This window comes from Shewanella sp. K8 (assembly GCF_028823715.1).
Lineage (GTDB): Bacteria > Pseudomonadota > Gammaproteobacteria > Enterobacterales > Shewanellaceae > Shewanella > Shewanella algae.
Map to the genome: position 1 here is coordinate 1 of NZ_JAPEHY010000007.1, position 115,343 is coordinate 115,343.

The window sequence follows — 115,343 nt, forward strand, 5'->3', positions numbered from 1 at the left end:
CCGCCAGCGTTCAATCTGAGCCATGATCAAACTCTTCAATTAAAGTTTTGGTTGATTCCGAAGAATCGACTCAATGAATTCTGTTCGTATGAACACTCTTCATCGAGTTAAATCGTTTTGTCGATTTCTCAATGCCTGTGAGTGTCCACACAGATTGCTTGATAGATTGTTAAAGAGCAAAAGAAGCCAGCCAAGCATTTCAACTTAAAGCATTCGATGCTTGAATCTTTGACTTCCAGACCCTGTCGCGGGTCAGTGGTTGCGCATTATAGGGAGCCTGAATTTTTGCGCAACCCCCAAAAGGCGATTTTTCTTACCAAAGCCTTCAAGTGTTCACTATTGCGCCAAGACGCTTGGTAATCGACCAACTCAGGCCTGTGATGCCAAATATTGGGGGACATCGGCAATGCTATCCAGTACTACGCTCGCCTCATCCATGGCTTCCTGAGTCACCTCTTTGCCACTTCTGACCAGGATCCGCACCGGGATCCCCGCCGCTTTGGCGGCGCGCATATCATCGGCCTTGTCACCGACCATTACACTGGCAGCAAGATCCAACTTAAGAAAACTGGCAGCACTATTGATCATTCCGGCCTTGGGTTTACGGCAGTCACAATCCTGCTTGTATTCACCTATGCCCTTCTCCGGATGGTGCGGGCAGTAATAGATACCATCGAGATCCACGCCCTTGTCGGCAAAGTTCCAATCCATCCATTCGGTCAGGCTGGCAAACTGCTCTTCAGTGTAGAGCCCACGGGCAATCCCTGACTGATTGGTCACCACCACCAGCTTATAGCCTTGTCGTTTCAACGCCAGGCAAGCATCGAAGATGCCTTCGATATATTCAAAATCATCTATTTGGTGCACATAGCCGTGATCGACATTGATTACACCGTCTCTATCCAAAAAAACCGCTCGGTTCACTGTTTGCCTCCCAGAAAGCGAATGGCGATATTATTCCACTCATTGGGGCAAAATGCACTGTGGTAACAAACTTATGTCGTGGGCTTCAGGACATAGGATAAGAAAAACCCGGGCATTCAGGCCCGGGGTGGGAGATGGGCGCTGACCCCGGGTGCCTGATGTTCGGGAGCACGCCCGCAGGGAGACATCAGACTTCCGGGCTCAGCATGACCATTCAAACGGGTCGTAGTCTGCAAGCACTCTGGCATATTCAGGACTCAGGCCATCGGTAGAAAAGTAATACCCCTTGCCATCGCGGCCGGTGTCATAACGTATGTCGTCATATTCCGGCATCGCCAGCAACTGTTGTCGCAGCGCCTGCTGCGCTTCGGCATCCAGGCTGTAAGGAGGATACCCCAAAACTGAAGCCTCAAGCACAGCGGTATGGCGACAACTGGTTTCGCGTATCTGCTGCGCCAGGGTCGCGGCAACCTCCCCGCGTTGCAGTGCCAACCAACGGTTGGCATAGCTGTCTACCATGTAACGGTCTGAATAGAAGAAGTGCTCATCCTCAGATATGCGCATCTTCAGATCCCTGTGTTCAGGCGCCAGGATCAAATGGATGTACTCTTGCACCGCATCCACAGCCTTCTCTGCGTCATCCCCCGCCACAGCCAACAGCTGCGGCAGGGAAACCAGGCGTCCGTGTTGGCTGAACAACCGGATAAAGTCCACCAGTTCCAGCATGGCTTATCCCGGCAACAAGCCACGGGCCTCCAGCGCATCGGCTGCATAACCCAGGCCGAATTTTTCCAGGGTTGACCTCAGCGGTGCCCCGGTTTGCCTGTCCCAACCAAAATCGTCATAGAACATATCCAACGCCTTTTGAATATCGTCCCTGTCCATCTTGATGGTGCCTTCATCGCCAAAAGCCTTGTCGGGGTCCAGGTCGTAAACCCAGTCGCAAAGCACATCGTGCTCATTGCGCATATTCATCTCATTCATTTGAATGATGGTCAGCGCTCGGTGCAGATGCAGTACCCGCTCGGCCATAAAGTCGAGCTCAGTCTCAGTCACTTCCTTGCCTGTGACCAGAGAGAACATCTGGGATTCTATGGTGCTGTCTCCACGGTAGTTGCGATTCTTGTCCGGCGAAGCCAGCAAGGGGAACATCCAGTTACAGAGAGTCAATGAATCGTGCAGCACGTTTTTTACCAAAGACCACTTGGCAAACTTAACCTTGGCCGGGTTGATTGGGGTATACCATTTCACCTTATCGAAGGCCCCTTCGCCCCAGAATTCGGCGGCTATGGTTTCTATCATGTCCTGAGGCAAGCCACAGTTAACAATATTGATATGGGAGTGACACTGGGCATCGCGGTTGAACACCATGTTGATCAGGGTGCCCACCTGCCCTGCGGTCTCACTGGCATGGTGCACGGCGGCGTTGGTCTTCTTATTGAAAATTTTCACCGAGGATTCTTTGTGAATATCCCAATAACCGAGATCCGGGTTACGCCCATCCAGTTTCCAGCGTTCAATCAGATCCGACATGCCATCGGCCATATGGGCAATTTCCCCTTCGCGATAGGCTATACGGCGGTAAAAATCGATAAGAAACGCCGGATCTTTCTTGTCCCACAGATCCCATGGGATGCTGTCAAACTCCTCTTTAGGCAACAGATATTGGAACATATCGTGTTTTTTGAGGTACTTGAACAGGTGCGAAATCAGGCCGTAGTTACACCAGATGCCGTAATCGTCGATCAGGTTGCCGCCCAGAGCACCTGTCATAGCGTGCTCTTCCGAACCTTTCTTGGTATCCATCAGATACTGAGGCGCCAGGAATCCCATACAGACGTTGGAGATATGCTCGCTCTTACGACCATATTTCTGTTTCAGCTCAGGCACCTTGAGCTCACAGAAGCAGCGAATGGGGCAGGCATGACAACCACCGGTACGCTTCATCCACTTGTTGGCGTACTCTTCACCGAAGTACATCTCGGCCATTGAGGTACGGAAGCCTACCTTGTTACGTTCATTCCAGGGTACCTCGCCCAGCTCAATCTGCTGATCCGACTGCCCCCATTTGAGCCCGGGACGCGCCTTCCAGCGGCTGATACCATTGGAATATTCGGCCCAGGACTGCGGAGTAGAAGGCACAACCCCTTGGTTATTGGCGCCTATAATCCCCAGAATATGGTCATCGAGCCGACGCATGTTGGCATTATCGGCGGCAATGGCCACGGCCCCTGTACCTATGATGCCTATCCCTTTGAAGTTTTTTGACCCGAGCACGGCGCCATGGCCTCCGGCTGAGTGTCCACCTTGAGTCATAATCACTGACAGCGGCACCTGATTCTCCCCCGCCTGGCCTATGGCAGCCACCTGGGCATTGGGGCCCATCATTTCAGCTATCATGGCGTGGGTATCAAAAATCCCCTTGCCCCAGAGCGCGGCAGCCGATTCCAGCGTGACTTTACCGTCTTCAACCCTGAGCCATACCGGTGCAACGGCGCGGCCTTCAATGGCGATGGCATCAAATCCGGCATATTTCATTGCCGGAGAAAAGTGACCACCGAAATGTCCATCAGAAATCAGATGATCTTTAATCACCGGGCTGCGGGAAGTTATAGTGGTACGACCCGTACAGATCACCCCAGAACCAGTTAGCGGGCCGGCGGAGAATACAATAATATTTTCAGGATCTGTGGCCTTGATATTATCTTTATGGCCATCCCAAAGGATCTTGTAGCCTATCCCCATACCACCTATATAGTCATGATATTTATTTGTTGATTCTGTCGTAATATTGCCGGTTGTTAAATTAACCCTTAATACTTTACCAGCCCATCCGCCAAGTTTATCTGTCATTTTTAATTACCTCATTAACCGATCAGGCCAGTATATTTTTCATATTGTTCGAGCGCGACTTCCGCCTGTTCCCAGGTATAAAATTTAATCGCACCTGTAGGACAAACCTGGGCACAGGCCGGCTCGCCCTGACACAGGTCGCATTTCACGGCTTTCATTTTGCTGCGTACGACTTTAATCACTTGTTGTGGACATTTATCGGCGCAATAACCACAGCCAACGCAGCGCTTTTCATCTATCACTTTAGCGCCGGTTTCCGGATGAGTTGAAATGGCCTGCTGCGGACATACCTGTGTACAAACTTCACAATGACGACAGGTGGCAGGCACCACAGTGCGATCGCCGCATTCCCCTCGCTGCTCTGTGTAATTAAACTGCACACCATGAGGCCCATAGTTCATGTTGTGTTCGACTTTGACCCTTGCCAGGGTTGGGCTGCAATCGCCTTCATGGTTCCAGCCACAGGCGATTTCACAGCGACGGCAACTGACGCAGATAACCGGATTAACCACCATCAAGCCACCGGGTAACACCTCAACCTTTTCATCGCTGTCATTGTCACTGCCGCAACCGGTAAGAAAGCTGATGAGCGTTCCACCATAGACAGTGCCTACGGCTGCTCCCATACTCCCTTTCAGCATTCCTCGTCTGGTAATCATATTGCGTTCCTTAATTAGTTTAAGAAATATTATTTAAATATGCATACACCAAATACCCGACAATTCATGCTAATTAAATCCAGACATTTTTTCCCAATCTGAGTCACATTTACTCACAGGCTAACCGACCAAACTCATTAACTAAAACTCAAATCAAATATTAATTTTTCACTCTTTAAAAAATCAGAAAAAACAACTTAGACCAAACCTACGCTTATCAGTTATAGCTGGAACAAATTGACGATGGTCACAGATAAATTATTCAAATTAAATAGATTAAGGCCTGCATACATTCCTAATTAGACATCCCGACAGAATCTAAAACATAAAGGAATGGGAAATGATGAAATTCAAGCCTAAAAACGCCTGGTGGAAACTATCCCCACTGGTGGTTTGCTTATTGGCTGCATGTTCCGATGGCGATGACGGCCAGGTGGGTCCTCCGGGAGAAGTGGGGATCAATATTGCCAAAGCCAAATCACTGCAGGCCAATATCGAAGCCGTAACCATAGATGAGCAAACCCGGGTTTCGGTCGACTTTTTCTTAAGCGACGCCAACGGCGTTGCCGTGACCGGACTGGAACAACTGGAGCAGGTATCAGCCTTGGCCATGGGCATAGCCAAGCTGGGCAGTGCTCAACCCATGTACGGCGATACAAGGCCAGCAGAGGGACGCTATGAGATAAGCCGCGCTCCCCAATGGATAAGCTATATCAATAAACTGGTTGAGCCGGGTACAGGTGCCACAGCCCAGGCCGCAGCGCAGTGGCAAGCCGGGATTGAGAGTGACTGCAAACTCGACTGCCTGCAGAGCCTGGGCCTGGGGCGTTACCGCTATCAATTCAGCAAGACGCTCAATCAATACCCAAGCTTTGAAGGGCTCGATACCCATTACGAGAGTGACAAGACTCACAGGGTCTATCTGGAACTCAAGCCCGCTGCAGACAGCTCACTGAGCAGCATGCTGATCAACAGTGTCTATGACTTTATTCCGGCAACCGGCCAAGCCGCCGCTGCCGAAGACAGCCGGATATTGATAGATCAGCAGCAGACCTGCTATCGCTGCCACGGCAGTGACAGGGATAACAGTGAGGCGCGTTTGTTGATGCATGGCAGCAAGCGTTTTGCCTTTGAAGGCTGCGTCATGTGTCACACCAGTTACTCGGGCGACCCAGAAACCGGCTCGGCGCTTGATATGGCGACCCTGACTCACAAAATTCACCAAGGCGAGTATAAGGTCGTTGGCTATCAGGGCCATGAATATGACTACAGCCAATTGCACTATCCCGGTGATATCAAGGATTGTAACAGCTGTCATATTCCCGATGCGGCGCCGCAGGCCAACCAATACTTTATTCCCGGCAATAACAGCTGCCTGAGCTGTCACAGTAAGGATGCCCCCGAGGGCTGGAATGGTAGCGCCAGTGCTTTATTCCACGATAGAGAACTCTTCCCCAGAGGCTGGCAACAGAGCTGCTCAGGCTGCCATCCGGATGCCAGCAACCCAGAGGGCGCGGGTAAAATCCACCTGAGCCTTGAAAGGACAAGCAAACTCATCAAACAGGAGTATGCCTTTGCGCTTTCCTCCGCCGCTATTGATGGCGACAAGCTGAGTATCAGCCTGGATTTTCGCAGCCAAGGCCGTCTGCCTGCAGACGATCCGGCCATAGAGTCATTGTGGTTAACGGTCAGTGGCGATCCCGAACCTGCCAATCGCCCGCTCAACAACGGTCAGCGCAAAATTTGGAATTTGGCCAACCCTGGGGCCGATGTCAGCCTGGCCATGCAGGGACACAGCCTCAGCGTAGCCATAGGCCCGCTTCAGGCAGCGGACTTTGGTGAGCCGGACAAGACTCGGGTGCAGGCCAAACTGCTTGTCTGCGCCGATCCCGCGACAGGCTTTGCTGTGGCTTGTGATACAAGCGCTACCCGCATCGAGGTGATTGCCGATAACCCCTTGTCACTCACAGGCTCTGCGGCGAGCAATAAAGCCCTTGCCGATGAGGCTGCCTGCCGGCGCTGTCATGACAGCGACATGCAGCAGCGGGTTGTCAGCGCTCATACTCTGGCGAGCCGCTTCCAGCCGGGCAATGACAGCTGCGGCAGTTGTCATGCGCCTCAAGGAGCTACGGCCCTGACCGACAAGAGCTGCAACGACTGCCACAACAATGGCACTAACATGTACCTGAATGCCGGGCTGAAACACACTCCTGGCATGGATCAAATAAAAGCGATCCGTACCCTGAACAACAGTCTGAACTACAGGGAAATGGTGCATTCGCTGCACAGTGGTACCCGCACTGTGGCCGGAATGGGCGCCGACAGAGAGGCGGCCACCTATCCGAAACCGGCCAGTGATTGCCGCGCCTGCCATATCAAGGGCCAGCTTACGCTGGATGGCCTGAGTCAGAGCGCCTCCGTGTTGGTTGCCACTCCCGGCGCAACCGAGAAAGGCCAAATCGCCGAGTATTCTCCCACGGTTGCAGCCTGTGGCGGCTGTCATATCCAAGTGGAAAAATGGGCCAGCCATGCCGAAGCCTTCGGCGGTGTTTTCCGCAAAGATGCCAGCGGCGGCCCTGTCTATCAGAGTGGCAGCGAGAGCTGCGCCGTTTGTCACGCCGAGGGACGTAATACCGGCGTCGACATGATGCACGGCCTCAAAGACTGACCCACTCGCTCCCATTGGCAAAAACGGCGCCTCGGCGCCGTTTTTCTATTTTGCATTTGAATGTGAACAGGCTCCCGGGCTCAAAACCTGTCAATCCGGTAAGGCTGCAGTGATAACGCCGGCTCGTCACCATCAAACTCGCTGGCCAGCAACTCTGCCGTTATCGCCGCCCAGGTCAGCCCAAGATGTTGATGACCAAAGGCAAACCAAACGCCCTTCTGCTTCAAGCTCGCTCCCAGTATCGGCAAACTATCCGGCAAAGAGGGTCTGAACCCCATCCAGCGCTCACCTTGTTCGGCACTGGCAGAGGAAAATACCTTTGGCAGCAGCGCCTGGGCATGGGGCAGCAAACAATCGGCCCTGGAGGGATCCATGGGCGCCTTGAGCCCGCCGAACTCTACAGTGCCGGCCAAACGGGTACCGCCGCGCATTGGGGTAATGATAAACTTACGCTCGAACGACGCCACAGGGCGAGACAAACCGCTGACTTGCGGCATCATCAGGTGGTAGCCGCGTTCGGTATCCAGCGGCACCTCATGGCCCAATTGCTGCGCCAGGGGTTTGGACCAGGCGCCGCAGCAGAGCAATAGTCTGTCGCAGTGCCAGGATTGCCCCTGACTGTCACCGAGGCGGACACCTTGCTTGTCCGGCTGCAATTTATCGATCTCGGCGCGCAGCACCTGCCCACCGAGTGCCTTGAAGTGCAACTCCAAACGCTTGCAGAGTTCAAAAGGTGATGGCGTATGCGCCACCTCAGTGAAAAACAGTGCAGCCTTGATATTGCCGGACAACGAAGGCTCAAGCCGCCTGACTTCATCACCACTCAATAGCTTCACCGCCACACCGGCCTTGGTATAGGCCTCAAACTCCTGCCGGGCAGCTTTTTCATCCCGCTCGAACAACAGCAGGCTGCCGTTTTCACACATCAACTCGCTGGCCTCGGCTTGTGCCAGCAACCGACGCATGGCGCCTATGGCTTCACGGTTCAAAGCCGCGATCGCCGCACCATTTTTACGTCGCTTGGCGGGCAACATATTGGCCATAAAGCGGCAAAACCAAGGCAAGGCTTTGAAAAAATACCCGGGACGGATCCGAAACGGGCCTTGCGGGTCCAGCAACATTCCAGGGAGCCGAGGCACAAGAGAGAAAGACGCCAGCGGAAACATCTGCTCGGTGGCAAAATGTCCGGCATTACCGAAAGAGGCCCCTCGCCCCGGCTCATCTTTATCCAACAGGCTCACCTTGAATCCCTGCTTTTGCGCGGCTATGGCGCAGCAAAGCCCGACTATGCCGCCCCCTAAAACCGTCAGTTCTCCCTTTGAGGACACTGTGCCATCTTGTTTGCTGTTCATCTGTTTTCTCCCTGCGCCGGGCAGCCAAAAGCCTTAAATAACGAAACGCTTTTCCCAAGCACCACGATCACTGATTGTGTTTAGTTAAATATTTTTGTATACAATATACTTTATCTCTGACAATATCCACAGCTGTTAGCCCGCAAGGGATAAAGAACGACAACTAAATCAACAAGAGGTCTGTACCATGAAACCAAACTGGCAAGGGGTGTATCCTGCAATTTCAACCCAATTCAATGCCGATGGCTCAATCAACTTTGACTCCAATCGCCGTATGCTGGAAGCCCTGATCCACGACGGTATTGACGGCATCATAGCGCTGGGCACTGTGGGCGAGAACGCCTCTTTGAGCGCGGCCGAGAAGTGCGCCTTTATCAAACATACAGTCGAAACCGTCGCCGGGCGAATTCCGGTGATCTCCGGTTGCACCGAGCACAGTGCCGAGCAAGCTGCCGAATACGCCAAAGATGTGGCCGCTCTTGGTGTCGATGGCCTGATGTTATTGCCCGCCGTGGTTTATCGCGGCACAGACAGAGAAGTGCTGGCGCATTACCGCCACGTCGCCCGCGCAACCACCCTGCCCATCATGATCTACAACAACCCAGTGAGCTATGGAGTGGACATCAATTTGGAAATGACCGCCGAACTAGCCAAAGAGCCCAACATAGTCGCCATTAAGGAATCGACTACAGACACCCGCCGTCTGACCGAACTGCAGAGCCGCTTCGGCGACCGTTTCATCGTCTTTTGCGGTGTCGATGATATTGCCCTCGAGTCACTGCTTCTGGGAGCCGATGGCTGGATATCCGGCCTGACAAATGTCTTCCCGAGAGAGTCTGTTATCTTATACCGCCTGGCCCGCGCCGGCCGACTGCAGGAAGCCAGAGAGCTGTATCGCTGGTTTATGCCGCTGCTGAGACTGGACACCATCCCGACTCTGGTACAGTGCATCAAGCTGGCTGAAGAACTGGTGGGACGCGGCAGTGAACATGTACGCATGCCAAGATTGCCTCTGGAAGGCGAAGAGCGCGCCTATGTACAGCAACTGCTTGAGCAGGCACTGGCAACGCGCATAGACCTCGACAAGTACAATCTGGACTGAGCCAAGAGCGGCACCAAGGAGAACTTATGCTCAAAGGGACTTTTTTCTGTATCGATGCCCACACTTGTGGCAACCCGGTACGCCTGGTAACCAGTGGCCATCCTGAACTTAAGGGCCAGACCATGAGCGAAAAACGCCAGCATTTTCTCTCGCAGTTTGACTGGATCCGTCAGGCGTTGATGTTCGAACCCAGAGGCCATGACATGATGTCCGGTGCTTTTCTCTACCCGCCCTGCTCGGCCGATGCCGACGGCTCTATTCTGTTTATCGAAACCAGTGGCTGCCTGCCCATGTGCGGCCATGGCACCATAGGCACAGTCACCGCCGCACTGGAAGCCGGCCTGTTGACACCTCGCCGGGAAGGTGAACTGCTGCTCGATGTGCCCGCAGGCCAAATACGCATCGAATATCAACGCAGTGGCGCCAAAGTCGACTGGGTAAAGCTCTACAACGTTGCCGCTTATCTCGCCCATGCGGATAAAGTCATCGACGTATCCGGCCTTGGCTGCCTCAAGGTCGATGTGGCCTACGGCGGCAACTTTTACGTAATAGTGGATCCGCAGGAAAACTTTTCCGGACTCAGGCAATGGAGCGCCGCCGATATTCTGCGCTGGAGCCCACTGGTACGGGAAGCGGCCAGGGCGCAGCTCGAATGTATTCACCCGGATGACGCCACAGTTCACGGCATCAGTCATGTACTGTGGACGGGCGATTGTCTGAGCCCGGAATCCAATGGCGCCAATGCGGTGTTTTACGGTGACAAGGCGATAGACAGATCGCCCTGCGGCACAGGCACCAGTGCCAGGATGGCGCAGCTGCACGCCAAAGGCCTGCTCAACGCGGGAGACAGTTACACCCATGAATCCATCATTGGCAGCCAGTTTATCGGCCGTATAGAAAGCACCACCCGCGTCGGCCAGTTCGAGGCTATTTTGCCCAGTATTCAAGGCTGGGCCAGAGTCACCGGGCACAACAGTATCCTGGTTGATGATGAGGACCCTTACGCCTATGGATTCCAGGTGCTGTGAGCTGTCATCACAGTCAACACTGGATAGCCCAGACTCAAGTGCCCACACATTAAAGGAGACCCCATGACAACAGAGATCCCCAACCGCCGTGAGGCGCTCGTCAAGGAGTTAGCGTCACAACTGACCGGCCAACATCTAATCGCCGGGCAATGGCAGAGTGAGACAGATGTCGAACGGTTTCAAAGCCTGGACCCGGTCGCCAATCAAACGCTGGCGCTCAGTTTCGCTGAAGCCGGCGAGCGCCAGATAGATGCGGCAGTCACAGCGGCCGGTGCCGCCTTTGTTCAGTACCGGCAAACACGGCCGCAAGCCAGGGCCGCCTTCCTGGAGGCCATCGCCACCGAGCTTGAAAACGACAGCGTGCTTATCACGGCGGCAGCCATGCTGGAATCCGGCCTGCCACAAGCGCGGATAAACGGCGAACTTGGCCGCAGCGCCAATCAGCTCAGGCTGTTCGCATCAGAGCTCAGAGAGACGCCAAGTCCTCTGTTGATAGACAAAGCCAACCCCGATCGCACGCCGCTGCCCAAACCCGAACTCAGATTGACACAGCTGCCTCTCGGGCCGGTTGCCGTATTCGGTGCCTCCAACTTCCCGCTGGCATTTTCCACCGCCGGCGGTGACAGTGCCTCGGCACTGGCAGCCGGTTGCCCCGTGATTGTCAAGGGCCATCCTGCACACCCGGCCACCAGTGAACTGGTGGCCCGCGCCATTGCCCGCGCTATCTCTCGCTGCGATATGCCAAGCGCCGTATTTTCCCTATTGCAGGGACGCAGGCCAGAGCTATCGACTGGCTTGGTATCTCACAGCGGTATTCAGGCAGTAGGCTTTACCGGCTCATTCAAGGTAGGGAGGCTCCTGGCCGATTGCTGCGCCGCCAGAGCCAAACCCATTCCCTTTTATGGCGAACTGGGCTCAATCAACCCACAGCTGCTGCTGCCGGGTAAATTGCAAGCCGAGGCAGAAACCCTCGCCGGCCATCAACATCAGTCGATGTTGATGGCTCAGGGGCAATTCTGTACCAGCCCCGGGCTTATTCTGGCATTGGCCGACAGCGAATCCAGCCAAAAAGCCCTTGCACGTTACCGTAGCGTCCTGAGTCAGGCTATCACTGAAACCGAGGCGGCTCCCATGTTAACCCCGGGAATTGCCGAGTCATTTCAAACCCGGAGCAAGCAGCTGCTCGCCAATCCGGCCCTTGAATTGCTGGCTCAGGGTAAAGCCGCCGCGGCGCTGCATCATACCCGGCCACTATTGCTGGAAACCGGTGCCGAGAGCTTGCTTGCCAGCCCTGATCTAATGGAAGAAGTGTTCGGCCCCTTCGCCCTGTTGGTGACGGTCAAAAGTGAAGCCGAACTGCAGGCTGTGATCCAGGCGCTCGATGGCCAGTTAACCGCCAGTGTCCATGCCACCAGCAGCGACTTACAAGGTTATCCGGACGTTTTGGAGGCGCTGCAATACAAGGTAGGCAGACTGATTTTTAATCAGATGCCAACTGGCGTCGAGGTTTGCCATGCCATGAACCATGGTGGCCCCTTCCCCGCCAGCACAGATCTGCGCAGTACCTCGGTAGGCACTCAGGCTATGGCGCGCTTTCTCAGGCCTTTGAGTCTGCAAAACCTGCCTTCTGAGCTGACAAACAGCTTCAACCAAGGGCAAGTTTCGGATCAACACCCAGGCGCACGCTACTTCTAAAGCACATCTTGCGCGGCATTGCAGAGGGAAACCCAAGTGGTTTCCCTTTATTTATCTGAGCATTCGCTGTAGTCTTATTCGGATCAAAACCGAATAACGTATACAAAGACGGGATCTATGAGCCGAACTACGCCCATCGTTCATAAAACGCGCACCCAGGTTGTGGTCGAAGTGCTGCGGGAGAAAATTCTTTCAGGTGAAATCGCAGCAGGCGAACCGCTGCGTCAGAGCGCTCTGGCAGAAGAGATGAATGTCAGCCGGATTCCGGTCAGGGAAGCCCTTTTGCAACTGGAAGCCGAAGGCTTGGTCAAGTTTGAAGCCCATAAGGGCGCCACGGCTACCGAATTGTCGGTGGAGCAAGTCAGCGAGTTATTTGAACTCAGAGCACTGATTGAAACTGATCTCCTTGCCAAAGCCATTCCAAACCTGCAGGATGAAGATCTGCGTCAGGCCGAAGCCGTACTGGACAAACTGGAATCCGCCTTTAAACAGGATAATGCCGTGGGCAGCTGGAGCGAGCTCAACACAGAGTTCCACACAAGTTTGTACCGCGCCGCCAACCGTCCCCACACCATGGAAGTTGTACATGGTCTGAACACCAACTGTGATCGCTATATTCGCTTACAGTTGTTGCTGACAGGTGGGATCCCCAGAGCCGAGCAGGATCACAGGGATCTGCTGCAATTATGTCGGCAAAAGAAAATAGATGAGGCCGTGGTCCTGCTGAGGGCCCACATACTGCACGCTGCCAACGCCATTCGTGAATTGGTAGCCCAACAGGTGAGCTGAAAAATCACGACCCTTTCCAAGCAATAGCGCTTTAGTTGTCCAAAAGACAGATCTGGCTTCTGTCTTTTTATTTTGAGAGTAAATTCAATGCAGTACGCCACTATTACCGGCTGGGGAAAGTGCGTTCCCCCCGCCGTACTGACCAACCATGATCTGGCCACCTTTATCGACACTTCCGATGAATGGATTAAACCCAGAACAGGGATCAGCCAGCGCCATATCAGCCACGTCAACACCTCGGAATTGGCCACTGTAGCCGCTCAGCATGCGCTGGCCGCCGCCGGCATCGAAGGCAGCGAACTGGACATGATTATCCTGGCGACCGCCAGCCCGGACACACTGATCCCCAACATAGCCTCAACAGTACAGGCCAATGTCGGCGCCAACTGCGCCGCCTTTGACATCAACGCCGCCTGCAGTGGCTTTCTCTACGGGGTTGGCTTGGCAACCGCTCAAATCAAGAGTGGTCAATGCAAGAAAGTCCTGGTGGTCGGCGCCGAACGTCTGAGTTTCTACCTCGACTGGTCAAGAAGAGAAACCGCGGTACTGTTCGGTGATGGTGCAGGTGCCGTGGTACTGGAAGCGACAGACAGCCCATGTGGCGTACTGGGCTATGAACTCAACAATGATCCAGGTGGCCGCGACATTCTCAAAGCCAGCTTTGGTACAGGCATGGACAGATTTGTTGCCGAGTCACTGGACTTCTACATCCAATTCGATGGCCAGGAGATCTTCAAACGCGCCATCAACGGCATGGGCAAACTCAGCGCCCAGGTGTTGGAGAAGTGTGGTCTGGACAAAGAGGAAGTCGATTGGGTTATCCCCCATCAGGCCAACGAGAGGATCATCGACACTCTGGTACACAGAATGAAGATCCCCAAAGAGAAGGCCTTCGTCAACATAGCCAACTATGGCAACACTTCGGCAGCCACCATTCCTATTGCCATCTGTGATGCGTTGGAAAAAGGCATGATCAAGCCAGGACAACATATTCTTTCCTGTGCCTTTGGTGCCGGCCTCACCAGCGCCGCCTTGCTGCTGAAATGGGGTGATAGAGTCACGCCGCTGAAGCAGAGCGATGCCAGCCTGCCGCCATGTGAACAGACAGGAATTGAGCTGGTAAAACGCGCGGTAGACTATTTCTGCCATCGCGATAAGGCCTGAGATAAAGCCTGAGCCGAATGACCTGTTTAAAAAAACGGTGCCGTGGGCACCGTTTTTTATTGCCATTGTCTATACGGCTTTAGCCTCTGCCGTTTTCAATCTTGGGTATCAGGCCGAAACCGGCCATACGGGCACCATCTTGCTGCCGTGCTCGGCGACAATCGCCATTATCCCCAGCTGCAACTCCTCGGCGACTTCCTGATAAACCGGTAAACTGGTGGTGCCGACATAGGCCAGTACATTCAACTCGAGCCCGGCGTTGCCAAAACCCTTGAAAGTGACCCGCATCGGTGATTCGTCCACCTTCTCATGTTGCTTTAGCAAGGCTTTGATATCATTGATGATCGCCTGCAGCTGTTTGGCATCTGTGCTGTAATCGAGACGTATCTCTGTCTTGAAACGGATTTTCTCCCGCTCTGAAATATTCTCTATCTCCATTTCGGCCAACTTGGCGTTGGGCATATGAATGACAGAACGATCCAGAGTTCTGATGCGGGTACAGCGTAGCCCTATCTCCTCCACTGTGCCGCGAACGCCGCCGAAATTACCGATATTGCCAACCTTGATAGGCGCGGCTGAATAGAGGGTGATGGTGCCAATCAGGTTTTCTATCGACTGTTTCGAGGCCAAAGCGATTGCCAGCCCCCCGATACCCATCCCGGCCAGTATAGTGCCGGCATTAAAACCCAGATGCTCAAGCCATAATAAGGTCGCCAAGCTCAGCAGGGCCACCCGCAGAAAATTTCCAAGAGGTCGCAACAAGGAGGCCGCCTGTTTGTTGCCCTTGGCTATCCAGCGCTCCCTAAGGCTGCTCTGTGCCAGCCCCACCAGCGCCCATATCAACCAAACTGTGGCCAGAATAAAGAAAAAGCCTGTGTTGACTATCTCCTGCATCGCAGCGCTCAAGGTACTGTTGGCAAGCATGGCTCTATCGAGTGCCACAGCGGCAAAGAATCGCAGAGGGCCACGAATAAAGGCGCCCAATTCAGCCTTGAGCGGGTGTGATGAACGTGAAAGCGGCCATTGCAGCAACCAGGTCACAGGTACCACGAATAAGAACGCCAGCGCCAGATAGGCCAGCATCATGGCCCATTCCCACAGATTCAGGGTAAACAGGCGTCCTTCAGGAATGTGCTCAATAAACCACTCCACCACAGGGCCATAGCCCAAGGCCTGGTAAAGTTTTGGGAGCTTGGCAACCGTGGCATTGGAAACCTTCCACAGACTGCCGTATTCAGAGCTAGGCACCCGCTGCAACAGGAGCTGATAGGCCTTTTTTTCGGCTTCCAAACGGGCAAATCCCTCCCGATAGGCGGGCAGCTTGTCGTCGGTTTTGCCCTCCGGGGTATCATCCAGCTCTTGCGGGTTGAGCCAGAGATTACGCTCGATAATCGCCAGCAACTGCCTGGCATAGAGCGGCCCCTGCTCCGCTGTCATGCCGGTGGGAAGAAAACGCAGATCCAGATACTCGGCCGCGGTTTGGTAATCCCCGTCTTTGGCGTATTGCATAAAGCCCTGCAGGGCGCCTCTGGGGGTATCCCTGAACAAGGGGTCGCGATAATCATAAGCCGCTGCAGCACTTTGCTCGCTTGGCGTTTCCGGTGCAGGTTCGGCCGCCGGACATAACCCAGGCCAGAGCAACAGAATAAATAATCCTATGCCAATCAACACTCTATTCATTAACGCGCTCCTTGCCACTATAAGATAAAGTACCAATCCATCCGGTGTAAGCACTTCAAGCTGTGTTCAAGCCAGAGTACACCAGGGAGCTATTGGCACCTTTAGCAAAAAAGAGTAGCAGAAACATGTAGTTCCGGATATATCGGCTCAGTATTTATACTGCTTGACTTATAGCCAACTGTCGATATAATTGCCGACGATATTAAGGTACCCTCAGCTCGTCCCATCTCGCTCCAGGCCGCTTAAGTAAATTCGTTCAGTTAACAATTCCTGAGTTTAATTGAAATGTCACACAGCTGTGGTGAACTCTGTGCTGCGGCGATGGTCTGATGTTCTACTGACACCCGGAGTGTCTGTATGCACTTCAGTCTGTCGGGGGCTTGATAAAGGCTGACAAACTGGGTACATTCAATAGTCAACCAACGCATCTTTCGCAATAAATGCTAAGGATTTTCTATAGTTAAGATTGTATACGCCAATATCGGCGCTAACAGAAAATAAGGAGTGTGGCCTATGTCATACAAAGTAAACGGACATGAAATCACAGTAAATTTCCCTGTAGATTCAATTTCCATCAACAAAAACTCAATCGCCTTTACCGACAGCAAAGGCAAGAAGAAGCAAACCTTCTCAAAGCGTACAGAAACCCTCAAGTTTATGAAGTGGTTGCTGAGCGCCAATAAGTAAGACTGTCGAAATACCCACTCGATACCCCTATCCTCTCACTGTATCGAACGCTCAGGCAGATTGGACTGTTATCCAGCAGCAATCGGGTAGAACATCACATTTGGTCAAGGCCTTTTCCCGTGATCCCGGGAAGCAGCCTGACCAAATGGCGATAAACAGTAAATCAAGCGCCAGATCATTCTCCAACCCTTCCACTTGAATTAAGCTGATGCTTAACAAACTTATCTGTCGGTGTTGCCTTGAATCAATCCATCACAGCCACTAAAAGCAGAGCGACTAAACCCGGCTCCATTAAACCGAATACCACGGAAGCGATGCGCTCATTGCTTAGCGAGATCCGGCGCTGTATTCCACTGGACTTGCCGGAAGCCAGCCTATGCGGCGGGAAATGCCTGGGTTGCTCCAAGAAAATGCTGGAGATGTTGGACACTGAGGTATGCTTTTGGGAGTCCCGTCTCGATGACGAGGTGCCTGGGCTTGCCGATCTCAAATCCTTGCAGCGCTTGGCTGAGCGCACTCATAAGATCCTCAAGCGCAACCAGCTGGTCTGAATCAGCCGTATTTACGCCTGTATCTGGGAAGCATGGACTCATTGCCAAGGAGCCCCCCCTGATGCAGATACAATACCTGGCTGTGGCCCTCACGTCGCAAGAAGTCGAGCAACACTTGCCAGCCGAGCGGATCGTACAAGAGCTCAAAGCGGATACCGCTTTGCTCCAGTTCTTGCCAAAGTTGGTAAAACTCGGGGTAACACTTGCCAAAATGATACTTGCGTTCGGGTGTAACAATAGTTGGATGCAATGCCTCATCGGGCGATAACTCAAGCAACTGGGTCTTGAGGTAACTGTCTCCGCCGACCACGGCGCAAGTCAGCACTTCAATATCAGCCTGTTGCTCACAAAAATACTTCTGTAGAAACAGTGCCGTTGTACCTGTCCCCGATGGCAAAAACAGCTTGAGGTTATGGGTAGCCTGTTGCTGCTGCCACTGTAAAATCTCGGCGCCCAACTGAGCCACGCCGTATTCGGCATAACTACAGCGCCCCCCTTCGGGAACAAACAGGCTGTGCTCACACTCAGGCACAATATGCTGCCTGACAAAGTCCTCCAGGGTCATGCCGGTCATCAACTCGGCCTTGGGCGTATTCTTTACAGCAATCACCCGTGCGCCCAATTCCAACGCGGCGCGATAGTTACCCAGGGGTTGCTGCTGCAACCATTCCGGCAGGTGATCCACATAAAAGTCCAGCTGCCAACCTTTGAGTTCGGCCAGCGCCGCCATAGAGTAGAGTGAGTTGGCCTGGGCCGAGCCATAACCTATCAGGCGCTTGATACCGGGAAAGTCGTGGTCGAGGAAATAACGGAACTTGCGCGCCTTATTACCACTGAAACTGGGATGAAGCAGATCATCGCGCTTGATAAACAGCTGATGACCTCGAAACTCAAAGGCTTGAACTGGGGTTTTATCCAGTTTGAAATCGGTTAAAGACATGGCACTGGCGATATATTTCAAGGCTAAGGTGTGCAAGGGATGGCTATTGTATGTGTTTGCCGCCAAGGAGGACAGGATTCAGGCCACAAATCCTCACAGGCACCAGTTGGCTTTATGCCGACTAAGTGATGGCTTGGAGGCTAATCCATTGCGGCTCCCCTCTGTGATGATTATCGCCACTTATTGGTATAAATCACCAATCGCCGCCATCCTCCTAGGCTCAGAAATAGCAATATCCAATATTATTCAACAGGTTATAATTATGGCATGCTTCTAGCTAATAATCGAAATATCCAAAGCTTTACAGCAAAACTGTGTGGCTGATCCGCCATTTAAAGGAGCACTCAATGGCTATTTTGCGTCTTATTTTTAATATTGCCTGGTTTATTCTTGGCGGCTTTGTCATGGGACTGGCCTGGTGGTTTGTCGGCTTACTCTGTTTTATCAGTATCATAGGTATCCCATTCGGCCGCGCCTGCTTTGTCATAGGTGAACTGGCATTCTGGCCCTTCGGTCAGGAACATATCAGCCGCGACAGGCTCTCTGGCCGCGAAGACTTGGGCACCGGCGCCCTGGGTATGGTCGGCAACATTATCTGGTTCCTGCTGTTCGGGATTTGGCTGGCGATAGGCCACCTGACCCACGCCCTGGCCTGCTTTGTCACCATCATAGGCATACCTTTTGGCATTCAGCACCTAAAACTGGCCTTGCTCTCTTTAACGCCCATAGGCAAGACAGTGGTCGCCTCTCATTAATCACAAAGCCCAGGTCGGAATAGCTGACTCGTTTTCGACCTGGGCTCAGGCTTTACCCAAACAAGTCTAAGGCGTTTGTCGACTCAAACGCTGCACCAACTCCAGCAATAACTCAGGCCTATCCAGCGCCACATCATGCCCGCAGCGGCAAAAAGGAATCGGCTTTTGCCGATATTTGGCCGCCAGGCGAATGCTGCACTTAGGCGAAACCAGGCGATCATCACAGCCATAAACAATGGTTGCCGGCACCCACAGCTTAGCCGGGGAGCGAAAGCGGGCCGAGGCAACAATTTGTCGCAGGCCATTGGCGAGTGTGGTTTTGGCCTCAAGCGCCAGTTGGCTCCAGAAACGGCACAGAGACTTGTCTTTGGCATGAGCAAGGCTGGTAAGCGCAAGAATCGTCGCCTCGCGCCATTGAATGCCCTCGCCTTTGACTCTAGCGCACAAGGCTCGTAGCAGGGCTTGCAGCCGAAATCTCTGATACCAAGGCGAAAGATCGGCGGCGCTGCTGTTGAGCAATAACAGCCCCTCAAGCTGAAATCCCTTTTGGCGGCCGGCTTCAGTGTCATTTTTCCCGGCAAGTGTCATGGCCACCATGGCGCCCATGGAGATAGCCAATATTCGGCATTTACCCACCTTGCGCCGTAACAGTTCATCTGCAACAAAGTCGGCATAATCCTGAATATCCCAGGGACTGGTATCCGCCACCCTATCGCCATTTCCAGGCAGATCGATGAGCTCCACCCTAAACCCCGCCGCCAGCAGATTATCGGCAAAGGCCTGCCAATGACGTTTATCGCGCATCAAGCCGCGGATCAACACCCAGGTTTGCTGCTCAGTCATGACTTGGTTTCTCCGCCGCTTGTGGATACCAAAAGTTTCGTGCCTGATAATCCAGGTGATGCCGATGAAGTTCAGGCAGTTGCTCCAGTACCTGAGCATACCCCACATCGAGCAAGAACTGCATCAGGGTAAAGTGGCGCCGTAAAATACGCTGCAGCCTGTGCTGCTTTTGAGGGTTGAAATAACCGGAGAAACGCAGCAATTGCCTGGGGTTCTTTTTGACCCAGGCCCAGGAGCCCATTTCCAGCGTTAAGGGCAGGAAAGGCACTTGGGGGTTACAACTGACCAAATAATCCCAAATATCACCGTGGGTGCGATAGAAGCGACTTTGGGGCGCAATATGATAGTGACAATGATGGGGGTAGCTCATTTCGAACAACTGCTTTAGATGATACACCTCCCCCAGGCGGGCAAAAGGCGTGTCCTTACAGGCAAAGGGAAACCAGATATGATCCACCAGGCCAAAACCTGAGTGAGCATCGAGCACAATCAAGCTGCTGCCGCGGGCCATAAGTTCATTACTGTAGTCAATAATCGCCTTGGTCTCGACTTCCAGCTGACTGCTGCGGCCCCGATACCAGGGAAGATGGCGGGAAAGCCGTTGACCGCCGACCATAAAAGTCACTGAGCCGCGGGCATCTATGGGAGCATTGCGCATCAAATCGACCCCGTTGCCATTGGCGCGGGTTCCCCTGATAAGGCCGATGGGATTCAACACAGGTACAAACGCCAGCCGTATCTGGGTTAACATCAACTGCAGATGCTTATCCCAGCTGCAGCGGGTCAACAGGCTGCCAAGAAGCGCCAGTATCACCTGGCTGCCGATACGTTCAACCCCGTGAACACCGCCGACGAACAGCACTGTGGGCACCCTGGCGTTTGGGTTCCCCAGTTCCAGCGCCCGCACATCGAGCGACTTACCGGCAAAGCTGACTTGGGCCAAAGACCTGGCGTTCAAGTGTTGCTGGTATTTATGCTCCAGTTCGGCAAGCAGTTCAAGCTCATAGGCACTTTCTGTCACAGACCCGTCCATCTGGGGTAAAGTGCTCAATTTAACCGCTTTGGATGACAACTCAATGATACTTTAAGTGTTGCTCCAATATGCTCTTGGCATCAATTCGGGCCAATCCCTGGTCGAAAATATCCCGCCAACGTTGCCCCTCTTCGGAATTTCGAAAAGCCACCAGCAAGCCCTTGCTGGCCAGCAATTGCCGATTCAGTTTAAGCTTGCCTTCCAACTCCTCCATCCCCTTTTGCCGCAGCAGGTAACGATAAACATTGGCGTCGATCACCACGGCATCAATTCTGGCGGCCGCCAATTTGCGAAGGTTTTGTTCATCGGAATTGGCCAGCTCAAAGGGTTGCCGGCCTGAGTCCATGGCCCGGTCCAAGCTCTCGGTATTAACATAGCCCTTTACCACTCCGAGCTTGTAACGCTGCAAGTCCTGCAACTGTTGCCAGCTCACTGGCCGCTGGGATTGTTCCACCAGTGCCAATTGACTGAAGCCAAAGGGCTTTGAAAAAATAAACTTATCGCTTTGGTGATAATACTCGGGAAAGTAACCAAGATAGGGTGAACCAGGCATGTCTGCCAATTTAACCGCCCGGCTCCAGGGGTAGAAATTGACTTTGAGGTCATGGCCCATGGCGGCGAGTGCTGCCTTGACCACGGCAACACAAGCCCCTTGTTGTTCCAGCATCTGACCAGTGTAGGGTGGCCAATTAAGCGAGCTCAGTTGCAGAGTATCGGCGCGAGCCACAGGGCTGCCACTATAAAGTAACAACAGGAGGACGAACAGCGCGGGCCGGCCGAAAAAGGTGATTGAGGTTCTTGCCATAGTATCACTCCGTTTGCCAAGGCCAATCCCATAAGCATTCAGGAAGTTAACAGAGTATAGCTTGTCGATGTCAGTCAGCCACAGGCTCTAATAAGCGCTGCCAGGAAGATAAAAGTATCGCCCTCAGCACACTTTTACCCAAAGCGTGATGCAGGATGAAAATGTGAGAAAAGTCGATTCAGACAAGATAGCTAAAGCAAGAGGTAAAAACCGCGGCAATCATCACAAAAAATCCATCTAAATCAACGATGGAGCCAATCGATATTAACAGCTGTCAAAGCCTCTATCCCATCACTATGATAGACAAATAACCATACACAAAGTAAGCCTATTAGAGGTGATAGCAATGAGATATCAAGCACTGGTCATGGCTGTAACGGCAGCCCTCGGGATGACTGCGGCTCAGGCGGCTGAGCCTATCGAAATTATCAAGCCGGTGAAAATCACCGAGCCGGAAAAGGTCGAACTCGGGAAAATGCTTTACTTCGAACCCAGATTATCAAAATCCGGGTTTATCTCCTGTAACTCATGTCACAACCTTTCCATGGGAGGGGTCGATGCCCTGCCAACCTCAATCGGTCATGCCTGGCAAGAAGGTCCTATCAACTCGCCTACCGTATTGAACGCCGATTATATGTTGGCACAGTTCTGGGATGGCCGCGCCAAAGATCTCAAGGAACAGGCCGCAGGTCCTATAGCCAACCCTAAAGAGATGGGCTTTACTCATGAGCTGGCGTCCGAAACCGTTGCTTCCATGCCGGCTTACCGTGCCCGCTTCAAGCAGGTTTACGGCTCTGAAGAGGTCAATATCGACAGGATCACAGATGCAATTGCCGCCTTTGAAAAGACGCTGGTGACCCCCAACAGCGCCTTTGACAAGTATTTGGAAGGCGACAAAAAGGCCATCAGCGCCGAAGCCAAAGCGGGTTATCAGCTGTTCAAGGACAAAGGCTGTGTCGCTTGCCACAATGGCCCGGCGGTCGGTGGCACCATGTATATGAAGATGGGACTCATCAAGCCTTTCCACACGGATAACCCTGCCGAAGGCCGTAAGGGAGTAACAGGCAAGGAAGCTGACAAGATGGTGTTCAAGGTGCCGACTCTGCGTAACATTGAACTCACCTACCCCTACTTCCATGACGGCAGCGTCTGGAACCTGGAAGAAGCGGTCAACACCATGTCGGATATCCAGCTGGGCCAGAAGTTGACCGAAAAAGAAACTCAGGAAATGGTAGCCTTCCTCAAGTCGCTGACCGGGGAACAGCCCAAGGTTGAACTGCCGATTCTGCCGCCATCCAATAAAGATACCCCAAGGCCGGTTCCTTTCGGCAAATAATTCATAACCATAGAGAAGCGCCGCATTGCGGCGCTTCTCTTTTACTGTTGCGGTTTAAATGACTCAGCCATTGATATCCCGGTGCAGCTCTTCATACATCAGCTCACGCATGCGGAACTTTTGAATTTTACCGGTAACTGTCATCGGATACTGCTCAACAAACTTGATGTAACGCGGCACTTTGAAATAAGCCACCTTTTCGGTCAGGAAGTGACGGATTTCATCTTCAGTGACAGTACTGCCGGGGCGCATCTTGATCCAGGCACACACCTCTTCACCGTATTTTTCACTCTGTACCCCGAATACCGCGGCATCCTGAATATCCTGATGAGTGTAGAGTTTCTCTTCAATCTCCCGCGGATAGATGTTCTCACCGCCCCGGATAATCATGTCTTTGATGCGGCCAACTATCTGCACATAACCTTCGCTGTCCATCACCCCGAGATCGCCAGAGTGCAGCCAACCATCCTTGTCTATGGTGGCTTGGGTTTTGGCCGGATCGTTCCAGTACCCCAGCATCACACAGTAACCTCGGCTGCACACCTCACCCGGCTGACCTACAGGCACTATTTCACCGAACTCATCGATAATCTTCACCTCGGTATGGGGCAGAGCCCGGCCCACGGTAGTAACCTGCTTCTCCAGCGAGGACTCGACCTCTGTCATGTTATTGATCGGGCTGCATTCGGTTTGACCGTAACCGATTACGACTTCCGTCATATGCATCAGCTTATGCACCCGTTTCATCACTTCCTCGGGGCAGGTGGCTCCGGCCATCACTCCGGTGCGCAAACTGCTGAGGTCATAATCCCGGAAGTTGGCCAACTCCAATTCGGCGATAAACATGGTCGGTACCCCGTGAAGTCCGGTGCAACGCTCCTGCTCAACCACCTTGAGGGTAATAGCAGGATCAAAGGCATCGGATGGGAACACGGCCGTGGCACCTTTAGCCAGACAGACCAGGTTCCCCAGCACCATGCCGAAGCAGTGGTACAGAGGCACGGGAATACAAAGCTTGTCGTCCGGGCCAAAGCCCATGGCGTCGGCCACCAGCATGCCGTTGTTGAGAATATTGTGGTGGGTCAGCGTGGCGCCTTTGGGGTTCCCCGTGGTGCCTGAGGTGAATTGAATATTGATGGCATCATGGGGCGATAAACGCTCACCTATGCCTTTGAGATCGGCATATTCCGCCTCAGAGCCCATGGCACATACATCAGGGAAATTCAGCATGCCCGGCGTCTTGTCACTGCCGGTGCGAATAACGCAGCGCAGTTCCGGCAGACGGCTGGACATCAGTTTGCCGGGCTCGGCATCACTGAGCTCCGGCGCCAGCTCATTCAGCATCGCCAGGTAATCGCTGGACTTGAACTTGTCGTGGGTGATAAGTGCCTTGCAGCCCACATTGGTGAGTGCATATTCCAGCTCTTCCGGGCGATAAGCCGGGTTGATGCACACCATGATGGCGCCAATTCTGGCGGTGGCAAACTGAGTCAGACACCACTCGATATTATTGGGCGACCAGATCCCGACCCGATCCCCGGGGCCGATACCCAGTGCCAGCAGGCCTGTGGCCAGCTTATCTATCTCTTCAAGATAGCGCGCATAACTCCAGCGCAGTTGCTGATGATGCATCACCACGGCAGTGTTGTCCGGATAACGGTTGCAGATATCCTGCAGATACTGGCCTATGGTCTTGTCTATCAAGGGAGTATTACTGTGCCCCAGATAACGGCTCTGGGACAGAGGTAAATCATTGGGTTGCTTGCTTGTCTTGTTGGCAGACATCTAAGCCTCCGTGCGTTGTTTTATCGTTATAGGAAGAGTCTGTCACCCTGAGCCGGCGGCCCTCCCCTCACAGTGTGAAGCCATATTGGCGGCATCTGAAAAGTATCAAAAACAGCGGCAATGATTGGCTTTCACTGCGGCCTGGGCGCAGGGTTCATAACGACTCTAACGAATGGCGCATTGGAATAACAAGCAAGGAAACCGGCTTTTAGACTAAAGAATAATGGCTCAAAAACCATCAGGGCCCTCAAAGGAGCCCTGAATAAAAAGTCTGCCGATGACGGGATCATGGCAGCAAAATGGACAATATAAGATCAGCCCCCGGATATTCTCAGGCCGCCTTTTGCAGTTGCTGCATTCTTTCCAGTAAGGCCAACATGACCCCCTGGCGGCGCATGTTCTGCAGGACACCCGGGCTGAAACGCTCAAGTCGCACCATGGCACTGAGCAGCAAGCGGCATTCATACAAGGAAGCATCGGCGATATATTCAGGCCTATCGACCATATGGCTGTTTTGGTACCAATCGTCCCAACTGAACTCGTTGAGCAGCATGCCTTGGCGCTTCATTTCAGCAACAAATTTGTGGACTGTCGCGGGATTGTAATCCTGTTCCCCGCGGGCAAAATCATGACGATAGGTTTGATAATCAGCAGTTGAAGCTGTCAGGCTAAGCGTGGCCATAGGCGACTCCTAATCTTTTACATCGATTATCACAATAATGCATAATCTACCAATCTAATGAGGTCAGTCTGCCCTTGCCTTGCTGAATAAGTGCTTAACAGGCTGGTAAGCTTTTCTGGTAAAAACACTCAAGGAGTGCCAGCATGAAGTACTGGTTGATGAAATCCGAACCCGATGAATTCAGTATCGGCGATCTACAGCGGGTCAAGGTGGAACCCTGGTGCGGGATCCGCAATTATCAGGCCCGCAACTTTATTCGCGATGAACTGCAAATCGGCGACGCCATTTTGTTCTATCATTCCAGTTGCAAAACGCCGGGCGTGGTGGGCACTGCCAGAGTCGTCGGCAAGGCCAAAGCCGATACCACGGCCTGGGATCCAGAGTCACCCTACTTTGATCCCAAGTCGAGCCCAGAGTCACCGCGTTGGTTCCAGCTGGATATCGGCTTTGAACGTCAGTTTGCCAGAGCAGTCAGCCTGAAAGAGATCAAGGCAGACTCGCAGCTCGAACATATGTATCTGGTACAAAAAGGGGCCAGGCTGAGCGTGCAACCGGTCACAGAGCAGGAATGGCAACGTATTCTTCTACTCGCAGGAGAGAAACTATGACAAACAAACTATCCAAAGCCTTGTTAGCAATCAGCCTGGGTGCCCTGCTGGCCAGTCCGGCCGTTTTGGCCAAGCAGGATAAAGACCACAAAGATTTGCCCCCTGGCCTGCAAAAGAAAGCCGCCCGGGGTGAACCTTTGCCTCCGGGTTGGCAGAAGCGCTATCACAGGGGCGATATTCTTGATAATGATATCTATGCCCGCGGCCGCGTGGTTGTGCCGCTGGGCAATGATGGCCTGATAACGGTCGACATTGAAGGCACACTGTTCAAGCTGCACGACAAGACCCGCAGGATCATTGAGATCCTGGAACATTGATACCGTTATCAAAAGCCCTAAGTTCAAAAGCAAAAAGCCATGGTAGAAACCATGGCTTTTTTGTTTGTCGGCAAAATAGGTTAAGCGCTTGACTGCCTTTCTTCGCTGCTATCTTTACTGCTATCTCTGCTGATAGTTTCGCAAATAGCGCTTTAGCGCCCATCCAGCATACGGCCAATTCCACCAAGCACTGAGCCCTCTCCCCTGTCACTGCCACCGGCGGAAGGCGCATGGGCAATGATCCTGTCGGCCATACGGGAAAACGGCAGGCTCTGCAGCCACACTATGCCATGCCCTGAAAGTGTCGCCAAAAATAAACCTTCACCACCAAACACCATGGACTTGAGAGAGCCGGCCCTCTCTATGTCGTAATCGATGCCGTTGGTAAAGCCCACCAGACAGCCGGTATCCACTCTCAGGGTTTCGCCCTTAAGCTCTTTACGGATCAAGGTGCCACCTGCGTGAATAAAGGCCATGCCATCACCCTTGAGGCTCTGCAAAATAAAGCCTTCACCGCCGAAGAAACCGGTTCCCAGGCGCTTATTGAACCTCATGGTCACCTGGGTACCCATAGCCGCGGCCAGAAAACTGTCTTTCTGCAAAATGAGTTCACCGCCGACCTCATCGAGATCGATTGCCAGGATGGTGCCGGGATAAGGTGCGGCGAACGACACCCGACGTTTGCCCTGGCCCTGATTGCTGAAATGGGTCATAAACAGGCTTTCACCTGTCAGCATACGTTTACCGGCCCCCATCAACTTGCCAAAGAATCCTGAATCCGGCTCTGAGCCATCGCCCATGCGCGCTTCAAAACTGATCCCTTCCTCCATGTAAGTCATGGCGCCCGCCTCGGCGATCACGGTTTCACCGGGATCCAGCTCCACCTCAACCAGCTGCATGCTCTCGCCCTTGATCTCATAATCCACTTCATGGCTGTTCTTGCTCATTGAAACTCCCCCTCAATGGTTTAGGGTCTGAATGACCTGGCACTCAGTCTATGACATAAAATGTCAAAACAGCAAGTGAGGAGACGGATGTGATTTGAGTAAAAAGTAACAGAATGCTTCAACCCAGACCGCTGGCATTATCCCCCTGAAAGCGCTCAAACTCCTCCAGAATCAGCTCAGTAAACAGCCTTCCTGCACGGCCAAGAGGCCGCTCCAGCGTCGACACCAACTGAGGAATAAAACGAAAACGGCTGCCGCCGACAAAGTCCAGCTCACTTAAATCACCACAAGCCAACTCTTCGGTTATCAGGAAGTCCGGCATCCAGCCAAAACCCAGGCCCTTGAGCAAGGCGTTCTTTTTCATGATGAAACCGGAGAGATAAAAGACCTTGTCGCCGCCGAACTGCAGCTCATCGCGCTGGCTCTTGACCGGTGATGAGTCTTCGATGGTGAGCTCCACATGTTGCTGCAATTCTGACAGGGTAATGCCGCGGCGCGAAGTCAAGGGGTGGTCTTTACCTGCCACCAACACACTGGTGATAGCAGGCAGGGGCTTGGGGTGGTAACTGGGGCCACTGCGATAGTCTTTCACCAACATAAGATCGGCGCTGTCGCGCTCAAACCTGTGTTGTACCCCACCGAGAAACTCCATATTGAGCTGGATTTTGGTCGGGATCTTATGCTCTGTCATGCGCTTGAGGGCGGTCATGATAGGCTCCATCGGCAAGGCGCCGTCTATCACCAGCTCCAATCTGGGCTCCCAGCCCTCACTGAAACGGCTGGCCAGATGCTCTATATTGCCAAGATGCGCCAGCAAGCGTTGTCCCTCGGCCAAAATAACCCGCCCTTCGTGAGTCAGCTCGGCCCGGTATTGATTACGGTCAAGCAGATTAACGCCAAGATATTGTTCCAGTTTCTTTATCTGATAACTCACCGCCGACTGCGCCTTGTGCAGACGCTCTGCCGCCTTGGCAAAACTGCCCTCTTCCACCACCACCTTAAGCACATTGAAGGCGTCGATATCGATACGCAAGGTTTACACTCCCGTAAATCCAACAAGACAATCAAATTTTTAGATTGAGTATGCCGAATAATTATTCTTTTTTTTGTACAAGCGCGCAACTAAATTGAAAGATAGATCACAAAAACGGCTCATTTGCGCTGCTAGCGACCGGCAATTCCGACAGACAAGAGCGCAAAGAGAACAAGAATAACAACAGTGGCCGCCGAAGGTTCCCAAAGAAGGTTAACAGCAAGCGCCACCAAGGAAGAGTCAGATGCCATTTTATGTAAAACAGGGGCAGGTTCCCAACAAGCGCCATATCGCATTTGAGAAGCCATCCGGTGAACTCTACCGTGAAGAGCTGTTTTCAACCCATGGCTTTTCCAATATCTATTCCAACAAGTACCACCACAATATGCCTACCAAGGCGTTAACCGTTGAGCCTTTTGAGCTCAGCCATGGTGAAGTGTGGCAGGACTCCCTGGTACAGAACTATAAACTGGACAGTAAACAGGCCGACAGACAGGGGCACTTCTTCTGTGCCCGCAACAAGATTTTCTTCAATCAGGATCTGGCGATTTATACTGCCAGAGTCACCGAGGATACCGAGCTGTTCTACCGCAATGCCTACGCCGACGAAGTGGTATTTGTCCACGAGGGTGAAGGCGAGCTCTTAAGCGAATACGGCAAGCTCAAGGTGCAAAAGTGGGACTACCTGGTGATCCCCCGCGGCACCACCTATCAGTTGAAATTCAAGGACTACAGTAATGTGCGCCTGTTGGTGATCGAATCCTTCTCCATGGTGGAGATCCCCAAACACTTTCGCAATGACTATGGCCAGTTGCTGGAGTCAGCGCCCTATTGCGAGCGGGATATCCGGGTACCCGAACTGACAGAGGCCAGGGTCGAGCAAGGGGAGTTCCCACTGGTCAGCAAGTTTGGCGACAAATATCAACTGACTCAGCTGGAATGGCATCCTTTTGATCTGGTGGGTTGGGACGGTTTTGTCTACCCCTGGGCCTTCAACATCACAGAGTACGCGCCCAAGGTAGGCAAGATTCACCTGCCCCCCTCAGATCATCTGGTGTTTACCGCCCACAACTTTGTTATCTGCAACTTTGTTCCCAGACCTTACGACTTCCATCCCAAGGCGATCCCGGCACCTTACTACCACAACAATATCGACAGTGACGAGGTGCTCTACTATGTGGACGGCGACTTTATGAGCCGCACCGGCATAGAAGCCGGTTACCTGACACTGCATCAAAAAGGTGTGCCTCATGGGCCGCAGCCCGGACGCACCGAAGCCTCCATCGGCAAGAAAGACACCTATGAATACGCCGTTATGGTGGATACCTTTGCCCCGCTGCAGTTAACCACCCATGTGCAAAGCTGCATGAGTACTGATTACAACCGCTCCTGGCTCGAAGGCTGAGCCCGGAAACGAATATCCAGCAAGGCCATCAGAGAATGGCCGCAAGCAACATCATTGAAGAGGACATAGAAATGGCAAGCGAAAAGAATCCACTGGGACTGCTCGGTATCGAATTCACCGAGTTTGCAACCCCGGACAGTGATTTCATGCACCAGGTCTTTATCGACTTTGGTTTCTCCATGCTGAAAAAAGCCAAGGACAGGGAGATTTTCTATTACAAGCAGAATGACATTAATTTTCTGCTCAACAAGGAGCGTCAAGGCTTCAGCGCCGAATTTGCCAAGCACCATGGCCCGGCCATCTGCTCCATGGGGTGGCGGGTAGAAGATGCCAATTATGCCCTGCAACTGGCGGTATCCCGCGGCGCCCGTCCGGCAGATCAGGCCCACACTGATCTGCCCTACCCGGCAATCTATGGTATAGGCGACAGCCTGATTTACTTCATCGACCGTTTCGGCGAGCAGGACAATATCTACAAGACAGACTTTGTCGACCTGCCTGCCCCTGTGATAGTCCCTGAAAAAGGCTTTATGGAAGTGGATCACCTGACCAACAATGTCCACAAGGGTACTATGGAACAATGGTCTGATTTCTATAAGGATATCTTCGGATTCACCGAAGTGCGTTACTTCGATATCAGCGGCGTACAAACCGCCTTGGTCTCCTACGCCCTGCGCTCTCCCGATGGCAGCTTCTGTATTCCCATCAATGAGGGCAAGGGTGACGACAAAAACCAGATTGATGAGTACCTGCGCGAATATAACGGCCCGGGCGTGCAACATCTGGCGTTCCGCACCAGGGATATCGTCGCCTCGCTCGATGCCATGGAAGGAACCTCAATCGAGACCCTGGACATCATCCCTGAATACTACGACACCATCTTCGACAAGGTGCCTCAGGTGACGGAAAACCGTGACAAGATAAAGCATCATCAAATTCTGGTGGACGGGGATGACAGTGGCTATCTGCTGCAGATCTTCACCAAAAACCTGTTCGGCCCCATCTTTATCGAAATTATTCAGCGCAAGAACAACCTCGGCTTTGGCGAGGGTAACTTCAAGGCGTTGTTCGAATCCATCGAGCGCGATCAAATGAAGCGTGGCGTGCTGTAACCGATAGCGAAATCACCTGTTTGAGACCGATCTGATGATCGGTCTCTTGTTTTCCGCCTTAGTATATTGAGCGCTGCAATTTTTTACTTTGTCACCCGGTAGGATTTCATTAGACTGATCTCCCTTTTTGAGAGACAGCTGTACCCAAAATGCAAGACTACGCCCTGCTCGCCGCTTTTATTCCAACCTTTTTCTTTGTTTCCGTTACCCCGGGAATGTGCATGACCCTGGCCATGACACTGGGGATGAGCATTGGGGTGCGCCGCACTCTGTGGATGATGCTGGGTGAACTCGTGGGGGTCGCCCTGGTGGCTTTGGCTGCCGTGCTGGGTGTAGCCACGGTTATGTTGAAACATCCAATGATCTTCCAGGGGCTCAAATATCTTGGCGGTGCCTATCTTATCTGGCTCGGCATCAATATGTGGCGGGCCAAGGGCAAGATGGCCAATCTGGACCAACCCCGAAGTATCAAGCGCACAGCGTTGATCTCCCAAGGCTTTGTCACCGCCATTGCCAATCCCAAGGGCTGGGCCTTTATGATTTCCTTGCTGCCTCCCTTTATCAATCTGCAGCAACCTATGGCACCGCAACTGACGGCACTCATCGGCATTATCATGTGTACCGAGCTCATCTGTATGCTGGCCTATGCCAATGGCGGCAAGAGCCTGAGGCTGTTTTTGAGCCGTGGCAACAATGTCCGCCTGCTCAACCGGATAGCCGGCAGCCTGATGTTGGGGGTCGGTGTCTGGCTGGCGCTGGGTTAATCGCCCTTTTTGTAGGGTAAGGCCTGCTGCAACTGCGCTTGATACAAGCGGTTGTTGCCGGCCTCTGTTTGACAGAAATCGGCTATCGCCTCCCGAAAGCCCGGATGCGCTATGCCATGCAGCGAATAGGTGGTGACACACTCAAAACCGCGGATAAGCTTGTGCTCCCCCTGGGCCCCGGCGTTAAAGCAACTGAGGCCGTTCTCGATGCAATAGTCAATCCCCTGCCAGTAACAGGCCTCGAAATGCAGCGCCGGGATCTCCTCAAGTGCGCCCCAATAGCGGCCATAAAGAGTATCTTTCCCCTGCAGATAAAGCGCGCATGCCAGCGCCTGTTGCGGCGTTTCACCCAAGCGGTGAACCAAGAGCAAACGCACCTCGGCCGCCATCAACTTACCGAGTTGCTTGAAAAAGTCGGGCTGAAGATATCCCCGGTGGCCGGAGCGTTTCAGGTAGGTTTGCCGATAGCAGCGATAGAAAAGCTGCCAGTGCCAATCTTGCAGTTCATCGCCCCTGAGCCAGACAAACTGCAAGCCAGCCAAGGCGCGGCGCTCTTTGAGAATATTCTTGCGCCGTTTGGAGTTGAGCCGCGCCAAAAAATCATCAAAGTTGCTGTAACCCCGGTTAAACCAATGAAACTGCGTTCCTTCCCGCACCAAGGTCTGGGGCAAATGCCGCAATGACTCGAGTTGCACCTCATTGACAAACAGCCAATGCCAGGAGGAGTAGCTTTCGAGCAGTTGCCAAAACAGTTTCCCCAGCGCCTGCTGGATATCAGCGGCCGCCGCCCTGGCCTCAGGCGCTATCCCGAGTCTTGGGCCGGTGACAGGCGTAAAGGGAATGGCGCAGACCAGCTTGGGATAATAGGCTTCACCGTGGCGCTGATAGGCATCGGCCCAGGCCCAGTCGAACACATATTCGCCCCAGGAGTGCTCCTTGAGATAGAGAGGCATCACAGCCAAACGCCTGTCGTTGCAAAACAGCTGTAAATGCATGGGTTGCCAGCCGGCTGCGGCGCAAACACTGCCACTTTGCTCCAGCGCCTTCAAAAAAGCATGTCGGCAAAAAGGGTTGTCCGGCTCTGTTTTTCCATCTTCAGCCAGACACAGATCCCACTCGGCGGCGGGGATCTCATCAATGCCGGCGGCAAAACGCCACTGCAAGTGCTTATTGTCCAAATTTATTCCATATGCCGAGGCAAACTTGCAATCAAGGATAATTGGCGGCACATTGCATAGCAACTTAAGCAAAAGCAGTATAAGGAAATATAGTGCGTCTGATAAAACCGCTGATCTTCGCCGTCGCTCTGGCTCTGCCTGCAGCCTCCACCCTGAGTTACAGCCCACAAGCTACCGCCAACGAATCCTCGATTTACAGTGAAATGGCCACAGCCCAGCCCGTTTGGGCCAAGCACGGCATGGTTTCCAGCCAGGAGGCACTGGCTTCCCGTATCGGGGTGGATATTCTCAAGCAAGGCGGCAACGCAGTAGATGCAGCAGTAGCCGTGGGTTATGCCCTGGCAGTAACTTTGCCCCGGGCCGGCAATATAGGTGGCGGCGGTTTCATGCTGGTACACCTGGCGAAGGAAAACAAGACCATAGCCATAGACTATCGGGAGATGGCGCCTTCCAAGGCCCACAGGGATATCTTCCTCGATGACAAGGGCAATGCGGTCAATAAACTCAGCCGCGAGCACGGCCTGGCGGTGGGCGTTCCCGGCACTGTGATGGGCATGGAGCTGGCCCTGTCCAAGTATGGCACCATGAAACGGGAGCAAGTGATAGCCCCGGCGATCAAACTGGCGCGGGAAGGGATCAGCGTTACTTCAGATCTGGCCAACTCCCTCGATGGGGTTAAGCGCCGCATCTCCCAATGGCCAAGCTCTGCCGCCATCTTCTACAAGGCAGATGGCAGCAGCTTTGTACCGGGCGAAATCATCAAGCAGCCTGAGTTGGCTCACTCGCTGGAGCTGATTGCCAAACAGGGCAGCAAAGGATTTTACCAAGGGGAAACCGCCGAGAAACTGGTGAGTGCCATTCAGGCCGCCGGCGGCATCATGACCCTTGAGGATCTCAACAACTATCAGGCCATAGAGCGCCAGCCGGTGCGCGGACACTATCGAGGCTATGAGGTGGTTTCCATGCCGCCACCATCATCGGGTGGCATCCATATCATAGAAATCCTCAACATTCTCGAGCAGTACCCCATCCATGATCTGGGCCACAACACCGCCGCCACTTTGCATCTTATGGCCGAGGCCATGAGACGGGCCTATGCCGATCGCAGCGAGTATCTCGGCGATCCGGATTTCTATCCTGTGCCGGTCAAAGCCCTGTTGAGCCCGGATTATGCCCAGACATTGGCCAAGAGCATCGACAGCAAGCACGCCACCCCTTCAAGCCAGGTCAAACCCGGCAAATTGGCCCCTTATGAAAGTGACCAGACAACTCACTACTCGGTCGTGGATAAATGGGGCAATGCGGTATCCAACACCTATACCCTCAACTTCAGTTATGGCTCTGGGCTGGTGGCCGATGGTACAGGGATTTTGCTGAACAATGAGATGGATGATTTCTCAGCCAAACCCGGCACCCCCAACGGTTATGGCCTAGTGGGCGGTGAAGCCAACTCGGTACAGGGCAACAAGCGGCCACTGAGCTCCATGAGCCCGACCATGATAATGAAAGACGGTCAGCCGTTTCTGGTTACCGGCAGCCCGGGTGGCGCCAGGATCATTACCACAGTGCTGCAGATCATCATGAATGTGATTGACCACGACCTGAATATCGCCGAAGCCAGCTTTGCGCCGCGAATGCATCACCAGTGGCTGCCAGATGAAATTCGGGTTGAGCGCAGCCTCAATGGTGACACCATAGCGCTGCTGGAAGCCATGGGCCACCAGGTCAAGGTCAAAAGTTCCATGGGCAGCACCCAGAGCATTATGGTGACCGAAGAAGGTAAATTTGGTGCATCTGACCCGCGCCGTGCCGGCAGTGAGGCAGCGGGCTACTGAGCCCAGTTACCTAAACCCAAGCCACTGAAAAAGCTCCTGAGACAGGTTTCCTAAACAAAGTAGTAAGGCGACGGGCATTAAATTCGGCTTAACTCTCATTTGAAACAGTTCCATTTAGAACAGCTCCATTGAAAACAGCTCCGCAGATGCCACTCTTGCGGAGCTGTTTTTTACACTGAACCAAGGTTCACTTTTAACAAACCGGCGGCTTAACCTCCGCGCATTGGCGTGGGCTAAATACGCGCTAATTCAATCCAGAGCTTTCATTTCTGCTACCTGAGATGCAATTAACAAGCCATCAATAACTCTCTTATTTATAAGCATTTATCAATCCATTCAGGCGGCACATATCCTTACTTCTGACAAGTAAAAACTCAGATAGCGGCACTTTTGGTGATTATGACACCAATATATGTTCAAAATTAAACCACAGCTCAAAATTCAACCTATCACACTGTTTTTAATCAGGAATTTTATGTGAAGCCAATCAATTTATCTTTTATTTATCAAAGTTATCATCTGCATCGCTTTAAATGGAACTTTTGTATCTAAAAAGGTGGATGGGCGTAATCAAGGCGCTCTAATTATTTTGGGATAGAGAATGAAGAAGACGACTTTGCTTGCAGCGTCAATTGCACTGGCACTGGCCGGTTGCGGCGGCAGCGACAACAATGACAACCCCACAGCCAAATCATTTTCGGTCACAGCCATTGATGGTTATCTGGTGAATGCCGACGTTTATGCCGGCGAAAACTGCCAAACCAAAGTGGCGACAACCGGCAAAGGCGGTATTGCCCGGATCGATGGCCAATATCAGGGACAAACACTGTGTGTTAAGGCCATTGCCGACAAAACCATGGATGAAAGCCGCGGCTTGGTGAAAAAAACCTTTGAGCTCAAGGCCCCGGCAAGCAAAGATGCCAACAGCCAGGTGATCAGCCCGCTGACCGACTTGGTTGTCAAGCATATGGACGCCAACCAAGGTGTATCCAAGGCGGATGCCGAACAAGTTGTGTCGGCTCAATTTGCTGAACTTAAAGCCGAACCAGAGCTGCTGTTTGGTGACTATCTGGCCAAGAGTAGTGCCAACAAGGTCGCTCAAGCGCTGAACATTGTCGGCGAGACGCTGGTTAGCCATCAGGGCCTGGCTGAAGCGCATCTGCAACTCTTGGTTGAAGATGTGGCTGCCAAGGTGGAAGCCGGTGACAAACTCGACGACTACGAGCCGGTGATCACCCCAGAAGGCGGTGTAGAATCCAACCACAGACCTCATATTGCCTTGAACAAGGCCGAGCTGGACAAGCTGACCCAAATTGAAGTGGAACTGGGTCAGCCGATGACTGCCGTAGATTTGTCAGCCGCTTTTGCCGACAAGGACAACGACAGCTTCACTCTGAGCCTGATGGAGGAAGATGGCAACATAGCACTGGAAACCCTGGGCCTGGCATTCGATGCCAAAACAGGCGTACTCAGCGGCACACCTAAGGTAGCCGGTGAAATTGAGCTGCACGCTTACGCCACCGACAACAAGGGCGCCCGCTCATACCCACTGGAAATTGAGATTGAAGTCAGCAGTATCAACCATGCTCCTGTCATCAACCCGGCTGAAAAAGCCGAACTGGAAGCTGAACTGGCGCGCATGTCGCTGACAGTAGGCAATCAAATCGATCAGGTGATTGACCTGGATGAGCTGTTTGGCGATCAGGATAAAGATCAACTGACCTTCAGTGCCATGACGGATATGCAAGGTATCGCCCTGAAAATTGAGCAAGGTGACTCATTGCGTTTGTCCGGCAAGCCTCTGGTTGCCGGCGACTTTGTGATCACTGTGACAGTCAATGACGGCAAACATGCAGCTGTGAAGACCGACCTCAAAGTCAAGGTTGCCGATAACGGTGTCGAACCAGAGCCCAAACATCCGCTGGAAGGCAAAACCTGGTTCACTACAGAATGGGGTTCTGCCGACGAGAACGACGACGGTGTGATGCAAGTATGGTGCGACACTCTGGAGTTCAAAAACGGCTCTGTGCTGCGTAATGTCCGTACTCAAGACAACCTCAGCGAATGTTCTGCCACTGCAACCGTGGAAGTCTCTACTTATATCATTAATGAACTAGGCCAAATGGTGCTGGAGTACGGCGATGATGAAGGTGTTGAACATCAGGAAACCATCAAACTGAACGACGCCATTGCCGGTGTCGGTGACAATGCCAAAGTGCTGCAACTTTGGGACGGTCGCTATACCCTGTTCAGCAAAGCCGATGATGTAGAAAAACGTCTGGATATTGAGTCTGATGACGATGCCCAAGGTCGTATGTTTACAGCGGAACTGCCGGCGGCCACAGAAGCAAGCTATCAGCTCGGTCACCTGACCATGCAGATGACAGCGGCGGATAATGGCGGCGCCAAGGTGGGGCTCTACTTCGATGTACCCAACACCGACTTCAGCTGTGATGAGGTAAGGGAGTTTTACGACCTCAACCTCAGCTACGAAGGTATGGAATATCGCATTCCAGCCTATCTGTTCCCCGGTGAAGAAAATGGTATCGAATACTGCCAGGCGCAATTCGATATCGAGCAGCCTGTTGTCGGCAAGATCTACAGTGTTATAGGTCATGTTACCGAAGAGGATGCCGGTCTGGTGGAAGAGATTAAAGCCAATATCCAATGGACAGGGACAGGCAATAACGAGTGATACCGCTAAATAGAATCGGCGCCTTGACTGAATAGGGCTCTGATGCCGTGAACTCTACCAAGCCGATGGGCAAGATGCTGACCGGCTTTTTTATCTCAAGTAAACCCGCTCTACCTTTCTTAAGTGGCTCGTAGCATGTAACGCCGCATATTTATTCCCCTTGGCAAAAACACAACTCCCGCCTGGCTTTGGCTTTAGCTTTAGCTTTAGCACTCACTTGGCATCACCCACAAACGTTGGGAAAGTCACAACCTTCAAACGGAATAGCAAACTGTTTATAACAGGTGGGAGTCCCCCGGAATCAGGCTATAGTTATTGTACATTTGTCTAATAGCCAATCCTTGATGGGGAAGTAAATGAATATTAGAGACTTAAGTGTCGTTAAAAAAATATGGGCGAGTTACCTGGTCGTCTTTGTGGTATTTGCTGCTGTAGCCATATTATTGGTACTGAGCCTGTCGGCATTGAACCAAAATATCAAGGTGCTGACCGACAAGAGCCTGCCTTCAGTGGCCATATTGAAAGGTATCCAGGTCGATATCACCAAGGTTCGAAAAGATGAGTTTTCACTGCTTCCCAATATAGACAACCCGCAAATAGGTGAATGGCTGCAAGGGCTGGATAAACTGAGAGCCGACGTTCAGGCGGGCATAGTTGCCTACGAAGCTTTGGAACTGAGCAGGCAAGAGCAGAACGCTTTTAAAGCCTTTAAAGACACCTGGAATCAATACATTCAGGAAACCCGTTCCTATAATGAGCTATTGAAAAGAGGTGATGCGACAACCGCCAATCAGGTGATCCTCTCCAGCTTTGATACCTATTCCCGCGCCTTGACGAGTCTCGACAATACCTTGGGGCTCAATGATGAATTAATCAATAAAATCAGTGATGACGTTCAGCATGAAGCCTCATTGACCCAGTACGGTGCCGCCATAGGTGCGCTCATCATCATAATGGTGATAGCCCTCTCCTCTACCTTGCTCTCGCGGGCAATTTGCCGCCCCATAGACAGGGCCCTGAAATTCGCCGCCAAGATAGCCAAGGGACAACTGAATAACGCCATAGATGAGCAGGCCCTGACCAAAGATGAGCTGGGAACACTACTGAAAGAGTTGGTCACCATGCAGGCCAACCTCCACTCTTTGGTGTCTGAGATCAGCGACTCCACCATCCAACTGACCGCAGCTGTGGAGGAAGTGAGTGCCATTTCGGCGCAAAATGCCTCGAGTATGCAAAACCAGCAATCAGAGCTCAGCTCTGTCGCATCGGCCATGACCCAAATGCAGGCAGCAGTCGCCGAAGTGGCTCAAAACACCGAGGCCGGGGCAACGTCGGCCTATTCGGCAACCGAAGTCGCCAAACAAGGCACTGCTACCTTGCAACGTACAGTGGCGGTTATCGAGCAAGTGTCCAAGAGCATTCAGCAATCCGATCTATTGGCAAGGGAGCTGGAATCAAGCTCAAACAACATCAATATGGTGGTCGACGTTATTCGCGGCATCGCGGAACAAACCAACCTCCTGGCACTGAATGCCGCCATAGAAGCGGCCAGAGCCGGTGAGCAAGGACGTGGATTTGCCGTGGTCGCGGACGAAGTGCGCTCTTTGGCGCAGCGCACTCAGGATTCAACCTCGCAAATTGTCGACATCGTCAATCAACTGCAGGAAAACAGCAGCAAAATCGGTCTTTCCAGCCAAGAATGTCAGACGGGTATCACCCAATGCGTAGAGCAGGTTAACGAAGCCGGAAACCAAATAACCGAAATAGAGCACTCGGTGGAAAACATCGCCCAAATGAGTACTCAAATTGCTACCGCCTGCAGTGAGCAAAATGCGGTATCGGAAGAGTTGAACCGCAGTGTCGACCATATCAATAACGTGTCGACCGAAATGGCCGAAGGGGCATCGCAAACGGCCATAGCGTGTCAGGAGATCAGCAACTTAACCCATAGCCTCAAAGCCAGGATGGAAGTATTCAAGCTCTGAGTCAACATTAACCCAGCTTCTGTGGCTTACGGCGAATCCCGCCAAGCCACAGAGGCCGGCTCACCATGGAAACAGCCGATAAGCTGACTGGATAAAGAGTGTGGTCAGTTTGCCTTTATCAAGGCCAGAAAACCTCTGCCAAGGCTGACTTATCCAGTGGACAGGCTTTCAGCTCATTAAACGCGGCATCGCCCTGTATCTGATGCCAGATTGACATCAGCATTCTGCTCATTGATAAGCATAGCGACCCACTCATATTGGATTGGATCCTCGCTCTTCCCTGAGCTTTGCCACCTTGGTTGCCAAGAGCGGGACGTCCCAAGCTTCTATAAAAAAACGCCCCGGTGATTTACTGCCTTACCGGGGCGTGGTTGGAGGGTTGCGGCCTGAGGCCGCTTTTACAGTAAAGCAGCACTGTTATTCGAAGCGCTGTAACTCAAAGCACTGTTATTCAAAGTGCTGTTACTCAAAGGCGATTCGAAGAACAGCCATTCCAATCACTGTCAGTCGAAGAAGCGTCGTCCTTCTGCGGCCATGGTCTTGAGCAATTCACTCGGGGCGAATCTGTCGCCGAAGCGGCTCTGGAAGCGTTCCAGCTTGGCCAGCAACTGATCGGCGCCCATGGTGTCTATATAGTGGAAAGGCCCACCGAGGAAAGGCGGGAAGCCAATGCCGAAGATGGCGCCAATATCACCATCGCGGGCAGAGGCTATGATGCCCTCTTCCAGACACCGCACCGCTTCATTGAGCATCTGCACCACACAACGCTCTGCCAGGTTGGCATTTTCGGCGCCAACACCCGGCGCTATCCCCAGCACCTGATAAACGCTCTTGTCCACTTCCTTCTTCTTGCCGGCTTTGGGACCGTAGAGATAGAAGCCCTTGGCGTTCTTGCGCCCCTTGCGGTCATCGGCGAGCAGCTTATCGAAGGCAGAGGGAGCAGCGAAACGCTCACCCAACTCTTTTTCGAGTATCGGCGAAATCTTGGCGCCCACATCAATACCCACTTCATCGAGCAGAGTGATAGGGCCGACCGGGAAACCAAACTTCACCAGTGCCTTATCCAGACTCTCGACACTGTTGCCCTCAAGCAGCAGCTGAGCCGCTTCATTCATATAGAGCGCCAGAATACGATTCACATAGAAACCGGCGCCATCTTTCACCACTATCGGCGTCTTGCCCTGTTTGCGGGCAAAGGCCACTGTGGTGGCTATCGTCTGGGGCGAGGTCTTGTCGTGAGCAATCACTTCCACCAGCGGCATCTTCTCTACCGGCGAGAAGTAATGCAGGCCGATGACGTTTTCCGGCCTGGCGGCGGCTTCGGCAATCTGACCTATGGGCAGAGACGAGGTGTTGGAAGCAAAAATAGTGTGTTCACCGCATTCGCGCTCGATATCCCGCACCATTTGATGCTTGAGGCTGAGATCCTCAAATACCGCCTCGACCACTATGTCGGCATCCTTGACCCCGACATAATCTGTAGTCGTCGTCATCAAGGCCATCTGCTTATCACGCACCGCCGGGGTCATATGCCGACGCTTGACGCCCTTATCCAGCAACTTATAGGCATAGCCCAGCGCATTGCTGAGTCCCTGCTCACTGATATCCTTGACCCGCACCGGAATTTTGGCCTTGGTGGTGGTCACTGAGGCGATACCGCCGCCCATCAGGCCACCGCCGAGCACTACGGCCTTGTGAACCGGACTGGGCTCAGCACCTTCGGCGCCGGTTTCCTTTTTCATTTCTGTGGTGGCAAAGAAGATGGAGCGCAGCGCCGCCGACTCGGGCGTCATCACCAGCTCGCCGAAATGGCGCGCCTCTGTGGCCAAACCTGCCTCTAGCCCCTGGCTCATCCCCACCCGCACACAGTCGATGATCTTGTCCGGCGCCGGATAGTTACCCTGGGTTTTTCTGGCAACCTGTTTACGGGCCTGATCAAAGATGATTTTCTGCCCAAAGCCGTTGCTTTCGAGCAGCTTGTTCATCATAGGCTTATTATTTTTGCCTTTACCGCGCTTGGCTTTGCCGGCCAATGCCAGTTCAACCGCCGCCTCCAGCAGAATCGACTTGGGCACCACATCGTCCACCAGCCCCATCTTCAGCGCCTGCTTGGGGCGAACCTGTTTACCGGTAAGCATCATATCAAGCGCTGTGGTGATCCCCACCAGGCGTGGCAGACGCTGGGTACCACCACCGCCCGGCAGCAGACCTAGCTGAACTTCCGGCACCCCCAACATGGTTTTCTTGTCGTCACTGCACACCCGCAGATGGCAAGCCAGTGCCAGCTCGAGGCCGCCACCGAGACAGGCGCCGTGAATGGCTGCAACCACGGGGATCTTCAGCCCTTCAAGTTCGGCAAACACCTTATGCCCTGAGCTCGACAGCTCGCGGGCATCGGCGGCGCTTTGACAGGCATCGAGCATGGAGATATCGGCGCCGGCCACGAAGGAGTCAGGCTTGCCTGAAATGATCACCAAGCCCTTGATACTGCTGTCCGCTTTGATTTCGCTCAGCAAGGCGCTAATCTCAGGGCCGAATTCGGCCTTGAGGGTATTCATGCTTTCGCCGGGTACATCCATGGAAAGAATGGCAATGCCATCGTCGCGGCGGCTGAGGCTAAAACTCTTGTTGCTGTTTTCCATCTGCAATTACTCCACTTCCACTATCATTGCCACACCCAGACCACCGGCCGCACAGGCGGTTGTCAGCCCCGTACCGCCACCGCGGCGTTTCAGTTCATTACACACTTGGGTGATCAAGCGAGTGCCCGTGGCCGCAAACGGATGGCCATAGGCCAGCGAGCCGCCGAGCACGTTGAACTTGCTCATATCGATTTCACCAATGGCGCGGCTCTGACCGAGTTTTTCCTCGGCAAACTTCTTCGAGGCAAACATCTTCATATTGGCCAAAGTCTGGGCGGCAAAGGCTTCATGCATCTCTATCAGGGTCAGATCTTCGAGCTGCATACCGGCGCGTTTCAGCGCCAGTGGCGTGGCGTAGGATGGCCCCATCAGCATATCCTCCCAAACATCTATGGCGCTGAAGGCATAGCTCTTGATATAGCCAATGGGGGTGTAACCCAGGGCCTTGGCTTTGCCTTCGCTCATCAGGATCACCGCCGAGGCGCCATCGGTCAGCGGGGTACTGTTGGCGGCGGTGACACTGCCGTGCTTGCGGTCGAATACGGGTCTGAGTTTGGCGTAAGACTCAAGGGACGAGTTGTCGCGGATATTGTTGTCACGCTCGATAAAACTCTTGTAGGGCGGTACATGAGCCACCATCACTTCATCCTTGAGCTTGCCTTCATTCCAGCTCTGGCTCGCCAGGGTATGAGAGCGGTGGGCCAGCGCATCCTGATCGGCACGGCTGATGCCGTGGCTCTTGGCCATCTGCTCGGCGGTTTGCCCCATGGACAGGCCGGTGGAATATTCGGCCACAGCAGGCGGCACAGGCAAAAGATCTTTAAACCCCAGACGGCGAACTATGTTCCACTTCTGTCCCAGGGTGCGGGCCTTGTTGAGATCGACCAAGGCATGGGCCAACTTGCGGGACACCCCGATAGGCAGCACAGAGGAGGAGTCCGAGCCCCCGGCTATGCCTATTTCGATATTGCCCGTCATGATCGACTCGGCAATATTGACAGTGGACTGAAAACTGGTGGCACAGGCGCGGGTAACACTGTAGGCATCTGTGTGCAAATTCATGCCGGTACCCAGGACAATTTCACGGGCAATATTGGGCGCTGCCGGCATCTGTACGACCTGGCCATAGACAAGCTGCTCAATCAGCTTGGGGTCCAATTCACTGCGACTGAGCAGCTCATTGACCACCATCTTGCCCATATCCAGCGCCGATACGCCGTGAAACGCCGTCGCCTGTTTGGCGAACGGGGTACGCAGACCTGCCACTATGGCAATCCGCTCGCCCCTGGCATTGGTTACCTGTTGTCTGTCACTCATTTGTCACCCTCTTTACAGTGGCGCACGCCGAAAACTGGCCCTGACGCTGCGCTTTATTGTTTTTCCATAAGAGACCCGTACTGCCCTAAACAGGTCTGACCATTAAAAATGTGATCTGATTCTAACTTCTTGTTGGCCGGTTTTAAACACCTGTTTGTTTTTTTAACACTAGCCAAGGGCGCAGGGAATTCTTTACCATAACCGCTGTCTATAGTTGGGCCTTAAAATAAAACGAGTAGCATCATGCCTTTGAGTCGATTTCATGCACTGCGGACCTATCTGGATCAAGTGATCATAGGTCAGCCAATTTTGACCGAAAACCTGCTTATCGCTCTGATAGCCGATGGCCACCTGTTAGTGGAAGGACCACCAGGGCTGGCCAAGACCCGGGCCGTTAAAGCGCTGTGTGATGGCATTGAGGGCGACTTTCACCGCATTCAGTTTACCCCGGACCTGCTGCCGGCCGATTTGACCGGCACCGACATCTATCGCGCCCAAACCGCGACCTTTGAATTTGAAGCCGGACCGATATTTCACAACCTTATTCTGGCGGATGAAATCAACCGCGCCCCGGCCAAGGTGCAGTCGGCCCTTTTGGAAGCCATGGCCGAAGGCCAGGTGACGGTGGGCAAGCACTCCTACAAGTTACCGCCGCTGTTTTTAGTGATGGCGACCCAAAACCCGCTGGAAAACGAGGGCACCTACCCGTTGCCGGAAGCCCAGCTTGACCGCTTCCTGATGCACCTGAACCTGGATTACCCGGAGGCAGACACTGAGCTTGAGATCCTGCGTTTGTCCCGCAGCGAAGCCAAGACCCACGGCATGGAGAAAGTCATTCCCATAGGCCAGCAGGAAGTGTTCCTCGCCCGGGAGCAGGCGCTGGAGCTGTATCTGGCCGAGCCGCTTGAGCGTTATATTGTCGACTTGGTGATGGCGACCCGTCAGCCTCAGCGCTACAGCGACCAGCTGGCCAAGTGGCTGGAATACGGCGTCAGCCCGCGGGCGACCCAATCCATCGAGCGCTGCGCCCGCGCCCGCGCCTGGTTATATGAACGTGACTTTGTCTCCCCTGAAGATATTCAAGCCGTGGTGCCCAATGTGCTGCGCCACCGTTTACTGCTGAGTTATCAGGCGCAGGCCGAAGGGGTCAGCCGCGATCAGGTGATAGACCATGTGCTCAATCAGGTGGCCGTTCCCTGATGAAAGCCGCAGCAACAGACTCTTCACTGCCACTGTTTGCCGACGGCCTCCACCTGTGTGAGGCCGAGCTGCTTGCCTGCCAGAATATCGCCCGCGCTCTGGGTGACAGGCAGGGAAAAGCCCGCGCGGCCATGGCCGGTCACAGAGCCAGCCTGGTAAAGGGCCGCGGCATGGAATTTGCCGAAGTGCGCCACTATCAACAGGGCGATGATGTCCGCACCATAGACTGGCGGGTCACCGCCCGCACCGGCAAGGCGCATACCAAGCTGTTTGTCGAGGAGCGTGAGCGCCCTATCCTGCTGTTGGTGGATATGAAGCACAGCCTCTATTTCGGCTCCCAGCTGTTATTGCAGTCGGTACAGGTGGCGCATCTGGCGGCGACCTTGGGCTGGAATGCCATCATGCAGGGCGACCGCCTCGGCGCACTGGTAGTGAGCGATAGCGCCCACAGAGAGCTGAAGCCAAGAGCACGCAACCAGGGGATTCTGGCACTGATATCGGCGCTGGTGGCGGTACACAAGTCGCAGCTCGAAGCGCTGGACAGCCCCCATGAAGATGGTCAGGCGTTAATGCTCCAGGCCTGTCAGCGTCTGGCAAGACTGGCCAAACCCGGCTCCCTTATCTGGATAATCACAGACGGCAACGGTTTTGGCAGCGAATGTCAGCAGGCGCTGTCGGAACTCAAACGCCACTGCGAGCTGGCGGCCTTTGTGGTAACGGATCCCATGCGCCAAGGCACACTCGAGCTGCCGCGGCAGTTTGCCCTGCCGGTACGGGAGTCGGGCCGCAGCCTGATCCTGGATCGCAGCGGTTATGATGCCTGGCTCGGTCGTCAGCGCGCCAACCTGGCGCAGTTTGATACCCTGATGCAACAACTCAAGGTCCCGGTTCGCACTCTGGATGCCGGCCGGCGCCTCAATCAACAATTGACACTGTTAAGATGAATCCCAATCAAGCCAATCCGGCGCTGAGTGCGCTCAAGGATATTCAACTGCCGACCGAGGTGCCCTTTTGGCCTCCGGCTCCCGGTATTTGGCTGCTGATGCTGCTGGCCTTGTTACTGCTTGGCGCCGCGGCATTCTTTGGCTATCGGCGCCTGCAGGCAACCAAGGCTCACAAGGCGGTGGCTCAAGCCGCCATGACTGAACTGACACAGCTGCAGGACCAGGACCCGGAGCTGCTATCCAAGATGAGCGCATTGTTGAAACGCACCGCCATCAGCTATGGTGAGCGCACCCAGGTGGCCGGACTCAGCGGTAAATCCTGGGCCGAGTATCTGGATAACGCACTGCCAGCCGAGCAGCGCGGTCGCTTCGCCTCTTTGCTCGAAAATCAATACCGCAGCCAACCGAGCGCTGCCCCCACCGAGTTGCGGGCGCTTTGTGTTTGCTGGCTCAAGCGCGCGCCCAAACACTTTGCCAAGGGAGGCAAGCCAAGATGCTGACCCTCTATTGGCCCTGGTTACTGCTGCTTATTCCCTTGCCGCTGCTGCTAGCCTATCGCCCCGCCGTCAACAGCGGCGGCCAACTGCAACTGCCCGGCGTCGATGCCCATGCCCGCGAGCAGCAACAAAGCAAACGCAGAGCGCCCTTGAGTCTCTGGCTGCTGTGGTGCCTGTTGCTGCTGGCCATCGCCCGGCCACAGTGGCTTGGCGATCCCATAGAGCTGCCCACCGAAGGGCGGGATCTGATGCTGGCGGTGGATCTCTCCGGCAGTATGCAGATTGAAGACATGGTGCTCGATGGCAAAGCGGTAGACAGATTCACCCTGATCCAGAAAGTGGTCAGCGACTTTATCGAGCGCCGCGCCGGCGATCGTATCGGCCTGATATTGTTTGCCGATGCCGCCTATCTGCAGGCTCCACTGACTCAGGACAGACGCTCTGTGGCTCAGTATCTCAAGGAAGCCCAAATCGGCCTGGTGGGCAAACAGACCGCCATTGGCGATGCCATTGCCCTGGCGGTAAAACGCTTCGATAAGGTGAAAGACAGCAACCGGGTGTTGGTGCTTTTGACCGACGGCTCCAACAATGCCGGCAGCATAGTGCCGGATCAGGCCGCCGCTATTGCCGCCAAGCGCGGCATCACCATCTACACCATAGGTGTAGGCGCCGATGTGATGGAGCGTCGCACCCTGTTTGGCCGTGAACGGGTCAACCCCTCGATGGATCTGGATGAAGCCCAGCTGCAACGGATAAGCGATGCCACCAAGGGGCGCTATTTCCGTGCCCGGAATACCGAAGAACTGGAACAGATCTATCAGGAAATCGACAAGCTGGAGCCCGTCAGCCGTGACGCCCTCAGTTACCGGCCGCAATCCGAGCTGTTTTACTGGCCGCTGGGACTGGCGCTGGCGCTGAGCGTACTGCTGCAGCTACAAAGCCTGTTGCTCAGCGTCTGGCCGGGACCTTGGGGGAGGAAATCATGAGTTTGCACTTTATCCGTCCCGAATGGCTGTGGGCCTTAGTGCCACTGGCATTGCTGTTAGTGCTGCAAAGTCGCCGTCAAGCGGGCCAATCTGACTGGGATCGTTATATTGCGCCGCATCTGGCGCCACTGCTGTTGACCCAAGGCAGCAAAAACCGCCGAAACCGCCTGCCCTGGCTTGGTCTGGCCTGGTTGGTGGCAGTACTGGCCTTAAGCGGCCCGGCGCTTTACAAGAAACCCCTGCCGGTATTTGCCAGCAGCACAGGACGGGTGCTGGTGATGGATATGTCTTTGTCCATGTATGCAACAGACGCCGCCCCCAACCGTTTGACCCAGGCCAGGTTCCGCGCCACGGATCTGCTGGAGCAACTCAATGAAGGGGAAACCGCCCTGCTGGCCTACGCGGGTGACGCCTTTGTCATCAGCCCCTTGACCCGGGATCGCAACACACTGCTCAATCTGTTGCCAACCCTGAGCCCGGCCATCATGCCGGTACGCGGCTCCAATTTGGCCGCGGCGCTGGAGAAAGCCAAGGAGCTGCTCAGCCAGGGCGGCCACCTGCAGGGCGATATCATCTTGATGACAGATGGCGTCGGTAGCCGTCAGCTCAATGCCGCCAAACAGGCGATTGAGGGCAGTCACTACCGCTTGGGCATTCTGGCGATAGGTTCATCCCAGGGTGCACCGATAAGGCTGCCGGATGGGCAACTGCTCAAGGACAGCCGAAATGAAGTGGTAGTACCGGCCACCGATTTTGGTCTGCTCAGCGAGCTGGCAAGTGCCGGGAACGGCATTTTGGTGCCCTACAGCAACGATGGCAAGGATCTGCAAACGCTGCAGCAGTGGCTCGCCACCAGCTCGGATGCCACAGAAACAGATCTTGCCGGCGATACCTGGGTCGACCTTGGCCCCTATCTGGCGCTCTTGCTGTTGTTGCCACTGCTCTTAAGCTTTCGCAGCGGCCTACCGGTGCTGTTGCTGCCCTTGAGTCTTGGCCTGCTTGTCAGCCCACCTAGCCAGGCAAGCGGCTGGGATGACCTTTGGCAAACCCGGGATCAGCAGGGAATGCAGGCATTCAAGCAAGAGGATTTTGCCACTGCCGCCGACAAGTTTGTTGACCCGGCCTGGCAAGGCAGCGCCCGCTACCGCGGCGGCGATTATCAAGGCGCGCTGCAAGCCTTCGAGCAAGATGACAGTGCCACAGGCTTATACAACCAAGGCAATGCCCTGATGCAGCTTGGCCAATATGAAGAAGCCATCAAGCGCTACAGTGACGCCCTGACACTAGTGCCCGATATGCAGGATGCCATTGACAATAAGGCGTTGGCGGAGTCCTTGCTAAAGCAGCGAGAGCAGCAACAAGATCAACAGAGCCAGGATAAGCAAGAGGATCAAAGCCAGCAGGATCAACAACAGAATTCTCAGTCCGGCAAGGATCAGAGTCAGGGCAGTCAGGACAGCGCCCAGGGTGACAACAGCCAGGGCCAAAACCAGGACAAAGAGCAAGGCCAAGACAGCCAAGCCGACCAGGGCTCAAGCAAGGACTCGCACCAGGGCTCAGATAAAGACGCTAACAAAGAGAATAGCGAGCCTTCCACTACCGACTCGCAGCAAAATGATGCTGACAATGCCACTGAGAAGGACGCCGAGAAGGACGCCAAAGGCGATCAGAACCCGCAAAATGCCGAGGATAACACTGGCGCAGGCTCTGAGCCTGAGATGCAGGCTTCATTGCCACAAGAGCAAGAGCCGCAAAATGAGTCAAGCGCAGCTGCAAGTCAAAACGGTGCAGCTAAGCAGGATGGTTCAGAGATTGATGCCGACAAGGCCAACTCGGCGAGCCTTGCCGAGCAACAAGAAGGGCAAAACGATGAGCAAAGCGATGAACAGATTAAGGCACAAGTTGCCGCCTCGTCACTCGATGACACCGAGCCCCTGCCCCCCGAAATGGAGCGGGCGCTGAAGGCATTGGTGGATGACCCGGCCACTTTGCTGCGCAACAAGATGCAACTCGAGTATCAAAAACGCCGCCAGCGCGGCGAGACACCCAAGGACAATGAACAGTGGTAACTAGACTTATTCCTCTATTGCTTCTGTGCCTGTTGCCGCTCAAGGCACTGGCACTGACACAGCTTCAGGCCTCGGTCGATCGCAATCCCGTGACCGAGAGCGAGTACTTTATGCTGTCCGTGGTGGCAGATGATGAACTCGAAGCCCAGGCACTGGACACCTCGGCCCTGTTGAAAGACTTTATCGTCGGCCGCACCAGCGTCAGTCGCAGTACCCAGATCATCAATTTTGATGCCCGCAAGGAAACCCGCTGGCAAGTGATGCTGGCCCCAAAAACCACCGGCCAGGTCACTATTCCGGCCCTGAGTATCGATGGCGTCAGCAGCGATGCCATCGAATTGAAGGTGATGCCGGCCGGTAGTCGCCCCGAGGCGCAAAAAAACCTGTTCCTGCGTACCAGTATCTCGGCCAAGGAGGCCTATGTCGGCCAACTGCTCACCTACAAGGTAAAACTCTTTCTGGCCGTTGAGCTGCAGCGTGGGGTGTTGTCGGCCCCCTCTATCAGCGGCGCCCAGATAAAACAGCTCGGCGAGGATAAAGAAAGCAGTGAAATCGTCAACGGCCGCCGTTTTCGGGTGATAGAGCGCAGCTACGGCATCATAGCCGATGAACCCGGCGAGCTGGCGATTTCCGGTGCCAACTTCTCTGGCGATGTGCTGGTCGATACCCCAAGACGGGGCATGTTCGCCTTTCAGGAAAGTCGCCCCATGCAGGCCCAGAGTGACAGCATGCTGGTCAGCATCAAGCCCATCCCGGCCGAATATCACGGCGACTGGCTGATATCGGATCTGGTGATGCTCAAAGAGGAATGGGACGACAAGCAGACTTTTGAAGTGGGTCGCCCTATTACCCGCAACCTGACACTGCTGGCATCCAATGCCGATGAAACCAGCCTACCGGAGCTTAAACTGAGCTTGCCGGACAATCTCAAGAGCTATCCGGAAAAGGCGCAGCGCAAGACCTTTGTTCGCGACAACCAACTGGTATCGCAACTGACTCAGACCATTGCCATAGTGCCCTCGAAACCGGGGAGCTATACCCTGCCGGAGATCAAGGTGCCTTGGTGGAATCCGCATTTGAAACAGCAGGAGTTCGCCCTGCTACCGGCGCGCACTATCCAGGTCGCCCCCGCCGCCGATATGCCGCAACCAACCATCAACCAACCTGCGCAGGAGCCCGGTAGCAGCGCAGGTTTCTGGCCTTGGTTGACGGCCCTGTTTGCGTCGCTGTGGCTGGCCACCTGTGTGCTGTGGCTAAAGGCCCGCAAACAACAAGCGATAGCCGCTCCGGCAACAGTGTTGCAAGCTCAAACAAGCCAAACCCAGCCGGGATTGAGCCAGGCTTGTCAGCAAGGGGACTTGAGCCAGGTGTTCAAGGCGTTGCAGCAGGAACTCAGTGATATCAAAGGCCATAGCGTCACACTCGATGAACTGCCGAAACTGGCCCCTGAGTTGGCCGCCGTGGTCGCCAAGATTCAGGCCAGCCGCTATGGCAGACAAAGCGGCGATCCCGGTCAGCATTTCCCGGCGCTGCTGCAGGCCTTTGAACGCTTCAAGAGTCAGTACTCCAACGCTGCCGGTACGGCCTCAGTGCTGGCACCGCTAAACCCTTAATTGGCAGCTTCAGCCATAGCGTCTATTCGCTATGGCTGAGTGCCCGTCTGGGTATAGCCTGCCGTTACCACTTCCCCTCTCAAGGCCGTTAACAGCAGGCTTTTTCAACCAACTGTTTCCCTCCATTTTCAACAGTGTGTTTACCCTTATCCCGATATTTCGGCCATCACTTTTACCGCCAAGCGTGCTGAAATCCAGGCTAAATCAGGCTTGCAACCGATTTTACACTCATGGTATTTGCCAGAATGCCCCCAAGGCCATTAAGCTTAGCGGCAACAAAAATAAAACAAGCATGGAAAATGTTCGATAGCTGGCGAAAGAAAAAGTCTGATGACGCGGTCATTTCTGACATGCTGAATAAACAAAGACGTTACGATAGCCTGGTCCGGGCGCTGCATACCGATATTTACCGCTACGCCTTCTGGCTTTGCGGCGACCGTCATGTGGCCGAAGATATCACCCAGGAAACTTTTCTCCGGGCTTGGCGCTCGCTGGATTCCTTGAAAGATGACAAAGCGGCCAAGGCTTGGTTAATCACTATTTTACGGCGGGAAAATGCCCGCCGCTTTGAGCGTAAACAGTTTGATTATGCCGATATCGGCGAAGAGCATTGGCAAGATCCCGGTTCCCAGAGCCAGGAAGATCATGCCGAACACTATCTGCTCAGGCGTCAAATCGCCCAATTGGAACCCGAGTATCGGGAGCCTTTGTTATTACAGCTGATAGCCGGATTCAGTGGCGATGAAATTGCCCAATTGCTGGATCTAAACCGAAATACTGTCATGACCCGCTTGTTTCGGGCCAGGAATCAGTTAAAAGAAGCACTGGAACACTCCAAGGTCAGAGGTCAATCCAATGGATGAGCTGAAGTTTCGCCGCCAGGCCTATGGCGACCCCAATAATCAGGATCCCGAGTTTCTCGAGGCCCTCAGCCAGAGCGAGGACAATCAGGCGTTTGTCGCCGAACTCAAGGCACTCGATGGCAAAATAAGTCAGGCGCTCAGAATTCCTGTGGCCGAAGATCTGAGCGAAAAACTGCTGCTGAAACAGCAGTTGGCCGTGCATCACGCCCAACGCAGACGCACCGGCTGGATGCTGGCGATGGCGGCCTCCGTCGCTTTTGTTGCCGGAGTCAGTTTCAGTCTCTGGCGCCAAGGGCCAGTGGATTTAGGACAACACGCCCTCGCCCATGTCCGCCATGAAACCATTGCCATGACCAGTGATGCCGATATCTCTTATCAGGCGGTCAATGCCAAGCTCGCATCGCTCAAGGGGTTGGGCAGTGCCAGATTCAACAGCCAACCGGGACGGGTGTTTTACAGCACCTTCTGCGATTTTCAGGGAATTGAGAGTATTCACCTGGTATTGGCCGGTGAACAAGGCAAGGTAACAGTGTTTATTGTGCCCCCTGAGCACAGGGTGATGCTGGCCGAGGCCTTTGCCGACAGCGAATACCGGGGAGAGGCGATAAAAACCGACTCAGCTTACCTGGTGTTGGTAGCCGAATATCCTCAGGACCTAGACGCTGTTAAAGAAGAAATAAAACAGAGCTTTATCTAAGGTATCGCAGTTCTTTGCTTGCCAAATCTCCCGGCGAACACTCGCCGGGACTGGTCAGATCTGCCTCACATAACCTGTCAACATTGGGCGCTTTGGCAAACTTTTGCTAGTATCCGCGCCAAACAACAACACAAAAGTGTAAACCAGCATGCATATTGAAACCCCGGTAATGATAACTTTTCTGGGCTATTTGGCTCTGATGATGGGGATAGGTCTTTGGGCCTACAAGGCGACCGATTCGGTCGATGACTATATTCTCGGCGGTCGCAAGATGGGCCCGGCCGTAACCGCTCTCAGTGTTGGCGCTTCCGACATGTCCGGTTGGCTGCTGCTGGGTTTGCCCGGCGCCGTCTATCTCGGCGGTCTGGGCGAAGCCTGGATGGGAATAGGTCTGTTACTGGGCGCCTGGCTTAACTGGCTTTTGGTGGCCAAACGCCTGCGGATCTATACCCAGATGGCAGATAATGCCCTCACCCTGCCGGACTTTTTTGAGAAGCGTTTCAACGACGAAGGCGGCCTCCTGAAACTGGTTTCCGCCGTCACCATATTACTGTTTTTCACCTTCTACGCCTCCTCCGGCATGGTGGGCGGCGCGGTGCTGTTCAGCAATGTCTTTGGCCTCGAGTACCTGACGGCGCTGCTGATAGGTTCCGCGGTGATAGTGGCCTATACCTTTGTCGGCGGTTTTTTTGCCGTCAGCTGGACAGACTTCTTCCAGGGTTGCTTGATGTTGATAGCCCTGTTGATAGTCCCGGTCAGCATGTTTACCCATCCAGAGAGTCACAAGAGCCTGGATGCCCTGGACCCGGCTATGCTGTCGTTATGGAGCGATAAGCTGACCCTGATAGGTCTGCTGTCGGCTCTGGCCTGGGGGCTGGGTTACTTTGGACAGCCCCATATTCTGTCGCGCTTTATGGCGATTAACAGTGTCAAGGATCTGCCGGTTTCGCGCCGCATCGCCATGAGCTGGATGTTTGTCTCCCTGATCGGCGCCCTGGCGACTGGCATTGCCGGCGCGCTCTATTTTGCCGACGAGCCGCTCAAGAATCCGGAAACTGTGTTTATCCATCTGACTCAAGTCGCCTTTAACCCCTGGATTGGTGGTCTGCTTATCGCCGCTATCTTGTCGGCCATCATGAGCACCATAGACTCGCAACTGCTGGTGTGTTCCAGCGTGATCACCGAAGATTTCTACCGTAAGTGGCTCAGGCCAGAGGCTTCAAGCAAGGAGCTGATGTTGGTCGGTCGTATCGGCGTGTTGGCCATTGCCATTATCTCAGTGGTTGTTGCCCTGGATCGGGAAGCAAGCGTACTGGGTCTGGTGAGCTATGCCTGGGCCGGTTTCGGTGCCGCCTTCGGCCCTGTAGTGATCCTGTCGCTGTTTTGGCGTGGCTACAGCCGCAACGGCGCCATTGCCACCATCCTAGTTGGCGGCTTGACAGTAATCATCTGGAAGCAATTGGAAAGCGGTATCTTCGCCCTCTATGAAATATTGCCTGGATTCATTCTGGCCACCCTGGCCGGGGTTGTAGTGAGCCGTTTGTCGCCGCCATCCGAGGCTACACAGACACAATTCAGTCGCTTCGAACAGAGCCTCTAAGCTCGTAAATTCAGCTTTCAATTGCCCGCCCTGGCGTTTGGCGTACACTTGTACGCCAAACGCACCGCCAGTTTGTAATTTATTGTTTCACCCGATTTTACAGCTTAGCAACACACGGGCTTGTCATCTTCAACCAGCCACTATTCAGCTATTGCTGCTTTTCCGGCTCGGCCTGCATTTTGAAGTTCATCGCACGTTCGCAGCACATTCGCAGAAATTAACCAAAATATTACAAAATTTCACATCTGGTCGGAGTTGTTGGCGCTATGGGGCGTCCATAAGATGCACTGGACTAATAAGCGGGTGTCTGTGGGGTATTAGAGACTGACAGCCAACCTGCAAACATAAAAGAGAAGATAATAATGAAGTATTTCAACAAGACTCTTATCGCGGTTTCAGTAGCGCTGGTCAGTGGCCAGACCCTGGCAGCCGGTTTCCAGCTCAACAGCCAATCAGCCACAGGTATCGGCCGCGCCTTTGCCGGTGATGCCGTGATTGCAGACAACGCATCCGTGTTATCCCGTAACCCGGCCGCCATGGCACTGTTTGACAAAGCCGCTATATCGGTTGGTGTCACCACTGTTGACGTCCAGGTAGATATCAAAGACGTCAACTTCATGGGCGGCCAGGTGGATCTGGGTGGGATTGATGATGCCGGCAGCGTCAAATGGATCCCCAACATCTATTACATCCAGCCTTTGAATGATAAATGGGCTGTGGGCTTTGCTGCCTTTTCCAACTTCGGTACCGGCACAGACAGCGCCTCATTGGTCAATAGCAAAACAGTGGCGGCTCCCTATGATCTAATAGGTAATACCGAAGTAACCACCATCAACTTCAACACCAGTGTGTCTTACCGCATCAATGACATGCTGAGTTTGGGTGTCGGACTGGATTTGGTTTATGGCGAAGGCAACCTGGATCGCTATTACAATCAAATGCCATTGGTCGATGTGGATGCCGATGGTTGGGGTATTGGCGGTATTGTTGGTGCCACACTTGAGCTGAATGAGAACAACCGTTTTGGTCTGAGTTACCGTTACAGCCCCAATGTCGATGTGAGTGGCCATATTGCGACACTGACACCTTTGCCTGGCCAAACAAACAGTTTTGCTTCAACCCTGTTTGACGAGTTGGAAGTGCCTTTGGCAGACATATTCCAGTTGGCCGGTTTCCACCAGTTAACCGAAAACTTTGCTGTCCATTACACGGCTCAATACACCCGTTGGGGCAACTTCGATCAAATTACAGCCAAAGATGGTGTCAGCAGCATTTATGGTACAGGTACAGTGATTGCCAACAATGTCAATGCCCCTCTGAAGCAGTATCAGTGGAAAAACTCCTGGCTGATGAGTGTGGGCGGAACCTACGACATTAACGAACAATTCACTGTTCGCGCCGGTTACATGTTCGACAATGGTGTGGTTGATGAAATCAGTTCAATCTCTATCCCTGATTCTGACCGTCAATGGTTCACTGCTGGCTTGAGCTACCACATCAACCAGCATCAAACCATCGACTTCGGTATGGCCTTTGTTAAAGGTGAAGAAGTGGAACTGGTAGAAAACAGTGCAGTAGTTGGTCCGGTTAACGCCATTACCAAATCAGAAGCTATGTACTACTCAGTGCAGTACAGCTATCAATTCTGAGCCAAGGCTCCAACGAGTTTAAGCTGACAAGGCCGCCCTTCGGGGCGGCTTTTTTGTTGATTAACAGCAAGTTGTTCAGGCAACATTCAAGCTTACAGATGCATTCTCGCCAAGGCTTGGTTATCTTATGGAAGGTGTAAATTGCGCTGCATCGGCTGGCTTACAGGGCCGGATATAAGGCGTACTTCGTACCTCTCCTATGTCACAAAAGGATTTCGAAATGAGTAAAAATTATTCTCTGGCGGCCCTGTTGCTTGGGGGTTTTATTTGCGCCGGTTTACTGCTGCTTGGCACCAGTATTGGAAACAGCCTGCTGGCAATGAAAGGTATGGAGCGAACCGTGGCGGTCAAAGGTCTGGCTGAACGCGAGGTCAAGGCCAACGTCGCCATCTGGCCGATTCGCTTCAATGAGGTGGATAATGATCTCAACACCTTGTATCAGACGGTGCAACAAAAAACAGATAAAGTGACGGCCTTTCTTGAACAGCAAGGTTTCAACAAGGGTGAAATCTCTGTCTCTCTGCCTTCCATAGAAGACAGGCAAGCCCAGGGTTATGTCGATCCCAATGTTAAGTATCGCTACGCAGCCCGAGTGACAGTGTCGCTTTATACTCACCAGGTGGATCTGCTGCTTGAGAGCCGTAACAAGCTGCTGGCCCTGGCCAAAGAAGGCATAGCCATCGCCAGTCAGGACTATGACAGTCGCACCGAATTCCTGTTTACCGAACTCAACAGTATCAAGCCGGCCATGGTGCAGGAGGCTACCCAAAATGCCCGTGAAGTGGCCGAGAAGTTTGCCAAAGATTCAGACTCGGTACTTGGGAAGATCAAACAAGCCAGCCAGGGCACCTTCACCATTTCCGATCGCGACAGTAATACGCCTTACATCAAGAAGGTGCGAATCGTCTCTACCCTCACCTACTATCTCAACGACTGAACTTTTGAAGCGCAAAACTGAAACGGATTTTTCAATATAAGCAGGTGGCCAAGGCCGCCTGTTTTCGTATCTGTATTCTGGCTGTGTATATTCTGGCCTGGGTATTCAAGGTTTAGTCAGTTACTCAAGCCACCTCTTATTTAATCATATTTTTCTAATAATAGTTGCAGGCGACCACCTTATTCATTAGAATTTTCTCATAGATGTTTTTTTGAGAACAGTTCCATGCCCAGAATAACGCCAGTATTGACCCTGCTACTGCCCGCGCTGCTGCTCATTCAACCCGTTAAGGCAGCCGAGCCGGCCACAGTGACTGTCCGCCAGACAGAGCACTCCCAATTGCTGACCCTGGATGGCAGGCTCGAGGCGGTCAAGGCCGCAACCGTGTCGGCCCAGACCTCGGGACGGATCCTCAAGCTTTACTTTGATGTCAACGACCGAGTCCCCGCCGGGGCAGCGCTGCTTGAGATCACCAGTGAAGAGCAAGGCGCGTCCCTGGCGGCGGCCGAGGCGGAATACGCCAGAGCCAGAGCCTTGGATACCGAAGCTCAGCTGACGCTCAAGCGCTATCAGGAACTGTTTCCCAAGGGCGCGATTTCCCGCGGCCAAATGGATCAGGCCATAGCCAATGCCAAGTCAGCCTCCCAAGCGGCCAGCGCCGCCAAAGCGAGGAGCATTCAGGCAAAGGAATCACTGAAATACACAGTCGTCAGCGCGCCATATGCTGGCATAGTCACGGCCAGGCATGTGGAAGAGGGAGAAACAGTCGCTCCCGGTCAACCGCTCCTGTCCGGTTTTGCCGACGATGAGATGCGGGTGGTGATGCAGCTGCCGCAGCGTTTTCTTCAGGCCGCCAAAGCCACAGAAAAGATGACGGTTATCCTAGCCGATGGTCGCAGTTTTGACGTCACTACCCCCAAGGTCTTTGGTTTCAGTGATGAGCAGAGCCGCGCCTTTCAGGTGAGACTGCCACTGCCGGCCAACACAGGCGATCTATTGCCCGGCAGTTTCGTTAAGGTGCGCTTTGCCATAGACAAGCGCCAGGAGATAGTACTGCCCAAAGAAGCACTTTACAGCGTCAATGAGCTGTCGGCCGTCTACCTCAAGCACGGCGACAACTTTGTCCTGCAACAGGTACGTCTGGGTGATGTGCGTGACGATGGCGTGACCATACTGGCAGGACTCGAAGCCGGAGACATAGTCGCCGCCAACGCCTATCAGTTGCTGCTCGAGCAGCGCCAGGCCAAGTAAGGGGAACTCATGGCTAATCACAGCGAAAATAACACCGGCATCTCCGGCCGCATTGCCGCCAGTTTCCAGCTCAGTGCCATTACGCCGCTTCTGGCCTTGCTGGGCTTGTTGCTGGGGATGTTTGCCATTATGGTCACTCCCAAGGAGGAAGAACCTCAGATAGATGTGACCTTTGCCGATGTATTTATCCCCTTCCCCGGTGCCACACCGACCGAAGTCGAGCAGTTGGTTACCCTGCCGGCAGAAGAGGTGATCTCGCAGATAAAAGGCATAGATACCCTCTACTCCTTCTCGCAGCCCGATGGCGCGATGATCATCGTCATCTTTGAGGTGGGTGTGCCCCGTAACGAGGCGATAGTCAAACTCTACAATCAAATCTATTCCAACCTGGACAAGCTGCCCAGAGCCGCGGGGGTGGGCGATCCCTTGATAAAACCCATGGGCATAGACGATGTGCCCATTGTCAGCCTGACTCTCTGGTCAGAGGATCCCGGTGTTTCGGCTCAGCAACTGACTCATGTGGCCCATGGGCTCGAAACCGAACTCAAGCGCATTCCCGGCACCCGAGATGTCGAGTCCATGGGGTCCCATGAGTTGGTGCTCAATGTACGCATCAATTCGGCCCAAATGAGTTTTTATGGTGTCAGCTTCGATGCCATCAACCAGGCGCTCGGCGCCAATAATGCGGTCTCCATGCCTGTATCTCTGGTGCAAGATAACCAGGAGATCAAGGTGCAGACCGGCCAGTTCCTGCGTTCGCTGGAGGATGTGCAGCAACTGGTGGTCGCGGTGCACAATGACAGCCAAGGCAAGGCCGCCCCAGTGTTCCTCAGTGATATTGCCGATATCAGCCTCAAGGCCGACGTGCCCCTCTATGGCGCCTGGCATCAGAACGGTCACAACGCCGAAGCAGAAGCTAAAGGCGTCTTCCCGGCAGTGACCCTAGCCATAGGCAAACAACCGGGTGAAAACGCCGTGGATGTGGCCGATGCTATCCTTGCCAAGGTGGAAAAGAGCCGTAACCTGCTTATTCCGGACAATGTCAATATCACTGTGTCGCGCAACTATGGCGTAACGGCGGCAGATAAGTCCAACACTCTGATCTTCAAGTTGATCTTTGCTACCGCCGCTGTGGTTATCCTGGTGATGTTCACCATGGGAATGCGCGAGGCACTGGTGGTCGGTGTGGCGATTGTCATTACCCTGGCAATCACGCTTTTCGCCTCCTGGGCCTGGGGCTTTACCCTCAACCGGGTATCCCTGTTTGCACTGATCTTCTCCATAGGTATTTTGGTGGACGATGCCATAGTGGTGGTGGAAAACATCCATCGTCATATGGCCATGGGCAAACGCAGCCTGAGTGAACTCATTCCCGCTGCCGTGGATGAAGTGGGTGGCCCCACGATTCTGGCGACCTTTACCGTTATTGCGGCATTGCTGCCGATGGCCTTTGTCTCTGGGCTGATGGGCCCCTATATGAGCCCTATTCCCATCAACGCCAGCATGGGCATGTTGATCTCCCTGGCGGTGGCCTTTGTGGTCACCCCCTGGCTCAGCCACAAACTGCTCAGACACAAGGGTGGCGAGGGGCACAGCGACAATGCCAGCCCTGTAATGCTCAGGCTGTTTACCCGGCTTATCAAGCCATTTCTCGAGAGCCGCAAGGCCCGTGTAGGCATGGCGGCCGGCGTGTTTGTGCTGATAGGCATGGCCGTGGCCCTGCCCGTCGGCCAGTTGGTGGTACTCAAGATGTTGCCCTTCGACAACAAGAGCGAATTCCAGGTGATGGTGGATATGCCGGAAGGCACGCCGGTGGAGCAGACGGAAAAAGTCCTCAAGGCCTTATCCGATTATCTGGTGACGGTACCCGAAGTGCAGCATCTGCAGCTCTATGCCGGCACCCATGCCCCGATCAACTTCAACGGCCTGGTCAGGCATTACTTTGTCCGCAACAGTCAGGAGCTTGGCGATATTCAGGTCAATCTCAGTGATAAACAGCACAGGGACAGAGACAGCCACAGCATAGCCCTGGCGGTGCGCGGCCCGCTGCAGCAAATCGCCCAGGGCTTCAACGCCAATGTCAAAGTGGTGGAAGTGCCCCCCGGCCCACCTGTGTGGTCGCCGATTGTGGCCGAGGTCTATGGCCCCAGCCAAGACATTCGCCAGCAGGCGGCCAGAGAGCTGCAGTCCCTGTTCCTGGCGACCGAAGATGTGGTGGATATCGATATCTTCCTGCCGGCGGCACAACAGAAATGGCAGGTGCTTATCGATCGCAGCAAGGCCAGTCTGCTGGGCGTGCCCTACGCCAACATAGTGGATCTGGTGGCCACCGCCGTCGGCGGCAAAGACATCAATGTACTGCACAAACCAATGCAGAAACGCCCTGTGCCGATCCGCCTGGAACTGCCTGAGGCCGACAAACTGGATTTGATTTCAGTGCTTAACCTGCGCCTCGACAGCCTCCATGGCGGCACTGTGCCCGTGGCCGAATTGGTGACAATCCGCAAGGGGCAGATAGACGCCCCCATCATTCACAAGAATATGATCCCGATGATCATGGTGATTGCCGACATGGCCGGGCCGCTCGACAGCCCACTGTACGGCATGTTTGAAATGGCGGCGGATATCGACTCAGAAGGTGGCCTTGGCTTCAACCAGCATTATTTCAGCCAACCCGATGGTCTGGATGCCATCAGCGTACTCTGGGATGGCGAGTGGAAGATCACCTATGAAACCTTCCGTGATATGGGCCTGGCCTATGGGGTCGGCATGATTGCCATCTATCTCCTGGTGGTGGCTCACTTCCGTTCCTATCTGGTACCGCTGATCATTATGGCGCCTATCCCCTTGACCATTATCGGGGTCATGCCGGGACACGCCTTGCTCGGCGCCCAGTTCACCGCCACCTCCATGATAGGCATGATAGCGCTGGCGGGGATCATAGTGCGTAACTCCATACTCCTGGTGGACTTTATCAACCAGGAAACCGCTGCCGGAGTGCCATTTGAACAGGCGGTCATTCACTCGGGCGCCGTACGGGCCAAACCTATTATGCTCACCGCCCTGGCAGCCATGATAGGCGCCATGTTTATTCTGGATGACCCGATCTTCAACGGTCTGGCCATCAGTCTTATCTTCGGGATCCTGATCTCCACCCTGCTGACGCTGGTGGTGATCCCGGTACTTTACTATGCCCTGATGCGCAAGCGCATCGACTCAGTGATCAACCAGGCCCAGGCGGCCAAAGGAGCTTAAAATGTCTGTAGAACGTGCCACTATGGCCTTTGCCGGATTTATGGTGATGTTGTCATTACTGTTAACCGCCACTGTCCATCACAATTTTGTATGGCTAACTCTGTTTGTTGGCGCTAACCTGTTTCAGAGTGCTTTTACCGGCTTTTGTCCTGCCAGCATGCTGATGCGTAAATTCGGTATGAAAACGGAGGCTGAACAGGCCAAGGCCCACTGAATAAGGAATGCAAGTGAAGATAATAACCCGTACCCAGCGCCAATTCCTGTGGCTGACCACTCTGCTGTTTGCTGTACTGCTGAGCCTCAGCGTTCGCGCCGAGCAGATGGTTCCCGAGGTGGCGCTGACCAAGGTCGCCCAGGGCGCCATGCTGGTGGATGTCAGAACCCCGGAGGAATACGCAGAGGGACATCTGCCAGAGGCGGTTAATATCCCCTTTGAACAGATAGCCGAAGCCTTTGCCAAACAGGGCATTGCCAAGGACACCCCGGTAGTTGTTTACTGCCGTAGCGGTCGCCGCTCAGGTATTGCCAAAGAGTCGCTGGAAAAAGCCGGTTATCAGGAAGTCTACAATGGTGGCGGCTATGATAGCCTCAAGGCCAGCGCCGGCAACTAGCTGACCAGATAACCATTAAGTACTGCGCCACTCATGCAACCGGGCCCACTCAAGTGGGCCTTTTTACGAAATAAGTAGCACAAATAATTAACAAAAAGCCAAAAACCAAGATAACGTGCAAGTGTCAAATTTGCACACTCAGTCAAAAAGTCGCCTTTACCCCATACTAAAGTCTCCTTTTCGCAACGATTATTCTCCAGAATAATTACTTATGCCAAATTAGAATAAGAGACATAATTAAAGTTATAAATCAATCAATTATATCTTTCACGTATCTCAGGGCTCAATCAAACCTCATATCGAATCTTATTCAAACCCGGCAAAATTTCATGCACCCGCCACTGATACATTTAGTAACAGCAACACCTAAAATGAATTTTTATTCACAAAAAGTGAAATACAACCAAACTGAAATAGAACGTCATTCCGTTAACATATGTTTTACATGACTTTTTCATAGCGGTAGATTGCAAATGGGTCATTTCAGTGAATGCTGAAGTGCCCGAGGACAATAAACCAAGATCTGTTACACGGAAGACAAGTATGAAAAAAATAACAAATAAACAGCTGGCCCTGAGTCTGTCCATGCTGGCCCTGGCAGTCTCTGCCGGTGTTCATGGCGCACCTTTCAAGCCTCAAGCCAATGATCTGTCACAGCAGTCGCCCCTGCCCAAGCGCTATATCGTTAAGTTCAAGGACAACAACGGCCTGCAAACCATGAGTGGCCAAAGCGAACTGAATCAGGTATTCGGCCAGCACAGAGCGCTTAACGGCGTTAAGGCTCGCGAAATGAAGCGCATTGGTCGCAGCCACAGCTACAGCGTCAAGTTGGATAACCCCGGACTCAAGGCGCTGCGTGCCCGCACCGATGTGGAGTATGTTGAAGAAGATATGCCCCGCCGCTTGTTGAGTGAAACCACGCCCTGGGGTCAAACCTATGTCGGCGCGACTCAGTTGGCCGATAACCTCAGCGGTAATCGCACCATATGTATCATAGACTCCGGCTATGATCGTGCTCACCAGGATCTCAGTGGCAACAATGTCACAGGTACCAACAACTCGGGCACCGGAAACTGGTTCGAGCCGGGCAATAACAATGCCCACGGAACCCACGTTGCCGGCACCATAGCCGCCATCGCCAACAATGAAGGCGTGGTTGGGGTGATGCCGAATCAGAACGCCAATATCCATGTGATCAAGGTATTCAACGAGTCAGGTTGGGGTTACTCCTCTTCACTGGTATCCGCCGTGGATACCTGTGTCGACAATGGCGCCAATGTGGTCACCATGAGCCTGGGTGGCTCAGGATCCAGCACCACTGAGCGCAATGCCATGACCAACCACTTTAACAATGGCGTGCTCTTGATTGCTGCGGCCGGTAACGATGGCAACAACACCCACAGCTACCCGGCTTCCTATGATGCGGTAATGTCGGTGGCCTCGGTCGACAGCAACAAAAACCATTCGGCCTTCTCCCAGTACACCAATCAGGTCGAAATCTCCGGCCCGGGTGAAGCAATCCTCTCAACCGTGACTCGCGGCGAAGGACGTCTGGCTGATATTGTCATTGCCGGTCAGTCGCTGTTTGCCGAAGGGGTGGTGCCTCACAACCGCTTTGTACCATCGGGAAGCAACTATGTGCCCTCGCCCATCAGCGCCAGTGCCAGCGGCGAACTGGCCGAGTGTGACACCAGCGGCGGCAACTACAACTGCGGCAACATGACAGGCAAAGTCTGTTTGGTGCAGCGTTTGGAAAACCAAGGTGCCGGTTATCCCGAGATCAATGCGGTTCGCGCCTGTAACAACGCCGGTGCGGCAGCGACTATTGTCTACTCCAACAGCGATCTGCCCGGACTGCAAAACCCCTTTCTGGTGGACTCAAACACTGAATTGACCAAGGCTTCTGTGTCTGTAGACCGTGAAACCGGTCTGGCGCTGCGTAACCAAATCGGTCAGCAGGCCAGCGTATCCAACACCACTGGCGAAGACTATGAGTACTACAACGGTACTTCCATGGCGACGCCACACGTATCCGGCGTCGCAACTCTGGTATGGAGCTATCACACTGAGTGTAGTGCCGCCCAGGTGCGTCAGGCGCTGAAAGCCACCGCCGAAGATCTGGATGTCCCCGGTCGTGACGATCGCACCGGCTATGGTCTGGTCAATGCCGTGGCTGCCAAGGAATATCTGGATGCCTCCTGTAATGGCCCGAGCGATCCCGGCACACCAAGCGATGGTCAGTTGGAAAACGGTGTGGCAGTCAACAACCTTAGTGGTGCCAAAGACGATGAACTGCACTTCTTCCTCGATGTGCCTGCCGGCGCTTCCAACCTCAGCTTCAACCTGAGTGGCGGCACAGGTGATGCCGACCTTTACATGCAGTACGGCGCGGCTCCAACCACCAGCAGCTTTGATTGTCGCCCCTGGAAAGGCGGCAACACTGAAAGCTGTTCGGTCAACAGCCCTCAAGCCGGTACTTACTATGTGATGGTTCGCGGTTACAGCAGCTTCAGCGGTGCCAGCCTGGTGGCTAGCTACACAGGCTCAAGCAGCACCAATCCAGGTGGCGGCGCAGCGAGCTACACCAATGGTGATAATGCCAATATTCCCGACAACAACAGCACAGGCATTACCAGCCCCATCAGCGTCAGCCGCAGCGGTGATTCGGGTGTGGTCACTGTAGATGTCAGCATAGTGCACCCTTACATTGGCGATCTGCAGGTTGAACTGCACAGCCCCAATGGCCAGATTGCCGTGCTGCACGACAACACAGGCAAAGGCACCGACAATATCAACCAGAGCTATTCGGTCGATATGACAGGTGTCGAGTCCAGTGGTACCTGGTTGCTCAAGGCCGTCGACTCGGGTCGCCGTGACGTAGGCTACATCGACAGCTGGTCACTGCACTTTAAATAATCTCTCTTTCAAGGGGCCGCTACGGCCCCTTTTTCCTCTCTCTATGGTTTCCCTTGGCTGAAGAGCTGCCGGACAGTTTGACGCGACTTTTTCAACCTTTTTGCAAGGCATTTGAAAAGTTTCTCGGTTATACTGGCGCCGCTTTTATAACACCAGCTACCAAGGCCCATTCATGACAGCTTCCGATTCCCCTCAAGCCAACAAAGATCCCCTGCACGGCTTGACCCTCAAGGCGATACTCACAGAGATGGTGGAGCAGTACGGCTTTGATGGCCTGGCACAAAGGATAAAAGTGCGCTGCTTCAGCCATGATCCCAGTATCAAATCGAGCCTGACCTTTTTGCGAAAGACCCAATGGGCCAGGGAAAAACTGGAACGTCTCTATCTGACCAGTAAGGGCTTGCCCATTCCGCCTCACCTGCTGGGCAGTTCAACCCCGGCAGCACGGGAAAAACCAACCAAACAAACCTGTGCCGACAAGCCTCAAACCAATGCCCATATCTGGGGTAAAAAGAGCGACTAGGCAGATACTGATACAGCACGCAACCCGCTATATTTTTAACCAATTTTGTCTCAAAGCTGCTAAAGTTCTTCCCCTTGCAGCCGATAATTCGTTATCGACTATCAGCACGAACAGATGCCGCTAGGGAGTTTAATGATGAACATTGCAGGCTTAGGTCAAATCGCCACTCAGGGAACCGGTCCCCGCAGCCTGAGTGAAGTCACAGTGGCCGACAAAGACGCAGCCAAGGAAAGCGCTGCCACAAGTTCGGACAGCCAGGATAAAGTGAATATCTCTTCTGCCGGTCGCAAGGCGCTGGCGGATGATATAGGTGGTCAGCTGTATAGGAACAATTCGGAGCAAACCTCAGAAGCGCAGAAAGCCGCCGAGGAAGATACCTCGGATATGTCTGAAATTGACAAGAAGATTAAAGAGCTGCAGGACAAGCTCAAAGAGTTGCAGCAGCAGCTACAGCAACTGAATGGTGATGATTCTGAAGCGGCCGAGATAGAGCGTAAGTTGCTGCAGGATCAGATTGCCGCCGTCAGTGGTCAGTTGGTCGCCCTGCTCAACGAGAAAGCCCGCCAGGACAAGAACGCCGCCACTGAGGGCTGATGCGGCTCAGATGGGCATGCTGAACACCAGGCGCCAGATCTCCAGCCCGTCACCACTACGGTAACTGATCCCCAATCTGTCTATGCCAAGCACTGGCTTGGCAAGGGCCAGGGTGGCGCCCAACTCAATACTGCCGGACACCAAGGTATCCTGGTTGAGATCGCCGGCAAACTGTAACTGGTCAAAATACCAATAACCCAAAGCAAACACCCTGGGCTGCATCTGTAACCCCTGCCAGGACCAGTGATAAGGCAAACCGATATCCACTCCGGTTTGCAATACGGAAAAGCTCTGGCTGATGCTGAACGCCCGTTCACTGTAGGCGGCAAATTTCAGTCGGGTCACCCACAGAGAATCTGCCTGCCACAGCTCAAAATGACGCAAGCCACTGATGCCGGCTGCCATGATGGCGACATTACCGCCTTGGTCAAAATTACTGCCAAAACCGAGATCGCCATAGGCCTCCATGCGCCAGTTTTCATCCAGACGCCAACGCTTTTCAAAGCCTGGGGTCACGGTCAGGGTACCAACACTGGAAGGCAATTCGAACTCACCGGCATCTTCAAGGCTATAGTTGAAAAAGCCTACAGAGATGGGCAGGCGCAGCAAGAACTCCGAGTCCTCACTCTGCTCCAGCGTAAAGTCCAGCGGTAAGCTGATGACGGTAGCATCCTGTTCGGACGCGCGATAGACCCCGCTGCCCAGATAGCTGCCAAAAGCATAGTGGGAGTTGTCCGGCGGCCGGGCGTGGCCGGGGGACTCTTGGGCAAGGATTGGGGCTGCAAGCAGCAAAAGCCCCAGGGAAGACACACTCAATAAACCAACTTGGGTTGATGCTTTCCCCGGTGACTTCATCTTTGCCGACTCAGTCCTGATGACCTTCGGTGAAATGATACTCAGACATCATATGGCCAAGCTCAGTAGACTTGGTCTTGAGGTAGGCTTCGTTGTAACGGTTTTTGCCCACCTGCAGCGGCACCCGCTCGACAACTTCCATGCCGACATCTTTCATCGCCTGCACCTTGCGCGGATTATTGGTCATCAACCTAACCTTGTGAACGCCAATTTTTTCCAGCATGGGCGCAATCATATCGTACTTGCGCATATCGGCCGGAAAGCCCAGACGCTCGTTGGCTTCCACTGTATTGGCGCCATCGTCCTGCAACTCGTAGGCTCGAATTTTGTTCAACAGCCCTATGCCACGACCTTCCTGACGCAGGTAGAGAATAAAGCCCTGACCGGCTTCGGCGACATTTTGCATCGCGGTCTGCAGTTGAAAGCCGCAGTCGCAGCGCAGGCTGAACAGGGCATCTCCGGTGAGACATTCCGAATGGATCCGTCCCAGCATGGGTTTATCGGCTTGGAGCTCACCAAAAGTCAGCGCCACGTGCTCTTTACCGGTTTCGGTATCCTCGAAACCATGCATGGCAAACACCCCCCAAGGGGTTGGCAATTTGGCGGTGGCGATAAATTTAATAGACATGAATTAACCTTAACGACTGCTCTCATTCCCTGAGACGGTTAACATCCCTCAAAATCAAGATAATAGTGAAGCGTGCTCAGTACTCAGGCCGGTCATTTTATGCGTTTTTACCACCGACCGGAATACCCAAGTAAATTCATTGGTTATTATCTGCTGTCACGGCGGCAGTTAAAATGCCTTGGGTGCAAACCCGGTAACGGCAGTAATACCCATTTCTCTGCCCAGCGCTGTCATGGGATGCACAACGACCAAACCCCGGACAGACTTCTTGAGTTTGCCCATGTCGGCCTGTTCGGCTTTGGTGAGTTCGCGGCTAAAAGGCAGATCGCGAATAGACTGTCCCTGCTTGCCAAGCTGCCGACTCTGCTGGCCCTTGATGGCTGCAATCCGCTTGTTGACGGCGGCGATTTCCCGCTGAAACTGGGCAATGATAGGACCATCGCCACGTTGCTCTGCGGCGGCCAATTTACGGCGATACTGATCCAGCTTATCGTTGAGCTGTTGCAGCTCCTGCTTCAAATTCATTCTGTTACCTTACAAAATCCCGGCACCCTGAGAATGGACGGCCTGGTTGCCGTAAATGTGCCGGACAGAAGTATAACAGCAACTCAAGCCCAGGTGACGGGGTTTTTTAGCAGGGAAAAGCAATTGTGTTAACCAGTTTTCACTTTTGTACTTACTGAGGGTCGTTGAGCAGATGTATCACCTGGTTGGCCGAACCACGAAACTTCAGCGACGGATCCGCTTGCTCCTGCACGAATTTGCCATCCACCAACACATGAATAAGCCCGAGCAATTCCCGCTGCGCCGGACTGAGTTCATCGAGACGATAACCAGTCCAGAGCCAGACATCCTTTCCAGGGCATTCGTCCCGCACCCGCAGCAACAAGGCCTTGATGGCGTCAAGATTGCCCGGAAACAGTGGGTCACCACCTGAAAGTGACAAGCCCCTTCTCGGGATCCGGCTGTCATTGAGATCGGCAATGATCCTGTCAGACATCGCCTGGTCGAAAGGATGCCCGGAGCGGGGATCCCAGGTTGACTGGTTATAACAACCCCGGCACTGATGTTCACAACCGGAGACAAACAGAGTTACCCGGGTGCCCGGTCCATTGACCACATCCACGGGGTAATACTGATGATAGTTCATAGCGATATCCACAAGGCGCCCCTAGAGGCGCCTATAAAACAGTTTGTCGTTAAAGGTGCTTAACCCGACGCTTGACTTCTTCCTGCTTGCCATGGTTGAAGGGTCTGGCATCCGGGCTGCCGAGATAACCGCAAACCCTGCGGGTCACAGACACCCGACTGGGCTCATGGTTGCCACACTTGGGACAGGTAAAGCCCTTGCTGGTACAGATAAACTCACCGGTAAAGCCACAGTCGTAACACTCATCTATTGGTGTGTTGGTTCCATAATAAGGCACCCGGCTGTAGCTGTAGTCCCAGACATTCTCCAGCGCTTCCAGGTTGTGCTGCATATTCGGGTATTCGCCATAGCAGATGAAACCACCATTGGCGAGCTCGGGATACGGCTGTTCGAAGTCGAGTTTGTCGTAAGGATTCACCTTTTTCTCCACATCCAGGTGGAAGCTGTTGGTGTAATAGCCCTTGTCGGTAACACCATCAACCAGGCCAAAGCTCTTGGCATCCAGCTTGGCAAAACGGCTGCACAGGCTCTCGCTCGGTGTACTGTAGAGGCTGAAACCATAACCGGTTTCCTCTTTCCAGCGCACTGTAGCCGCCTTGAGGTGAGCCACTATGGCAACCGCTTTCTGCCTCAATGTTTCATCGTCAAACACATGGGTGTCTGTACCATAAAGCGCATTGATTGTCTCATGCAGGCCTATATAGCCCAGAGAGATGGAAGCTCGGCCGTTTTTGAAGATTTCGGCAATATTGTCATCACCGCGCAGACGCACTCCGCAAGCCCCTTCCATATAGAGAATGGGCGCCACTCTGGCCTTGACGTTGGCAAGGCGTTCGATGCGGGTATCCAGCGCCTTGCGGGCCATCTCCAGCCTTAGATCCAAAATGCGATAAAACTCGGCTTCATCACCCTTGGCTTCCAGCGCCACCCTCGGCAAGTTCAGGCTGACTACGCCTAAGTTGTTGCGACCTTCATGCAGCAGCTCGCCGTTTTCCTCATAGGTGCCAAGGAAACTGCGACACCCCATAGGAGTCTTGAATGAGCCAGTAACCTTGACCACCTGCTCATAGTTGAGAATATCCGGATACATGCGGATGCTGGCACACTCGAGCGCCAACTGCTTGATGTCGTAGTTGCAGTCGCCGGCCTTATGGTTGATACCATCACGAATGGCAAACACCAACTTGGGGAAAACCGCTGTCTTGCGGTTCTTGCCAAGGCCTTCCATGCGGATCCGCAAAATAGACTCTTGGATCAGCCTCGACTCCCAGCTGGTACCCAAACCGAAACCGAAGGTAACAAAAGGCGTCTGACCATTGGCGGTATGCAGGGTATTGACCTCATATTCCAGCGACTGGAAGGCGTCGTGACACTCTTTCTTGGTCTGCTCTGTGGCAAACGCCTTGGCATCGGTAATCCCCCACTTGAGCGCAGTTTGATAATGCTTGTCGTAGCTCTTGGCCACAAAAGGGGCCAACACTTCATCTATGCGGTTGATTGTGGTTCCGCCATAAATATGGCTGGCGACCTGGGCGATGATCTGCGCGGTAACTGCGGTCGCAGTCGAGATGGATTTTGGTGTCTCAATCTCAGCATTACCCATCTTGAACCCTTGGGTCAACATGCCACCGAGATCGATCAGCATACAGTTGAACATAGGGAAGAAAGGCGAATAGTCGAGATCGTGATAGTGGATCTCACCGGCCTCATGGGCGGCAACCACATCCTTGGGCAGGATATGATGTTTGGCATAATGTTTGGCGACAATACCGGCTAGGAGATCCCTCTGGGTGGGGATCACCTTGGAGTCTTTATTGGCATTTTCGTTGAGCAAGGTCGCGTTGCTCTGCTCGACCAGGCCGCGGATCTCCAGATTCAGTCGGCTGCTGGATTCACGGCAGATATCTCTGTCGTGACGATATTCAATGTAGCTACGGGCCACTTGTTTGTACGGCCCTTCCATCAACAGGTTTTCGACCCTGTCCTGCAACTCCTGGATATTGACCTCAGCCTTGTCGGTTACCGCCTGGGTGACCAGCGCTGCGACTGTGGCCGCATAGTCCACATCTTCTATACCGCAGTGGCTAGAGGCTGCCAGCACCGCATCCCTTATCCTTGTTTCATCGAACTGAGTACGGCACCCGTCCCGCTTAATCACTACCGGCATTTCTCTAATCTCCATGTTGTTTATTTAACACCATATATAGTGGTGTTTTATTAACCAAGCACAATATGTAGAGAATTAAGCGACAAATCGCTCTTCAATACCATGATCTGGATCATGGTATTGAAGAGGATGAACAACACTATGGGATTAGTGCCAACGAGCACAACTTGTGGAGATTTTTCCCTTGACCGAGACCCAAACGGCCGCTAGTCAGTACCTCTTTGCCAAGGCCAGATAACTATTGATTTGCCCACTGCCCTGCTGCTGGCTGCCTATGGCTGCTGCGGTGCGCATCAGAGCGCTGACACCACTGAGCCGGGATAACAGTTGAGGATCTTGCAGTGCGGAATCGGCCTTGGCCGCTAGCTTGTTGCTGTTGTTCTCTGCGCTCTCGGCAGTTTGGTTTTCTCCCTTGAGCACGGCGTCCAACTGAGCTGCCACCTTGTTGGCCGCCAAAGAGCTCGATGGGGTATACATCATCCCCATATTGCCCATCAGGCTGTCCGCCCCCTTGAGTGCATTGAGCAAAGGGCTTTGACTGGCCTGTTGTCTGAGCAAACCAATCTGGCCTTGAATAAACTCCTTGAGGCTGGCGTTATCCTTGGTATCAACTCCCATCAGGCCGCTGCCCTGCAATCTGGCCATCTGGCTTTCAGACAACAGCCCTTCGTCGCCGAGGCGCGCCAGCAGCTTGGGTAAATCGGCACTGCTGAACTGGCCTGAGCCGAAAAATTCCTTGGCCAACTCCTGCACCCGCGCGGCTCTTTTACCATCGTTGGAGAGGGATATGCTGTCCTGCCCTATGTTTGCCGAGGCTGAACCCTGGCTCTTGCTGTCATTGACCGTTTCAGTGTCGACAACCGAGAGGCCGCTGCCGCTGGTAAGACGATTGTTGACGCCATAGGCATCGACCCCGGACAATCTGGGATCCACAGAGGAATGGATAGGCTGCATGTCAGTTTTCCGTCATATCGACGCCCAAGCGGTTGTTTTTAAGACAAGATTGTCAAAAAATCGCCCTTGAAGCGCCTTGATGCTGATGATGTGCTGACTATGCAGGAAGTGTGCCCATACCAAGCTCTAACAAAAAGCGCCTGTTTCAGAGACGCCCCAACGCCGCATCAATCAGATGCGAGGCCTGCTGCACCGCCTTCTCACCGGCGGCAATGGCTTCGCTGGCACGGTGAAACTCCATGGTGCCTATGTCAGACACCTTGGGCACGATACAGATATCCGGTGGATCCCCCATCAAGCGCGCGCGCTTGTGGCGCTGCTCCAGAATATCCATCGACTGTGACATCACAGCCAACATGCCGGGTTCGGCCTTATTGCCGAGGGAGAACTTGTCGGTCAGGCCGGAAATATAATCCTTGCCCTTGGCCAACAGATCCATAAAACCGTTCTCGGAGGAATGCCCCACCACTTTGTTCTGTAATGAGTGCTCTTCACTGTTGAGTGCCACCGGCAGTACCTGCAACTGTTCGCGCCTGTGACCATGCAGATCGACACCTATCACCAAACTGGCCCCCATGGCTCTGGCCACAGACACGGGAATGGGATTCACCACTGCGCCATCCACCAACCAACGATGACCCTGACGCACCGGCGACATGATCCCCGGCATGGAGCAGGAAGCCCTGACAGCCTGGCGCAAGTCGCCCTGACGGAACCAGATCTCCTGCCCTGAGTAGAGGTCGGTCGACACCGCTGTAAAGGGATATTTGAGCTCCTCAATCAAGAGATCGCCGATGCGGTCCTGAATGGCATTGAACACCTTGTCACCACTGATGAGCCCGCCCCGGCCCCAGCTGATATCCATCAATCCCAACACGTCCCAACTGGAAAAACTGCGCACCCAGTCTTCCAGTTCTTCGAGACGCTCATTGGCATAGGCCGCACCGACCAGGGCACCTATGGATGAACCGGCCACCTTGGCCGGATGCACCCCCATGGCTGCCAGACCTTTGAGTACTCCTATGTGGGCCCATCCTTTGGCGGCGCCACTTCCGAGGGCAATACCGATACAAGGGTTATGACTCTGCGCCATCCTCTCTCCTTAAAAAACTCCAAGCTATGCCATTCAGCCAAAGCAGCATACACCCGAAGCCGGAGCGGCTCCAGATTTTATCCGGCAGGCTTTCAGGCATGAGCTTGCGACCTTTTTAAGCAAAAGTCGCCGCTGTTTCGACACTCCTTTGACTAAATACATGCCCAGCGCCACAAAAGCCGTTATAATATGCGGTCGTTTTTATTGAGGAGCTTACCTTTGCATTTTTCCGATTTTTCGCTGGATCAGCGTCTGCTGCAAACCCTTAAGCATATGGGTATCGACGAGCCTACCGAAATTCAGCGTGAAGCGATTCCCGTAGCGCTGGCCGGGAAAGACCTGATGGCCTCATCCAAGACGGGCTCGGGAAAGACCTTGGCCTTTTTGCTGCCGGCAATGCAAAGGGTGATCTCCACCAAGGCACTCAGCAAGCGCGATCCCAGGGTACTGATACTCCTGCCGACACGTGAGCTGGCCAACCAGGTCTACGCCCAGCTGCGTCTGTTGGTTGCCAATACCCAATATAGAGCCATCAGTGTGCTTGGCGGGGAAAACTTCAACGATCAGGCCAAGGCGCTGGCGCGGGATCCACACTTTATCGTCGCCACCCCGGGACGGATTGCCGACCACCTGTCACAACGCCATCTGTATCTGGAAGGGCTGGAACTGCTTATTCTTGACGAAGCCGACCGCATGCTGGATCTCGGCTTTGCCCCGCAACTCAAGGCAATCAACGACGCTGCCAACCATAGACGGCGTCAAACCCTGATGTTCTCGGCCACTCTGGAACATGAAGAGGTCAATGACATCGCCGCCACCTTGCTCAATGATCCACTGCACGTAGCCATTGGCGCCGCCAATGCCGAGCATCAGGACATACACCAGCGTATTTTCCTCTGTGACCATCTGGATCATAAAGAGGCGCTGCTGACTGAGCTGCTAAAGCGCGAGCAACAGCGCCAGGTGATCATCTTCACCGCCACCCGCCAGGATACCGACAGATTAGCCGAGAAGCTCAAGCAAGAAGGCTACAGCGCCGTGGCGCTCAGTGGTGAACTGCGCCAAAGCGCCCGCAACCAGATAATGGATCAGTTCAGCCGTGGCCAGCAGCAAATTCTGGTGACAACCGACGTCGCCTCCCGCGGTCTGGATCTGGTGAATGTGTCCTTGGTGGTCAACTTCGACATGCCCAAATTCGCCGAAGAATATGTCCACCGTATCGGCCGTACCGGCCGCGCCGGTGCCAAGGGCGACGCCCTGTCTCTGGTGGGTCCCAAGGACTGGTTCAACTTCAAGAAGCTGCAGAACTTTCTCGGTCGCCGCTTCGAGCTCAGTACCCTTGAGGGGCTAGAACCCAAATTCAGTGGCCTTGCCGATCCCAAGCGCCAGAGCAGCAAACCCAAGAACGCCAAGGCCAGCAAGCCCAAGGGCCGCAGCAAGACAGCGGCTAAACCGGGCAAGGCCAAGTCCGGCAGAGACAAACGCTTTATTACCGGGGTGGATGTGGGCGATGCCCCTATGAGGCGTAAACCCGCTCCAGTAGATAACGGCGATGAAAGCGGCTCCGAGTCATAAGATTAACATTAGCCGCCGGTGCGGCATGATGAACCACAAGGAATACCATGAAAGTTTGTGCTGTTGAATTAAAAGGCGGCGAAGCCGTCATCTGTTTGCTGAGCGCCCAGGGTGACGTATTCAACGTCCCCGATTGCCGCCGTCACTCATTTACCTTGAGCAATCCTGCCAGCCAGGAAGCGATTAGGGAGTTCCAATTCGCCTTCAATAAGTTGATGGAAGACTATCAGGTCGAACACATAGTGATTATCGAGCGCGAATACAAGGGTAAGCTGGCCGGCAGCTCCGCCAGTTTCAAGTTCGAGGCAGCCATTCAACTGGGTAAGTTGCCGGTAACAATGCTGACACCTCAAAGCATTAAAGAGCAGCTGAAACGCAATCCACCGCAAGTGGACTTCAGCGGCCTGGAGCTGAAAAAGTTCCAGCAAAACGCCTTTGACGCCGCGTACGCCTTCCAGCAGATGCGGATCTACAAGAAGGTCTGAGCCCTTGAGCGGTTTTGATTATCTGGCCCACTACAGCGACGAGATAAAGCAGCAGGTTCAGCAGCTCAGGCAAGCGGGCAAGCTGGGAGAATACCTGCGAAAACGCCATCCCGAGCTACACCAGATCCGCAGTGATAAAGCGCTTTGGGACTATACCCAGGCGCTGAAGCAAACTTATCTGCGTCAATCAAACCCGCTTGCCAAAGTGTGTTTCGACGACAAGATCAGCCTCAGCCATCAGGCGCTGGGGCTGCATACCTACGCCGCCCGTAAGCAAGGGCACAAACTCAAGACCAAGAACGAAATCCGTATCTCCTCCCGCCTGAAACGGGCACCCGAAGCTTTTTTGCGTATGTTGGTGGTGCATGAGTTGGCGCACTTGAGGGAGAAAGAGCACAACAAGGCCTTCTACAAACTGTGCACCTATATAGAGCCTGACTACCATCAGTTGGAGTTTGAGCTCAGGATCTACCTCAGCTTGCTGGACGCCAACCAAGACCCCTACCCAATGTAAGTGTTAGAGCTGCATTCAAAAAGCCACTTGGTTATAAAAGTGCGGCTCCTGGGCTTCCTGTAATATATCCAGTTACTATCCAGCCGTTATTCGAAGCGGTTCCCGCCAAGACCTGCCCTCAAAAGACCCAAGCGTTATAAAATCAACCGCATATTGACTGATAATAGTTTTCATTTAAAATCAGCTTTAGTTTTTGGTATCTGCTTTTCAAACAGCCTTTCCAAAAGTTATCGTCAGTACCCTTCTGACAGCTTCTTTTGACCGGCCTTGGCACAGATGAAGATACCGGCAAGATGTGGAGTGGTTTATGCCCAAGATAAGCAAGCATGTTTCCAAGATATGCCATAAACAGGCCAATAAAGCGCTGAAAAAGACGCTGCCAGCACTTGGCAAGTCCAGCCGCAAACGCCTTGGCAAAGACTTGGTTAGCGCATTAGAGCAGCAACTGCCCACAGAACTCTCCCGGCAAAAGAAACTCAAGAAGCCACAAAAAAAACTGCTCAAGGCGGAACTGAAAAACCGTGCCGGCAGTTGGATTGCCGCCAATCAACCTTCTCTTGGGCAGCTTCACAGTCTAAAACCTCAGACCGGCAGCATGAGCTTTGCGCTGCGACCCTTTAAGAAATCCCCCTGTGGCGGCTGCCCGGCACTCAAGGGCAAACTGTGCCGCTGCGCCCTTAAGTATCAGCAGCGGCTACAGCAGGCAGGCTAACCCTTTCCGCTTCAAGAACCGTCCCGGCCTGCTGGGTTCACTGTCAGTCGTCGCTGATCAGATCGTCAAAACGTTTGTAGCCATGCAGGGAATCAAAGTCTTTCTCCTCCTTGGCCGCCTCACTGAGTGAGGCACTGAAACCCACAGCCAATTCCAGATCGGAAATCGCCTGCTCTTCCGAGCCCATACGGGTAAAGGCGCAGGCCCGCTGATAAAGTGCATTGGCGTTCTTGGGATCCACTTCCAACACCCGGTTACAGATGCTCAAGGCCCAATGATACTCGCCCATTTCCATGGCGGCATCGGCCTTGTAGGTTAAGGCCTCGAGATCGCCCGGACGTATTTTGAGGATATCGTTGTAGATCTCGATTCGCTGCTCCGGCGTCTGCGAATGTTGAGCACGGATCCACAGGTTGTGTATCTCGTTGATCCGCTCAATTTCCTTGTTGTTTTCAGTAATGATCCGGCTCTTGCGTTTCAGCTCACGTTCCATTTCCTGAAACTTTTTCTCATACTGGGCAGCAATCGCCTCCAGCTTCTCGTTGGCCATCTCCTGGGTTTTGTCGCGAATATCCTTGAGTGACTGCCAACCTACCAGAGCAATCAGTGACACCGCGGCAGCGATAAGATAGAAGAAGTAGGTCACAGTCACATTGGCATAGTTCATCGACTTGTCGGCCACCGCCAACTCTCGGTCGGTAATATCGACCGTGACCCGTTTTTCCAGCGACTGCATGTCTTGCCGTATCGACTTGAGCTCATCGAGCACATAGCGCTCCATCAAGGGCTTGTCGTAAATACTCTGCTCAGAATAGGGTTTTGGGGGCTCTTCGGCCGCCGTAACCGGCAACGCCAGGCTCATTAACATTAATACCAGTGCATGCCATAACTTCATTTTTCCTCCTGTTGCACTCAGGCTTTCTCCACACCCTAACAAATGGGCCTGGATGGGTAAAATTTGCTTATAAAAAAGCCAGCACCGTTGAGCGCTGGCTACTGCAAAACCAATAAGCGGATTTAACCGAGATCCATCATCATCTTGCGGGTACTGACCAATTGGCTGAACTCACGCATCTGCTCTTTGGAGAGTTGGCTGGCCATGGGGATATCCGCCTTCATTGGGTTGACTGGCCGACCATTAACATGAAATTCATAATGCAGATGCGGCCCGGTCGAGCGCCCGGTATTACCAGAAAGCGCAATAACCTGGCCACGGCTGACTCTCTGCCCCTTGTGCACCAAAGGTTTGGACAAGTGCAGATACCGGGTACGGTATTTGTTGCCGTGCTCTATCACTATATATTTACCGGCGAATCTGTGATTGGTTACCAGTGTCACCACACCGTCGCCCGGCGCCACTACCCTGGTGCCTATCGGCACTGCAAAGTCGGTACCGTTATGGGGTGAAACCCGCCCTGTGACCGGGTGACGGCGATTGGGGTTGAATGATGAGCTGATACGGTAACGTTTCTCCAGCGGGATCCGCTGAAATGCCCGCGCCAGGCTCTGACCTTTCTCATCATAGAAGTTGCCATCCGTGCTCTGAAACGCGGTGATTTCATTGCGGCCGTTTTGAATGCGTAATCCCAGCACCTGACTGACACCGGTCGACTCCCCTTCTATGTACTGATCATTCATCAGCACTGAAAAATGGTCACCGGCACGCAGATCCCGGGCAAAATTGAGCTTTTCCTTCAGCAGGCTCTCAATTTTTTGAATTTCGGCGGCGCTCAGGCCGACCCGCTGCGCCGAACGATAGAAAGACCCCTGGATTTCACCGCTGACAATCCGGTTTTGCCAGAAACCTTCGATGTTGATCTCTTCCACCCCATAGCCGCCATCGTCGAAGCGCTTGAACAGCACCTGATGTGCGGCGTTGAAGTAGAGTTCCAGCTGGGTAAGATTGCCCTGCTCATCGAGCCAGAAACGGATCCTGTTACCCGGTTGCAGGGTATCGAGTGCCAAGATATCCAAATCGGCTTCCAACACCTTGTACATGGTTTGCTGGCCGACACCTGCCTTTTGGAACAATACGCTGAGGGTGTCACCACTTTGGATAACACGTTCAAAATCCGGGCCGGCGACTTCAACAACCGAAGGCTCAGTGCCGACTTGAGGCAGCAGAGCTTCAATATCCAGATGCAAGGGAATACGTTGTGGGGTGACTTCGTGAGTTCCGGGCCAAAGCAGTGCCGCACCCACCAACAAACCTGAGCTGAGCAGCAGCTTCTTGTGAAAAGCGGGTAAGGCCTGCAAACGCATAGGGATCATACTCAACCAGGATATTCTATCTGTCTGCAACTGTTGCCTCACCGAGTTCAAACTGAAAAACCAATAGCTGGATCCCCTGTTTTCAAGGGGCCAGCTGCAAACTTATATCAAAAAAAGTCCCTGAGACAAGTATTATTCGCCAAAACCCCATGATTACTGGGTGAATTTCGGAATTGACCGACAAAATTGCCCCATTTGCATCAAACTGTAACCAGGCGAATACTGCTGCCCAGTGCATGCTTGTTGATATCAATACGGCAGCTTATCTGCTCTTTCATCTCGGATACGTGGGAGATAACCCCTATCATGCGGCCACTGGATTGCAGATCCATCAGGGTGCGAACCGCCAGCTCCAGCGAGTCCTGATCCAGACTGCCAAAGCCTTCATCGATAAACAGGGTATCGAGCTTGATACCGCCGGCGTAGGCCTGCACCACATCAGAGAGCCCCAGCGCCAGCGACAAGGCCGCCATAAAGCTCTCACCACCGCTGAGTGTGGCCACCGGACGCACTTTGGAGCTGTAAGCATCTTCCACCTCAAGCTCCAGACCGGAGGCCTTATTGCCCTTGGCCCTGTCCTCTTTGCGCAGCAAGCGGTAGCGGCCTTTGCTCATCAGCGCCAAACGGCGACTGGCCTCGAGCAGCACATCATCGAGCAAGACGCTGAGCACAAAGCGCTGCAGACTCACCTTGCTATGACTGTTGCCATTGGCCACATCACTCAGAGTGCCGATAAGGGCGTACTCTTGCTCCAGCGCCTGAGCGGCTAACGCTTCTTTATTGAGCTGGGCTTCTGTGCCTTTAAGGCTTTGCATTCGGTTGTTGAGCGTCTGCCAGGCATCCTCCGCCTCGGCGAGTTGCTGCTGCTGTTGCTGCCAGAGGCTTTCAAGCTGCCCAAGCTCAGGCAGGCTTTGTCCGGCGAGCCGCTCATCCATGGCTTTGAGCAGCGTCTGCTGCTCCGAGCGCTGAGTGCGCCAGGCCTCTATCTTCTCAGCCAATGCCTGCATCTGCGCTTCATCCAGCTGCGCCTGTTCCAACGCCTGACGGCCGGCAAATCCAGATTGTTTCAGGGCATCATCAAGCGTTTGTTGTGCTTTGATGGCAAACTGCTCGGCCCGGGCGTTGTCTTCACGGCTCGATGCCAATGCCTGCATCAGTGCCTTATGCTGGCTGACGGCCTCGGTATACTGTTGATTGATATCTTGTTGTTGTTGTTTGAGCTGTTGCCACTCACTCTGCTTTTGCTCAAGTTGCCGCGCCATCAGTTCAAGCGCCGCCTCGGCTGCCAAAGAATGATATTCATTGGGCAGAGCAGCAAGCGCCGTGTCTTTACGGGCACCCGCTAGACTCAACTGCTCTCTTAGCTGCTGCAACTGTTGTAATTGAGTCTCTCTGTGTTTGAGTCGCTGCTCCACTTGCTGCTCGGCCTGCTGCAATTGTTGCCTGCAGTTATTGAGGCGGGTTTGAGCAGCTTCGGCCTGTTGCAATTCATTGAGCAGCTGCCTGCGCCGGGACACAAGCCTGTCTATTTCCATAGTGAGATCGGCTTTGGCATAAGAGTCGGCATCCATTGCCGCATCAATCGTAGCATCAGTCTTAACATCAGCCATAACATCTGCTGCAGCACAGGCCTGTAGCTCAGCGCTCAAGCGCTGCAGTTCGAGCTGCAACTCCTCGGTTTGCCGCTTGATATTGCGATAATCGCTGCGGGCCGCCTCATGCCTTGCCGTGGCTTGCTGCTCGGCGTCTCTCGCTCGGTTGAGCTCGGTTTCACCCGGAATATCCTGCGCCATTTCGGCCGGTGCCGGATGTTCCAAGCCGCCGCATACAGGGCAAGGTTGCCCAGGCTGCAGCTTAGCCGCCAGAATAGCCGCCTGCCCTGTATGCCAGGCCAGTTGCAACCTTTGATGTTCCGTTTCGGCGCTCTGTCTTTCGGCCTTGCATTGATGACCATGGGCCTCGGCCTGCTGCAGGCCAGCTTGGGCTTGCTGCCATTTTTGCTTAATGTGCCCGAGCTGCTCCGTCTTCTCCAGGCGAGTGTTCAACGCCGCCAGTGCCTGATGCAACGGCCCTTGGCGCTCGGCGCTTGAGAATAGTTCGTTCGCCTCTGATTTAAGCTTTTGTTGTTGCTGCTGCCATTGTTCCAGCTCAGTGCGACTCTGCTGCTCTGCCCGCTCAAGGCGCCCAAACTCCACTAGGCCAAGCTCATGCTCCTCGGTCAGTTGCTTAAGCTCGTTAATAGCCGGCTGCAGCTTGTCGAGTTGTTCAAGCTCCCGTCGCAGCCTATTGCCGTGCTCATCCAACTCGGCGAGTGTAGCCTTATCATCTGTGGCCTGTTTCAGACGCTGCTCAGCGCTCTGCAACTGCCTGGCATAGTCAGCTTCCTTGGCTTTAGCCTGCTGCCACTCCTGCTGGCGAAACTGCAACTCTTTGAGGCTTGGCAGCAACTTTTCAGCCTTGCGGGCTTTCTCCAATGTCTGCTGGTGCAGCTCGATTTCAGCGCGCCGCTGCTCAAGCGCATCAAGCTGGGTTTGCAGCAGCTTGCGGCGCTCAAACTCGGCGGTTAACGCCTTGGCGTTATCGAGCGTCTTGGCACTCTGGGTCAAGGCATCGCTGGCTTTTTGTTTGTTACTTGTCGCTTCGGTCAAAGAGGGGGTCAGAGCGGCAATTTCCGCGGTCAACTGCTCGAGACTCTCGACACCGGCAGTTTCCAAAATCCCGGCGCGGCGTGATTGCAAGTCTCTGGCCTTTGCCTTGATTTCCAGCGCCTGCTGTTTGAGGCGCTCTTCAATGCGGCGGTAGATATGGGTTTGAAACAGCTGGCTGAAGATCTTTTCCCGCTCTTTAGAGTCCGCCAGCAAAAGCTCGCGGAACTTACCCTGGGGCAGCACCATCACCTGGCGAAACTGATCCACATCCAGGCCAGTCAACTCTTCGATGCAAGCGTTGGCATCCGTGACCTTGCTGGCCACCAGCAACTCTTCGGTGCCATCGGGCAACAGCCGCTTGAGTTCCGCCTCGCTCTTTTGCAGGGTAAAACCATCGCCGCGGCTTTTAGCTCTTTGCTGCTCGGGACAGCGGCGAATGCTGTAGCGTTTTTGCCCCAATTCAAAACTGAAATACACTTCGGTGAGCAGGCCGTCATCGGCATTATCGCAGCGCATCTGGCTGCCTTCCCGCTCGTTCCCTGTGGTTTTGCCGTACAGGGCAAAACAGATGGCATCCAGAATCGTGGTCTTGCCCGCCCCTGTGGGGCCATTGATCAGAAACAGCGGCTTGTCGCCCAGCTCGGTAAAGTCGATGCGCTGACAATCGGCGAAGGGGCCGAAGGCGCGCATTTCCAAAATCAGCGGTCTCATTGTTCCTGCTCCCTGTGCAACTCTTCAATCAAACGGCTCATGGTCTGCTGCTGCGCCTCTGTCATGGCCTCACCCTGTACCTGACTGAAAAAATCGCTGAACATGTCGAGCTCGCCTTTTTTGATTCTGTCGCGGCCAATCTCCTGCCCCTGCTGCCGGGACATCAGGCCCGTGCGCTCCAGATGCAGCACATTGGGATAGACGCCGCGCAGCTTGGCCATGGGATCCAGCAGCGCCTGGGTATCGAGCAGACGCACCATCAGGTAGTCCTCTCGCCCCGGATCTTTTTCGCCCTGTTGCAGCAGTTCATCGAGCAGGCCTTCAATCACCCTCACATCCCGCCTGGGTTTTAGCGCTAGCAGGGTGATTTTTGGGGTATGTCCTGCGTTCAGCTCCACCAGAGTCACGGATTTTTTCTGTTTGTGTTCACTGAAGGAATATTTCAGCGGCGAGCCCGAATAGCGCACGTGCTCGGCGCCCTTGTATTGCGGGCCATGCAGATGCCCGAGCGCCGCGTAGTCAAAGCCGCAAAAGAGTGCAGGGTCGATTTTATCGGCGCCGCCGATACTCAAGGGCCTCTCGGATTCAGACTCACTGCCGCCATCGAGGAAACAGTGGGCCACCACTACCTGGGGCAAGCCTTGGCTGTCGTGCGCCTGAACCTGATCCAGCAAGCAGGCCATCGCCTGCTGGTGACTGCTGGCATCCACCTCCAGCACATGCCTTACCTGCGCCGGCTCGGCATAGGGAATGGGATAGAAACAGGCATCGCCGTCACGGCCTTTGAGGATAAGCGGCTTAACTTGCGCTTGCAGCGGGCCGCTAATATAAAGGCCACTGGCGGCCATCTGCTGCGCCGCAAATCCAAGCCGCTCCTGGCCGTCGTGATTGCCGGCTATCATAAGCACAGGAATTTGATGCTCATTGAGCAGGGTATTGAGGAACTTATCCAGCAGGGCAACCGCGCTGGCAGGCGGGATCGAGCGGTCGTATATGTCACCGGCAACCACCAGGGCATCAACCTGATGCTCAGCGGCAAGCGCCACTATCTGCTCAAGCATATGAGCTTGCTCATCCAGCAGCGACTCGTTGTGCAGTTGCCGACCGATATGCCAGTCCGAGGTATGGATAAATTTCATTGGGCGCTAAGATTACAGGCGGATACGTGAGCCTTATGGTATGCAAAATCAATGCAATAGTATATGCGCCCGCCGAGGTTCTCCGGCCGAGTGCTTACCACTCAGCCGTATGCCTTATTTAGGTTTAAAAACTCCACTGATATTGATCGGCCAGCAGCTTGAGGCTCATGACCAGCGACATGACCACCACCAGCGGCTTGATGATCTTGCTGCCCTTGGTGATCACCAGACGTGAGCCCAGAGTCGCCCCGGCTGCCTGCCCTGCCAGCATCACCAATCCCAGCAGCCACACCACCTTGCCGCCGAGGGCAAAAAAGATGAGCGAAGCAATATTGGTGGAAAAATTCAGTACCTTGGCATGAGCCGTCGCCTTGGCCAGGCCGAAACCCGCCAAAGACACAAACGCCAGGGCAAAGAAGCTGCCGGTGCCCGGACCGAAAAAGCCATCATACAGACCCACCCCGAGTGCGGCGGTAAAGGCAAATACCCCCGGGGTCAGAACCCTGGCGCGGTCATCTTCGGTGATTTTCTTGGAAAACAGGAAGTAACAACCAATAGCCAAAATAAGAAACGGCAGCACCAACTCCAGCACACTGGCATCTATCAGCTGAACCAGAACCGTACCGACTGAGGCGCCGACAAAGGCGCAGCCAATTGCCAGTTTCATCTCCCCCAGCTTCACCATTCCCTTACGCACAAAGTAAAGACTGGCGAAGAAACTGCCACCACAGGCCTGTAGCTTGTTGGTACCGAGTGCCGCCGCCGGAGGCAGTCCGGCCCACATAAGCGCCGGAATAGTCAACAGACCACCGCCACCGGCGATAGAGTCAATAAAGCCCGCTACCAGGGCGACAAAAAACAGAACCGTAGCCAATTGCAGAGTGAGTTCAAATGCCATTTTTTATGTTGTCGAATACAGAGTTGAAGGATTGCTATTAGACGCAGTTTGCCCCCAAAAGGCAAAGGAGTTATTCTCGCCTATGCGTGAGATTTTCTCACATAAAAAACAGCGGAGAAAACATGCTTCAGGAATTACCTCCTCTCAATGCCCTGCGTTCATTCGAGGCAGCGGCAAGGCTGCAAAGCATCACTCTGGCGGCGCAGGAGTTGTATGTGACCCACGGTGCCATCAGCAAACAGGTGCGCCTACTTGAGAACTTCCTGGGATTCAGCCTGTTTGTGCGTCAACACAGGCAACTGGCGCTCACAGATGAGGGGCGACAATACCTGCCGCAGGTGCAGGCAGCACTGCAGACCCTGGCCAATGCCACCGCCGAGCTGAAACGTCAAAGTCTCAAGGCGCAGACCCTGGCCATCAATGTGTTACCCAGCCTGACCATCAACTGGTTGATCCCGAGAATGGAGGAGTTCAAGTCACACTTTCCACAGCTGTATGTGGATCTCACTATGGGCGACTTCGCTGTCGACTTTGCCAATGGTCGCTACGACATTGCCATTCGCTCCGCCACCAGCGAGCCTCAGGGGATGAATGTGATCAAACTGATGGATGAAGAGCTGTGCCTGGTATGCTCGCCGCTGCTGGCCCCTAAATTGAAACGGCCCGAGGACATCAACAAGGTGACGCTGCTGAAGCACACCACCCGTCCTGAGCTTTGGCCTTATTGGGCCAGGCAACTGGGGATAACATTGACCACAGAGCAGAAGTTTGGCGTCGAGCATTTCTATATGCTGAGTCAGGCCGCCGCCAGCGGCATGGGGGCGGCACTGATCCCGCGTTTCTTTATCGAAGATCAACTCAAGGCCGGCACTCTGGTGATCCCCTTTGAAGCGCCCTTTGTCAGCCCCTACAGCTATTATCTGTTAACCCCCAAGTCCAGCAGCCTGCCACGTAAATCGGCGCTGTTTATCGATTGGCTGCTGTCTGAGTTTGCGCCCTACCGCTTGAAGCCAAACAGTGGCAAGTAGTCGGCATTGTCCGCCAGACTGACCTCAAAGCGCAGCACTTTGTGGCACATGGCAAACAAAGACTCTCCCAACCAACGGGGATCGAAGGCATCAAGAGCCCTGAGCATACCCGAAGGGCCGGCATCGCCCTTGAGCTCTATAGGGGTCAACACATCAATAAAACTGGCCACCAAACCATAGAGATCCCGTTCGGCATCCCCTTCAAGGGCCCAGAGATCCGGGTCGGCATATTGAGCAGCATAGTGCCTGGCCGCTATGTCCTGACCCAGGCCAAAGTTCAAAAGCACGGCGCTATCGCCATTGCAAACAATATTCTTCGGGCAGATGGCACGATGGAAAATATCCAGTCTGTGGAGGTACTGCAGTGCCGTCAGCAACTGCCGAAACCAGTCTATCACCTGTTGCGGCGATTGGATCTCGGCGCAATCCAAAGCAACTCCTCGCTCCCAGGCCCTGGCAATGAAGACCCTGTCGCTGCCGCCAAGTTCGCCAAAGGCCAATACCCGCTCCACATTGGGGTGATAAATGCGGCTCAGGCTGCGGTATTGATGATTAAGACCTGGCCAGTCCTGCTGCAAAAAACGGTAGACAGACAGCCCGACATCGAACTGTCCCTGAAGGTGAGTGGCGCGCCAGAGTTCACTGTGAGCTGCCTGATAGATAACTTCTTCGAGGCGGAAGTGATGGTCGATAACGCTGCCCTCGGCTATCTCTGTATCGCTATCCAGGCTGTCACAGACTCCAGTTTCGATAAGCGCGCTGAGGTCGGCTCTAAGCTCATCAAGATCCGCGCCCCGCCCTGCCGCGACTCGCTGGAACCAGAGATAGATACGTGGCTGATGAGTGGCCAGCGCCAGGGGCAAGAATCGCTCGGCATAGCGCCTGAGATCCTCGTCGATACTGATGTCATCACGGATATCGATAAACTCGACTTCGCCATCATCACCGATAAACAGGCAGTGCTCATCCCAGCCACCGACACAGATATTACGCCGATGAATTTGCGACAGACTGGTGGCCCCGCGGCGCAGTATCTCCAGCAGTTGATAGATGCTGAGCCGCTCGATTTCCAGCAGATGAATAGGCACACCTCTTGGCATGCGAATAGGCAACACCAACTGCTCGCCATCCTGAATAAGGGGCGCAGAGTAAGGCACGCCGCTGCAACCGGACAGTTTCTGTAACCGTTGAAACTCCCCCCGCAGCCGCTCTTCATGCTGTCTTGCTTCAGAAAGCTGCTCGAAATGGGTAGGGATCAGAATTTTCAGCAGCCAGGGCGCGGTCCAGCCGCCGGGATTGTACTCGGCCTGCCAGACTTCGAGGCCACTTTGCAGGAACAGGCATTTGAGCTTGATAAAATCCTGTATTTTATTGTTGCGCTGTTCCACCAGAGCCACCTGCCCCAGAGTGTCCAACACCGCCTCTTTCTGACGCTGATTGATCTGGTGCTTATGGGGAGCCGTCAGGCCCCACTCTTTGGTGAGCGCAGCGATGATCTGCCTTGGGGTATAGATGCTCAGGGCACCGTCCTGCTTCTCCAGCTCTATGGCTTCGCCCTTGTGACCTGTTACAAATACCATGCCTTGGCACCAGGGAGCATAGACACCGACCGGGATCTTGTTCTTCAGCTTACCGGCCAAAACTCTGGCAACATAATTGGCCTTGGACAGGCTGTTGTCCACCTCGCGACCATCCAGCGACCAAGCGTGCAGACCGGCATTGAGTCGGCCGATATAGCCTTTGACATCGATGACATACACGCCCCACTCGCCGACCACCAGAGCATCCACCTCCATCGCTTGCCCGGACTGAGTCGGGATCTCAATATTGGTCAGCAGCAGATAATCTTTGGGTAACTCATCACCCAGCAGTTCAAAGGCCCAGCGCTCGGCGTCGTTGACCGGGGTTCCAAAACTGATGTGTTTGGCCATATCACTCTCCCTGAGATTGGCAATCCGTGAGTGCAGAATAAAAAGCCACCCAAATTTGGGTGGCTCAGGAAAAATTCACTTATCTTCAGTGGTGGCAGTGCTCATCACACTCATGGTCATCATCGGCAAACTCGTCATCGCCGTCCTGATGCTGCATCACGCCCCAACCATCTGTCATACCGTCAAACTCGGCGGCAAAGCTGTTCAGCTCGGTTTCGCGCGCCACCAAAGCCTGATACTCGGGCACCATATTGATGCAGACAATCAGCTCCCACTTTTCAATCTCTTCGTTGAACTGCAGCTCAACTTCGCCGGCCAGCTCGGATTGACTCAGATCTTCCAATGCCGATTCAGCGTCGCGCTGATCATCAAACACCAGGAAAAAGTCCACATCCAAAGGCTTGCTCAAGTCGATACCCGACTCCTGCATTGCCTGCAGCATCTTGCCGTTGTCATCATCTGGAAATTGCATTCTGTTCCCCTTGCGCCTATTGCGCCGCAACTATTTTAACCGTTTCGCCGTTGAAGCTGACCAGATCGCCCGGCAGCAGTTTCTTGCGCTTGCGGGTTTCAACCTCGTTATTGACCAGCACCAGCCCTTCGGCAATCACATGCTTGGCCTCGGCGCCGGCACTGGTCATGCCTTCTGCCTTCAGCACCTTATAAAGCTCAATATACTCATCGCCGCTATTGAGGGTGAATTCGCTCATTTTCTGTGTCACTGTGACCTTGCCTTGCTGGAATTGACTCTATTTGGGGCGGATTATAGCAGCAAGCATCCGCTTGGGGGAGAGAAGTCAACGACGCTCATCGCTGAGCAGGCCATAGGCTCTGTCATCCACCCAAAGATCGCCGATACGGAAGTTGTGCCGCAATATTCCCTCAAGCTCGAAGCCACATTTCTCCATGACCTTGGCCGAAGCCAGATTGTCATTGGCGCAGTGACCGATGAACTTGTGAATATTGAAGCTCAAACAGCCCCAATCTATTACCCCGCGCAGCGACTCTGTGGCATAGCCCTTCCCCTGCATATCCGGATGCAACAGGTAACCTACCTCGGCCTGCGCCAGCTCAGGATCGACACAGTAAAAGCCGGTCAAGCCAACAAAGCAGTCGCTGCCCAGTTCTTCAATCACCAGCGTCAGCCAATCCCCGGACTCGTAACACCAAGGCTGGCTTCGCTGCTCAAACTTGGCTTTAATCTGCTCCTGCGGCTCCGGCTCACGTACAAAGCGGCCCACCTCAGGATCGCAATGCAGCGCCAGAAACGCCGGCCAATCTTGCGCCGTCAGAGTCCTGAGCCTGAGTCTATCGGTATAGATTTCTATCACTTGCTTAAACTCTTACAGCTTAATCGCGACTGGTAACTTCAAGCAGGTGAAAACCAAAAGCGGTTTTGACCGGCCCCTGTACTTCATTAAGCGGCGCGCTGAACACCACTTCATCAAACTCGCGCACCATCATACCCGGGCCGAAAGAGCCCAGCTCACCGCCTTGGGCTCCTGAAGGGCAGGCGGAATGTTTACGGGCCAACTCGGCAAAATCGGCGCCATCGATAATCTGTTGCTTCAAGCTGGCACATTCCTCTTCGGTCTTTACCAGTAGATGTCTTGCTGTTGCCTGCACCATAATTTGCTCCTCAGTAATCTTGGCCAAGTGGCCTTTTTCGGTGGTTCACCGAACAAGGCCAGCCAGTATAATATCATTCTGTGTCAGAAGTTAACTGACACAACAATAATGGCAAGCCTTGAATTGAAAATGAAAAACGCCGTCTGATGACGGCGTTTTGAGTTTGCTTATCAAAGACTCGACTTAAGTCTGGTCTCAGGCTGATGCTTTCTGCTTCAGCTGTTTTTCTATCCAGAGATCTATCTTGGCTTCCATCACCGCCATGGGTAAGGAACCCGTGGTGAGAATTTGATCGTGGAAGGCCTTGAGATCGAAGTCGTTCCCCAGGGCTTTCTCGGCCCGGGCTCTAAGCTCCAGGATCTTCAGCTGACCGACTTTATAAGACAGTGCCTGACCAGGAATTGCCATATAGCGCTCCACCTCGGCGATAATGTCGCTTTCTGCCAGCGGAGAGTTGTCTTTCATATACTGAATCGCCTGTTCGCGGCTCCAGCCCTTGGCATGCAGGCCGGTATCCACCACCAGACGCATCGCCCGCAGCATTTCATCCGAGAGCTTGCCGAAATACTGGTATGGGTCTTCAAACAGCCCCATCTCTATTCCAAGATATTCGGCATAGAGGGCCCAGCCCTCTTCAAAGGCAGTGTAACCGCTGAAACGCTGGAACTCAGGCACGCCCTGCAGCTCTTGCTTGATGGCTATTTGGAAGTGGTGACCCGGCGCCGCTTCATGCAATGACAAAGTGGTCATGCCCCACTTGGGCTGAGCTTTCAGGTTATAGGTGTTGATGTAAAACACCCCTGGACGACTGCCATCGACGGCCGGTGCTTCATAAGAGGCTCCGGCGGCCGATTTTTCACGGAAGCTTTCAACCGGCTTAACTACATAGTCGGCCTTGGGCATCACATTGAAGTAGCCGGGCAGTACGGCATTGATCTTGTCCTTGAGCACCATATAGCCGTCAATTAAGCCCTGCTTGTCACTGAAGAAGTACTCTGGCTCGGATGACAGTGAAGCAAAGAAGGCCTTGAGATCACCTTCAAAACCCACTTGCTGGCGCACCTTGTCCATCTCATCGAGGATCCGCGCCACTTCCTTGAGGCCGATTTGATGAATATCGTCCACCGCCATAGTGGTTGTGGTATGGGCATTGGCCAGATGTTGATACCAGACTTTACCGTTAGGCAGCGCCCACCAACCGTCAGTGGCCCGCGAGGCCGGCAGATAGGTTTGCTCAAAATATTGCTTGAGTGAGGCGATAGCCGGCAGCAACTCTTGGCTGATCATCTGTTGATATTCCTGCTCAATCAAGGCACGCTCGGCGGCATTGAAGCTCTCGGGCATCTTGGTCACCGGGGCGTAGAAGATACTGTCTTGAGGCTTATCCACCAACTGTGCTTGCAACTGAGGGATAAGCCGCTCGACCAATACCCGTGGCAGCACAACCTTGCTGGCAATGCCCTCATCCATACGCTGTTTCGCCAGCTCAGTCCATTTGACAAAACCTTTCACCCTCTGCTGCCAGTTGGCGTAATCCTGCGGGGTATTGAAAGGCTGGGCACTCTCACCGCTGCCAAGCTGCACCATGGTAATCACTGTGCTGTAGAACTGGCTTATTGGCATAAAACGGCTGGGGAAGGTTTCATCCACCAACGCCATGTCCCTGTCATAGACAAACATGTCGTAACTGAGTTGCAACTGTTCGGGCAAGGCTTGTCTATCTATGGTCTTGGCCTGGGCGGCGTAGCGGCTATTGAGTTCATGGCGCTGTTTGAGGTAAGCCTCGGAGAGGTCGCCACCGAAAGTATCGTTATAATCATTGACCCCAACAAAGGTAGCATAGATGGGCTCAAGCTTGAGGTAGTCCTTGAAGAACTGATCCACCATGGCGAGATAAGCCTGCTCTGCCGTTTGTGCCATTGCCGCAGCGGGCTGTTGCTCCGCCTGTGGCTGAGTCACCAAAGTGCTCTCCTCTTTAGAGCAAGCGCTCAACGCCAAAATAATAGAGCACAGCAAAAACCCTTTTTTCATTGTCGTTATTCTCCTGTCACAACTCAGTAGATGGATTGGTTAACTATACTTGTAGCAGTCACTAGCTCGGAGCCAACCCATGATTTATTCCTTCAGTAACTCGGGTTTCAGGGATCCGGAAACCGGGGTCTATAACCGGACCTATTTTATGGAAGTCTTTCACCGTGAATGGTATCGCCATCTGCGAGATCACCAGAGTCTGGCGCTATTGTATCTTTGCCCTCACATACATGAAACAGTTAACCAACCTCACCTGCTGGAATTCTTTGCCAAACAGGTGCAGGAAGCCTTGCTGCGCAATACAGATCTACTGGGGCGCATGAACCACCACCTGTTCGCCCTTGGTCTGTTCAACGTCGATAAAATGGGGACAGAGAAAGTGATTGAGCGGATTAATGAAAAGCTCAAGGCCTTCAGCGAAGAGTACAGCAAGTTTCATCATCTTCGGCTGGATTATCGCCTGGCGGCCTGTATTTGCTTACCCAACAAAGAATTGAAACCCGAAACCCTGTTTATTGACGTCGAAACCTTGAGCCATCAGTTGGAAGAGCAGGACAGTGCCCTTTCAAGGGTCAAGGAAGTTCATTGACACTCAGACAATAAAAAAGCCCCTTGCGGGGCTTTTCACTGACATCACATTAGAGCGAAACGTTGTGGATCCGCGCTTTCTCTTTTATGTATGACAGATAGCTGGTGGCGCTACGTGCAGTCTTGGAATCCTTGGAGGCCAATTCGGCACGGCGGTAAGCCGACTTATAGTCTTTCAGGTTCAAGTAGGCCAGTGCCAGCTCAAACTGAGCTTCGCCTGGGTTTTGCAGTCCGGCATCCAGTGCTTGCTTGAATACCGGAATCGCTTCCTTGAACTGCTGATCCAGGGCCAGCAGACGGCCTTGTTTCAGGTACAGCTTGCCATCGTTACCGGCAGCAGCTGCTTGACCATAATAGGCCGCGGCCTTCTTCAACTCCTTGGCGTTGTGGAAGAAACCGGCCAACATAGACAGGTTTTTCTCATTCTTTTCGATAAGCCCTTGTTTCATATGCTTCTCGAAAATCACAGCGCCGCGATAAGCCGAACCTTTGGACGCCAACAGTTGCGACAAACGAGTGATGTTATCAGCGGTTTCCAGGAAACCGTTCTGATAAGCCAGATCGTAAGTCACTGTTGCCTTGTCGAAGTCCTCGGTCAACAGATAGAGCTGAGCCAACTGAACCCAAAGACGCTTATCGTCCTGAAACAGGGGTACCATAGTTTCCAGAACACCAACCGCTTTCTTGTACTGCTTGAGGTTGAAGTAAGCCTGGAACTTAAGCTGATAAAGGTTCTTGTCAGGCTTTTCCGCCAATGACAAACCTTTGTCCGCTGTTTTCAGCACGTTTGGATAGTCTTTCAATTCTGTATAGGCAATACCGATACGACGGTAGACCACAGGATCTTGCTTACAGGAGAAGTCCATCCACTTGTTATAGTAGGTGATAGCTTCTTTAAACTTCTTCTCCTGCAGCAGCAGATCCGCATACAACTTCAGCGTTGCACTGTGGTCGGTTCCGCCGAGGATATCGGCTTCTACCGCCTGCTTCAGGTACTTGATGGAGGTGCCCATCTGACCTTTTTCAGCGTAGAAGTTACCCAACATACGGGCGATATAGGCCTTGTCGAAGTCGTTACGGGCATTGGCTTCCAGCAATACGGCGATTGCTTCGTCCAGATTACCGTCCTGATAGGCTTCAAAGGATCTCTGCACCTTTTTGGCAGCAGTTTGACCCACAGCCTTGGCCTGACGCTGGTCGATAGGACACTTCTCAGCGGCCTGGGCGATTGGCGCCAGCAGCACTGCACTGCCTGTCAAAGTCAACAGCATGGCTGCAGCAAGCTTATTCACTTTTTGCATCTTATCTGTCTCCTTGGTTCAGGGTGAAGTCCAGCTGAACTGTCATACCGGGTTGCTTCATCGGCTTACCGTCAACAATCTTCGGCTTGTACTTCCACTTCTTCAGTGCACGAACCGCTTCACGATCAAAGATCCTTCTCGGTTCAGCCTGGATAACTTCAACATCATCAACACCACCGAGTTCGTTGATGGTAAAGCGAAGTTGTACCCAACCTTCTTTACCGTCACGCGCCGCAGCAATGGGATACTGAGGTTCAATCCGCACTATAGGTGTTGCATCACCGTCACGGGTCATCATGTTGCCCAGCTTAAAGCCTGTGCTTGGACCGCCTGCTTCTACTCCACCCATATTGAATGACATATTGGTATCAATATCAGAAGAGCTATCCGGTGGCGTTTCCGCTGGCTTCGGTGGCTGCTCTGGTGGTGGGGGTGGCTTAGGTGTCACCCTTGGTTTCTTCTGTGCCTTCGAATCCTGCTTGTCCATTGTGATCTCGATAACTGGCGTTTCGGCTGAGGTGTCGCCGCGTTGTGCGCCACCTCCGACCAGGAATGCCATAAACCAGAACAGACCAAAAGTCACAGCAGCACCAATAATGATAGATACTAGTGCTCTTAACATATCAGTCGTTCCCCGCAGATACCGAGACCTTATCAATACCAGCAGCCTTCACCTGATCCAGTACCTTAACAACCAAGCCGTGTTGGGCTTCTTTGTCTGCCTGGATCAGAACGGCGGCTTCTGGTGCCTCCGCCAACATACGTTCTACGTTAGCGGTTACTCGTTCAATATCAACCTGACGGTTTTCCATCATGATCACGCCGGTTTTGCTGACGCCGATAAAGATGTTCGCCGAAGGTTTTGAAGTCGCTGTGGACGCCTTGGGTTTGTTGTAGTCCAAACCGGATGGCTTCACAAACGAGGTGGTCACAATGAAGAAGATCAGCATGATGAACACGATGTCGAGCATCGGGGTCATATCGATCTGTGCTTCCTCTTCTACACTGGAATGCTTCTTACGTGCCATGTTCAATCTCTCTCTAGTGGTGTGGCAGGCTGTCTTTCAGCTTTTCCAAGCTGATTTTCATCTTGGCGTCCAAACGAGTGCTAAAGAACACCCCGGACAATGCCGCGACCATACCAGCCATAGTTGGCATAGTGGCCATAGAAATACCAGCTGCCATCAGACGAGCATTACTCGTCCCCTGAACTGCCATAACATCGAACACTGAAATCATACCTGTCACTGTACCCAGCAGACCTATCATAGGGCAGATGGCTACCAGTGTTTTGATGATCAGCATACGTGCATTCATATCTTGCTTCGCTTGGGATACCCAAGCTTCACGGATACGGTGTGCATACCAGGAAGTCGTTTCCTCCCTGGCATTCCATGCGGCAATAATGTCTTTATGATTCTTTGGTGATACCCAGTTCAGATACCAGAATCTTTCAAGCATCAATACCCACATGAGAAACAGCACCGCCGCAACAAGCCAGAGGACGTCGCCTCCGGAGGCCATGAAGCCCCTGACGGAATCCCAAATGTCCATCAGGTATAGCATCATTAGTCAGCCCTCTTCTCTGCGTGTTCAGCAATGATACCGGCACTTTGCTCTTCAAGGATTTGAACAATAGACTTACTGCGAGCCACAACGATGGCATGACACAACATCAGTGGCAGAGCCGCAATCAGACCCTGTACTGTAGTAACCAGTGCCATAGAGATACCACCGGCCATCAGTTTTGGATCGCCAGTACCGAACAGCTGGATGCTCTGGAAGGTTGCAATCATACCGGTTACGGTACCCAGCAGACCCATCATAGGAGCGATAGCCGCCAATACTTTGATGATGGAGATACGTGTTTCCAGCGCTGGTGTTTCTTTCAGGATGGCTTCATCCAGTTTCAACTCCAGAGTCTCAACGTCAACATCTTTGTTCTCTTGGTACACTTTCAGTACACGGCCCAGAGCGTTGTTACCTGGGTTGGCAACATTCTTGGCCTGAGACTTAACACGGGCACCGATAAGAGTCAGAGTAACCAGACGCTCCAGAGAGATCAGCAGACCCAGAGCCAGCAAGGCGATGATGATGTAACCAATGGTACCACCGGCCTCGATACGGTCTTGGAAGCTGGCCTTCTGAGTGAAGATGTTCAGCAGAGTACCGCGGGCAGGGTCAACATACAGCTTGGCTGTACCTGAAGTGGTTTTTTCGAAGTCGGCGATAGGCTTAACCTGATAACCTTCAGGCTGCTGTGACAGCTCCTGGATCAGACCCAGCTCGTGGTTCAGAACCACATACTTGTTGTCAGCCAACAGGTTAAAGGCACCGATACGGTAGATGGTGGTGTTTTTCACGTTACCATCAATGTCGGTTACAGAACCTTCGAACTTAACCACTTTGCCAGACTCGGCCATTTCGAACAGTTGCTCTTCCCAGAAGCGCTCCAGTTCTTCAATCTTAGGCAGTTGCTTACGGGCACCCAGGTCTTGAACGAACTTGTCACGTCCTGGATATTGAGCACTGACGTTGGAGTTGATCAGCTTGCCGGCGAAATCGCCTGCTTCACCTTTAACCACACCAAACATTTCACCCAGGTCACCCTGAGCGGTTTTCAGATCTTCTTCGAGCTGAGCAATCTTACGCTCGTTATCGAGGAAGGCCTGGTTCAGGTCTTTACCACGCTGAGTTTCAGCAGCCAGCGCATCTTTTTCACGCTTCAGCAGAGCAGCCTTGTCGCCACGCTCGGCTTGGAACTCTTTCTCACGCTTGGCGTTGATTTTACCTTGAGCGGCACGCTCAACTTTAACTTGCTGCAGCAGTTGGTCAATCGTCTTAGGCGCCTCGGCGGCACTGGCCATACCGGCAGACAGTGAAAAACTGGCAGCAACGACGGCGGTAGTGATTAGCTTTTTCATTATTGTGCAGCCTCCGCAGCTGGAATTGGTAGTGCGAACAGATCCAGAGCCCCTTGTTTACGGGCGATACGAATACCCTTGGTGATGTCACGCAGGTAGCTGTCATCCAGCTTATCCCAGCCCTTGGTTTCAGGGTTGTACATCCAGGCAGTCTTCTGGTCCAGGCTCTGAGCGTACAGAGCTACGCGGCCCAAGCGGAAGAAATCAACCAGCACCTCTTTACCATCAAGATTCAGCTTACCGGTTTCAACGTCAACAAAGCTGCCGTATTCACGCTCGATGCTGTAAGCATCCAGGATCAGACGGAACTTTTCAGCCAGAGTCACTTCGGCAGTGTTAAGCAGGTCTTTGAGGTTTTTAACGCGCTGTGCACGGTCTTCAGATTTGAATGGCAGATCCAGAGCCACGAATTGCTCCAGTGCATCAACCATCTTAAACATCAAAGGAACAACACCCTGACGCAGTTTGTCTACGCCATTGATATCGTCCTGAATGGATTTCATTGTGGCTTCCTGATCAGCGACCAGTCCAGCCAGATAATCATTGTAGGCTTTGAGAGATTCACGCTCGTCAGCAACGGCGGAATATTCGAAAAGCATATCTTGAGCCTGGTCAAAATACTTATCGATCTTCTTCTGTGACGCAACGGCGTCTGACTGCAGACGACCCGCGGCTTGTTGCGCGTCGGTAAGAGGATCTGCAACGACTAAGTTGCTGCTGGCGAGTGCCAGCGCGCCAACAAGCGCAGAAGCGATTTTTGTTCTATTGCTTACCTTGGACATAGTTCCCAACCAATTTGAAGTGATTAAAAAGGTTTAACTTTTCAGCAACAGTGCCCCGAATATCCCTATTTCAACGGCAGGTGGTGCTATCAAGTATGTCTTTCTCTTGTGATTGTTAGTTTTTTATCTTCCCTTTCCTATGCCCCTGAAGGCATAGACCCGCTGGCATCATTTCACAAAATGTTGACCTGTGTCAACATTTGAAATGAGACGAAAACGCTGGAAACTAAGGCTAACTGTGTGATTAATCATCAATGGCTTTTTTTTACATTTAGTGATCAATTGTCAGCCATCTTCTTGAACGGTGAATAGCGGTAAAAACAGCACCAACTAATATTTAACCTTATGATTTATATATAATTAAAAAGCATAAGTCGGTGCGTTATGTTTTATCAATCTTGAAAGAATTCAATTCTGTCGAGCGATGGCAATACACTTTTTCCAAGTGATTACTGTCCTTGGGAAAGCGGTTTAACCACAAAGCCGTCTCCCCTGCTCTCTTGCCATGAAATCAATTGGCAGCCCGGGTCGACTTCAGTTGTTACGCAATAGTGTTTTGTCAATTTGCGACTATGTCTTACTTATATAGAGAGTTTAAAAAGTAAAAACCCCGGAAGGTATCCCGGGGTTTCATTCAATGAAGCTGACTTAATTCATCCAAAGATGAAATCTGCCATTAGAACTTCATGCTGGCACGAACGAAGAAGTAGCGGCCCAACATATCATAGGTATAAGGGTCGGTATTCGAGTCGTTGTTACCTGTGTAGTATGGAGGCTCTTTGTCGAACAGGTTGTTGACACCACCGGATACGCGGATGCGGTCGGTGATATCGTAAGAACCCGACAGGTCATGGTAAACCACGCTGTCAACTGAAGGCGCGTAGCAGCTGCCATCGTCGTTCTTACAAGCAAATGAATCCATACCGTCTATATAGCGGGCTTCATAAGTGACAGTCCAGTCATCACCGGCTGCAGTGATGTTCAGGTTGCTCTTGAATTTGGCATAAGCACCCACACCACCTGTGATGTAACCACGATAGTCAACCGCATTACCATCCGGGTCAAACTCTTCATACTCGCTCAGGATAGAGCTGTCCCAGCCGGCTTTCCAGTCCAGACCGAAGGCATTGAATACGTAGGCAACGTTGATATCGTAACCAGAGGTATTGGTAGCACCTATGTTCTGCAGACCGTTATCGAACTTGATACGACCACTATTGTCGATTTCGATATTGGAAGACTGACACAGCGCAGTGCCTGTGTTGATCTTGTTGCCACCGGCATCCAGACACTGGTTGGCAACATAGTTGTTGTCAACTGAAGTAATAGTGTTGGAGATCTCGATGTCATAGTAATCGACGGTCAGAGACAGACCTTCTACAAAGCTTGGTGAATACACCAGACCCAAAGTAGTGATATCAGCTTCTTCAGGGGTCAGCATTTCGTTACCACCAACAGTCACTTCAGCCTGGTCCTGATCGGTGGCAGGGTGAACTATCTGTTCGAACGATGGTGACTTACCACCGTACAGTTCATATACAGTTGGTGCACGGAAGGCTGTAGACATGCCACCGCGGATCATCAAGTCATCATATACACGCCAAGTCAGACCCAGTTTCCAGGTAGTATCATCACCGAAAGTGCTGTAGTCGAAGTAACGCATAGCGGCACTCAGATCCACTTGTTGTGCCAAAGGCAGCTCGCTCAGCAGTGGGATTGCCAATTCTGCGTAGAATTCGTTAACGCTGAAATCACCGGCAGTTGGCTCAACACGAGGATCGTTTGCCAGCCCCTGAGAAGTCAGGGAATCCGGAGTATAATGAGCCGCTTCTTTACGGTGCTCATAACCCGCTGCAAAGCCCATCATACCGGCAGGCATTTCAAACAGATCGCCGGACAGAGTCGCTGCAATCACATCCAACTCACTGCCACCGCTGTTCACTTCGGTATAGATGTATGGCTTGATGCTCTCACCTTCCCATGAAGATTGCAGGAAAGGATCGAAAGTGCCTTCGAGTACCGCAGCGTTGATAGAACCTAAGTTGTGCAGGTTAGCCAGAGTATCGGTTGAGTCGTTCTTACCTTTGTTATAAGAAGCATCCCAGGTCCAGCCGTTTTCAAACTCACCTTCCAGGCCAACAACGATACGTATGGTGTCTACTACCTGGTCAAAGTCACGGGTACCGGACTCAACCATACGACGACCATAAGCCAGTTCTTCACCTGGCTGAACCCAAGGCAACAGGTCATCAGTCATCCAGCCGCCGGCTGATTTTGGATTGTAAACCCAGGCATCACCGTTCCAGATTGGCTGAGGCGCCATCTGCTGATTGGACCAACGCTTGGAGTACATGGCTTCGGTGAAGAAGCGAATAGATTCGGTCAGTTCATAAGTACCGGCCATGGACAGGTTCAAACGCTCCATTGGCGTCGACAGATAGCTGTCCTTGGCGTAGTTGTATCTGTCAGCATCACCGAACTCGTGGTAGGTACCCCCCAGGCCACTCAGATCGGCCTCAGACATGCCATCAAAGTACTGGAACTTTGGCTTGCCTTCACCGTTATCAACATATTCACCATAGTAGCCCTTGTCACCTATGGCATAAGCACCTTCAGGTCCGGTGCCAACAATACCAAAGTTGTTGTCACCCCAGACATGGCCGCCTTGAGAGTAGCTACTACCGCCACAGTACAGGCTACGGTCCCCTTTTGGACCTGTCTCTGCAATCGGACAGTTGGAGAAATCGCGATCTGCCTGGCTGGCATCACCGCGCTTGGTGTACTGAGCATTAACGACGATATTACCTTTCTCGAAGGTGTTACCCAGAGTCATGTCGATGCTGGACTCGTCGGCATCGCCTTCTCCGGAAATACCGGTCTGAACGTTGATTTCAAAACCGTCGAAATCTCTTTTCAGAATGATGTTAACCACACCGGCAATCGCATCGGTACCATAAATGGCAGAAGCACCATCTTTCAGTACTTCGACACGCTGGATCATGGAAACTGGGATAGTGTTAAGGTCAACAGAAGAAGCTGCACCGGTACCGGATGCAATCATACGACGACCATTCACCAGAACCAGAGTACGGTTGTCACCCAAACCACGCAGGTTGATACGAGAGTTACCGCCTGAGCCGTTGTTGATACCGGCGTTGGTCATGGCGCCACCGGCAGAGGTCATTTTCTGTAGAACGTCATCAATGTTAACGGCACCTGACGCTATGATAGATGAAGCATCGATCACGCTAACAGGGCTTGCTGTTTCCATATCGGTGCGCTTGATGCGAGAGCCTGTAACCTGAATACGCTCTACATTGTCAGCACCTTCTTCGGCCGCCAAAACGGTTGGAGCGCTAAAAGCAGTCGCTGCAACACCACCAACCAATGCCAGACGCACTGCGTTGGTTAACGAATTATTCTTATACATACTTATCTCCCTTTCGACATCTTGTGTCTTGGTAACGGATCCGAATGCTTTGCCCGGATCCTTTAGTTGTTTGCAGGTAGACATAAGTTAACCAGCAACAATTTCACGCAAATAAAATCACATAACAAACATTTTATCAACATTTGAAACGTTAATATTGCATATAAAATTAACAACAAAAGAGAGAAGGTATTATTTCACTGAGCTTGAATATAACGGCTATCACAGCGGTATTAGGTATTTGGGGTAGTGTTATAACTTGTAACAGCCTGAAGTAAGGGGAGTTTGTCGCGATGCCTTTTCCCACCAAAAACGTAACACATGTGTTACATACCTCTTTCTGGAAAGGAGTGTGAGCACTTGTGTTTTTCCAATAAAAAAGCGCCTTTCGGCGCTTTTTTGAACAGCTCAATCTGTAATCAGAGGGTATAGCGAATACCTATTGCAATGCCATCATCTTCAGACAATTCCATAGCAGCCTCTTCGGCGCCCTTGAAATCAGAGAAGTCTTTACGGCCTTCAACATACAATACGGTATTGGCATCCCATATATAGTGAACACCCATAACCACAAACTGACGCTTGAACACATCACCACCATAAGCCTGCTCGTAAGCATCGCCGGCGTTCAGTAAGTTGTATGAGACAAAGGTACGAATATCATTGTCAAAGCGGTACGAAACCAGAGTTTCAACACCATAAGATTCAGGGATCAAACGCCCCAGATTATCTGTATCGTGGAACTCGTTCTTGTTGACGTTGGCAGCGGCATACAAACCTTGATTATCCCAACCACCCCAAGTAATACCTGCACCATAGATATAGTCAGACTCGGAGAAAGTACTGCCATCTGCGCGGGTCGCTTCAAACTCACCATAGTTATAGCCGGCCATCAGGCTGAGATCTTTGCTGACCGCATAGGTCAAGGCAATGCCATAAGTGTTGTTGAATTCCACCTTGGTGGCGGTTCCGGCAGTCGCAGCAGTGCCGGTAACAGGCGCATGATCCCTTGGCGGGAACGGGTTGGTACCTGAACTTTCATCCATCAAGAAGTCATCGTGCTTCAACTGGGTCTGGATGGCAAAACTGAAATCGCCAAAGCTGTTGCGATACTGAACCGTCTTATCACCACGACCGGTACCATTGATGGCGCCATCATCCTTATTGTAGGTATAGACACCGGCAGCGTTACCATCCCACACAAAGCCATAGTTGGTGTTGTACACCACGTCATACCAGGCGCCCCACTGTTTACCTATGGTCAGGGTGCCGTACTTGTCGTGAGAAAGTCCCGCATAACCAAGACGATTGTAGAAGAAATCATCCTGGACTGATTCAAACTTGCTGCTATAGACAATATCGCTGTTACCGAATGGGTTGACACCCCATTCAAGCATCACAAACGCATTCCAGCCGTGGGTCAGCTCACGTTCAAAGCCAAAATTGATCCTGGAAGCACCATTGACGACTTCCGTTTCACCCTGAGTATTGATTACTCGGGCATCAACGAAACCGCCGATAGAGACTGCATTTTTTTGATCTTTGTAGATTTCAATAGCTTGAACCGATGGAACGGCCAAGAGTCCTGCCAGGACGGATGCGATGAGAGTCTTGTTCATTTGCTGTTAACCTTAAGTGTTTTCAGTCTGCCTACCCCATTCCGTTGTTTTATTTCCTTCCAAGGGTGGCGAAGATTAGCAAAAGGTCAGTAAAGCGGCAAAGACAAAAATCACATTTTTTATTAGTTTTACCTTAAAAAAAACCACAAGAACCGATAAAACCCAGCAATAAAACCATTTATTAACTTTATTAACTTTTTGAAACAAATTAAGCGTCAGATTAAACTCATTTGTCCCGTGCTGATTGATGTGAAACTTTCTTTCATTATGGAAAGTATTGGATCGGCTATCGGCTTGATCTGTCTTTCGATGTAGTAGTCATAATCAATGGCAGAACACCTGAGGGAAACAGCTTCGGGGCCATTGATTGTTACCAGGTAATCAATCCGGGTGCCCAAACGGCCATAACGAGGGTCGCCGGTCTGCTCCAACAGTTGTCTTGCGACCTTGACATGGGGTGATGCCTTGGCCTGATAGGCATCCAACTTACGCCTTAGCCGCTTGGAGAAAACAAGCTCGCTATCATAGTCACCGCGTTTGAGCGCTTCTATTTCTGTGGCCAGAAAGCCCACCACATCCAAGCCATTGAACATGCGCCGGTACAGCTCGTACTGCACTCGTCTGGCCAGGGGACTCCAATCACTGCGAACCTGCTCCATGCCTTTGAAGATGATATCCAACTGACCTTGACTATTGCGGCTGGCACCGACATAGCGCTTTTTGGAGCCTTCTTCCGAATCTCTGAGGGTGGGCATCAGAAACTGTTCATAATGGCGCTCAAACTCGAGTTCCAGATGACTCTGCAACTGAAAATGCTCCGCCAAATGCTGTTGCCACTTGGCGGTTATCCTGGCAGCCAACTCCCTGCCGAAGGCTTGCGGATCTGTTATATCATGCTGCTGTCCCAGCCAAACAAATGTCGAATCTGTGTCGCCATAGATGACACTCATGCCTTCGTCCTCAATCCAACGTTTGGTCTGCTGCATGATTTCATGGCCGCGCATGGTAATTGAGCTTGCCAATCGGGCATCGTGGAACACACAGCCCCGAGAGCCCAGTACCCCATAAAGCGAATTCATGATGATCTTGATTGCCTGAGACAGGGGAGCATTGGCTTGGGCCTTGGCGCTTTCCCGCTCTTGGGCCAACTTGGCGATAAGCGTTGGCAAGATAGGTTGTTTGCGACTGAATCTGGCACCGAGAAAGCCGGGAACCGTCTCAACTTCGGGTTCACCCATGCCCTGCACCAGCCCCATGGGGTCGATTAAAAAAGTACGGATAATCGAAGGGTATAGACTCTTGAAGTCCAGCACCAGAATGTCCCGGTAAAGGCCCGGAATGGAGTCCATCACATAGCCGCCGGGACTCTCCAGACCATCACTGGCCGGTGCTGCCGGCGCCACAAATCCGGCCCGGTGCAAGTGTGGCAGGTAGAGATGATTGAACGCCGCCACCGAAGCCCCTACCCGGCCAAACTCCAACCCGGTCAGCTGCGCCCGGGCCAAAGCAAAATTCAATAGATCGGTTTTATCGAAAATATCCAGTACCAGACGGCAATCGGTCAGATTGTAGTGGGCCAATGCCAATTTATCCTCTTGAAAGAGGTGGCTTATCTCCTGACCGCGATCTTCAACTTTATCTATCGCCTTGCCCTCACTCAAGAGTGCGCGGGAGACGAACTCGAGCGAATAGCGCTCAAACTGATAGAAGGCGGCCTTGAGCCAGTCTATACCGTCCAGCACCACTCTCCCGGGCAAGGAGAGGGTTTCCGGTCGATACTTGCCTTCCACCAACCAGGACATGGGCACGCCTCCGCGCCCAAGCCGTGCTTCAATACCATGATGGGCGTATCGTCGGCTCAGCAGTGCCAGGTCGAAATTGACAACCGACCAACCTATGATGATGTCCGGATCCCAGATACTGAACCAGTCAACCAAAGCCTGCAACAGGGCTGCTTCATCCCTGACCCAGTGGATATAGTCAGGCCCGTCCTGGGCTTGGCCTATCATGTACACGCGCTGAAACAGCTCTCCTTCGCGGTCACGACCGTAGAGTCCGGCGGAGTAGAGTTCACCCTGCATGCTGCATTCAAGATCGAGGGAAATAACAGCCAGACCTATATTGTTGAGCGAGGCTTTCCTGGCGCGACTGGCAACAAACCGCCTCAGCGCACCGCTTTCCTCGCTGAAATAACCGTAAAACTCGGCATCGAGCGCAATAAAGCGTTCAATCAAGAAACGCTGCTGGGGTTTAAGATCGGCTTCATACAAAGGCATCCCCTGATCCTGGGCCTGCTTTTGCAGCAACCGCATCTGTTGCCGACTGCGACTGTAAAGCGCTGCAACCTTGTCTTCGGCGAAGTTTCTCAGCGCCAGCGGCTGGGCCCTCACCTGGCTTAAACCCTGGCATAAAACCGCCACATCCTGCTCTTTGGCAAAGCAAACCTGTTCCTGCCCCGGCACCTCAACCAACACAGGCCCCAACTCGGTGGCCAAATAGTACTGCAGGCATAGCCCCTCGTCTCTCTGAGCCAGATGACGAGTAAGAATACGGCCCTTAAGGGTTTGCGGCGTGTTTTGGGGCATGAGTCGGGACAATCGCGTTTTAGAGGTTTATTAGCATAAGAAATTACTGGTAATATATACAGGATAATTTTCCAGAACCGAGTCTCATGCTAGCAGCCCATGTAAAGACCCAGATCCGTGAGATCTACAAGGACATTGCCTCTGCACTGCCCAACTTCCGTTCCCGCCGGGAACAGAATTATATGGTGGCGGAGATCTCCAAGACACTTGCCGGTGAATACGACAAGCAGCGGCGCATCATGGTGATTGAAGCGGGAACAGGTATAGGTAAATCCCTGGCCTATATTCTGGGAACCATTCCCCTGGCGCTGGCCAGCAAGAAAAAAGTCTGTATTGCCACCGCGACAGTGGCGCTGCAGGAACAGTTGCTGCATAAAGATCTGCCGTTTTTTCTGCAACACTCCAAACTCAACTTCCGTTTCGGTCTGGTCAAAGGGCGTCAGCGTTACGTGTGCCTGGCTAAGCTTGAGATGTTGGTCGGTGATGGCAACGGCAGCCAGATGGCCATGTGGCAGACCAAGCCGGATACCTCACAGGTTGAGCAGTTGCAGGCGCTGCTCAAAGACTATCAGGATGGCCGCTGGAATGGTGAGATCGATACCCTCAAGACACCGCTGCCGGACCACCTGTGGCAACAGATAGCCTGTGACAAACACAGCTGTCATCGCCAACTGGCCAGTCACAGCCACTGCCCCTTCCACAAGGCCCGCGAAGATATTGACACCTGGGATGTGCTTATTGCCAACCATAGTTTGTTACTGGCCGACCTTGAGCTGGGTGGCGGTGTGATTCTGCCGGATCCGGAAGAAGTCTATTACGTTATCGACGAAGCCCATCACCTGCCGAATGTGGCCAGGGATTTCTCCAGCGCCCAGGCCACGCTCAGGGGCGCCTGTGATTGGCTGGAGAAAGTCAGCAAGACCACGGCCAAACTGCAAAACCAAATAAAGAGCAACAATATCATCGCCCCGGCGCAGGCGATGCTGGATCGCATCGAAGAATTAACCGGTCTGCTGAATCAGGTTGCCCACTACTGTGATACCCAACCCAAACTCTTTGCCAACCCGGAAAACCGCCTGCGGTTCGAACATGGCAAGCTGCCGGACGCCCTGTTGATTCAGGCGGAAAACCTGGCCACGGCCTCCAACGATGCCCTCAAGCAATTCAACAAGATGCAGGCTATCCTCAGCGAAAGCGTCAAGGATGGTGAATTGCCAAGGCATCAGGCGGAAGCCCTCTTGAGTGAAACCGGCTTTATGATGCAGCGCCTGGAAAACCTGCAAAAGCTCTGGAAAATGATGGCCAAGGAGGACAGTCCCAAAGGTGCCCCCACCGCCCGCTGGATTGAAGCCCTCAGCGGCAAGCAGCAGGACTACCTTTTCAGTGCATCGCCAATCGAAGTCGGCTATATGCTGGAACATATGTTGTGGGAAAAAGCCGCTGGCGTCGTGCTATGTAGCGCCACCCTCAGAGCGCTGAACCGCTTTGAGCATTTTGCCTATCAGGTTGGCCTGTCACTCAATGATGGCAGTCGCTACCTGGCGCTGCAATCTCCTTTCGATTTTGAAAACAACGCCACTCTCTACCTGCCGAAAATGCGCACCGAGCCAACCGAAGACGCCTACACAGAAGAACTCGCCAGCCAGATAAAGCAGTTGGTGGAGGGGGAAATGGCCACTCTGGTGCTGTTTGCCTCCTACTGGCAGATGGAAAAGGTGGCCGATCTACTGCGCAACAAGCTGGTATCCGAACCGCTGATCCAGGGCAGTGCCCCACGCCAGCACTTGCTCGAGCAGCATAAACAGAAATGTGACAAAGGCGAGCCCAGCATTATCTTTGGTACCGGCAGTTTTTCCGAGGGTCTCGACCTTCCCGGCGACTACCTGACCAACTTAATAGTGACCAAGCTGCCGTTTGCCGTGCCCACCTCGCCGGTAGAGCAGGCCCATGCAGAATATGTCAAAATGAAAGGCGGTAACCCGTTTTTACAATTGACTATTCCGGATGCGTCACGGAAACTCATCCAGAGTTGCGGCCGCCTGTTGCGAAAAGAGCAGGACTATGGCCGAATAACCATATTGGACAGGCGTTTGGTAACCAAAAGATACGGGTCGTCGCTGCTCGATGCCCTGCCGCCTTACCGCCGCGTTATCGAATGATGCGCTCAATCAGGATGTAAAGTGGATATTCTGCTCGAACCCAGCAGCTGGGCCATATTGGCCGCAGTCGGCCTGCTGGCCGGATTTATTGATGCCGTAGTCGGTGGCGGCGGCCTGCTGTCCATTCCCGCCTTGCTGACCGTGGGCATGCCGCCTCATCTGGCACTGGGGACCAATAAACTGGCGGCCTGCTTCGGCTCTTCCATGGCGGCATTTACCTACTACCGCAAGCAGTTGCTGACGCCAAAGTTCTGGCTGTTCGCCTTTATTGCCACCGCCGTAGGCGCCGTTATCGGCAGTATTGCCGTTTATCTCATCGATACCCGTTGGCTGGAAAAAATTCTGCCATTGCTTATTATCGCCATCGCGCTCTATTCGCTGTTTTCACCCGGAGCCATGGGCTGCAGCCAGTGTAAACCCGTCACCGAAACGCCGGCGAAATGTAAACAGATACTTCAGGGGCTGGGGCTTGGCGCCTATGACGGCTTTGCCGGCCCAGGCATTGGCGCCTTTTGGGCAGTCAGCTCGACCGCCCTTTACCGCCTGCCCTTCCTGCACAGCAGCGCCTTGGCCAGAGCGATGACTTTTGTCAGCAACATCACGGCATTGATGATTTTCCTGCTGCTAGGTAAGGTGCACCTTTTGGTAGGTGTGGTGATGGGCTTGTGTATGATGCTGGGTTCTTATATCGGCGCCCACTCGGCTATCCGCTTTGGAATGCCGTTTATCAGGCCACTCTTTATTGCTATCGTGGTGCTTATCGCCGCCAATCTAGCCTGGAGTGCCTGGTTTTGAACACCAACCAACTGGTACAACGCCTGCGGGAACAACTCAGGCAGTTGGAGCAGGAAGTGCTGCAACATGATGCCTCTTTGCCACCGGCGCAGCGCAAACTGCTGCAGGATACAGAACGCTTCAACAGCGAACTGTTTATTCAGCATGGTGCCCAACTCTATCCCTGCGTGGAACAGCTGCACAAGAGCATAGACCAGCTGGAAAAACAGTTACGCCATCAGTTGGCCCAACACACTATCGCCTTAAGCTGCGAACGTATTCAGGACAGGTTTGTCGCCCTGAAACGGGCCTTGGGAACCACAGGTCTCAACGCCAGGATCCAGAAGCTGCAGCAGGCCAGTAAACGGCAAAGCTACCAACAACGTCAGGGCCGCCGGCATCAGGAAAGTGGTTTTGGCTGGATAGCCGCAGGTGTTATGCAAAACAGCCATCAATTGTACGAAGAGCTGAACAAACATCTGAACTGGGCCAAAAAAATAGAACAAAAGATTGAACAATTGCAATCAAAGCTTGAAAACTGTCATAGTACTGACAAAATCCCCGTCCAGAATGACATCCTTTTGATGCATCGCCGCCTCGGTAAGTGCAGGCAGGCGATCAGCTATATTGAAGATCGCATTCAGGCATTTGAACGTCCGCATCAGAGTTACAATCGTTAAGGAGCAACAATGAAACTACGCTTGACCGCCTCGGCCCTACTGGCCCTGCTCAGCACTTCCTCGGTATTTGCGGCCAATCTGACCATCCCTATGTCTTTTGAGTATCTGGCACTGGATGGCAAGGAAATTGAAACCAGCAACTTCAACCACAAATCTGAGCTGGCACTGTCCGAAGGTGTCCACAAGATTGCCATTCGTTATCATGACATGATCGATGACGAGTTTTCCGACAGTCAGAGCTTCGTTAAGTCTTCTCCTTTCATTCTGACCCTGAAAGCCGAAGGCGACAACGAGTACATCCTCAAGCCTGCCGATGGTGACTACGTCAAGAAGCCCAAAGAGTTTGCCAAAACCCCTCAGGTCGTCATTACCCGCGCCGATAAGGGCCAGGTCAACTACCAGGTGGAACTGACTCAGCTGAAAGAAACCTCGTTCCTGTCACAACTGTTCAGCGGCAACAATGGCCCTGATGTTGAAACCGCTGCCGCAGCCGTAACCGCAGGCAACATGGCAGCCAGTCAACCGGTAGCACCTGTATCCAAACCATCACCCGTCAGCGCCATGACAATGCCAAGCAATGCTCCTCAAGCTGCCGGCCAAAATGGTGACAGTGCCGCCCACGCTCAGCAAATGCTGCAGTACTGGTGGTTACAGGCCGATGAAGCGACTCGCAAAGAGTTCATGAGCTGGGCCATCAAACAGCTCTGATAGATGATCCCTTTGGTATATCACGCCAGCTATTCCAGGCTGGCGTTACCATCCCGGCACAGATTTCCCATCAGCAAATATCAACGCCTGTTTGAGTACCTGTGCCAAACTCCATTTTCCGGGCAATTCAGCCTCTGTTCTCCAAAGCCTGCAAACCAAACTGCCCTAGCTTCTGTGCATTGCCCTCAATATGTTGCCGGGTTTATTCACAATCGACTGGATCCCAAGGCGATGCGCCGCATAGGTTTTCCCTGGAGCGAACATCTACTGACGCGGACACTGCACTCAGTCGCCGGTACCGAGCTTGCGGCGCGAAAAGCGTTCGAGCACGGCATAGCGCTGCATATCAGCGGCGGTTACCATCACGCTCACCAGGACTTTGGCAGCGGTTACTGTATTTTCAACGATCTGGTCTATAGTGCCAGACGCATGATAAACCAAGGACTGGCGGACAAGGTTCTGATTGTCGACTGCGATGTCCATCAAGGCGATGGTACAGCCACCATGACAGTCGGCGATGCGAATATCATCAGTTGCTCAATACACTGCCGGCAAAACTTCCCCGCCCGTAAAGCAGACTCTCACTATGATATCGAGCTTGAAAAAGGCGCTGGTGATGACGAGTACCTCTCAACGCTGGAGCAGATACTGCCTTTGCTGATCTTGACTCATAGACCGGATCTCATTCTTTATGACGCCGGAGTCGATGTGCATGCTGAAGATGAACTCGGCTTGCTGCAGCTCAGCCTTGAGGGCATATTCCGGCGGGATATGAGCGTATTGCGTCATGCCAGAGACGCTGCAATACCAATAGCCTGTGTCACGGGAGGCGGATACTGCAAAGACCCTCTACAATTAACACTCAGACACAGTCAGTTATTTCATGCCGCTGCTATGCTATATCGCTAAAGGCTACAAACCAAATGCTATAAACCAAGCGTAATGCAGCAAAACTTTGGGGAGCGTCACCTATGCAGTTAGAGATCCGCAACTACTACGAAGTGATGTTAATGGAAATCCTCGCTGAAGAGGGATTAATGGACGAGCTGCCGGTCGACTATGTGGCCGATCTGGCTTGTATCACGCTCAATCAACTACCAGTGCGCTACATTCACCATTTGGTAGACACCTATTTCTACGGTGACTATCAAGAGCAAGATAGAATGCGCAACGAAATCTACCAGGCATTAGAGAAATCACGGGCGTTTTTGAAATCCAAACTGCCCCCGAAACTGGAAACCGATCAGCAAGCGCAGGGGTAGCACAGGCCCAGTTATCAAGAAACACGGATAACTCTGGGTTTAAGCCTCACCTGCGGAAATAAAGTCACCGCTCTGCTGCTATTCTTTTACTTCTTGGCTGTCTTGTTTTGGCCTTAATGAGGTGGTAGCCAAGCCATCGCAGTCCATGTAGCCAGCTGTTTATACCAAACAAAAGTGTTAATGGTAGCCATTGGTGCTTCTTCGCTATAGAGGGGCCGCGCTTCTGGCGCATCAAATATCTTGTCAGGAGTAACAGAGATAGGGATGGAAATCGGCTTTAGCTAGACTCAAAGTGGACCACCTTGTGGACCCCTTAGGTACTTTCAGCGCTAACTATTTGAAAAGGTTTGGAATTGGAGGTTCCCCCAGAGCCACACCCCGGCACATGAGTCACTTGCTACGGTTGCTCCCTTCCGGGCCTGGCCGGGTTCACAAGTTATCATTGCGGGGGGACCCTGGGGTCACCACAGATTTGCAGCCTTGCTGCAACGCCGGGGATTATCCATCATGGCCCCGCCGGGATCAAGGGAAATTACTAAGGTTTGCCCTCTGTGGCATTCAAGTGAACATAAGATAAACAAAAACTTGTGTTTATCTCTGCCCTTCAAAGTACCAATAGATGTTTATTCTGCTCGACCAGTTTAGCGCCGATACCCGTGACTTGGGTCAACTCATCAATGGATTTGAATTTGCCTTGGCTGCTGCGATATTCAACAATCGCTTTGGCCTTGGCCTCACCTATCCCTTTCAGTAACTGCAGCTCCGATTCCGAAGCGGTATTAATGTTGATTTTATGAACCTGCGCTTGGCTGGCTTGCGGCGTTTGTGGGGTTTTGTCTTTAGTGGGCTCTCCGGCGTATAGGGGAGAACTCAGGGTGGCTGCAAGTAGCAAAGCATAGAATGGTGTTTTCATATAAGACTCCTGTCATTTGTTAAGGCCGGTATCCCTTTCCTTGGCCTTAAAGAAATGTAGACCAGCGCACGAATATTGCCAAATTATTGCAACTAGACATTAGTACAATAAGTTAATGTGACCAATGTCACCGTTTTAAACTTTCATTCTCTTTCAACAAAGTAAAGGCTGTGCTCCTTAGTTAACCGTTTGAAACAAAAAAACGCTCAAAGGCGATCAATTTAGGGTGATGCAACTCTCATATTTGCCGCTTTCGTGATAGATTCCTCATGCAAATGTAGTGGGCATGGTAGTTAACTTACCCAAGAAAGCCCTTTGCCAAATGTGAGCTATGCCCTAAATTGCTTGCCATAAAAACAAGACGAGGAAGTTGAGAATGTCTTTAGAACAAACGGAAAGCTTACCCCCTTCGCAGACAGAGAAGAGCACCCAACAACGTAACATGTTGATCTTGGCTGCAGATATCCTGCTGCTTTTTCTATTGCACAGCTTTTTACCTTTTGAACCCGGGGTAAATACCGGTCTGTCTATCTTGGTATTTGCCGCTGTGCTCTGGCTTACTGAAGCCATTCATCTGAGTATCACGGCGATACTCATTCCGGTTCTGGCGGTATTTTTCGGTGTGTTTGAAACCAAAGCTGCCATGAGCAACTTTGCCAATCCAATTATCTATTTGTTTTTTGGTGGCTTTGTATTGGCTGCTGCCCTGCACCATCAAAAAATCGATACCCTTATCGCCCAAAAGGTGCTGCTGGCTTCCAAAGGTAAACTCAGCATCGCCTGTATGATGTTGTTTGGGGTAACCGCATTGCTGTCTATGTGGATCAGCAACACGGCCACCGCGGCCATGATGTTGCCTCTGGCACTGGGGATCTTGCAGCAACTGGATAAAGAGAGCCAGCACAACACCTATGTCTTTATGCTGCTGGGTATCGCTTACTCGGCCAACATTGGTGGCATAGGCACTCTGGTAGGTAGTCCGCCAAACGCCATCGCCGCTGCCCAGGCCGGCTTGAGCTTCAGCGACTGGCTGGAGTTTGGCCTCTTGACCGTGGCTTTGATGTTGCCAACCATGCTTATCGCCCTTTATCTGTATTTCAAACCGGATCTGTCGGTGGAATGTAAACTGGATATCGAAGATCAAAAACTGAGTTTCCAGGGAAAACTGACTCTGCTTATTTTCCTGGCCACAGTTTGCTGCTGGATCTTCAGTCAGCCTCTATCGGCTGCCCTTGGCGGTATCAGCCAGTTTGACACCATAGTCGCTCTTTCTGCAGTGGTTTTGCTGGCAGGGCTTGGCTTGGTTGGTTGGAAGAAAATAGAAAAAACCACCGACTGGGGTGTGCTGATACTGTTCGGCGGCGGTCTGACCCTGAGTGCCGTACTGAAAGCCACGGGTACCAGCGTCTTCCTGGCCCACTGGATGACAGACATCTTCGGCAGTACCCATATGTCGCTGTTCGTGTTTGCGGTCATTTTCTTTGTGGTGATGCTGACCGAGTTTGCCAGTAACACCGCCAGTGCCGCCTTGCTGGTACCTGTGTTTGCCGCTATCGCCGAAGCATTGGGGCTATCGCCCGTAATGTTGTCGGTGCTCATAGGTATTTCGGCATCCTGCGCCTTTATGCTGCCGGTGGCCACGCCACCTAACGCCATAGTCTACGGCTCAGGCTACATAAAGCAGTCTGAAATGATGCGTGCCGGTATTATCATCAACTTCATCAGTATGTTGGTGCTCTATATCATAGCCCACACCTTCTGGGGCATTTGATTCTCTTAAGCCCGAAAAACAAGGCGAGCCATGCTCGCCTTGTCTCTTTTAACTGATCACTGTCAGTGCCTGCTCCAGATCGGCTATCAGGTCATCCACATCCTCAAGCCCGGCCGATATTCGCAGCAGGCTGTCGCCTATGCCGGCTTTAAGACGCGCCTCTTGGGTATAGGGTGAATGGGTCATGGACGCCGGGTGCTGAATAAGCGACTCACAATCCCCCAGACTCACGGCAATTTTGAACAATCCCAGTCGATTGACAAAAGCCATGGACTGCTCCAAATCGGCCTTCAGCTCAAACGCCAACACCCCACCGGCCCTGCGCATCTGCGAGCCGATAAACTGATGGCCCGGATGGGAAACCAACCCGGGATAATGTACCTTGGCCACGGCTTTATGGGATTCGAGATACTGCGCCAGGCGCTCGGCGTTATCGCAATGACGTTCGAGTCGTACCGAGAGGGTTTTCAGGCCTCGCAAAATCAACCAGGCATCGAAAGGTGATAGCACGGCGCCAATATCTTTTAGTTGTTGTTGCTTGATGGCCGTTATCGCCGCCTGTGAGCCACAGATGATACCGGCAATAACATCGCCGTGGCCATTGAGATACTTGGTGGCGCTGTGAACCACAAGATCGATTCCCAACTGCAGTGGCTGCTGCAGCAACGGTGTCATAAAGGTGTTGTCCACTATGCTGGTCAGTTGATGGCGCTTGGCGATAGCGGCTATGGCGCGGAGATCATACACGGCCAGATGCGGGTTCACCGGGGTTTCGCAAAAAATCACCCGAGTGTTGGGGCGTATAGCCGCCTCGACGGCCGCGAGATCGGCAAAATCCACCAGAGACACCTCAATACCGAAGCGGGCAAACTGCTCTGTCATTAATGAAAAAGTACAGCCATAGACGGCCGAGGAAGCCAGCAGGTGGTCGCCACAGCTCAAGTATGCCAGCAAGGCCGCCGATACCGCGCCCATGCCGGACGCGGCAGCAGCTGCTGCTTCAGCGCCTTCAAGCAGCGCCAGACGCCGCTCAAGCTCGGCAACCGTCGGGTTACCCAAGCGGGTATAGATATAGCCCTCTTCTTCACCGGCAAAGCGGCGACCACCGCTTTGGGCTGTATCAAAACAGAAGGTGGCACTCTGATATAAAGGCGACACCAATGCCCCGGAAGACTCGCCCGAGTGGCCACCATGAATAGCCAGTGTGGCTGAGTGCAGTGCTTTTGGCTGCTTGTGTTGCATGCTTAACTCCCCATGTCAGTCCGCCCATCCCTTATATTGTTATTCGGCTTATCGCCCGGGATGATTCAGTTGTCCTGGCACCAACATACTGAGTCAGCAAGACTTGCCCAAATCGGCAAGCAAAAATCATTACTCCTTGGTTGTAAAATCTTTGTTACGTTCAGTTTTTCTGGCCAGCACTGAGGCGGAAAAATCCTTCAGTTCCAATAGTAGTTCTTTGTGGATCCGCGACAGTTTGGGCTTGCTGGCACTGGAAAATGCCAGCGGCCGACAAAGCGCCATCGCCTGATAGCCAAGTCTCGCCGTCAACAAACCGCCCCCCAGCCCCTGACCAAGCCGCGCCGAAAGCTTGCCGGACATCTCTACCGACAGCAATTGGGTACCCAAGTCGGTGGCAAGCTCTGTGGTGCCGGCATAGAGAATATTGACCAGGATCCCGCGGATCAGCCGAATACGGCTCCAATAACCCAGCTCTACCCCATAACAGCGAGCGATATCCTGGATCATCTTCTGATTACGCCAGAGGATCAGCGCCATATCCAGGACCGCCAGCGGGCTGGCCGCCAGCAATAGGGCCGATTCGGCCGCATAACGGCGCACCAGCTTCATACCAACCTTGTCGCGCTCGGTCAGCACTACCTGATCAAACAGCTGCAACTGCTCGGCATCATTCTGCTCCGGATTCAGCAGCGTCTGCAGCCTGTCCTGCTCTGGCCCCTTGGGCATCTGCTTGCAAATACCATAGATAAAATCGCGCGCTTCGCCCATCTGCATACTGCCGAGCAGGCGTTGCCCGGTTTGCTGGGTATCTTCCACCTGGCGCAGGCGTTTGAGTTTGCGCCATTCCCCGAAACAAAGCTTACCTACCCAGGCCAGCACCAAAGCGAGCACCAGGCTGTAAAAACCAAACAGCCAAGGGCTGTCGCGCCAGGCATCGACAAGACCGAGCAGTGTCTGCACTACGACCGCCGCCATCACGCCCAACAGAGCCAAGCGCGCCAACCAGGACCAGCGTTTGGGCTTGAGGGAGATGAGTTCATCCGCCTTGGGCTGTGCACTCAGCACTTGTTCCAGTTCGGCTTCTGTGGGGTATTCAACAAAGTCATCGCCTTGGAAATCCTTGGCCGCGGCCAATTCGGCGGCGGATTCCGGCTGATGACTGAAAATTCTCTGCGGCGCCAACTCTGTGGGTTGCGCTTCATCAGCGTGACTGCCATTGCCGGCAGCATTATCAACATGCTTTTCTGAACTGTGTTTTGCCACGACTTACCTCAACTTGTCGCCCAAAAGAAACTCCAGCAGATGATCGAGCCGGATATGTTCATAGCCTAGTTCTGGTTGGCTGTCGGGCGGCGCAAACTCACAGAAATGAAATCCCTGCCTTTGCCAAAACGCTTGCTCAGGCAAGGCTCTGGGCACCTCACCCGGATACAGGGTCACCTTCTGGCCATCGCTCATGCGTCGGCCACAGACCACTTCCACCTCCACGCCATCGGCATCTTTGACCATACCGTGACGGGTCGCCTTGATGGCGCTGATGGCCATGGTTTCCACCCGACTGCCGGCAAATCCGGCCTGTTGCCGACTGGGCGCCAACATGGCGCTGAGCAGTGACAACACATTGCCCTGCTGATCCCGGGTCACCTGATCGACTTTACTGGCGGCAAACAGCAGAGTATCTATTCTGGGGGCAAACAGACGTCGCAACAGACTGGACTGGCCATACTGGAAGCTGGCACAAATGGCATTGAGTGCTTCGGCCATATCTTCAAACTGCGCCTTGCCACGATTAAGGGCGCTGAAGCAATCCACCAGAATTAACTGACGGTCGAAACCGGCAAAATACTCCTGATAGAAGGGCTTGACCACTTTGGCCAGATATTGCAGATATCTGTGCCTGAGCACCTGATAATTGCTGCGACGTCCGGCCGATGCCAGTTGCTGCTTATCTTGGAGTTGCTCGGGTAACAGGGGGAAAAAAGCCAAAATTGGCGTACCGGCCAGCTCTCCGGGAAGCAACATTCGCCCCGGCTGGGCTTGATAAACCCCCTGTTGTTGCACCAGATCCAGCAGCAATAACCGATAACTTTCGGCAATGGCGGCCAGCGCCTGATCGTCGGCATCGGCGTACAAATCCAGCGCCGCCAGCGCCGCAGCAAACTTAGGATAGAGAGGCGAGGATTCCAGGATTGATTGCCGGGCAAAGCGGGTTTCGGACCAGCGGTTAAAGTCCTGGCTCAACATGGGTAAGTCCAGCAGCCACTCCCCGGGATAATCGACTATGTCGAGATGCAGTTTGGCGCTGTCGGCCAGTTTTGCCAGCATCCCTTTGGTAGGCACATATTTGAGCGTCAGCCGCAGCTCACTGATACTGCGGGTCGATGCCGGCCAACTGGGCTTGGCTGCGGTCAAGCTGGCAATTGCAGCATCAAAGTCAAAACTGGCTATGGTCAAATCCGGCTGCAGCTCCCGCCTTACCCCGAGTAAACGTCCGTCGCGGCACACCTGAAATAGGGGTAAGCCACTGCCATCAGCCTCAGTGCCGGCGCGCAGCAGTCGATCCACCAGCGCGGTAATGAAGGCCGTCTTGCCGGCGCCGGAAAGGCCGGTAACCGCCAACCTAAGATGCCTATCTGTGGTGCGCTGTGCCAACTCGCGGGTTTTGTGTTTGAGTTTGCCGAACTTTTGCCTGACGCTTGCCATAATTCTCCTGATACAAACAAACGGGGCGGTAAGCACCGCCCCTTTGAACAAGGATTTATAGGTTATTGATCTGTCTTTTCAACTCGAACTGCTCAGAGGTGACATGTTG

General features: G+C 53.2%; 98 protein-coding genes and 1 other RNA gene (1 of these 99 running past the window's edge). 49 read left to right on the plus strand and 50 right to left on the minus strand.

All coding sequences use genetic code 11. The annotated features are described in order from the left end of the window. Positions 1-369: 369 nt before the first annotated feature. The 4 genes from gmhB to ON072_RS05440 all read right to left on the minus strand — a co-directional run bounded on the left by gmhB (position 370) and on the right by ON072_RS05440 (position 4,436). Positions 370-924, minus strand: a complete 555-nt coding sequence (gene gmhB, locus ON072_RS05425; RefSeq protein ID WP_028780820.1) for a D-glycero-beta-D-manno-heptose 1,7-bisphosphate 7-phosphatase — start codon at positions 922-924, stop codon at positions 370-372. A 201-nt stretch (positions 925-1,125) separates the two neighbouring features. Next, the gene (locus tag ON072_RS05430; protein WP_144224893.1) at positions 1,126-1,650 is read right to left on the minus strand and encodes a hypothetical protein; all 525 of its coding nucleotides are present in this window, start codon (positions 1,648-1,650) and stop codon (positions 1,126-1,128) included. Positions 1,651-1,653: 3 nt separating this feature from the next. Further along, entirely contained in the window at positions 1,654-3,777 is a 2,124-nt protein-coding gene (locus ON072_RS05435; protein ID WP_261752963.1) for an aldehyde ferredoxin oxidoreductase, read from the minus strand. A 14-nt stretch (positions 3,778-3,791) separates the two neighbouring features. Further along, entirely contained in the window at positions 3,792-4,436 is a 645-nt protein-coding gene (locus tag ON072_RS05440; protein ID WP_096142692.1) for a 4Fe-4S dicluster domain-containing protein, read from the minus strand. A gap of 340 nt (positions 4,437-4,776) precedes the next feature. Here ON072_RS05440 and ON072_RS05445 point away from each other — a divergent pair, with 340 nt between their 5' ends. Then, positions 4,777-7,104, plus strand: coding sequence for a multiheme c-type cytochrome (locus ON072_RS05445; protein ID WP_261752962.1), 2,328 nt, complete (start codon positions 4,777-4,779; stop codon positions 7,102-7,104). Between the two features lie 80 nt (positions 7,105-7,184). Here ON072_RS05445 and ON072_RS05450 read toward each other — a convergent pair whose 3' ends face one another. Beyond that, positions 7,185-8,456: an NAD(P)/FAD-dependent oxidoreductase gene (locus tag ON072_RS05450; protein ID WP_123116478.1), complete on the minus strand. Its 1,272-nt coding sequence runs from the start codon at positions 8,454-8,456 to the stop codon at positions 7,185-7,187. Between the two features lie 187 nt (positions 8,457-8,643). Between ON072_RS05450 and ON072_RS05455 the strand changes: the two genes are divergently transcribed. The 5 genes from ON072_RS05455 (at position 8,644) to ON072_RS05475 (ending at position 14,234) form a co-directional block, all read left to right on the plus strand. Then, positions 8,644-9,558 carry a dihydrodipicolinate synthase family protein gene (locus tag ON072_RS05455; protein WP_261752961.1) on the plus strand — a complete coding sequence of 305 codons (915 nt, stop codon included), beginning with the start codon at positions 8,644-8,646 and terminating at the stop codon, positions 9,556-9,558. 26 nt (positions 9,559-9,584) lie between these two features. Then, the gene (locus tag ON072_RS05460) at positions 9,585-10,586 is read left to right on the plus strand and encodes a 4-hydroxyproline epimerase (protein WP_144224890.1); all 1,002 of its coding nucleotides are present in this window, start codon (positions 9,585-9,587) and stop codon (positions 10,584-10,586) included. 63 nt (positions 10,587-10,649) lie between these two features. Beyond that, complete coding sequence (locus ON072_RS05465) at positions 10,650-12,281, plus strand: aldehyde dehydrogenase (NADP(+)) (RefSeq protein WP_144224889.1); 1,632 nt, start codon at positions 10,650-10,652, stop codon at positions 12,279-12,281. Between the two features lie 117 nt (positions 12,282-12,398). Continuing rightward, positions 12,399-13,070 carry a GntR family transcriptional regulator gene (locus ON072_RS05470; protein ID WP_025011106.1) on the plus strand — a complete coding sequence of 224 codons (672 nt, stop codon included), beginning with the start codon at positions 12,399-12,401 and terminating at the stop codon, positions 13,068-13,070. 87 nt (positions 13,071-13,157) lie between these two features. Continuing rightward, positions 13,158-14,234 (plus strand): ketoacyl-ACP synthase III, encoded by a 1,077-nt coding sequence (locus ON072_RS05475; protein ID WP_028780812.1) that lies wholly within the window; start codon positions 13,158-13,160, stop codon positions 14,232-14,234. A gap of 108 nt (positions 14,235-14,342) precedes the next feature. Here the strand turns inward: ON072_RS05475 and ON072_RS05480 are convergent, their stop codons facing one another. Then, a complete protein-coding gene (locus ON072_RS05480; protein ID WP_062793386.1) occupies positions 14,343-15,914 on the minus strand; it encodes a mechanosensitive ion channel family protein in 1,572 nt (523 codons plus the stop codon). 513 nt (positions 15,915-16,427) lie between these two features. On the opposite strand from ON072_RS05480, the gene ON072_RS05485 reads away from it, so the two are divergent. Both ON072_RS05485 and ON072_RS05490 read left to right on the plus strand, forming a co-directional pair. Beyond that, positions 16,428-16,601 (plus strand): hypothetical protein, encoded by a 174-nt coding sequence (locus ON072_RS05485; protein WP_093983382.1) that lies wholly within the window; start codon positions 16,428-16,430, stop codon positions 16,599-16,601. Between the two features lie 314 nt (positions 16,602-16,915). Next, on the plus strand, positions 16,916-17,152 hold the full coding sequence (locus tag ON072_RS05490; protein ID WP_037437240.1) for a hypothetical protein: 237 nt from the start codon (positions 16,916-16,918) through the stop codon (positions 17,150-17,152). A gap of 1 nt (position 17,153) precedes the next feature. Here ON072_RS05490 and ON072_RS05495 read toward each other — a convergent pair whose 3' ends face one another. Further along, positions 17,154-18,128 carry a 1-aminocyclopropane-1-carboxylate deaminase/D-cysteine desulfhydrase gene (locus ON072_RS05495; protein ID WP_231473596.1) on the minus strand — a complete coding sequence of 325 codons (975 nt, stop codon included), beginning with the start codon at positions 18,126-18,128 and terminating at the stop codon, positions 17,154-17,156. A gap of 311 nt (positions 18,129-18,439) precedes the next feature. Between ON072_RS05495 and ON072_RS05500 the strand changes: the two genes are divergently transcribed. Further along, positions 18,440-18,847 (plus strand): YccF domain-containing protein, encoded by a 408-nt coding sequence (locus tag ON072_RS05500; protein WP_025011114.1) that lies wholly within the window; start codon positions 18,440-18,442, stop codon positions 18,845-18,847. Positions 18,848-18,913: 66 nt separating this feature from the next. Here the strand turns inward: ON072_RS05500 and ON072_RS05505 are convergent, their stop codons facing one another. Genes ON072_RS05505 through ON072_RS05515 form a run of 3 tightly spaced genes read right to left on the minus strand, consistent with a single transcriptional unit; the run spans position 18,914 to position 21,528 of the window. Continuing rightward, the gene (locus tag ON072_RS05505; RefSeq protein ID WP_028780809.1) at positions 18,914-19,690 is read right to left on the minus strand and encodes an alpha/beta fold hydrolase; all 777 of its coding nucleotides are present in this window, start codon (positions 19,688-19,690) and stop codon (positions 18,914-18,916) included. Then, positions 19,683-20,711, minus strand: coding sequence for a M14 family zinc carboxypeptidase (locus tag ON072_RS05510; protein ID WP_028780808.1), 1,029 nt, complete (start codon positions 20,709-20,711; stop codon positions 19,683-19,685). The genes ON072_RS05505 and ON072_RS05510 overlap by 8 nt, the downstream gene beginning before the upstream one ends. 52 nt (positions 20,712-20,763) lie before the next feature. Beyond that, the gene (locus ON072_RS05515; protein WP_082050208.1) at positions 20,764-21,528 is read right to left on the minus strand and encodes a substrate-binding periplasmic protein; all 765 of its coding nucleotides are present in this window, start codon (positions 21,526-21,528) and stop codon (positions 20,764-20,766) included. A gap of 346 nt (positions 21,529-21,874) precedes the next feature. Between ON072_RS05515 and ON072_RS05520 the strand changes: the two genes are divergently transcribed. Next, entirely contained in the window at positions 21,875-22,864 is a 990-nt protein-coding gene (locus ON072_RS05520; RefSeq protein WP_025887187.1) for a cytochrome-c peroxidase, read from the plus strand. A 63-nt stretch (positions 22,865-22,927) separates the two neighbouring features. Here the strand turns inward: ON072_RS05520 and ON072_RS05525 are convergent, their stop codons facing one another. Continuing rightward, a complete protein-coding gene (locus ON072_RS05525) occupies positions 22,928-24,649 on the minus strand; it encodes an AMP-binding protein (RefSeq protein WP_144190760.1) in 1,722 nt (573 codons plus the stop codon). Positions 24,650-24,980: 331 nt separating this feature from the next. Continuing rightward, positions 24,981-25,331, minus strand: coding sequence for a DUF6508 domain-containing protein (locus ON072_RS05530; RefSeq protein WP_025011120.1), 351 nt, complete (start codon positions 25,329-25,331; stop codon positions 24,981-24,983). 143 nt (positions 25,332-25,474) lie between these two features. Here ON072_RS05530 and ON072_RS05535 point away from each other — a divergent pair, with 143 nt between their 5' ends. Together ON072_RS05535 and ON072_RS05540 are read left to right on the plus strand one after the other, a co-directional pair. Continuing rightward, the gene (locus ON072_RS05535) at positions 25,475-25,939 is read left to right on the plus strand and encodes an EVE domain-containing protein (RefSeq protein WP_025887185.1); all 465 of its coding nucleotides are present in this window, start codon (positions 25,475-25,477) and stop codon (positions 25,937-25,939) included. After that, positions 25,936-26,256: a hypothetical protein gene (locus ON072_RS05540; RefSeq protein WP_144190759.1), complete on the plus strand. Its 321-nt coding sequence runs from the start codon at positions 25,936-25,938 to the stop codon at positions 26,254-26,256. The genes ON072_RS05535 and ON072_RS05540 overlap by 4 nt, the downstream gene beginning before the upstream one ends. Before the next feature lie 152 nt (positions 26,257-26,408). Here ON072_RS05540 and ON072_RS05545 read toward each other — a convergent pair whose 3' ends face one another. Then, on the minus strand, positions 26,409-27,203 hold the full coding sequence (locus tag ON072_RS05545; RefSeq protein WP_044734707.1) for a TIGR00266 family protein: 795 nt from the start codon (positions 27,201-27,203) through the stop codon (positions 26,409-26,411). Between the two features lie 118 nt (positions 27,204-27,321). Next, positions 27,322-28,236 (minus strand): LysR family transcriptional regulator, encoded by a 915-nt coding sequence (locus ON072_RS05550; RefSeq protein ID WP_025011124.1) that lies wholly within the window; start codon positions 28,234-28,236, stop codon positions 27,322-27,324. A 244-nt stretch (positions 28,237-28,480) separates the two neighbouring features. Between ON072_RS05550 and ON072_RS05555 the strand changes: the two genes are divergently transcribed. The 3 genes from ON072_RS05555 to ON072_RS05565 all read left to right on the plus strand — a co-directional run bounded on the left by ON072_RS05555 (position 28,481) and on the right by ON072_RS05565 (position 31,517). Then, a complete protein-coding gene (locus ON072_RS05555; protein ID WP_062793383.1) occupies positions 28,481-29,641 on the plus strand; it encodes a homogentisate 1,2-dioxygenase in 1,161 nt (386 codons plus the stop codon). Positions 29,642-29,712: 71 nt separating this feature from the next. Beyond that, a complete protein-coding gene (gene hppD, locus ON072_RS05560) occupies positions 29,713-30,753 on the plus strand; it encodes a 4-hydroxyphenylpyruvate dioxygenase (protein WP_045282736.1) in 1,041 nt (346 codons plus the stop codon). Positions 30,754-30,902: 149 nt separating this feature from the next. Beyond that, the gene (locus tag ON072_RS05565) at positions 30,903-31,517 is read left to right on the plus strand and encodes a LysE family translocator (protein ID WP_025011125.1); all 615 of its coding nucleotides are present in this window, start codon (positions 30,903-30,905) and stop codon (positions 31,515-31,517) included. Here the strand turns inward: ON072_RS05565 and ON072_RS05570 are convergent. Further along, on the minus strand, positions 31,514-32,695 hold the full coding sequence (locus ON072_RS05570) for a GNAT family N-acetyltransferase (protein ID WP_223828838.1): 1,182 nt from the start codon (positions 32,693-32,695) through the stop codon (positions 31,514-31,516). The genes ON072_RS05565 and ON072_RS05570 overlap by 4 nt on opposite strands. A 92-nt stretch (positions 32,696-32,787) precedes the next feature. Here ON072_RS05570 and ggt point away from each other — a divergent pair, with 92 nt between their 5' ends. From ggt to ON072_RS05585, 3 genes are all read left to right on the plus strand, one after another. Further along, positions 32,788-34,530: a gamma-glutamyltransferase gene (ggt, locus tag ON072_RS05575; protein ID WP_186295236.1), complete on the plus strand. Its 1,743-nt coding sequence runs from the start codon at positions 32,788-32,790 to the stop codon at positions 34,528-34,530. A 601-nt stretch (positions 34,531-35,131) separates the two neighbouring features. Next, complete coding sequence (locus ON072_RS05580; RefSeq protein ID WP_208169797.1) at positions 35,132-37,225, plus strand: hypothetical protein; 2,094 nt, start codon at positions 35,132-35,134, stop codon at positions 37,223-37,225. A 356-nt stretch (positions 37,226-37,581) separates the two neighbouring features. Next, positions 37,582-39,210 (plus strand): methyl-accepting chemotaxis protein, encoded by a 1,629-nt coding sequence (locus ON072_RS05585; RefSeq protein WP_261752959.1) that lies wholly within the window; start codon positions 37,582-37,584, stop codon positions 39,208-39,210. Between the two features lie 503 nt (positions 39,211-39,713). Here ON072_RS05585 and fadJ read toward each other — a convergent pair. Continuing rightward, positions 39,714-41,852, minus strand: coding sequence for a fatty acid oxidation complex subunit alpha FadJ (fadJ, locus tag ON072_RS05590; RefSeq protein ID WP_190532420.1), 2,139 nt, complete (start codon positions 41,850-41,852; stop codon positions 39,714-39,716). Positions 41,853-41,858: 6 nt separating this feature from the next. Then, a complete protein-coding gene (gene fadI / locus ON072_RS05595; protein WP_025011130.1) occupies positions 41,859-43,169 on the minus strand; it encodes an acetyl-CoA C-acyltransferase FadI in 1,311 nt (436 codons plus the stop codon). Between the two features lie 243 nt (positions 43,170-43,412). Here fadI and ON072_RS05600 point away from each other — a divergent pair, with 243 nt between their 5' ends. The 18 genes from ON072_RS05600 to ON072_RS05685 all read left to right on the plus strand — a co-directional run bounded on the left by ON072_RS05600 (position 43,413) and on the right by ON072_RS05685 (position 65,374). Then, positions 43,413-44,369: an AAA family ATPase gene (locus ON072_RS05600; protein ID WP_144224881.1), complete on the plus strand. Its 957-nt coding sequence runs from the start codon at positions 43,413-43,415 to the stop codon at positions 44,367-44,369. Then, positions 44,369-45,313, plus strand: coding sequence for a DUF58 domain-containing protein (locus ON072_RS05605; RefSeq protein WP_144224880.1), 945 nt, complete (start codon positions 44,369-44,371; stop codon positions 45,311-45,313). The genes ON072_RS05600 and ON072_RS05605 overlap by 1 nt, the downstream gene beginning before the upstream one ends. Then, positions 45,310-45,813 carry a DUF4381 domain-containing protein gene (locus tag ON072_RS05610; RefSeq protein ID WP_144224879.1) on the plus strand — a complete coding sequence of 168 codons (504 nt, stop codon included), beginning with the start codon at positions 45,310-45,312 and terminating at the stop codon, positions 45,811-45,813. The genes ON072_RS05605 and ON072_RS05610 overlap by 4 nt, the downstream gene beginning before the upstream one ends. Further along, positions 45,807-46,796 (plus strand): vWA domain-containing protein, encoded by a 990-nt coding sequence (locus ON072_RS05615; RefSeq protein WP_045282691.1) that lies wholly within the window; start codon positions 45,807-45,809, stop codon positions 46,794-46,796. Before ON072_RS05610 ends, ON072_RS05615 begins: the two co-directional genes overlap by 7 nt. Next, positions 46,793-48,865, plus strand: coding sequence for a vWA domain-containing protein (locus tag ON072_RS05620; protein WP_144224878.1), 2,073 nt, complete (start codon positions 46,793-46,795; stop codon positions 48,863-48,865). The genes ON072_RS05615 and ON072_RS05620 overlap by 4 nt, the downstream gene beginning before the upstream one ends. Continuing rightward, a complete protein-coding gene (locus tag ON072_RS05625; RefSeq protein WP_144224877.1) occupies positions 48,859-50,478 on the plus strand; it encodes a BatD family protein in 1,620 nt (539 codons plus the stop codon). The genes ON072_RS05620 and ON072_RS05625 overlap by 7 nt, the downstream gene beginning before the upstream one ends. 299 nt (positions 50,479-50,777) lie before the next feature. Then, positions 50,778-51,341 carry a sigma-70 family RNA polymerase sigma factor gene (locus tag ON072_RS05630; protein WP_025011133.1) on the plus strand — a complete coding sequence of 188 codons (564 nt, stop codon included), beginning with the start codon at positions 50,778-50,780 and terminating at the stop codon, positions 51,339-51,341. Then, positions 51,334-52,038: a DUF3379 domain-containing protein gene (locus tag ON072_RS05635; RefSeq protein ID WP_093983403.1), complete on the plus strand. Its 705-nt coding sequence runs from the start codon at positions 51,334-51,336 to the stop codon at positions 52,036-52,038. Before ON072_RS05630 ends, ON072_RS05635 begins: the two co-directional genes overlap by 8 nt. A gap of 148 nt (positions 52,039-52,186) precedes the next feature. After that, positions 52,187-53,638, plus strand: a complete 1,452-nt coding sequence (gene putP, locus ON072_RS05640; RefSeq protein ID WP_044734719.1) for a sodium/proline symporter PutP — start codon at positions 52,187-52,189, stop codon at positions 53,636-53,638. A 362-nt stretch (positions 53,639-54,000) separates the two neighbouring features. Further along, a complete protein-coding gene (locus ON072_RS05645) occupies positions 54,001-55,287 on the plus strand; it encodes an OmpP1/FadL family transporter (protein WP_025011135.1) in 1,287 nt (428 codons plus the stop codon). A gap of 220 nt (positions 55,288-55,507) precedes the next feature. After that, complete coding sequence (locus ON072_RS05650) at positions 55,508-56,224, plus strand: SIMPL domain-containing protein (protein ID WP_025887174.1); 717 nt, start codon at positions 55,508-55,510, stop codon at positions 56,222-56,224. 225 nt (positions 56,225-56,449) lie between these two features. Then, entirely contained in the window at positions 56,450-57,475 is a 1,026-nt protein-coding gene (locus ON072_RS05655) for an efflux RND transporter periplasmic adaptor subunit (RefSeq protein WP_144224876.1), read from the plus strand. 9 nt (positions 57,476-57,484) lie between these two features. Next, positions 57,485-60,730 (plus strand): efflux RND transporter permease subunit, encoded by a 3,246-nt coding sequence (locus ON072_RS05660; protein ID WP_261752957.1) that lies wholly within the window; start codon positions 57,485-57,487, stop codon positions 60,728-60,730. Position 60,731: 1 nt separating this feature from the next. Then, positions 60,732-60,944 (plus strand): YgaP family membrane protein, encoded by a 213-nt coding sequence (locus tag ON072_RS05665; protein ID WP_025011137.1) that lies wholly within the window; start codon positions 60,732-60,734, stop codon positions 60,942-60,944. A gap of 76 nt (positions 60,945-61,020) precedes the next feature. Next, the gene (locus ON072_RS05670; RefSeq protein WP_223828987.1) at positions 61,021-61,341 is read left to right on the plus strand and encodes a rhodanese-like domain-containing protein; all 321 of its coding nucleotides are present in this window, start codon (positions 61,021-61,023) and stop codon (positions 61,339-61,341) included. A gap of 543 nt (positions 61,342-61,884) precedes the next feature. After that, entirely contained in the window at positions 61,885-64,257 is a 2,373-nt protein-coding gene (locus tag ON072_RS05675) for a S8 family serine peptidase (RefSeq protein ID WP_107353434.1), read from the plus strand. Between the two features lie 172 nt (positions 64,258-64,429). Further along, on the plus strand, positions 64,430-64,780 hold the full coding sequence (locus ON072_RS05680; protein ID WP_261752956.1) for a VF530 family protein: 351 nt from the start codon (positions 64,430-64,432) through the stop codon (positions 64,778-64,780). A 132-nt stretch (positions 64,781-64,912) separates the two neighbouring features. Continuing rightward, the gene (locus ON072_RS05685; RefSeq protein WP_133087313.1) at positions 64,913-65,374 is read left to right on the plus strand and encodes a hypothetical protein; all 462 of its coding nucleotides are present in this window, start codon (positions 64,913-64,915) and stop codon (positions 65,372-65,374) included. Positions 65,375-65,380: 6 nt separating this feature from the next. Here the strand turns inward: ON072_RS05685 and ON072_RS05690 are convergent, their stop codons facing one another. From ON072_RS05690 to rssA, 7 genes are all read right to left on the minus strand, one after another. Next, positions 65,381-66,184 (minus strand): hypothetical protein, encoded by an 804-nt coding sequence (locus tag ON072_RS05690; protein WP_308810766.1) that lies wholly within the window; start codon positions 66,182-66,184, stop codon positions 65,381-65,383. Positions 66,185-66,239: 55 nt separating this feature from the next. Continuing rightward, positions 66,240-66,857, minus strand: a complete 618-nt coding sequence (ribA, locus tag ON072_RS05695; protein WP_025011143.1) for a GTP cyclohydrolase II — start codon at positions 66,855-66,857, stop codon at positions 66,240-66,242. 168 nt (positions 66,858-67,025) lie between these two features. Next, positions 67,026-67,382 (minus strand): YibL family ribosome-associated protein, encoded by a 357-nt coding sequence (locus ON072_RS05700; protein WP_025011144.1) that lies wholly within the window; start codon positions 67,380-67,382, stop codon positions 67,026-67,028. A 151-nt stretch (positions 67,383-67,533) separates the two neighbouring features. Continuing rightward, positions 67,534-68,007 carry an anaerobic ribonucleoside-triphosphate reductase-activating protein gene (gene nrdG, locus ON072_RS05705; RefSeq protein WP_025011145.1) on the minus strand — a complete coding sequence of 158 codons (474 nt, stop codon included), beginning with the start codon at positions 68,005-68,007 and terminating at the stop codon, positions 67,534-67,536. 49 nt (positions 68,008-68,056) lie between these two features. Next, entirely contained in the window at positions 68,057-70,174 is a 2,118-nt protein-coding gene (nrdD, locus tag ON072_RS05710; protein ID WP_025887167.1) for an anaerobic ribonucleoside-triphosphate reductase, read from the minus strand. A 210-nt stretch (positions 70,175-70,384) separates the two neighbouring features. Next, positions 70,385-71,128 (minus strand): hypothetical protein, encoded by a 744-nt coding sequence (locus ON072_RS05715; RefSeq protein WP_208163975.1) that lies wholly within the window; start codon positions 71,126-71,128, stop codon positions 70,385-70,387. 145 nt (positions 71,129-71,273) lie between these two features. After that, entirely contained in the window at positions 71,274-72,221 is a 948-nt protein-coding gene (rssA, locus tag ON072_RS05720; protein WP_044734731.1) for a patatin-like phospholipase RssA, read from the minus strand. A 219-nt stretch (positions 72,222-72,440) separates the two neighbouring features. Here rssA and ON072_RS05725 point away from each other — a divergent pair, with 219 nt between their 5' ends. The 4 genes from ON072_RS05725 (at position 72,441) to ON072_RS05740 (ending at position 75,507) form a co-directional block, all read left to right on the plus strand. Further along, positions 72,441-73,796: a DEAD/DEAH box helicase gene (locus ON072_RS05725; protein WP_096142662.1), complete on the plus strand. Its 1,356-nt coding sequence runs from the start codon at positions 72,441-72,443 to the stop codon at positions 73,794-73,796. A gap of 47 nt (positions 73,797-73,843) precedes the next feature. Then, positions 73,844-74,281: a DUF3010 family protein gene (locus tag ON072_RS05730; protein ID WP_025887164.1), complete on the plus strand. Its 438-nt coding sequence runs from the start codon at positions 73,844-73,846 to the stop codon at positions 74,279-74,281. A 4-nt stretch (positions 74,282-74,285) separates the two neighbouring features. Then, positions 74,286-74,795: a M48 metallopeptidase family protein gene (locus ON072_RS05735; protein ID WP_261752955.1), complete on the plus strand. Its 510-nt coding sequence runs from the start codon at positions 74,286-74,288 to the stop codon at positions 74,793-74,795. A 307-nt stretch (positions 74,796-75,102) separates the two neighbouring features. Beyond that, a complete protein-coding gene (locus tag ON072_RS05740) occupies positions 75,103-75,507 on the plus strand; it encodes a hypothetical protein (protein ID WP_028780776.1) in 405 nt (134 codons plus the stop codon). 43 nt (positions 75,508-75,550) lie between these two features. Here ON072_RS05740 and ON072_RS05745 read toward each other — a convergent pair whose 3' ends face one another. The 5 genes from ON072_RS05745 to ON072_RS05765 form a co-directional block, all read right to left on the minus strand. Then, the gene (locus tag ON072_RS05745) at positions 75,551-76,402 is read right to left on the minus strand and encodes a TPR end-of-group domain-containing protein (protein ID WP_025887162.1); all 852 of its coding nucleotides are present in this window, start codon (positions 76,400-76,402) and stop codon (positions 75,551-75,553) included. Between the two features lie 122 nt (positions 76,403-76,524). Then, positions 76,525-77,808, minus strand: coding sequence for a peptidoglycan DD-metalloendopeptidase family protein (locus tag ON072_RS05750; RefSeq protein ID WP_391564781.1), 1,284 nt, complete (start codon positions 77,806-77,808; stop codon positions 76,525-76,527). A 170-nt stretch (positions 77,809-77,978) separates the two neighbouring features. Next, a complete protein-coding gene (locus ON072_RS05755) occupies positions 77,979-81,137 on the minus strand; it encodes an AAA family ATPase (RefSeq protein WP_261752954.1) in 3,159 nt (1,052 codons plus the stop codon). Then, positions 81,134-82,276: an exonuclease SbcCD subunit D gene (locus ON072_RS05760; protein WP_261752953.1), complete on the minus strand. Its 1,143-nt coding sequence runs from the start codon at positions 82,274-82,276 to the stop codon at positions 81,134-81,136. Before ON072_RS05760 ends, ON072_RS05755 begins: the two co-directional genes overlap by 4 nt. A 124-nt stretch (positions 82,277-82,400) precedes the next feature. After that, positions 82,401-83,174 (minus strand): TSUP family transporter, encoded by a 774-nt coding sequence (locus ON072_RS05765; protein WP_044734738.1) that lies wholly within the window; start codon positions 83,172-83,174, stop codon positions 82,401-82,403. Positions 83,175-83,296: 122 nt separating this feature from the next. Between ON072_RS05765 and gcvA the strand changes: the two genes are divergently transcribed. Next, a complete protein-coding gene (gene gcvA / locus ON072_RS05770) occupies positions 83,297-84,202 on the plus strand; it encodes a transcriptional regulator GcvA (protein WP_274625988.1) in 906 nt (301 codons plus the stop codon). On the opposite strand, the gene ON072_RS05775 is transcribed toward gcvA, so the two are convergent. The 6 genes from ON072_RS05775 to ON072_RS05800 all read right to left on the minus strand — a co-directional run bounded on the left by ON072_RS05775 (position 84,172) and on the right by ON072_RS05800 (position 89,793). Next, complete coding sequence (locus ON072_RS05775) at positions 84,172-86,133, minus strand: NERD domain-containing protein kinase family protein (protein ID WP_208145173.1); 1,962 nt, start codon at positions 86,131-86,133, stop codon at positions 84,172-84,174. The genes gcvA and ON072_RS05775 overlap by 31 nt on opposite strands. An 85-nt stretch (positions 86,134-86,218) precedes the next feature. Further along, positions 86,219-86,605 (minus strand): ribonuclease E inhibitor RraB, encoded by a 387-nt coding sequence (locus tag ON072_RS05780; protein ID WP_109247356.1) that lies wholly within the window; start codon positions 86,603-86,605, stop codon positions 86,219-86,221. Between the two features lie 16 nt (positions 86,606-86,621). Further along, positions 86,622-86,843 carry an RNA-binding S4 domain-containing protein gene (locus tag ON072_RS05785; RefSeq protein WP_037475159.1) on the minus strand — a complete coding sequence of 74 codons (222 nt, stop codon included), beginning with the start codon at positions 86,841-86,843 and terminating at the stop codon, positions 86,622-86,624. A gap of 87 nt (positions 86,844-86,930) precedes the next feature. After that, positions 86,931-87,464 (minus strand): GNAT family N-acetyltransferase, encoded by a 534-nt coding sequence (locus tag ON072_RS05790; protein ID WP_208183772.1) that lies wholly within the window; start codon positions 87,462-87,464, stop codon positions 86,931-86,933. A gap of 19 nt (positions 87,465-87,483) precedes the next feature. Beyond that, a complete protein-coding gene (locus ON072_RS05795) occupies positions 87,484-87,762 on the minus strand; it encodes a peptidylprolyl isomerase (RefSeq protein ID WP_025011243.1) in 279 nt (92 codons plus the stop codon). 195 nt (positions 87,763-87,957) lie between these two features. Next, a complete protein-coding gene (locus ON072_RS05800; protein WP_107110616.1) occupies positions 87,958-89,793 on the minus strand; it encodes a DUF885 domain-containing protein in 1,836 nt (611 codons plus the stop codon). Between the two features lie 79 nt (positions 89,794-89,872). On the opposite strand from ON072_RS05800, the gene ON072_RS05805 reads away from it, so the two are divergent. After that, positions 89,873-90,382, plus strand: coding sequence for a diguanylate cyclase domain-containing protein (locus tag ON072_RS05805; protein ID WP_025011241.1), 510 nt, complete (start codon positions 89,873-89,875; stop codon positions 90,380-90,382). Between the two features lie 49 nt (positions 90,383-90,431). On the opposite strand, the gene ON072_RS05810 is transcribed toward ON072_RS05805, so the two are convergent. The 9 genes from ON072_RS05810 to ON072_RS05850 form a co-directional block, all read right to left on the minus strand. After that, a complete protein-coding gene (locus tag ON072_RS05810; protein WP_096142242.1) occupies positions 90,432-91,682 on the minus strand; it encodes a tetratricopeptide repeat protein in 1,251 nt (416 codons plus the stop codon). A gap of 1 nt (position 91,683) precedes the next feature. Beyond that, a complete protein-coding gene (locus ON072_RS05815; RefSeq protein ID WP_025887156.1) occupies positions 91,684-92,304 on the minus strand; it encodes an energy transducer TonB in 621 nt (206 codons plus the stop codon). A gap of 1 nt (position 92,305) precedes the next feature. Continuing rightward, positions 92,306-92,710, minus strand: coding sequence for an ExbD/TolR family protein (locus ON072_RS05820; protein ID WP_025011238.1), 405 nt, complete (start codon positions 92,708-92,710; stop codon positions 92,306-92,308). A 13-nt stretch (positions 92,711-92,723) separates the two neighbouring features. Beyond that, complete coding sequence (locus tag ON072_RS05825) at positions 92,724-93,251, minus strand: MotA/TolQ/ExbB proton channel family protein (RefSeq protein WP_081737208.1); 528 nt, start codon at positions 93,249-93,251, stop codon at positions 92,724-92,726. Next, the gene (locus tag ON072_RS05830) at positions 93,251-94,606 is read right to left on the minus strand and encodes a MotA/TolQ/ExbB proton channel family protein (RefSeq protein ID WP_025011236.1); all 1,356 of its coding nucleotides are present in this window, start codon (positions 94,604-94,606) and stop codon (positions 93,251-93,253) included. The genes ON072_RS05825 and ON072_RS05830 overlap by 1 nt, the downstream gene beginning before the upstream one ends. After that, complete coding sequence (locus tag ON072_RS05835) at positions 94,606-95,388, minus strand: DUF3450 domain-containing protein (protein WP_025011235.1); 783 nt, start codon at positions 95,386-95,388, stop codon at positions 94,606-94,608. The genes ON072_RS05830 and ON072_RS05835 overlap by 1 nt, the downstream gene beginning before the upstream one ends. A 676-nt stretch (positions 95,389-96,064) precedes the next feature. After that, positions 96,065-98,818 (minus strand): TonB-dependent receptor, encoded by a 2,754-nt coding sequence (locus ON072_RS05840; RefSeq protein ID WP_025887155.1) that lies wholly within the window; start codon positions 98,816-98,818, stop codon positions 96,065-96,067. A 419-nt stretch (positions 98,819-99,237) separates the two neighbouring features. Beyond that, complete coding sequence (locus ON072_RS05845) at positions 99,238-100,437, minus strand: porin (protein WP_025887154.1); 1,200 nt, start codon at positions 100,435-100,437, stop codon at positions 99,238-99,240. Between the two features lie 215 nt (positions 100,438-100,652). Next, the gene (locus ON072_RS05850; protein WP_261752952.1) at positions 100,653-103,022 is read right to left on the minus strand and encodes a DNA polymerase II; all 2,370 of its coding nucleotides are present in this window, start codon (positions 103,020-103,022) and stop codon (positions 100,653-100,655) included. An 86-nt stretch (positions 103,023-103,108) separates the two neighbouring features. Here ON072_RS05850 and dinG point away from each other — a divergent pair, with 86 nt between their 5' ends. The 6 genes from dinG to ON072_RS05880 all read left to right on the plus strand — a co-directional run bounded on the left by dinG (position 103,109) and on the right by ON072_RS05880 (position 108,605). Next, entirely contained in the window at positions 103,109-105,181 is a 2,073-nt protein-coding gene (gene dinG / locus ON072_RS05855) for an ATP-dependent DNA helicase DinG (protein WP_208137191.1), read from the plus strand. A gap of 21 nt (positions 105,182-105,202) precedes the next feature. Further along, positions 105,203-105,976, plus strand: coding sequence for a TSUP family transporter (locus ON072_RS05860; protein ID WP_144133734.1), 774 nt, complete (start codon positions 105,203-105,205; stop codon positions 105,974-105,976). After that, positions 105,973-106,635, plus strand: a complete 663-nt coding sequence (locus ON072_RS05865; protein WP_025011232.1) for a primosomal replication protein — start codon at positions 105,973-105,975, stop codon at positions 106,633-106,635. Before ON072_RS05860 ends, ON072_RS05865 begins: the two co-directional genes overlap by 4 nt. 9 nt (positions 106,636-106,644) lie before the next feature. Beyond that, complete coding sequence (locus tag ON072_RS05870) at positions 106,645-107,343, plus strand: DUF2057 domain-containing protein (protein WP_025011231.1); 699 nt, start codon at positions 106,645-106,647, stop codon at positions 107,341-107,343. A 3-nt stretch (positions 107,344-107,346) separates the two neighbouring features. Next, positions 107,347-108,252, plus strand: a complete 906-nt coding sequence (locus tag ON072_RS05875; RefSeq protein WP_025011230.1) for a histone deacetylase family protein — start codon at positions 107,347-107,349, stop codon at positions 108,250-108,252. 62 nt (positions 108,253-108,314) lie between these two features. Then, on the plus strand, positions 108,315-108,605 hold the full coding sequence (locus ON072_RS05880) for a late competence development ComFB family protein (RefSeq protein WP_093982738.1): 291 nt from the start codon (positions 108,315-108,317) through the stop codon (positions 108,603-108,605). A 362-nt stretch (positions 108,606-108,967) separates the two neighbouring features. On the opposite strand, the gene ffs is transcribed toward ON072_RS05880, so the two are convergent. Continuing rightward, an RNA gene (gene ffs, locus ON072_RS05885) (signal recognition particle sRNA small type) lies at positions 108,968-109,064 on the minus strand. Between the two features lie 145 nt (positions 109,065-109,209). Continuing rightward, positions 109,210-109,518: a ComEA family DNA-binding protein gene (locus tag ON072_RS05890; RefSeq protein ID WP_025887151.1), complete on the minus strand. Its 309-nt coding sequence runs from the start codon at positions 109,516-109,518 to the stop codon at positions 109,210-109,212. Between the two features lie 376 nt (positions 109,519-109,894). Between ON072_RS05890 and ON072_RS05895 the strand changes: the two genes are divergently transcribed. After that, positions 109,895-111,289, plus strand: coding sequence for a DASS family sodium-coupled anion symporter (locus tag ON072_RS05895; protein ID WP_025887150.1), 1,395 nt, complete (start codon positions 109,895-109,897; stop codon positions 111,287-111,289). 48 nt (positions 111,290-111,337) lie between these two features. Here ON072_RS05895 and ON072_RS05900 read toward each other — a convergent pair whose 3' ends face one another. The 4 genes from ON072_RS05900 to pspC all read right to left on the minus strand — a co-directional run. Next, positions 111,338-112,531 (minus strand): trans-sulfuration enzyme family protein, encoded by a 1,194-nt coding sequence (locus ON072_RS05900; RefSeq protein WP_219012888.1) that lies wholly within the window; start codon positions 112,529-112,531, stop codon positions 111,338-111,340. Positions 112,532-112,660: 129 nt separating this feature from the next. Then, entirely contained in the window at positions 112,661-113,794 is a 1,134-nt protein-coding gene (locus ON072_RS05905; RefSeq protein WP_144216589.1) for a TIGR01620 family protein, read from the minus strand. Positions 113,795-113,797: 3 nt separating this feature from the next. Then, entirely contained in the window at positions 113,798-115,234 is a 1,437-nt protein-coding gene (locus ON072_RS05910) for a YcjX family protein (RefSeq protein WP_261752951.1), read from the minus strand. Positions 115,235-115,289: 55 nt separating this feature from the next. Then, a protein-coding gene (pspC, locus tag ON072_RS05915) for an envelope stress response membrane protein PspC (RefSeq protein ID WP_025887147.1) crosses the window boundary here: on the minus strand, positions 115,290-115,343 show its 3' end. It continues 336 nt past the right edge of the window; the window shows 54 of its 390 coding nt (coding positions 337-390); the start codon falls outside the window, past its right edge; the stop codon is at positions 115,290-115,292.

Excerpts from the sequence above, each read along its gene's own strand:
- fadJ (WP_190532420.1), bottom strand. The coding sequence starts at position 41,852 with ATGGAAAACAGCAACAAGAGTTTTAGCCTCAGCCGCCGCGACGATGGC.
- ON072_RS05605 (WP_144224880.1), top strand. The coding sequence starts at position 44,369 with ATGAAAGCCGCAGCAACAGACTCTTCACTGCCACTGTTTGCCGACGGC.
- ON072_RS05745 (WP_025887162.1), bottom strand. The coding sequence starts at position 76,402 with ATGAAGTTATGGCATGCACTGGTATTAATGTTAATGAGCCTGGCGTTG.
- ON072_RS05875 (WP_025011230.1), top strand. The coding sequence starts at position 107,347 with ATGATCCCTTTGGTATATCACGCCAGCTATTCCAGGCTGGCGTTACCA.
- ON072_RS05780 (WP_109247356.1), bottom strand. The coding sequence starts at position 86,605 with ATGCAATTTCCAGATGATGACAACGGCAAGATGCTGCAGGCAATGCAG.
- ON072_RS05700 (WP_025011144.1), bottom strand. The coding sequence starts at position 67,382 with ATGAATTTGAAGCAGGAGCTGCAACAGCTCAACGATAAGCTGGATCAG.
- ON072_RS05830 (WP_025011236.1), bottom strand. The coding sequence starts at position 94,606 with ATGAAAAAGCTAATCACTACCGCCGTCGTTGCTGCCAGTTTTTCACTG.
- ON072_RS05525 (WP_144190760.1), bottom strand. The coding sequence starts at position 24,649 with ATGTCTGCCAACAAGACAAGCAAGCAACCCAATGATTTACCTCTGTCC.
- ON072_RS05785 (WP_037475159.1), bottom strand. The coding sequence starts at position 86,843 with ATGAGCGAATTCACCCTCAATAGCGGCGATGAGTATATTGAGCTTTAT.
- ON072_RS05845 (WP_025887154.1), bottom strand. The coding sequence starts at position 100,437 with ATGAACAAGACTCTCATCGCATCCGTCCTGGCAGGACTCTTGGCCGTT.
- ON072_RS05900 (WP_219012888.1), bottom strand. The coding sequence starts at position 112,531 with ATGCAACACAAGCAGCCAAAAGCACTGCACTCAGCCACACTGGCTATT.
- ON072_RS05730 (WP_025887164.1), top strand. The coding sequence starts at position 73,844 with ATGAAAGTTTGTGCTGTTGAATTAAAAGGCGGCGAAGCCGTCATCTGT.
- ON072_RS05475 (WP_028780812.1), top strand. The coding sequence starts at position 13,158 with ATGCAGTACGCCACTATTACCGGCTGGGGAAAGTGCGTTCCCCCCGCC.
- ON072_RS05685 (WP_133087313.1), top strand. The coding sequence starts at position 64,913 with ATGATGAACATTGCAGGCTTAGGTCAAATCGCCACTCAGGGAACCGGT.
- ON072_RS05660 (WP_261752957.1), top strand. The coding sequence starts at position 57,485 with ATGGCTAATCACAGCGAAAATAACACCGGCATCTCCGGCCGCATTGCC.
- putP (WP_044734719.1), top strand. The coding sequence starts at position 52,187 with ATGCATATTGAAACCCCGGTAATGATAACTTTTCTGGGCTATTTGGCT.
- ON072_RS05825 (WP_081737208.1), bottom strand. The coding sequence starts at position 93,251 with ATGATGCTATACCTGATGGACATTTGGGATTCCGTCAGGGGCTTCATG.
- ON072_RS05430 (WP_144224893.1), bottom strand. The coding sequence starts at position 1,650 with ATGCTGGAACTGGTGGACTTTATCCGGTTGTTCAGCCAACACGGACGC.
- ON072_RS05445 (WP_261752962.1), top strand. The coding sequence starts at position 4,777 with ATGATGAAATTCAAGCCTAAAAACGCCTGGTGGAAACTATCCCCACTG.
- ON072_RS05535 (WP_025887185.1), top strand. The coding sequence starts at position 25,475 with ATGAAGTACTGGTTGATGAAATCCGAACCCGATGAATTCAGTATCGGC.
- ON072_RS05815 (WP_025887156.1), bottom strand. The coding sequence starts at position 92,304 with ATGTTAAGAGCACTAGTATCTATCATTATTGGTGCTGCTGTGACTTTT.
- ON072_RS05675 (WP_107353434.1), top strand. The coding sequence starts at position 61,885 with ATGAAAAAAATAACAAATAAACAGCTGGCCCTGAGTCTGTCCATGCTG.
- ON072_RS05600 (WP_144224881.1), top strand. The coding sequence starts at position 43,413 with ATGCCTTTGAGTCGATTTCATGCACTGCGGACCTATCTGGATCAAGTG.
- ON072_RS05850 (WP_261752952.1), bottom strand. The coding sequence starts at position 103,022 with ATGCCCCAAAACACGCCGCAAACCCTTAAGGGCCGTATTCTTACTCGT.
- ON072_RS05460 (WP_144224890.1), top strand. The coding sequence starts at position 9,585 with ATGCTCAAAGGGACTTTTTTCTGTATCGATGCCCACACTTGTGGCAAC.
- dinG (WP_208137191.1), top strand. The coding sequence starts at position 103,109 with ATGCTAGCAGCCCATGTAAAGACCCAGATCCGTGAGATCTACAAGGAC.
- ON072_RS05490 (WP_037437240.1), top strand. The coding sequence starts at position 16,916 with ATGCGCTCATTGCTTAGCGAGATCCGGCGCTGTATTCCACTGGACTTG.
- ON072_RS05470 (WP_025011106.1), top strand. The coding sequence starts at position 12,399 with ATGAGCCGAACTACGCCCATCGTTCATAAAACGCGCACCCAGGTTGTG.
- ON072_RS05870 (WP_025011231.1), top strand. The coding sequence starts at position 106,645 with ATGAAACTACGCTTGACCGCCTCGGCCCTACTGGCCCTGCTCAGCACT.
- ON072_RS05890 (WP_025887151.1), bottom strand. The coding sequence starts at position 109,518 with ATGAAAACACCATTCTATGCTTTGCTACTTGCAGCCACCCTGAGTTCT.
- ON072_RS05540 (WP_144190759.1), top strand. The coding sequence starts at position 25,936 with ATGACAAACAAACTATCCAAAGCCTTGTTAGCAATCAGCCTGGGTGCC.
- ON072_RS05680 (WP_261752956.1), top strand. The coding sequence starts at position 64,430 with ATGACAGCTTCCGATTCCCCTCAAGCCAACAAAGATCCCCTGCACGGC.
- ON072_RS05910 (WP_261752951.1), bottom strand. The coding sequence starts at position 115,234 with ATGGCAAGCGTCAGGCAAAAGTTCGGCAAACTCAAACACAAAACCCGC.
- ON072_RS05585 (WP_261752959.1), top strand. The coding sequence starts at position 37,582 with ATGAATATTAGAGACTTAAGTGTCGTTAAAAAAATATGGGCGAGTTAC.
- nrdG (WP_025011145.1), bottom strand. The coding sequence starts at position 68,007 with ATGAACTATCATCAGTATTACCCCGTGGATGTGGTCAATGGACCGGGC.
- ON072_RS05465 (WP_144224889.1), top strand. The coding sequence starts at position 10,650 with ATGACAACAGAGATCCCCAACCGCCGTGAGGCGCTCGTCAAGGAGTTA.
- ON072_RS05480 (WP_062793386.1), bottom strand. The coding sequence starts at position 15,914 with ATGAATAGAGTGTTGATTGGCATAGGATTATTTATTCTGTTGCTCTGG.
- ON072_RS05450 (WP_123116478.1), bottom strand. The coding sequence starts at position 8,456 with ATGAACAGCAAACAAGATGGCACAGTGTCCTCAAAGGGAGAACTGACG.
- ribA (WP_025011143.1), bottom strand. The coding sequence starts at position 66,857 with ATGTCTATTAAATTTATCGCCACCGCCAAATTGCCAACCCCTTGGGGG.
- ON072_RS05840 (WP_025887155.1), bottom strand. The coding sequence starts at position 98,818 with ATGTATAAGAATAATTCGTTAACCAACGCAGTGCGTCTGGCATTGGTT.
- fadI (WP_025011130.1), bottom strand. The coding sequence starts at position 43,169 with ATGAGTGACAGACAACAGGTAACCAATGCCAGGGGCGAGCGGATTGCC.
- ON072_RS05810 (WP_096142242.1), bottom strand. The coding sequence starts at position 91,682 with ATGCAAAAAGTGAATAAGCTTGCTGCAGCCATGCTGTTGACTTTGACA.
- ON072_RS05715 (WP_208163975.1), bottom strand. The coding sequence starts at position 71,128 with ATGCAGCCTATCCATTCCTCTGTGGATCCCAGATTGTCCGGGGTCGAT.
- ON072_RS05435 (WP_261752963.1), bottom strand. The coding sequence starts at position 3,777 with ATGACAGATAAACTTGGCGGATGGGCTGGTAAAGTATTAAGGGTTAAT.
- ON072_RS05485 (WP_093983382.1), top strand. The coding sequence starts at position 16,428 with ATGTCATACAAAGTAAACGGACATGAAATCACAGTAAATTTCCCTGTA.
- ON072_RS05580 (WP_208169797.1), top strand. The coding sequence starts at position 35,132 with ATGAAGAAGACGACTTTGCTTGCAGCGTCAATTGCACTGGCACTGGCC.
- ON072_RS05760 (WP_261752953.1), bottom strand. The coding sequence starts at position 82,276 with ATGAAATTTATCCATACCTCGGACTGGCATATCGGTCGGCAACTGCAC.
- ON072_RS05820 (WP_025011238.1), bottom strand. The coding sequence starts at position 92,710 with ATGGCACGTAAGAAGCATTCCAGTGTAGAAGAGGAAGCACAGATCGAT.
- ON072_RS05455 (WP_261752961.1), top strand. The coding sequence starts at position 8,644 with ATGAAACCAAACTGGCAAGGGGTGTATCCTGCAATTTCAACCCAATTC.
- ON072_RS05500 (WP_025011114.1), top strand. The coding sequence starts at position 18,440 with ATGGCTATTTTGCGTCTTATTTTTAATATTGCCTGGTTTATTCTTGGC.
- ON072_RS05835 (WP_025011235.1), bottom strand. The coding sequence starts at position 95,388 with ATGTCCAAGGTAAGCAATAGAACAAAAATCGCTTCTGCGCTTGTTGGC.
- ON072_RS05635 (WP_093983403.1), top strand. The coding sequence starts at position 51,334 with ATGGATGAGCTGAAGTTTCGCCGCCAGGCCTATGGCGACCCCAATAAT.
- nrdD (WP_025887167.1), bottom strand. The coding sequence starts at position 70,174 with ATGCCGGTAGTGATTAAGCGGGACGGGTGCCGTACTCAGTTCGATGAA.
- ON072_RS05805 (WP_025011241.1), top strand. The coding sequence starts at position 89,873 with ATGATTTATTCCTTCAGTAACTCGGGTTTCAGGGATCCGGAAACCGGG.
- ON072_RS05880 (WP_093982738.1), top strand. The coding sequence starts at position 108,315 with ATGCAGTTAGAGATCCGCAACTACTACGAAGTGATGTTAATGGAAATC.
- rssA (WP_044734731.1), bottom strand. The coding sequence starts at position 72,221 with ATGGCGCAGAGTCATAACCCTTGTATCGGTATTGCCCTCGGAAGTGGC.
- ON072_RS05545 (WP_044734707.1), bottom strand. The coding sequence starts at position 27,203 with ATGAGCAAGAACAGCCATGAAGTGGATTATGAGATCAAGGGCGAGAGC.
- ON072_RS05795 (WP_025011243.1), bottom strand. The coding sequence starts at position 87,762 with ATGGTGCAGGCAACAGCAAGACATCTACTGGTAAAGACCGAAGAGGAA.
- ON072_RS05505 (WP_028780809.1), bottom strand. The coding sequence starts at position 19,690 with ATGACTGAGCAGCAAACCTGGGTGTTGATCCGCGGCTTGATGCGCGAT.
- ON072_RS05615 (WP_045282691.1), top strand. The coding sequence starts at position 45,807 with ATGCTGACCCTCTATTGGCCCTGGTTACTGCTGCTTATTCCCTTGCCG.
- ON072_RS05645 (WP_025011135.1), top strand. The coding sequence starts at position 54,001 with ATGAAGTATTTCAACAAGACTCTTATCGCGGTTTCAGTAGCGCTGGTC.
- ON072_RS05650 (WP_025887174.1), top strand. The coding sequence starts at position 55,508 with ATGAGTAAAAATTATTCTCTGGCGGCCCTGTTGCTTGGGGGTTTTATT.
- ON072_RS05740 (WP_028780776.1), top strand. The coding sequence starts at position 75,103 with ATGCCCAAGATAAGCAAGCATGTTTCCAAGATATGCCATAAACAGGCC.
- ON072_RS05440 (WP_096142692.1), bottom strand. The coding sequence starts at position 4,436 with ATGATTACCAGACGAGGAATGCTGAAAGGGAGTATGGGAGCAGCCGTA.
- ON072_RS05530 (WP_025011120.1), bottom strand. The coding sequence starts at position 25,331 with ATGGCCACGCTTAGCCTGACAGCTTCAACTGCTGATTATCAAACCTAT.
- ON072_RS05895 (WP_025887150.1), top strand. The coding sequence starts at position 109,895 with ATGTCTTTAGAACAAACGGAAAGCTTACCCCCTTCGCAGACAGAGAAG.
- ON072_RS05655 (WP_144224876.1), top strand. The coding sequence starts at position 56,450 with ATGCCCAGAATAACGCCAGTATTGACCCTGCTACTGCCCGCGCTGCTG.
- hppD (WP_045282736.1), top strand. The coding sequence starts at position 29,713 with ATGGCAAGCGAAAAGAATCCACTGGGACTGCTCGGTATCGAATTCACC.
- ON072_RS05610 (WP_144224879.1), top strand. The coding sequence starts at position 45,310 with ATGAATCCCAATCAAGCCAATCCGGCGCTGAGTGCGCTCAAGGATATT.
- ON072_RS05565 (WP_025011125.1), top strand. The coding sequence starts at position 30,903 with ATGCAAGACTACGCCCTGCTCGCCGCTTTTATTCCAACCTTTTTCTTT.
- ON072_RS05755 (WP_261752954.1), bottom strand. The coding sequence starts at position 81,137 with ATGAGACCGCTGATTTTGGAAATGCGCGCCTTCGGCCCCTTCGCCGAT.
- ON072_RS05775 (WP_208145173.1), bottom strand. The coding sequence starts at position 86,133 with ATGGCCAAACACATCAGTTTTGGAACCCCGGTCAACGACGCCGAGCGC.
- ON072_RS05620 (WP_144224878.1), top strand. The coding sequence starts at position 46,793 with ATGAGTTTGCACTTTATCCGTCCCGAATGGCTGTGGGCCTTAGTGCCA.
- ON072_RS05520 (WP_025887187.1), top strand. The coding sequence starts at position 21,875 with ATGAGATATCAAGCACTGGTCATGGCTGTAACGGCAGCCCTCGGGATG.
- ON072_RS05515 (WP_082050208.1), bottom strand. The coding sequence starts at position 21,528 with ATGGCAAGAACCTCAATCACCTTTTTCGGCCGGCCCGCGCTGTTCGTC.
- ON072_RS05665 (WP_025011137.1), top strand. The coding sequence starts at position 60,732 with ATGTCTGTAGAACGTGCCACTATGGCCTTTGCCGGATTTATGGTGATG.
- ON072_RS05630 (WP_025011133.1), top strand. The coding sequence starts at position 50,778 with ATGTTCGATAGCTGGCGAAAGAAAAAGTCTGATGACGCGGTCATTTCT.
- ON072_RS05555 (WP_062793383.1), top strand. The coding sequence starts at position 28,481 with ATGCCATTTTATGTAAAACAGGGGCAGGTTCCCAACAAGCGCCATATC.
- ON072_RS05800 (WP_107110616.1), bottom strand. The coding sequence starts at position 89,793 with ATGAAAAAAGGGTTTTTGCTGTGCTCTATTATTTTGGCGTTGAGCGCT.
- gcvA (WP_274625988.1), top strand. The coding sequence starts at position 83,297 with ATGCTTCAGGAATTACCTCCTCTCAATGCCCTGCGTTCATTCGAGGCA.
- ON072_RS05765 (WP_044734738.1), bottom strand. The coding sequence starts at position 83,174 with ATGGCATTTGAACTCACTCTGCAATTGGCTACGGTTCTGTTTTTTGTC.